General features: G+C 34.3%; 113 protein-coding genes, 1 tRNA gene, 1 pseudogene and 1 riboswitch (2 of these 116 cut by a window edge). Of the genes and pseudogenes, 100 read left to right on the top strand and 15 right to left on the bottom strand.

Features of this window, described 5'->3' with window-relative positions; translation table 11 throughout:
* From treC to F7O84_RS06600, 6 genes are all read left to right on the top strand, one after another.
* Positions 1–513: the 3' portion of an alpha,alpha-phosphotrehalase gene (treC, locus tag F7O84_RS06625; RefSeq protein WP_151143252.1), read on the top strand. The gene continues 1,131 nt to the left of window position 1, outside the view; only the last 513 of its 1,644 coding nucleotides appear in the window; the start codon falls outside the window, past its left edge; it ends in the stop codon at positions 511–513.
* Between the two features lie 216 nt (positions 514–729).
* A complete protein-coding gene (locus F7O84_RS06620; RefSeq protein ID WP_151143250.1) occupies positions 730–2,127 on the top strand; it encodes a beta/alpha barrel domain-containing protein in 1,398 nt (465 codons plus the stop codon).
* A 161-nt stretch (positions 2,128–2,288) separates the two neighbouring features.
* A complete protein-coding gene (locus F7O84_RS06615) occupies positions 2,289–2,984 on the top strand; it encodes a GntR family transcriptional regulator (RefSeq protein WP_151143247.1) in 696 nt (231 codons plus the stop codon).
* A 63-nt stretch (positions 2,985–3,047) separates the two neighbouring features.
* Complete coding sequence (locus tag F7O84_RS06610; RefSeq protein WP_151143244.1) at positions 3,048–4,256, top strand: NADP-dependent isocitrate dehydrogenase; 1,209 nt, start codon at positions 3,048–3,050, stop codon at positions 4,254–4,256.
* A 96-nt stretch (positions 4,257–4,352) separates the two neighbouring features.
* Positions 4,353–5,675, top strand: a complete 1,323-nt coding sequence (locus F7O84_RS06605; protein ID WP_151143241.1) for an MATE family efflux transporter — start codon at positions 4,353–4,355, stop codon at positions 5,673–5,675.
* Between the two features lie 130 nt (positions 5,676–5,805).
* On the top strand, positions 5,806–6,528 hold the full coding sequence (locus tag F7O84_RS06600) for a hypothetical protein (RefSeq protein ID WP_151143239.1): 723 nt from the start codon (positions 5,806–5,808) through the stop codon (positions 6,526–6,528).
* A gap of 71 nt (positions 6,529–6,599) precedes the next feature.
* On the opposite strand, the gene F7O84_RS06595 is transcribed toward F7O84_RS06600, so the two are convergent.
* Both F7O84_RS06595 and F7O84_RS06590 read right to left on the bottom strand, forming a co-directional pair.
* A complete protein-coding gene (locus F7O84_RS06595; protein ID WP_151143237.1) occupies positions 6,600–8,339 on the bottom strand; it encodes an ABC transporter ATP-binding protein in 1,740 nt (579 codons plus the stop codon).
* The gene (locus tag F7O84_RS06590; RefSeq protein WP_151143235.1) at positions 8,336–10,075 is read right to left on the bottom strand and encodes an ABC transporter ATP-binding protein; all 1,740 of its coding nucleotides are present in this window, start codon (positions 10,073–10,075) and stop codon (positions 8,336–8,338) included. Before F7O84_RS06590 ends, F7O84_RS06595 begins: the two co-directional genes overlap by 4 nt.
* A 198-nt stretch (positions 10,076–10,273) precedes the next feature.
* Between F7O84_RS06590 and ylxM the strand changes: the two genes are divergently transcribed.
* The 14 genes from ylxM to F7O84_RS06525 all read left to right on the top strand — a co-directional run bounded on the left by ylxM (position 10,274) and on the right by F7O84_RS06525 (position 20,851).
* Positions 10,274–10,639, top strand: coding sequence for a YlxM family DNA-binding protein (gene ylxM / locus F7O84_RS06585; RefSeq protein WP_151143232.1), 366 nt, complete (start codon positions 10,274–10,276; stop codon positions 10,637–10,639).
* Positions 10,640–10,642: 3 nt separating this feature from the next.
* Complete coding sequence (gene ffh / locus F7O84_RS06580) at positions 10,643–11,995, top strand: signal recognition particle protein (protein ID WP_151143230.1); 1,353 nt, start codon at positions 10,643–10,645, stop codon at positions 11,993–11,995.
* A 37-nt stretch (positions 11,996–12,032) separates the two neighbouring features.
* Positions 12,033–12,278, top strand: a complete 246-nt coding sequence (rpsP, locus tag F7O84_RS06575; protein ID WP_151143228.1) for a 30S ribosomal protein S16 — start codon at positions 12,033–12,035, stop codon at positions 12,276–12,278.
* A gap of 146 nt (positions 12,279–12,424) precedes the next feature.
* Positions 12,425–12,655, top strand: a complete 231-nt coding sequence (locus tag F7O84_RS06570) for a KH domain-containing protein (RefSeq protein WP_151143226.1) — start codon at positions 12,425–12,427, stop codon at positions 12,653–12,655.
* A 211-nt stretch (positions 12,656–12,866) separates the two neighbouring features.
* Positions 12,867–13,379 (top strand): ribosome maturation factor RimM, encoded by a 513-nt coding sequence (rimM, locus tag F7O84_RS06565; protein WP_151143224.1) that lies wholly within the window; start codon positions 12,867–12,869, stop codon positions 13,377–13,379.
* On the top strand, positions 13,376–14,098 hold the full coding sequence (gene trmD, locus F7O84_RS06560; protein ID WP_151143222.1) for a tRNA (guanosine(37)-N1)-methyltransferase TrmD: 723 nt from the start codon (positions 13,376–13,378) through the stop codon (positions 14,096–14,098). Before rimM ends, trmD begins: the two co-directional genes overlap by 4 nt.
* 15 nt (positions 14,099–14,113) lie before the next feature.
* Positions 14,114–14,695: a nitroreductase family protein gene (locus F7O84_RS06555; protein WP_151143220.1), complete on the top strand. Its 582-nt coding sequence runs from the start codon at positions 14,114–14,116 to the stop codon at positions 14,693–14,695.
* A 45-nt stretch (positions 14,696–14,740) separates the two neighbouring features.
* Positions 14,741–14,846, top strand: a riboswitch (TPP riboswitch).
* A gap of 130 nt (positions 14,847–14,976) precedes the next feature.
* Positions 14,977–15,798 (top strand): hydroxyethylthiazole kinase, encoded by an 822-nt coding sequence (gene thiM, locus F7O84_RS06550; protein ID WP_151143218.1) that lies wholly within the window; start codon positions 14,977–14,979, stop codon positions 15,796–15,798.
* The gene (gene thiE, locus F7O84_RS06545) at positions 15,785–16,426 is read left to right on the top strand and encodes a thiamine phosphate synthase (protein ID WP_151143216.1); all 642 of its coding nucleotides are present in this window, start codon (positions 15,785–15,787) and stop codon (positions 16,424–16,426) included. The genes thiM and thiE overlap by 14 nt, the downstream gene beginning before the upstream one ends.
* Positions 16,419–17,069: an HAD family hydrolase gene (locus F7O84_RS19175; RefSeq protein WP_243140823.1), complete on the top strand. Its 651-nt coding sequence runs from the start codon at positions 16,419–16,421 to the stop codon at positions 17,067–17,069. Before thiE ends, F7O84_RS19175 begins: the two co-directional genes overlap by 8 nt.
* A gap of 9 nt (positions 17,070–17,078) precedes the next feature.
* Entirely contained in the window at positions 17,079–17,858 is a 780-nt protein-coding gene (gene thiD, locus F7O84_RS19170; RefSeq protein WP_243140822.1) for a bifunctional hydroxymethylpyrimidine kinase/phosphomethylpyrimidine kinase, read from the top strand.
* Positions 17,859–18,026: 168 nt separating this feature from the next.
* Positions 18,027–18,548, top strand: coding sequence for a helix-turn-helix domain-containing protein (locus tag F7O84_RS06535; RefSeq protein WP_151143214.1), 522 nt, complete (start codon positions 18,027–18,029; stop codon positions 18,546–18,548).
* Positions 18,549–18,561: 13 nt separating this feature from the next.
* Positions 18,562–19,278: an ABC transporter ATP-binding protein gene (locus F7O84_RS06530; protein WP_151143212.1), complete on the top strand. Its 717-nt coding sequence runs from the start codon at positions 18,562–18,564 to the stop codon at positions 19,276–19,278.
* Complete coding sequence (locus tag F7O84_RS06525) at positions 19,268–20,851, top strand: ABC transporter permease (protein ID WP_151143210.1); 1,584 nt, start codon at positions 19,268–19,270, stop codon at positions 20,849–20,851. The genes F7O84_RS06530 and F7O84_RS06525 overlap by 11 nt, the downstream gene beginning before the upstream one ends.
* A gap of 6 nt (positions 20,852–20,857) precedes the next feature.
* Here the strand turns inward: F7O84_RS06525 and F7O84_RS06520 are convergent, their stop codons facing one another.
* Positions 20,858–21,670: a hypothetical protein gene (locus F7O84_RS06520; RefSeq protein WP_151143208.1), complete on the bottom strand. Its 813-nt coding sequence runs from the start codon at positions 21,668–21,670 to the stop codon at positions 20,858–20,860.
* A gap of 351 nt (positions 21,671–22,021) precedes the next feature.
* Between F7O84_RS06520 and F7O84_RS06515 the strand changes: the two genes are divergently transcribed.
* From F7O84_RS06515 to F7O84_RS06490, 6 genes are all read left to right on the top strand, one after another.
* Positions 22,022–23,704, top strand: a complete 1,683-nt coding sequence (locus tag F7O84_RS06515; RefSeq protein ID WP_151143206.1) for a M3 family oligoendopeptidase — start codon at positions 22,022–22,024, stop codon at positions 23,702–23,704.
* Positions 23,705–23,839: 135 nt separating this feature from the next.
* Positions 23,840–26,182 (top strand): ABC transporter substrate-binding protein, encoded by a 2,343-nt coding sequence (locus tag F7O84_RS06510; protein ID WP_151143204.1) that lies wholly within the window; start codon positions 23,840–23,842, stop codon positions 26,180–26,182.
* Between the two features lie 105 nt (positions 26,183–26,287).
* The gene (locus F7O84_RS06505) at positions 26,288–27,274 is read left to right on the top strand and encodes an ABC transporter permease (protein WP_151143202.1); all 987 of its coding nucleotides are present in this window, start codon (positions 26,288–26,290) and stop codon (positions 27,272–27,274) included.
* Between the two features lie 12 nt (positions 27,275–27,286).
* A complete protein-coding gene (locus tag F7O84_RS06500) occupies positions 27,287–29,026 on the top strand; it encodes an ABC transporter permease (RefSeq protein WP_151143200.1) in 1,740 nt (579 codons plus the stop codon).
* Positions 29,027–29,035: 9 nt separating this feature from the next.
* On the top strand, positions 29,036–30,205 hold the full coding sequence (locus tag F7O84_RS06495; protein WP_151143198.1) for an ABC transporter ATP-binding protein: 1,170 nt from the start codon (positions 29,036–29,038) through the stop codon (positions 30,203–30,205).
* The gene (locus F7O84_RS06490) at positions 30,205–31,176 is read left to right on the top strand and encodes an ABC transporter ATP-binding protein (RefSeq protein ID WP_151143196.1); all 972 of its coding nucleotides are present in this window, start codon (positions 30,205–30,207) and stop codon (positions 31,174–31,176) included. Before F7O84_RS06495 ends, F7O84_RS06490 begins: the two co-directional genes overlap by 1 nt.
* 52 nt (positions 31,177–31,228) lie before the next feature.
* On the opposite strand, the gene F7O84_RS06485 is transcribed toward F7O84_RS06490, so the two are convergent.
* The 3 genes from F7O84_RS06485 to F7O84_RS06475 are packed head-to-tail and all read right to left on the bottom strand — an operon-like array spanning position 31,229 to position 33,438.
* Positions 31,229–31,639, bottom strand: coding sequence for a hypothetical protein (locus F7O84_RS06485; protein ID WP_151143194.1), 411 nt, complete (start codon positions 31,637–31,639; stop codon positions 31,229–31,231).
* 40 nt (positions 31,640–31,679) lie between these two features.
* Complete coding sequence (locus F7O84_RS06480) at positions 31,680–33,065, bottom strand: M56 family metallopeptidase (RefSeq protein WP_151143192.1); 1,386 nt, start codon at positions 33,063–33,065, stop codon at positions 31,680–31,682.
* A complete protein-coding gene (locus F7O84_RS06475) occupies positions 33,052–33,438 on the bottom strand; it encodes a BlaI/MecI/CopY family transcriptional regulator (RefSeq protein WP_151143189.1) in 387 nt (128 codons plus the stop codon). The genes F7O84_RS06480 and F7O84_RS06475 overlap by 14 nt, the downstream gene beginning before the upstream one ends.
* A gap of 713 nt (positions 33,439–34,151) precedes the next feature.
* On the opposite strand from F7O84_RS06475, the gene F7O84_RS06470 reads away from it, so the two are divergent.
* The 15 genes from F7O84_RS06470 (at position 34,152) to F7O84_RS06400 (ending at position 45,215) form a co-directional block, all read left to right on the top strand.
* Positions 34,152–34,772, top strand: coding sequence for a superoxide dismutase (locus F7O84_RS06470; protein ID WP_151143187.1), 621 nt, complete (start codon positions 34,152–34,154; stop codon positions 34,770–34,772).
* A gap of 195 nt (positions 34,773–34,967) precedes the next feature.
* Positions 34,968–35,498: a cysteine hydrolase family protein gene (locus tag F7O84_RS06465; RefSeq protein ID WP_151143184.1), complete on the top strand. Its 531-nt coding sequence runs from the start codon at positions 34,968–34,970 to the stop codon at positions 35,496–35,498.
* A 41-nt stretch (positions 35,499–35,539) separates the two neighbouring features.
* Entirely contained in the window at positions 35,540–36,079 is a 540-nt protein-coding gene (locus F7O84_RS06460) for an adenylate kinase (protein WP_151143181.1), read from the top strand.
* A 131-nt stretch (positions 36,080–36,210) separates the two neighbouring features.
* Positions 36,211–36,558 carry a 50S ribosomal protein L19 gene (rplS, locus tag F7O84_RS06455; RefSeq protein ID WP_151143179.1) on the top strand — a complete coding sequence of 116 codons (348 nt, stop codon included), beginning with the start codon at positions 36,211–36,213 and terminating at the stop codon, positions 36,556–36,558.
* A 110-nt stretch (positions 36,559–36,668) separates the two neighbouring features.
* The gene (lepB, locus tag F7O84_RS06450) at positions 36,669–37,241 is read left to right on the top strand and encodes a signal peptidase I (protein ID WP_151143177.1); all 573 of its coding nucleotides are present in this window, start codon (positions 36,669–36,671) and stop codon (positions 37,239–37,241) included.
* A 50-nt stretch (positions 37,242–37,291) separates the two neighbouring features.
* Positions 37,292–38,140: a ribosome biogenesis GTPase YlqF gene (ylqF, locus tag F7O84_RS06445; RefSeq protein WP_151143175.1), complete on the top strand. Its 849-nt coding sequence runs from the start codon at positions 37,292–37,294 to the stop codon at positions 38,138–38,140.
* 49 nt (positions 38,141–38,189) lie between these two features.
* Entirely contained in the window at positions 38,190–38,762 is a 573-nt protein-coding gene (lepB, locus tag F7O84_RS06440) for a signal peptidase I (protein WP_151143173.1), read from the top strand.
* A gap of 8 nt (positions 38,763–38,770) precedes the next feature.
* The gene (locus F7O84_RS06435; protein WP_151143171.1) at positions 38,771–39,529 is read left to right on the top strand and encodes a ribonuclease HII; all 759 of its coding nucleotides are present in this window, start codon (positions 38,771–38,773) and stop codon (positions 39,527–39,529) included.
* Positions 39,530–39,541: 12 nt separating this feature from the next.
* Positions 39,542–41,368, top strand: a complete 1,827-nt coding sequence (locus F7O84_RS06430) for a flagellar hook-length control protein FliK (RefSeq protein WP_151143169.1) — start codon at positions 39,542–39,544, stop codon at positions 41,366–41,368.
* Between the two features lie 4 nt (positions 41,369–41,372).
* Positions 41,373–41,678: an EscU/YscU/HrcU family type III secretion system export apparatus switch protein gene (locus tag F7O84_RS06425; protein WP_151143167.1), complete on the top strand. Its 306-nt coding sequence runs from the start codon at positions 41,373–41,375 to the stop codon at positions 41,676–41,678.
* Between the two features lie 16 nt (positions 41,679–41,694).
* Complete coding sequence (locus F7O84_RS06420) at positions 41,695–42,048, top strand: YraN family protein (RefSeq protein ID WP_243140821.1); 354 nt, start codon at positions 41,695–41,697, stop codon at positions 42,046–42,048.
* 14 nt (positions 42,049–42,062) lie between these two features.
* A complete protein-coding gene (pgeF, locus tag F7O84_RS06415) occupies positions 42,063–42,917 on the top strand; it encodes a peptidoglycan editing factor PgeF (RefSeq protein ID WP_151143165.1) in 855 nt (284 codons plus the stop codon).
* 109 nt (positions 42,918–43,026) lie between these two features.
* Positions 43,027–43,182, top strand: a complete 156-nt coding sequence (rd, locus tag F7O84_RS06410) for a rubredoxin (protein WP_151143163.1) — start codon at positions 43,027–43,029, stop codon at positions 43,180–43,182.
* A gap of 116 nt (positions 43,183–43,298) precedes the next feature.
* On the top strand, positions 43,299–43,682 hold the full coding sequence (locus F7O84_RS06405; protein ID WP_151143161.1) for a desulfoferrodoxin family protein: 384 nt from the start codon (positions 43,299–43,301) through the stop codon (positions 43,680–43,682).
* A gap of 273 nt (positions 43,683–43,955) precedes the next feature.
* Positions 43,956–45,215 carry an HD domain-containing phosphohydrolase gene (locus F7O84_RS06400; RefSeq protein WP_192451676.1) on the top strand — a complete coding sequence of 420 codons (1,260 nt, stop codon included), beginning with the start codon at positions 43,956–43,958 and terminating at the stop codon, positions 45,213–45,215.
* Between the two features lie 91 nt (positions 45,216–45,306).
* On the opposite strand, the gene F7O84_RS06395 is transcribed toward F7O84_RS06400, so the two are convergent.
* A complete protein-coding gene (locus F7O84_RS06395; protein ID WP_151143157.1) occupies positions 45,307–46,485 on the bottom strand; it encodes a ribose-phosphate pyrophosphokinase in 1,179 nt (392 codons plus the stop codon).
* 535 nt (positions 46,486–47,020) lie between these two features.
* Between F7O84_RS06395 and F7O84_RS06390 the strand changes: the two genes are divergently transcribed.
* The 16 genes from F7O84_RS06390 to F7O84_RS06315 all read left to right on the top strand — a co-directional run bounded on the left by F7O84_RS06390 (position 47,021) and on the right by F7O84_RS06315 (position 67,404).
* A complete protein-coding gene (locus F7O84_RS06390) occupies positions 47,021–48,334 on the top strand; it encodes a DUF512 domain-containing protein (RefSeq protein ID WP_192451675.1) in 1,314 nt (437 codons plus the stop codon).
* Between the two features lie 80 nt (positions 48,335–48,414).
* Positions 48,415–49,740 carry a ribosome biogenesis GTPase Der gene (gene der / locus F7O84_RS06385; protein ID WP_151143155.1) on the top strand — a complete coding sequence of 442 codons (1,326 nt, stop codon included), beginning with the start codon at positions 48,415–48,417 and terminating at the stop codon, positions 49,738–49,740.
* A 1-nt stretch (position 49,741) separates the two neighbouring features.
* On the top strand, positions 49,742–50,374 hold the full coding sequence (gene plsY / locus F7O84_RS06380; RefSeq protein ID WP_151143153.1) for a glycerol-3-phosphate 1-O-acyltransferase PlsY: 633 nt from the start codon (positions 49,742–49,744) through the stop codon (positions 50,372–50,374).
* Between the two features lie 16 nt (positions 50,375–50,390).
* Positions 50,391–51,401 (top strand): NAD(P)H-dependent glycerol-3-phosphate dehydrogenase, encoded by a 1,011-nt coding sequence (locus F7O84_RS06375; protein ID WP_151143151.1) that lies wholly within the window; start codon positions 50,391–50,393, stop codon positions 51,399–51,401.
* Between the two features lie 30 nt (positions 51,402–51,431).
* Positions 51,432–54,164 carry an ATP-binding protein gene (locus tag F7O84_RS06370; RefSeq protein WP_192451674.1) on the top strand — a complete coding sequence of 911 codons (2,733 nt, stop codon included), beginning with the start codon at positions 51,432–51,434 and terminating at the stop codon, positions 54,162–54,164.
* 2 nt (positions 54,165–54,166) lie between these two features.
* Complete coding sequence (gene tgt, locus F7O84_RS06365) at positions 54,167–55,303, top strand: tRNA guanosine(34) transglycosylase Tgt (protein ID WP_151143146.1); 1,137 nt, start codon at positions 54,167–54,169, stop codon at positions 55,301–55,303.
* Positions 55,304–55,429: 126 nt separating this feature from the next.
* Positions 55,430–55,744: a preprotein translocase subunit YajC gene (gene yajC, locus F7O84_RS06360; RefSeq protein ID WP_151143144.1), complete on the top strand. Its 315-nt coding sequence runs from the start codon at positions 55,430–55,432 to the stop codon at positions 55,742–55,744.
* Positions 55,745–56,002: 258 nt separating this feature from the next.
* On the top strand, positions 56,003–57,085 hold the full coding sequence (gene leuB / locus F7O84_RS06355; RefSeq protein ID WP_151143141.1) for a 3-isopropylmalate dehydrogenase: 1,083 nt from the start codon (positions 56,003–56,005) through the stop codon (positions 57,083–57,085).
* A 63-nt stretch (positions 57,086–57,148) separates the two neighbouring features.
* Positions 57,149–58,819, top strand: a complete 1,671-nt coding sequence (ilvD, locus tag F7O84_RS06350) for a dihydroxy-acid dehydratase (RefSeq protein ID WP_151143139.1) — start codon at positions 57,149–57,151, stop codon at positions 58,817–58,819.
* A gap of 13 nt (positions 58,820–58,832) precedes the next feature.
* Positions 58,833–60,515, top strand: a complete 1,683-nt coding sequence (ilvB, locus tag F7O84_RS06345; protein ID WP_151143136.1) for a biosynthetic-type acetolactate synthase large subunit — start codon at positions 58,833–58,835, stop codon at positions 60,513–60,515.
* A gap of 63 nt (positions 60,516–60,578) precedes the next feature.
* Positions 60,579–61,958: a L,D-transpeptidase family protein gene (locus F7O84_RS06340; protein ID WP_151143134.1), complete on the top strand. Its 1,380-nt coding sequence runs from the start codon at positions 60,579–60,581 to the stop codon at positions 61,956–61,958.
* Between the two features lie 191 nt (positions 61,959–62,149).
* Positions 62,150–63,232, top strand: coding sequence for a 3-phosphoserine/phosphohydroxythreonine transaminase (gene serC, locus F7O84_RS06335; RefSeq protein WP_151143131.1), 1,083 nt, complete (start codon positions 62,150–62,152; stop codon positions 63,230–63,232).
* A 24-nt stretch (positions 63,233–63,256) separates the two neighbouring features.
* On the top strand, positions 63,257–64,420 hold the full coding sequence (locus F7O84_RS06330; protein ID WP_151143129.1) for a phosphoglycerate dehydrogenase: 1,164 nt from the start codon (positions 63,257–63,259) through the stop codon (positions 64,418–64,420).
* A 135-nt stretch (positions 64,421–64,555) separates the two neighbouring features.
* Positions 64,556–64,774, top strand: coding sequence for a hypothetical protein (locus tag F7O84_RS06325; RefSeq protein ID WP_151143126.1), 219 nt, complete (start codon positions 64,556–64,558; stop codon positions 64,772–64,774).
* A complete protein-coding gene (locus F7O84_RS06320; protein WP_151143124.1) occupies positions 64,771–66,150 on the top strand; it encodes an aminopeptidase in 1,380 nt (459 codons plus the stop codon). The genes F7O84_RS06325 and F7O84_RS06320 overlap by 4 nt, the downstream gene beginning before the upstream one ends.
* 15 nt (positions 66,151–66,165) lie before the next feature.
* Complete coding sequence (locus F7O84_RS06315) at positions 66,166–67,404, top strand: DUF1015 domain-containing protein (RefSeq protein WP_151143122.1); 1,239 nt, start codon at positions 66,166–66,168, stop codon at positions 67,402–67,404.
* A 43-nt stretch (positions 67,405–67,447) separates the two neighbouring features.
* Here the strand turns inward: F7O84_RS06315 and F7O84_RS06310 are convergent, their stop codons facing one another.
* Positions 67,448–67,693 (bottom strand): hypothetical protein, encoded by a 246-nt coding sequence (locus F7O84_RS06310; RefSeq protein ID WP_151143119.1) that lies wholly within the window; start codon positions 67,691–67,693, stop codon positions 67,448–67,450.
* Between the two features lie 218 nt (positions 67,694–67,911).
* Here F7O84_RS06310 and F7O84_RS06305 point away from each other — a divergent pair, with 218 nt between their 5' ends.
* The 4 genes from F7O84_RS06305 (at position 67,912) to F7O84_RS06290 (ending at position 71,430) form a co-directional block, all read left to right on the top strand.
* The gene (locus tag F7O84_RS06305; protein ID WP_151143117.1) at positions 67,912–68,832 is read left to right on the top strand and encodes a mechanosensitive ion channel family protein; all 921 of its coding nucleotides are present in this window, start codon (positions 67,912–67,914) and stop codon (positions 68,830–68,832) included.
* A 116-nt stretch (positions 68,833–68,948) separates the two neighbouring features.
* Positions 68,949–69,623, top strand: coding sequence for a response regulator transcription factor (locus F7O84_RS06300; protein ID WP_151143115.1), 675 nt, complete (start codon positions 68,949–68,951; stop codon positions 69,621–69,623).
* Positions 69,623–70,870 carry a sensor histidine kinase gene (locus tag F7O84_RS06295; RefSeq protein ID WP_151143113.1) on the top strand — a complete coding sequence of 416 codons (1,248 nt, stop codon included), beginning with the start codon at positions 69,623–69,625 and terminating at the stop codon, positions 70,868–70,870. The genes F7O84_RS06300 and F7O84_RS06295 overlap by 1 nt, the downstream gene beginning before the upstream one ends.
* Positions 70,871–70,998: 128 nt before the next feature.
* Complete coding sequence (locus tag F7O84_RS06290) at positions 70,999–71,430, top strand: RrF2 family transcriptional regulator (protein WP_151143111.1); 432 nt, start codon at positions 70,999–71,001, stop codon at positions 71,428–71,430.
* Between the two features lie 449 nt (positions 71,431–71,879).
* Here F7O84_RS06290 and F7O84_RS06285 read toward each other — a convergent pair whose 3' ends face one another.
* Both F7O84_RS06285 and F7O84_RS06280 read right to left on the bottom strand, forming a co-directional pair.
* Positions 71,880–72,521: a hypothetical protein gene (locus F7O84_RS06285; RefSeq protein ID WP_151143108.1), complete on the bottom strand. Its 642-nt coding sequence runs from the start codon at positions 72,519–72,521 to the stop codon at positions 71,880–71,882.
* Positions 72,522–72,856: 335 nt separating this feature from the next.
* Positions 72,857–73,051: pseudogene (locus tag F7O84_RS06280) on the bottom strand (IS30 family transposase); the annotation flags it as partial.
* A 414-nt stretch (positions 73,052–73,465) separates the two neighbouring features.
* Here F7O84_RS06280 and cysK point away from each other — a divergent pair.
* The 24 genes from cysK to F7O84_RS06160 all read left to right on the top strand — a co-directional run bounded on the left by cysK (position 73,466) and on the right by F7O84_RS06160 (position 93,379).
* Positions 73,466–74,398, top strand: a complete 933-nt coding sequence (gene cysK, locus F7O84_RS06275; RefSeq protein ID WP_151143106.1) for a cysteine synthase A — start codon at positions 73,466–73,468, stop codon at positions 74,396–74,398.
* A 72-nt stretch (positions 74,399–74,470) separates the two neighbouring features.
* A complete protein-coding gene (locus tag F7O84_RS06270) occupies positions 74,471–75,703 on the top strand; it encodes an O-acetylhomoserine aminocarboxypropyltransferase/cysteine synthase family protein (protein ID WP_151143742.1) in 1,233 nt (410 codons plus the stop codon).
* A gap of 1 nt (position 75,704) precedes the next feature.
* A complete protein-coding gene (locus F7O84_RS06265; protein ID WP_151143104.1) occupies positions 75,705–76,568 on the top strand; it encodes a 4Fe-4S binding protein in 864 nt (287 codons plus the stop codon).
* Positions 76,561–76,806 (top strand): sulfurtransferase TusA family protein, encoded by a 246-nt coding sequence (locus F7O84_RS06260; protein ID WP_151143101.1) that lies wholly within the window; start codon positions 76,561–76,563, stop codon positions 76,804–76,806. The genes F7O84_RS06265 and F7O84_RS06260 overlap by 8 nt, the downstream gene beginning before the upstream one ends.
* A 25-nt stretch (positions 76,807–76,831) precedes the next feature.
* A complete protein-coding gene (locus tag F7O84_RS06255; protein WP_151143099.1) occupies positions 76,832–77,152 on the top strand; it encodes a thioredoxin family protein in 321 nt (106 codons plus the stop codon).
* A 17-nt stretch (positions 77,153–77,169) separates the two neighbouring features.
* Positions 77,170–77,379: a sulfur carrier protein ThiS gene (gene thiS, locus F7O84_RS06250; protein WP_151143096.1), complete on the top strand. Its 210-nt coding sequence runs from the start codon at positions 77,170–77,172 to the stop codon at positions 77,377–77,379.
* Positions 77,379–78,182, top strand: a complete 804-nt coding sequence (locus F7O84_RS06245; RefSeq protein ID WP_151143094.1) for a HesA/MoeB/ThiF family protein — start codon at positions 77,379–77,381, stop codon at positions 78,180–78,182. The genes thiS and F7O84_RS06245 overlap by 1 nt, the downstream gene beginning before the upstream one ends.
* 19 nt (positions 78,183–78,201) lie before the next feature.
* Complete coding sequence (locus F7O84_RS06240; protein WP_151143092.1) at positions 78,202–78,615, top strand: M67 family metallopeptidase; 414 nt, start codon at positions 78,202–78,204, stop codon at positions 78,613–78,615.
* 129 nt (positions 78,616–78,744) lie between these two features.
* Positions 78,745–79,770, top strand: coding sequence for a sulfate ABC transporter substrate-binding protein (locus tag F7O84_RS06235; RefSeq protein WP_151143089.1), 1,026 nt, complete (start codon positions 78,745–78,747; stop codon positions 79,768–79,770).
* A 31-nt stretch (positions 79,771–79,801) separates the two neighbouring features.
* On the top strand, positions 79,802–80,656 hold the full coding sequence (cysT, locus tag F7O84_RS06230) for a sulfate ABC transporter permease subunit CysT (protein ID WP_151143086.1): 855 nt from the start codon (positions 79,802–79,804) through the stop codon (positions 80,654–80,656).
* Between the two features lie 9 nt (positions 80,657–80,665).
* Positions 80,666–81,520 (top strand): sulfate ABC transporter permease, encoded by an 855-nt coding sequence (locus F7O84_RS06225; RefSeq protein WP_151143084.1) that lies wholly within the window; start codon positions 80,666–80,668, stop codon positions 81,518–81,520.
* Between the two features lie 29 nt (positions 81,521–81,549).
* Positions 81,550–82,614: an ABC transporter ATP-binding protein gene (locus F7O84_RS06220; RefSeq protein WP_151143082.1), complete on the top strand. Its 1,065-nt coding sequence runs from the start codon at positions 81,550–81,552 to the stop codon at positions 82,612–82,614.
* Between the two features lie 26 nt (positions 82,615–82,640).
* Positions 82,641–84,326 (top strand): adenylyl-sulfate reductase subunit alpha, encoded by a 1,686-nt coding sequence (locus F7O84_RS06215; RefSeq protein ID WP_151143079.1) that lies wholly within the window; start codon positions 82,641–82,643, stop codon positions 84,324–84,326.
* Positions 84,310–84,621 carry an indolepyruvate ferredoxin oxidoreductase subunit alpha gene (locus F7O84_RS06210; RefSeq protein WP_151143076.1) on the top strand — a complete coding sequence of 104 codons (312 nt, stop codon included), beginning with the start codon at positions 84,310–84,312 and terminating at the stop codon, positions 84,619–84,621. Before F7O84_RS06215 ends, F7O84_RS06210 begins: the two co-directional genes overlap by 17 nt.
* Before the next feature lie 11 nt (positions 84,622–84,632).
* Positions 84,633–85,535: a sulfate adenylyltransferase subunit CysD gene (gene cysD / locus F7O84_RS06205; protein WP_151143074.1), complete on the top strand. Its 903-nt coding sequence runs from the start codon at positions 84,633–84,635 to the stop codon at positions 85,533–85,535.
* On the top strand, positions 85,535–87,226 hold the full coding sequence (locus tag F7O84_RS06200; protein WP_151143072.1) for a sulfate adenylyltransferase subunit 1: 1,692 nt from the start codon (positions 85,535–85,537) through the stop codon (positions 87,224–87,226). The genes cysD and F7O84_RS06200 overlap by 1 nt, the downstream gene beginning before the upstream one ends.
* 152 nt (positions 87,227–87,378) lie before the next feature.
* Entirely contained in the window at positions 87,379–87,912 is a 534-nt protein-coding gene (locus F7O84_RS06195) for a CDP-alcohol phosphatidyltransferase family protein (RefSeq protein WP_151143070.1), read from the top strand.
* A gap of 101 nt (positions 87,913–88,013) precedes the next feature.
* Positions 88,014–88,400: a MerR family transcriptional regulator gene (locus F7O84_RS06190; protein WP_151143067.1), complete on the top strand. Its 387-nt coding sequence runs from the start codon at positions 88,014–88,016 to the stop codon at positions 88,398–88,400.
* 20 nt (positions 88,401–88,420) lie between these two features.
* Positions 88,421–89,428 carry a Gfo/Idh/MocA family protein gene (locus tag F7O84_RS06185; RefSeq protein WP_151143065.1) on the top strand — a complete coding sequence of 336 codons (1,008 nt, stop codon included), beginning with the start codon at positions 88,421–88,423 and terminating at the stop codon, positions 89,426–89,428.
* Between the two features lie 97 nt (positions 89,429–89,525).
* The gene (gene mgrA, locus F7O84_RS06180) at positions 89,526–90,512 is read left to right on the top strand and encodes an L-glyceraldehyde 3-phosphate reductase (protein WP_279237985.1); all 987 of its coding nucleotides are present in this window, start codon (positions 89,526–89,528) and stop codon (positions 90,510–90,512) included.
* Positions 90,513–90,676: 164 nt separating this feature from the next.
* Positions 90,677–90,919, top strand: a complete 243-nt coding sequence (locus tag F7O84_RS06175) for a hypothetical protein (RefSeq protein ID WP_151143061.1) — start codon at positions 90,677–90,679, stop codon at positions 90,917–90,919.
* Positions 90,920–91,069: 150 nt separating this feature from the next.
* Complete coding sequence (locus F7O84_RS06170; protein WP_151143059.1) at positions 91,070–91,939, top strand: SDR family oxidoreductase; 870 nt, start codon at positions 91,070–91,072, stop codon at positions 91,937–91,939.
* A gap of 154 nt (positions 91,940–92,093) precedes the next feature.
* Positions 92,094–92,166 (top strand) — tRNA-Thr (locus F7O84_RS06165).
* Positions 92,167–92,419: 253 nt separating this feature from the next.
* Positions 92,420–93,379 carry a phosphotransferase family protein gene (locus tag F7O84_RS06160; RefSeq protein WP_151143056.1) on the top strand — a complete coding sequence of 320 codons (960 nt, stop codon included), beginning with the start codon at positions 92,420–92,422 and terminating at the stop codon, positions 93,377–93,379.
* A gap of 356 nt (positions 93,380–93,735) precedes the next feature.
* Here the strand turns inward: F7O84_RS06160 and F7O84_RS18945 are convergent, their stop codons facing one another.
* A complete protein-coding gene (locus tag F7O84_RS18945; RefSeq protein WP_192451673.1) occupies positions 93,736–93,885 on the bottom strand; it encodes a hypothetical protein in 150 nt (49 codons plus the stop codon).
* Between the two features lie 112 nt (positions 93,886–93,997).
* A complete protein-coding gene (locus F7O84_RS19335) occupies positions 93,998–94,132 on the bottom strand; it encodes a hypothetical protein (RefSeq protein WP_279237984.1) in 135 nt (44 codons plus the stop codon).
* A gap of 142 nt (positions 94,133–94,274) precedes the next feature.
* Here F7O84_RS19335 and F7O84_RS06155 point away from each other — a divergent pair, with 142 nt between their 5' ends.
* Positions 94,275–94,811: a hypothetical protein gene (locus F7O84_RS06155; RefSeq protein WP_151143053.1), complete on the top strand. Its 537-nt coding sequence runs from the start codon at positions 94,275–94,277 to the stop codon at positions 94,809–94,811.
* Positions 94,812–95,045 (top strand): hypothetical protein, encoded by a 234-nt coding sequence (locus tag F7O84_RS06150; RefSeq protein ID WP_151143051.1) that lies wholly within the window; start codon positions 94,812–94,814, stop codon positions 95,043–95,045.
* An 84-nt stretch (positions 95,046–95,129) separates the two neighbouring features.
* Here F7O84_RS06150 and F7O84_RS06145 read toward each other — a convergent pair whose 3' ends face one another.
* Together F7O84_RS06145 and F7O84_RS06140 are read right to left on the bottom strand one after the other, a co-directional pair.
* Complete coding sequence (locus tag F7O84_RS06145; protein WP_151143049.1) at positions 95,130–95,927, bottom strand: ABC transporter permease; 798 nt, start codon at positions 95,925–95,927, stop codon at positions 95,130–95,132.
* Positions 95,920–96,687, bottom strand: coding sequence for an ABC transporter ATP-binding protein (locus F7O84_RS06140; protein WP_151143047.1), 768 nt, complete (start codon positions 96,685–96,687; stop codon positions 95,920–95,922). The genes F7O84_RS06145 and F7O84_RS06140 overlap by 8 nt, the downstream gene beginning before the upstream one ends.
* A 208-nt stretch (positions 96,688–96,895) precedes the next feature.
* On the opposite strand from F7O84_RS06140, the gene F7O84_RS06135 reads away from it, so the two are divergent.
* From F7O84_RS06135 to F7O84_RS06100, 8 genes are all read left to right on the top strand, one after another.
* Positions 96,896–97,519: an epoxyqueuosine reductase QueH gene (locus F7O84_RS06135; protein ID WP_151143044.1), complete on the top strand. Its 624-nt coding sequence runs from the start codon at positions 96,896–96,898 to the stop codon at positions 97,517–97,519.
* Between the two features lie 68 nt (positions 97,520–97,587).
* Positions 97,588–98,964, top strand: a complete 1,377-nt coding sequence (argH, locus tag F7O84_RS06130) for an argininosuccinate lyase (protein WP_151143042.1) — start codon at positions 97,588–97,590, stop codon at positions 98,962–98,964.
* Positions 98,965–99,101: 137 nt separating this feature from the next.
* Positions 99,102–100,187: an aspartate-semialdehyde dehydrogenase gene (gene asd / locus F7O84_RS06125; protein WP_151143040.1), complete on the top strand. Its 1,086-nt coding sequence runs from the start codon at positions 99,102–99,104 to the stop codon at positions 100,185–100,187.
* Positions 100,188–100,473: 286 nt separating this feature from the next.
* The gene (locus F7O84_RS06120) at positions 100,474–102,225 is read left to right on the top strand and encodes a sensor domain-containing protein (protein WP_151143038.1); all 1,752 of its coding nucleotides are present in this window, start codon (positions 100,474–100,476) and stop codon (positions 102,223–102,225) included.
* 145 nt (positions 102,226–102,370) lie between these two features.
* Positions 102,371–103,255 (top strand): substrate-binding periplasmic protein, encoded by an 885-nt coding sequence (locus F7O84_RS06115; RefSeq protein ID WP_151143036.1) that lies wholly within the window; start codon positions 102,371–102,373, stop codon positions 103,253–103,255.
* A gap of 161 nt (positions 103,256–103,416) precedes the next feature.
* Entirely contained in the window at positions 103,417–104,079 is a 663-nt protein-coding gene (locus tag F7O84_RS06110) for an amino acid ABC transporter permease (RefSeq protein WP_151143034.1), read from the top strand.
* 19 nt (positions 104,080–104,098) lie between these two features.
* Positions 104,099–104,851 (top strand): amino acid ABC transporter ATP-binding protein, encoded by a 753-nt coding sequence (locus F7O84_RS06105; RefSeq protein ID WP_151143740.1) that lies wholly within the window; start codon positions 104,099–104,101, stop codon positions 104,849–104,851.
* A 58-nt stretch (positions 104,852–104,909) separates the two neighbouring features.
* Positions 104,910–106,190, top strand: a complete 1,281-nt coding sequence (locus tag F7O84_RS06100) for a bifunctional folylpolyglutamate synthase/dihydrofolate synthase (protein WP_151143032.1) — start codon at positions 104,910–104,912, stop codon at positions 106,188–106,190.
* 62 nt (positions 106,191–106,252) lie between these two features.
* Here F7O84_RS06100 and F7O84_RS06095 read toward each other — a convergent pair whose 3' ends face one another.
* On the bottom strand, positions 106,253–107,296 hold the full coding sequence (locus F7O84_RS06095; RefSeq protein WP_151143030.1) for a DUF5050 domain-containing protein: 1,044 nt from the start codon (positions 107,294–107,296) through the stop codon (positions 106,253–106,255).
* A 279-nt stretch (positions 107,297–107,575) separates the two neighbouring features.
* On the opposite strand from F7O84_RS06095, the gene pheA reads away from it, so the two are divergent.
* The 5 genes in view from pheA to F7O84_RS06070 are tightly spaced (at most 38 nt apart) and all read left to right on the top strand, a layout consistent with a single transcriptional unit that may run on beyond the window.
* Positions 107,576–108,724: a prephenate dehydratase gene (gene pheA, locus F7O84_RS06090; protein ID WP_151143028.1), complete on the top strand. Its 1,149-nt coding sequence runs from the start codon at positions 107,576–107,578 to the stop codon at positions 108,722–108,724.
* Positions 108,725–110,020: an ATP-binding protein gene (locus F7O84_RS06085; RefSeq protein WP_243140820.1), complete on the top strand. Its 1,296-nt coding sequence runs from the start codon at positions 108,725–108,727 to the stop codon at positions 110,018–110,020.
* A 31-nt stretch (positions 110,021–110,051) separates the two neighbouring features.
* Positions 110,052–111,575: a Ppx/GppA phosphatase family protein gene (locus tag F7O84_RS06080; protein ID WP_151143026.1), complete on the top strand. Its 1,524-nt coding sequence runs from the start codon at positions 110,052–110,054 to the stop codon at positions 111,573–111,575.
* 38 nt (positions 111,576–111,613) lie between these two features.
* The gene (locus tag F7O84_RS06075; protein ID WP_151143024.1) at positions 111,614–113,737 is read left to right on the top strand and encodes an RNA degradosome polyphosphate kinase; all 2,124 of its coding nucleotides are present in this window, start codon (positions 111,614–111,616) and stop codon (positions 113,735–113,737) included.
* Between the two features lie 25 nt (positions 113,738–113,762).
* Positions 113,763–115,343, top strand: partial view of a DNA topoisomerase gene (locus F7O84_RS06070; RefSeq protein WP_151143022.1) — the 5' portion only. It continues 405 nt past the right edge of the window; 1,581 of the gene's 1,986 nt are visible here — the first part of the coding sequence; it begins with the start codon at positions 113,763–113,765; its stop codon lies off the right edge, out of view.

Raw genomic sequence — 115,343 nt, 5'->3', positions numbered from 1 at the left:
GTAGAAAGTTTAAATTATTATGAAATAATGATAAAGCAAGGAAAGAGCAAGGAAGAAGCATTAGAGATTTTAGCGGCAAGGTCAAGGGATAATGCAAGAACTCCGATGCTATGGTCAAATGAAAGGTATGCAGGATTCTCTGAAAAAGAACCATGGATTTTAATTCCATCTATGGAAGGGGATAAAAATGCTCTGGCTCAAAAAGAAGATAGCAATTCCATTTTTCATTATTATAAAAAATTAATTCACTTAAGAAAAACAAAAGAAGTAATTGCAGAAGGTAGGATTGACTTTATGTATCTGTCGCAACCAGAAGTATTTGCATATCGAAGATATACGGATCAAGACCAGATTATTGTAATCAATAATTTTAGCCATGACAAGATACAATTGGATTGTGAATTTGATTGTAAGAGGTATCAATTATTACTTAGCAATTACACTCTACACCAACAAAAAGAAGGTAAAATACTGTTACAACCATACGAAACTTTGGTATATGAAAGAAGGTAAAGTTGTTTTATCAAGAGGCTTATCTGTGACATCGTACAGATAAGCCTTTTTTTAAATCTCTTGCATAATTATTTATGATTTTAGTATAAAATACGACTTGACAATTAAAGGTATTATTGTATACAATAATGCTAAAATATTTTACGTTAATACGCTAAAAAGTTATTGATTTTAGCGTAACATATATTCTTAATCTAAATAGAAAGAAGAGAAAAGATGGAAAACAGATCAGTAAAAATGAACCGTCAAACAAACTTATTACAATTAGAAGAACATATCTATAATCTGGTAGATGTACAAAAGCCTAATGTATTTCGAAATTTATTTCCATATGATGAGGTGCCTAAAATAGCATTTAACGATAGAATCGTGCCTCATAATATGCCAGAGGAGATTTGGATTACAGATACAACCTTTCGAGACGGACAGCAATCAAGAGCACCTTATTCGACGCAACAGATTGTAAGGATTTACGATGATCTACATAGACTTGGGGGACCAAAAGGAATCATCAGACAAAGTGAATTCTTTTTATATAGTAAAAAAGATCGTGATGCTGTATATAAATGCATGGAAAGAGGATATGAATTTCCAGAGATTACAAGCTGGATACGTGCCAATAAAAAAGATTTTGAGTTAGTAAAAGAAATCGGATTAAAAGAAACAGGTATCTTAGTTAGCTGTTCTGATTATCATATTTTTTACAAGATGAAGATGACAAGAAAAGAAGCTATGAATCATTATCTAAGTGTAATAAGAGAATGTCTGGAAACAGGGGTAAGCCCAAGGTGTCATCTAGAAGACATTACAAGGTCTGATATATTTGGTTTTGTGATACCTTTTTGCCTTGAACTTATGAAGTTAAAAGAAGAGTATAACATTCCAGTTAAAATTCGAGCTTGTGATACCATGGGATATGGAGTAAACTTTGCAGGATCTGTCATACCACGTTCCGTACAAGGAATTATATATGGACTGACTACGCATGCAGGTGTTCCGTCCGAATTGATTGAATGGCACGGACACAATGATTTTTATAAGGCGGTATCTAATTCTACAACGGCTTGGCTTTATGGAGCTTGTGGTATTAATTGTTCATTGTTTGGTATTGGAGAAAGAACAGGTAATACTCCAATTGAAGCGATGGTATTTGAGTATGCACAACTAAAAGGTACATTAGATGGAATGGACACAACGGTAATTACAGAGTTAGCAGAGTATTTTGAAAAGGAAATTGGTTATAAAATTCCTGAAAGAACTCCTTTTGTTGGTAAAAACTTCAATGTAACTCGTGCAGGGATACATGCGGATGGATTACTTAAAAATGAAGAGATTTATAATATCTTTGATACCGAAAAGTTTCTAAACAGACCAGTACTGGTAGCAGTTTCAAATACTTCAGGACTGGCAGGTATTGCCCATTGGATTAATACCTATTACAAACTATCAAAAGATAGTCAGGTTGATAAAAATTCAGCCTTAGTTCAAGTGATTAAAGATTGGGTAGACGAAGAATATGAAAGCGGACGCGTCACTGTCATGACAGATGATGAGTTAGTTGCAATTATTGAAGAAACTTGCAATAAATTAGGAATTGCATTGAAAAATAAGTAGAAATCTTTTATTATGATAGAGTGGCGTTAAAAACTTTGTATTTTAACGTTAGATAAAAGTGTATTCTTATGATATGCAATAGGACGATTTAATCAAAGCATAGGGTTGATAAGACTCTAAGCAAATGGTAGCCAGATTTTATTTGTTGGGAGGATTTTAACTTGGCAATTCACGAACTTCAAAATGAAGTTACAGATAAATACTCCTTACGGGGGCGCGTGTTCAATCGAATCAGAGAGGATATATTAGCAGGTAAATACAAACAAAAAGAAGAATTAAAAGAAACTGCAATTGCTCTTGACTTAGGTGTTAGCAGAACTCCAGTAAGAGAAGCATTAAGACAACTTGAATTGGAAGGATTGGTAAATATTATTCCAAATAAAGGAGCTTATGTTACAGGAATAACAGCAAAAGATATCAAAGATATTTATATCATTCGTTCTTTATTAGAGGGGTTAAGTGCTAGATGGGCAACAGAGAATATTACAACAGAACAGATTGAGGAATTAGAGGAGATTACTTATCTGTTTGAATTTCATGCTCAAAGAAAACACTATGAACAAGTATTAGAACTAGATAACAAATTTCATGAAGTTATCTATAAAGCTTCTAATAGCAAGCAATTACATCATATGCTTTCTGACTTTCATCATTATGTGCAACGTGTACGAAAAATTACACTTTCCTCGGATACAAGGGTAGTAAAAACAAATGATGAACATAAAAAAATTGTGGAAGCTTTAAGGGAAAAGAACCCAGACAAGGCGGAAGTCTTGGCAAATGAGCATATTATGAATACCATTAAAAATATTAGTGATTATGGACTAGAAAATATTTTGAAACAAGCAGAAGAGTAATATAACAATTCTTGAATCAAGAGGGAATTGTTATAGAATACGAATTATTAGGAGGACATTAGCGTGGAAAAAATTAAAATGGCAACCCCACTTGTGGAAATGGATGGAGATGAAATGACAAGGATTCTTTGGAAAATGATAAAAGATGAATTGCTTCATCCATTTATTGAACTCAATACAAAATATTATGATCTGGGACTTGAGTATAGAAACGAGACAAACGATCAGGTGACTGTGGATGCAGCGCAAGCTACCAAAGAATATGGAGTTGCTGTAAAATGTGCAACCATTACACCTAATGGCGCAAGAATGAAAGAATACACATTAAAAGAAATGTGGAAGAGTCCAAATGGAACCATTCGTGCCATATTGGATGGTACCGTATTTCGTGCACCAATTATCGTAAAAGGGATTGAGCCTTGCGTTAGAAACTGGAAAAAACCAATCACGATTGCAAGGCATGCTTATGGAGATGTGTATAAAGCATCTGAAATAAAGGTTCCTTCAAAAGGGAAGGCTGAACTTGTATTTACAGCGGAAGATGGAACACAAATAAAAGAATTGATTCATGAGTTTAGTGGTGCAGGTATTTTACAAGGAATGCATAATTTAAACGATTCAATAGAGAGCTTTGCAAGAAGCTGCTTTGCTTTTGCACTTGATACAAAGCAAGATCTGTGGTTTGCAACAAAAGATACGATTTCTAAAAAATATGATCATACATTTAAAGATATTTTTCAGGAAATCTTTGATAACGAGTATGCAAAAGCCTTTGAAGAGGCTGGTATTGAATATTTCTATACTTTAATTGATGATGCAGTAGCACGAATCATGAAGGCAGAAGGCGGCTTTATCTGGGCATGTAAAAACTATGACGGTGATGTTATGAGTGATATGGTATCTTCTGCATTTGGATCACTTGCGATGATGACTTCTGTATTAGTATCACCAGAAGGTTATTATGAATACGAAGCGGCACATGGAACGGTTCAAAGACATTATTATAAGCACTTAAAAGGCGAAGAAACATCTACCAACTCTGTTGCTACTATTTTTGCATGGACTGGTGCGCTTAGAAAACGTGGTGAGTTGGATAAGAATGATGCTTTGATACAATTTGCAGATAAGTTAGAACAAGCATGTGTTCAGACAATAGAAGATGGAAAGATGACAAAAGATTTGGCATTGATTACATCAATTAAAAATCCAACTACACTAAGTAGTGAAGGCTTTATTAAAGCAGTACGTACTACATTAGAGCAAATACTATAAACAAGTTGAAGCGAATATTTGCCGTTTCTCTTAAAAACGCTTGTGCCTTATGGTAGAAGCGTTTTTTATGGTAATAGGATATTTAGGAGGATTGTTATGCAGTCAAATATGACGGAAGGAAATATTACAAAACAAATGATTGGGTTTGCAGTTCCCATGATTTTAGGGAATATTTTTCAGTTAACTTATAATGCAGTAGACTCTATCATTGTAGGAAGATATGCGGGCGAAGAAGCATTGGCTGCAGTTGGAACATCGAATCCTATCATGAATATAGTTATCTTTTTTATCATTGGAATTTGTTTAGGTGCATCTGTACTTATGAGTGAGTTTTATGGGGCAAAGGATTTTGATAAATTAAAGAGAGAAATATCAACTACTATAATTGCTGGTAGTTTTTTTACCATTCTGATTACGATTTTAGGTTTCATTTTTGCTCCGTTTATACTACGAATCATCCATACACCAGAAGAAGTTCTAATAATGGCAACTAACTACTTAAGAATAATATTTATTGGTTTGATTTTTACGTTCTTTTATAATGTATATGCGGCAGCATTAAGAAGCATCGGAGATTCCAAAACCCCTATTTATTTTTTGATTATTTCTGCAGTCATTAATGCAGGGTTAGACATTATATTCGTTGCAGGTATGCAAATGGGAGTCGTTGGAGCGGCATTCGCTACTATCATAGCAGAATCAGTTTCATGTATTTTATGTATCGTATATATTTATAAAAAAATGCCTTTTATTCATCTAGGTTTAAAAGAAATGATATTTGACAAATCATTAATTGGGAAAACGATTCATTATAGTTGGGCTAGCGCAATGCAACAAACGGTTTTACAAATCGGAAAAGTTTTTGTACAAGGAGCGGTGAATCCATTGGGAATTGATGGTATAGCAGCTTTTAATGCAGTAAATCGTGTCGATGATTTTGCATTTATCCCACAACAAAGCATTGCACAGGCAATGACTGTATGTATTGCACAAAACAGAGGAGCAAAAAAGACGTCTCGAATAAAAGAAGCGTTTAAAAAGAGTTTGGTAATAGAACTTTTTTACTGGTTATTTTTAGTTCTTGTAGTGTTCTTTTCTGCAAAAAATGTTATGGGATTATTTGTGAGTGATCCAGCTAGTAATGTAATTGTATTAGGAAGCAGTTATCTAAGATACATGGCATTTTTTTATTTGTTTCCTGCTTTTACAAATTGGATTCAGGGTTATTTTAGAGGAATGGGTAATATGAAAGTAACTTTTTATTCAACCAGTATTCAAATGGTATTTCGAGTTGTCTTTGTTTATTTATTAATACCAGTGGCTGGCTTTAAAGGAATTGCCTATGCTTGTGCCTGTGGCTGGATTGCAATGCTATTATATGAAGTTCCTGTATATTTAAAATCTCAGAAAGTAAAATAGGTTAAAACACAAAAAGAAAAACTTACAATTTCTTTAAGTTTATAAATATCGTTAATATATTTTTGTAAATATGTCGATATCCATCTTAGAATAAATTTGGCTTATTCAATACATTACTTAGGAGGAAGTTATGAAGGTAGAAAATAATACAAATTGGTCTAAGATAATAAATGATTCTGTTAACAACAATAATACAGTACTAGGAGCTAAAAAAGAGAAGGCTTCAGTAGAACAAAGTGGTTCGATACAAGCCAGTCAATTAAATCTAGTACCCCAAAATGATTCATCCATAAAAGATTTATTAGATAAAAAGGCAGAGCTTGATAAAAAAAGCGGGCAATTAGACGTGCAAGCTAAATTAGACTTAATAAAAGAAAAGCGTGCCAAAGAAATAGAAGGTTATCAAAATGAAATTAACGCTACCTTAGAGACGAAGAACACCCTTTCAAAATATCAGGAGGATTTAAATTCGACATATCAAGTTGAACCAGGTAGTCAGGAGGCATTGGAATTAGAGCTTAGAAGAAAATTTGAGGACTTTAACCGTGGTGGACAGATGCCATCTCCTGAAGAATTTGAAGCTTATAGCAAATTGGGAGAGCCAAGTGAATACCAGCAACGTATGTTAGAATATGATAAAAAGATTGTTGCATTGGACGAAAGAATTGAAGAAACCACTTCAAAATTAAAACATGAATTGCAAGAGGAAAGAGATGCTGAACTTTCCAGAGAAGATGAGAAGATACTAGAAATGTATCAAGCCATGATTCAAGAGGAAAAGAAAAGCATTGATAAGCAGATCAATGAAAAAGTAGTAGATGCAGCAGGAAATGTTGTTGATGAAAAAAGATAATTAAACTTATACATGAAAGGCATTTAAGTCGCTATACTGTGACTTAAATGCCTTTCGTTATACATAACATATTAGGTTACTGCAAATTGACTGTTATAGAGGTTGGAGTAAAAACCTCCCTTTTCTAATAGCTCTACATGATTACCTTGCTCAATAATATGCCCTTTATCCATAACAATAATGACGTCGGACTCTTTGATTGTTGAGAGTCTATGAGCAACGATAAAGCTGGTACGTCCTCTCATTAATTCTAAGAACGCTTTTTGTATCTTTACTTCTGTTCGCGTATCTATGTTACTAGTGGCTTCATCTAGTATAAGGATTGGAGGTTTGGTAAGCATAATGCGAGCAATACAAAGCAATTGCTTTTGACCTTGTGATATATTTCCGTCTTCTGTGATAATTGTATCATACCCATTTGGTAAACGTTTAATAAAGCTATGAGCATGTGCAGATTTTGCAGCTTCAACTACTTCTTCAAGGGTAGCATCTTGTTTCCCATACGCAATGTTTTCAAAAATACTTCCCTGAAAAAGCCAACTTTCTTGTAGTACCATACCAAACTGTTCCCGCAGTGTCTTTCGTTTCATGTCACGAATGTCAATACCGTCAATTTTTATTTGCCCCGAGGTAATGTCATAAAAACGCATCAAAAGATTGATAAAGGTTGTTTTACCACATCCAGTAGGCCCAACAATGGCAACACGTTGCCCAGTTGCTACATGAAGATTAAAATCTTCAATCAATGGAACTTCTGGGACATAAGAAAAGCTAATGTGATTGATATCTATTTCGCCTTCACAATTTACCTCAGTTAATAGGTTCTCATCAGAAATTTCATTTTCTGATTCAATTATACTAAAAATTCGGCTGGCTGAAGCAAGAGCCGATTGAAATTCCGTAAATACACCAGATATTTCATTAAAAGGCTTGGTATATTGATTTGCATAAGACAAAAAGGAAGATAATTGTCCTACGCTTAATGTACCGTTTACTGCGCTAATTGCGCCATATATACCTACGGCTGCATAGACCACTCCATTTACAAAGCGTGTCCCTGGATTGGTTAAAGAGGAGTAAAATTGAGCTCTCCAACCACAATCATAAAGACGTTGATTAATGGTTGAGAATGTGTTGATTGCTCTTTTTTCATACCCAAACGCCTTTATGGTCTTTTCGTTTCCAATTATTTCTTCAATGTAGCCACTTAATTCCCCTCTGATTTCTGCTTGTTCTTTCATTTGATGATACGTATGCTTTGATATAAAGGAAGCAACAAAAAATGAAAGCGGGGTCAAAAGAACGACAACGAATGCAATTTTATATTGAATGAACAGCATAAAAAGTAACGTTCCAATAATTGTAATAACACCACTAAATAATTGAGAGAATCCTTGTAATAGCCCGTCTGATATTTGATCGATGTCATTTACAATACTATTGATAAGATTTCCGTGAGAATTTGTATCAATGAATTTTAATGGAACTTGATTAAATTTACCAAAAGCACTTGAGCGTAAATCACTCACAGTTAAAGAAGTTAGCTTAGAGGATTCGTAACTCATAAACCATTGAAATATTGCACTAATTGCAATAGAAGCGGCTAAATAAGTTAATATTTTAAAAATATTAGGAAAATCAACATTTCCTGGTCCTATCACGTAATCAATTGCATTTCCAATTAAAATTGGTGTAAGCAAAGTGAAGACCACACTTAACAAAGCACTAATAGAGATAAATATTAAGTGAATTTTATATGGTTTGATATATTGAAGAAGTTTTTTTAATACAATTATTTGCTTTTGATTCATTTTCGATTAACCTCCTCACTACTTTGCTGGGATAAACAAATTTCTTTGTAGGTTTCGCAAGTTTCAAGTAAATCGTCATGCGTGCCAATTCCCACCATTTGTCCATCGTCTAACACAATAATTTTATCCGCATATTTGATTGAATTTGCTCTTTGAGAAACAATAAATACCGTAGTATCTTTAATCTGTTCTTTGATTGCTTTTCGAAGCGCTGCATCGGTAGCATAATCAAGAGCGCTGGAACTATCATCTAGTATTAGTATTTCAGGATTACCCACCAATGCTCTTGCTATTGCGATACGTTGCTTTTGTCCTCCAGACAAATTCTTTCCACCTTGCTCGATGATACTGTCAAATTGATCTGGTTTGTTACGAATGATTTCCAAAGCCTGTGCAATTTCAACTGCTTTTTCTAATTCGGTATCCGTTGCATTTTCTTTTCGAAAGCGTAGATTTTCTGCAATTGTACCTTTAAATAATACCGATTTTTGCGGAACAATTCCAAATTTACCACGAAGTTGTTCAAACGTATATTCTTTGATAGATACGCCATCGATTTGTATATCACCTTTTGTTGTATCGTAAAATCTTGCTATCAGATTAACAAGTGTAGACTTGCCTGAGCCAGTTCCACCAATTATTCCAATTGTTTGTCCTGTATAAACATCAAACGTTATATTGTTTAAAGAGTATACATCCGAACCAGTATACGAAAAGCATACATCATGAAACGATACTTTTGGAGTAGTACTGTCAAAGGAATGGATAATTTCTGATTTTCCTTCCTCAAAAGAAGGGAGCGTATCAAATATTTCATTAATTCTGGCAGCAGAAGCGCTTGCTTTTGTAAAGATAACAACTAAATTTGCAACAACAACGAGTGCAAGTGAAATCTGTGTCATATAATTAACAAATGCAATGATTTGTCCTTGTGCCAAAAACCCCAAATCAACCTGTTTTCCGCCAAACCAAATAATTGCAATAATGGCACCATTTAAAACAGTGAAAGTAGCTGGATTTAAGATTGCGGATAGTTTTCCAACTCGAATTACAATATCAGTAACGTCTTGATTTGCCTCTTCGAATCGTTTCATTTCTTGTTCTTGCTTAGAGAAAGCACGTATGACTCTTGCACCTTCTAGATTTTCTCTCGTAATCAGAGAAATCTTGTCAACTTTTGCTTGTCTTACTTTATAATAGGGAATGGAACGACTCATGACACAATATAAAATAACCGAGACAAGTGGAGCAACAATAATAAAGATAAGTGATAATTTCAAATCAAGCATCATTGCCATAATAATTGAACCAATAACCAAAAAAGGAGCGCGAATAACAAGGCGTATTAGCATTGCAACAGCAAGTTGAAGCTGATTGACATCGTTTGTAATTCTTGTGATAAGAGAATTGGTTCCAAACTTGTCTAGTTCCTTATATGTGAAAGCGTTAATATGTTCAAACAAATCTGCTCGAAGCATAGTACCTACACCCTGAGAGGCAATTGATGCATTGTATTGGCAGATGAGAGCAAAGATTAGTCCCATAAAACCAAGAAGAATCATGATGCCACCCATTCTAATAATATAAGGAACATCACTGTTCTTGATTCCTATATCAATGATACTTGCCATAACAAGTGGTACAATCAATTCAAAAATAGCTTCCAGCAATTTAAAGAATGGACCAATGATAACTTGCTTTTTGTAATGTTTTAAGTAATGTGCTAGTTTTATCATAACGATATCCTTTCTGTATAACTGTAACCAATTAATCTATACAAAGCTTAGTATACCACTTTCTGGAAATAGATTCTAGGCAAAGTTAACAATTTTATGTAACCTAAAGCTCTAATGGCCGACTGTTACATTCATAAACTAGGATAAGTATATCCTGTTGTAAAGAAAAAATACTTGACACCACATTTATTTTGGTATATGATACCTAAGGTGATTGAAATGGAAAAAATAGTGGAACAGGCATTATTATATGATTTTTATGGTGAATTATTAAATGACCATCAAAAACATATTTACGAAGAATTTGTTTTAAATGATTTATCTTTAAGTGAAATTGCAGAACAAGAAGGAATTAGCAGGCAAGGTGTGCATGACTTAATTAAACGATGTAACAATATCTTGGCAGGCTATGAAGAAAAGCTTCATTTAGTTGACAAATTCATATCGACAAAGGAAAAAATCAATCGCATTAACCAATTAGCGAATCAATTAGATAAAACAAAACAGACAAAGAAGATAGAAGAAATTCAAAAACTATCCAATCAGATTTTAGAGGAGTTTTAGTATATGGCTTTTGAAAGCTTAACAGATAAATTACAAAATGTATTTAAAAATTTAAGAAGCAAAGGTCGATTAACCGAGGAAGATGTAAAGGCTGCTTTAAAAGAAGTAAAGATGGCTTTACTAGAAGCTGATGTTAGCTTTAAAGTGGTGAAGCAATTTATCAGAACCGTTCAGGAAAGAGCAGTTGGTCAGGATGTTTTGCAAAGTCTTACACCAGGACAGATGGTTATTAAGATTGTAAATGAAGAAATGATTCATTTAATGGGGTCTGAAACTACCGAGATTTCCTTAAAGCCAGGAAGTGAGATTACAGTTATATTGATGGCTGGACTTCAAGGTGCAGGTAAGACCACCACAACCGCTAAGATTGCAGGTAAATTAAAAAGCAAAGGAAAAAAACCATTGCTGGTAGCCTGTGATATTTATAGACCAGCCGCTATTAAGCAATTACAGATTAATGGTGAAAAGCAAGAAGTCGAAGTATTTTCCATGGGAGATGGGCATAAGCCTGTTAACATTGCTAAGGCAGCTATCGAGCATGCTTCAAAGAATGGACATAATGTTGTTATATTAGATACAGCTGGTCGTCTTCATGTAGATGAAGATATGATGAATGAGCTGGTAGAGATAAAAGAAAATGTTGAAGTACATCAGACCATTTTAGTCGTTGATGCTATGACGGGACAGGATGCAGTGAATGTTGCAGGTATGTTCCAAGAAAAAATTGGAATTGATGGTGTTATTTTAACAAAACTAGATGGTGATACCAGAGGTGGTGCAGCACTTTCCATTCGTGCAGTGACTGGACGCCCGATTCTGTATGTTGGTATGGGAGAAAAGTTATCTGATTTGGAACAGTTTTATCCAGACAGAATGGCATCACGAATACTTGGTATGGGCGATATCTTAACATTGATAGAGAAGGCACAGTCTGATATTGATGAAGATAAAGCCAAAGAAATGGAAAAGAAATTCAAAAAGGCTCAATTTGGTTTTGATGATTATCTAGAAAGCATGAACCAGATGAAAAAAATGGGCGGATTTGGAGAAATACTTAAGATGCTTCCAGGTATGGGTGGACAGGTCAATCTTGATATGATAGATGAAAAAGCTTTAAGTAAAACAGAAGCCATTATTTTATCAATGACACCGTCTGAAAGAACCAATCCAGATATCTTAAATCCTTCCAGAAAAAGAAGAATTGCAAATGGAGCTGGAGTTGATATCAGCGAAGTAAATAAGCTTGTAAAACAATTTGAACAAGCGAAAAAAATGATGAAGCAAATGCCTGGACTCATGGGAGGCGGCATGGGTGGTTTAATGGGTAAAAAAGGTAAGTTTAAACTTCCTTTTTAACATATATTTTAGAAAATATTTAGGAGGTGAAATACAAATGGCAGTTAAAATCAGATTAAGAAGAATGGGACAAAAGAAAGCTCCTTTCTATAGAATAATTGTAGCTGATTCAAGATCTCCAAGAGATGGAAGATTTGTTGAAGAAATCGGTACTTATGATGCAACTAAGAATCCTAGCGAATTCCATATTAACGAAGAACTAGCTAAGAAATGGTTATCAAACGGTGCACAGCCTACAGAAGTTGTAGGAAAGTTATTCAAATTAGCAGGAATTACAAAATAATTGTAGTTTAATTTCATACAGTTGAAAGTTGTAAGTTTTATTTTAGTAAAGCGTGTAACTGGGAAGGAAACGGAACAGTTACCCTTTCAACTAGTGTAAACAGGTGAGACCATTAATGTTTCACTGTTTGATAAGGAGGTTTCATAATGAAGGAATTGGTAGAAGTCATTGCAAAGTCACTTGTTGATTGTCCAGAAGATGTTGTTGTAACGGAAACAGAAAAAGACAATTCTATAGTTGTTGAGTTACGTGTAGCGCAAGAAGATATGGGAAAAGTAATTGGAAAGCAAGGTCGTATCGCAAAAGCAATCCGTTCTGTTGTGAAAGCAGCAGCCTCCAAAGATGATAAAAAAGTTATAGTGGATATAGTGCAATAGAATGGAAGGGCGACGATGGTCGCCTTTTTGAATATAGTTTAGCCATGCACAAAAATGGAAGAAGGCTGTGCAAGCTTGCTTGCAAAGGGCTACTTATGTTTTTGTATATGGCGTTCTGCCACAGCGAGAAGTAGCGAAGTGTATTCGAGCTGGCATGACTAAATATAAGCGCTATTATTTATATATAGCATATAGATGAAAGGTATAAAGGATGGAGAACTTATTACAAGTTGGGGTGATTACTCAGACGCATGGTATTAAAGGGGAAGTAAAGGTATTTCCTACAACAGACGATGTAAAACGTTTTAAAAAGTTAAAACATGTCTTATTAGACACTGGAAATGAAAATATAGAACTTGAAATAGAGGGCGTAAAGTTCTTTAAACAATACGTTATTTTAAAATTCAAGGGAATTGACAATATAAACGATGTTGAAAAATACAAAGGAAAGAGTCTTCTTGTTACAAGAGAAAATGCAGTAAAATTAAAAAAGAATGAATATTTTATAGCCGATATGATAGGTATGAAGGTTGTTACGGACGAAGAGAAAGACTTTGGAATCTTAAAAGAAGTAATGCAAACGGGTGCCAATGATGTTTACGTAGTTGAAACCATAGACGGAAAAGAAGTGCTGTTACCAGCAATCAAACAATGCATATTAGAGGTTGATATTGAAAATCACCTTATGAAGGTGCACATCATGAAGGGATTAATAGACGAATGAATTATCATGTTTTAACGTTATTTCCACAGATGATTATAGATGGTCTAAGTACAAGCATCATAGGAAGAGCAATTGAAAACAAACTAATTTCACTTGAAGCAATTGATATCAGAGCGTTTTCGACAAACAAACATAAAAAAGTAGACGATTATCCTTATGGCGGTGGAGCAGGTATGGTGATGCAGGCAGAACCTGTATACCTTGCCTATCAGCATGTCACAGATAAGATAGGAAAAAAGCCAAGGGTTGTATTTTTAACACCTCAAGGAAAGGTATTCAATCAAGAAATTGCACAGGACTTAGCAAGGGAAGAAGATCTTGTATTTTTATGTGGTCATTATGAGGGTATTGATGAACGTGTACTAGAGGAAATTGTGACCGATCATATATCAATTGGTGATTATGTATTGACTGGTGGAGAATTGCCAGCCATGGTCATGATTGATGCCATAGCAAGACTGGTACCTGGAGTTCTAAACAACGAGGTATCGGCAGAATTTGAGTCGTTTCAAGATAATCTCCTTGAATATCCTCAATATAGTAGACCAGTTGAATGGAGAGGGAAGAAGGTTCCAGATGTTTTGCTTTCTGGACACCATGGAAATGTAGATAAATGGAGAAGGGAACAATCCATTCTAAGAACGAAACAAAGACGACCAGATTTACTTGAAAAGGCCAAGTTATCAAAAAAAGAGATAGATTATTTAAAGGATTTATAAAGGAGGGGGTATCGGATGTTTCAGGATTTGGTTAAAAAAAGCCGTTCTTATCGAAGATTTTATGAAGAAAAAGAAATTACGATGGAACAATTAAAGCAATTGGTAGAATTGGCTAGACTATCACCAAGTGGAGCAAACAGACAGCCACTTAAGTATGTGCTGAGTGCATCGAGAGAAAAAAATAAAGAAATCTTTGATACATTAGCTTGGGCAGGATATTTAAAGGACTGGGATGGTCCAATTGAAGGAGAAAGACCAAGCGCTTACATTATCATGCTCCGTGATAAAAGTATCTCTAAGGCAATGTCTATAGATGAAGGTATATGTGCACAAAGTATGTTTCTGGGAGCATCTGATCTGGGTTTTGGAGGATGTTTTATTGGTGCGATTAATAAACCAAAGCTTATGAAAGTCCTTGATCTAGGCGAAGAGTATGAGATTGCATTAGTAATTGCATTGGGTTATCCAAAGGAAGAGGTAGTACTAGAAACATTAAATACGAATGAAGATATTAAGTATTATCGTGATGAAGAAGGGGTTCATCATGTACCTAAGAGAAGTTTAAAGGATTTGATTGTACAATATCTAGACAATTAAATGATTTTGATACAATGGTTGACCAGATTTCATAACAATGATACAATGAATAAAAAAGGGAGCTTGTAAACAGGCTGAGAGGAAGTTGTGAACTTCGACCTAGAACCTGATTTGGATAATGCCAACGTAGGGAAAGATAACGTGATATACGCAAGTCATCTTTTCAAAGTGACTTGCCTTTTTTTATAATAGGAACTTCCCCTATTATAAAACCCTCGAAAGGATTGTAAAAGCACAGGTAAGGTTCGTACTCATAAAAATTACAACGCGGAGGATGAAGGATGAAACAAATAATTACAAATGTGAGAAATAAAACACCACTGATTCATTGTATTACCAATTATGTCACAGTAAATGATGTGGCTAATCTGTTATTAGCAAGTGGAGGCTCTCCGATTATGGCAGATGATTCGTTAGAAGTAGAGGAGATTACATCTATATGTAACGGACTAACAATTAATATAGGAACGCTTAATACCAGAACAATTGAATCTATGTTACTAGCAGGAAAGAAAGCAAATAAACTCGGCAAAATAACCGTTCTTGATCCAGTTGGTGCAGGAGCTTCAAAGCTTAGAACAAAGACGGCCTTTCAACTTTTAGATGAGATAGATTTTTCTGTCATACGAGGTAATATTTCAGAGATAAAGACATTGTACCAAGGCAGCGCAAGTACAAAAGGCGTTGATGCAAATATAAGTGATATGGTTACAGAAGAAAACGTATCAAAGGCCATTGAACTTGCAAAGCAACTTAGTAAACAAACGAAGGCAATAATTGCAATTACTGGTGCTATCGATATTGTTGCAAATGAAAATCAGGTATATTTGATCAGAAACGGCCATCCAATGATGTCAAAGATAACAGGAACTGGATGTATGTTATCAGCTCTTATTGCAGCATATGGCGCAGCAAACGAGACGAATCTTTTAGAAGCCGTGGTAAGTGCCACCGCATGTGTTGGATATGCTGGAGAATTGGCATATAAAAAGATGTTAGAGTTAAAGGCAGGGACATCAACCCTTCGCATGTGCTTGATTGATGAGGTGAGTCTTATGACAGATGAAAGTCTTAAGGAGGGAATGAAAGTTGAAATTCGATAGAAAACAATTATTATTATATGCGGTAACCGATCAAAGCTTTGGAAAATCCCAACCTTTAGAAGAACAAGTAAAGGAAGCTCTAGAGGCTGGTGTTACATTCTTACAATTACGAGAAAAGGAATTAGACGAGGAGAGTTTTCTAAACGAAGCAATTAAAATCAAAGCATTGACCGATTATTATCATGTACCTTTTGTAATTAATGATGATGTAGATATTGCAAAAAAATGTGATGCAGATGGTGTTCATGTAGGACAAAGTGATATGGAAATAGTCAAAGCAAGAGAAGTTCTTGGAAGTGATAAAATAATAGGTGTATCTGTTCAAACAGTAGAACAAGCAAAACTGGCTCAAAGCCAAGGAGCTGATTACCTAGGAGTAGGAGCTGTTTTTGCTACTTCAACCAAGCAGGATGCAAAGTCAGTGTCATATGCTACGTTAAAGCAGATATGCGAATCCGTTTCGATTCCAGTTGTTGCAATTGGAGGCATTTTTAATGATAATGTAGAGAAACTAGAAGGTACAAAAATCAGTGGAATTGCAGTTGTTTCAGCGATTTTTGGAAGTGATGATATAAGACAAGCAACTAAGAATTTACTAAAAAAGGCAAAGGATATAATAGATGTATAAATTGAATCATGTAGAGGGTGTTATATTTGACATGGACGGAACATTGATTGATTCCATGTCAATGTGGGAAAATATAGCATCAGACTATCTAAAGAAAAATGGTTATCAGCCAGAAGCAAATTTAGGCTCTTTATTAAAGACTATGAGCCTTTTACAGGGTACGGAATATGTAATTAAAACCTACAGCATGAAAGAAACTGTAAAAGAGATTTTGGATGGAATCAATGAACTTGCAATAGAAAAATATGAAAAAGAATTAAAACCCAAAGAGGGAGCAATAGAATTGGTGCAAGAACTAGCAAAAAGAGGGATTATCATGTGCGTTGCAACGGCGTCTGATAGTAGACTTGCGAAGCTTTGCTTAGAAAGAATCGGTATTCTAAAGCTTTTAAAAGGCGTTTATACTTGTGGCGAAATCGGTGTAGGAAAGGATAGCACTATAATATTTGAATATGCGTTACAACAGCTTGGTACGACAAAGGAGGCTACTTATGTATTCGAAGATTCCCTCTATGCAGTAGAAACAGCTAAAAAAGCAGGGTTTCCAGTGATAGCCATCTATGATGAAGCATCAAAGGAAGATGAGATTACATTAAGAGAAAAGGCCGATGTCTATGTTAATAGTATGAAAGAGTTGCTATAAGGAGGACAAATGGAGAAAGTATTAACAATTGCAGGATCAGATTGTAGTGGAGGAGCAGGCATTCAGGCAGATTTAAAAACGATGACAGCAAGAAAGGTATATGGCATGAGTGTCATTGCTGCTTTGACTGCACAAAACACAACAGGAGTTTATGGCATTATGGAGGTTTCGCCTGAATTTGTTGCCAAGCAACTGGATTGTATTTTTACTGACATCATTCCAGATGCTGTTAAAATAGGGATGGTATCAAATGATGCTATCATAGAGGTGATTGCGGATAAATTAATCCAATATGAAGCAAAAAATATTGTATTAGACCCTGTTATGGTATCAACAAGTGGGAGCAGACTGTTAAATGAAGATGCAACAGCCAAACTAATCAAACGCTTGATTCCAGTGTCTCATTTGATTACACCAAACATTCCTGAGGCAGAGGTATTAAGTGGTCAAAAGATAGAGACAGAAAAGGATATGATTCGTGCGGCAGAAATGATAGCAGAAAATTACAAGGGAGCCATTTTAATAAAAGGTGGTCATAAACAAGAAAATGCCAATGACCTCCTCTATAAAAGCGGCGAATACCAATGGTTTTATGAAGAAAAAGTTGAAAATCCAAACACACATGGAACAGGATGTACCCTATCATCCGCGATTGCCTGTGGTTTGGCAAAAGGATTAAGTGTAGAGCAAAGTATAAAAGAAGCTAAGCACTATATCACGAATGCATTAAAGGCAGGTCTTGATCTAGGAAAGGGAAGAGGGCCTTTGAATCATTGTTTTATGATGTAGGATAAAAGCTAGCATTTAGCAAAGAAACAATTGTTGCTAAATGCTAGCTTTTTATATGATAGGAAATTACAAGTATTTAGTACGAGTAGCCTCCTTGACAAAAAGGGTTATTAATGATATCATATTTGATAATAATATCAAAAGTGATAATATAGTAGAGGTATTCCAATGAAAAAACAAGATATCATAAAAACAATGATGAACCCTGTAAGACTACGAATTATTCAATATCTAATTCTTCATGGGACGGGTACGACAGCACAAATTAAGGAGGAATTAACCGATATTCCACCTGCAAGCCTTTATCGACATATCAAGGCCTTGGAAGAGGCAAAGGTAATAATGATTGTGAAAGAGAATAAAATACGAGGAGTGATTGAAAGAGTTTATCAAATGAATATGGAAAGTCCCATTGGGGATAATCCAACAAATGCGAGTATCAATCAGGTAATCCAAGCAGGTCTTATTAGCTTGATGAGCGAGTTTTCTAGATATTTGGAACATGAAGAAAATGATCCGCAAAAAGATATGCTTTTTTTGACTACGTCCACTTTATTGTTATCAGATGAAGAATTTACAGCGTTTACAAAAGAAATTGGAGAAGCCTTTAATAAAGTAATCCATAACAAGAAAAATGAAGCAAGAAAAGTAAGAAGAATCACATGGATATCTTCACCTTGTGAAGAGTAGGAGGAATAATAAAATGCTGGAAATAAAGAATTTAACAAAAGTATATAAAGGAAATAAAAAGGCTGTGGATTCTCTAAGCCTTACAGTAGAGGCAGGAGATGTATTTGGATTTATTGGACACAATGGTGCTGGAAAAAGTACGACCATTAAATCCTTGGTGGGAATTCTCGACTTTGAAGAAGGTGAGATTATAGTAGATGGTAAGTCCATAAAGAAGCATCCATTAGAATGTAAACGACAACTTGCCTATATACCAGATAATCCAGACCTTTATGAACATTTGACTGGCATACAGTATTTAAACTTTATATGTGATGTTTTTCAAGTTTCTTTGAGAGAAAGAACACAAAGAATTGAAAAGTATGCGAATGACTTTGAAATTACTGGTGCCTTGGGAGACTTGATTTCATCATATTCTCATGGAATGAAGCAAAAACTTGCAATTATATCAGCAATGGTACATAAGCCAAAGCTGTTGGTTCTTGATGAGCCTTTTGTCGGACTCGATCCCAAAGCCTCCTTACAACTTAAAAATATGATGAGAGAGGTTTGTGAACAAGGGAGTGCTGTGTTTTTTTCGACACATGTATTAGAGGTTGCTGAAAAGTTATGTAATAAAATCGCAATCATCAATCACGGTAAATTGGTTGTAAGTGGAGATACAAAACAGCTAGTAAAAGAGCAAACGCTGGAAGAGCTTTTTATGGAGGTATCTGGTGATGAAGAATAATACGATTCTTTTATTAAAGCTTTTACTCATGAATCAATTTAAGATAAACCAGTTAAAAGATAGAAGTAAAAAAAGGGTTAGAATCGTTTTAATGGGAGTTGTAATACTTCTATTAAGTACCATGCTAATCATCTATAGTTATGGAATTGGTTATAGTTTAGGAATGATTGGGATTGCCAAGGTTATTCCAAGCTACGCTTTAACGACAGTAGGTATTATTACACTATTTTTTACTGTATTTAAAAGCAATGGTATATTATTTGGAACAACCGATTATGAAAGCCTAATGTCTTTACCCATCAAAACAAGTGAGATTATTGCAAGTAGGTTCTTACATATGTATTTGATGAATACTTACTTTGCATTTCTGGTTATGGCGCCGCTCGGGTTTGTGTATGTTATATTTGAAAAACCAGCAACCTCTTTTGCATTTATTTGGATTGTTGGAATGTTTTTTTCAACTCTTTTTCCAACGACTTTAGCAACCATAATTGGTGGAATCATTGCGTTTATTTCTTCACATTTTAAATATACAAACGCCTTATCCATTCTACTTTCCTTTATTCTTGTAGTAGGAATTCTACTTTCTTCGATTGGATTGGGAGGAATGGATGAAAGCGTAATGCAAACAACGCAATTAAGTAAGCTTTTTGAAATGCTTTCCAAAGAACTTCATACGATTTACCCATTAAGTCGCTTATTTGAGAAAGCGGTAGTAAATAAAAGCTGGTTTTCATTTGTAGGATTCCTTGCTTTTTCCATAGCAATCTATTTGCTTTTTATTAAAATACTATCCTTACAATATAAAAAGATTAATACTGCTATCTTATCTTTTCAGGCCAAATCCAATTATAAAATAAAAAAAATGAAAATATCAGGAATACGAATGGCTTTGTATAAAAAAGAGTTGAAACGATTTTTTTCATCTTATGCATACGTTCTTAATATTGGAATTGGAGCGGTTATGGCGTTAATAATGGCGATATCAGTATTTGTTTTACAACCTGCCACTTTAGAAAAGGCATTGGAAATGACGAATTTAGAACCGCTTTTAAGTAAAGTTATAGCATTTGCTTTTTCTATGGTACTTTGTATGAGTTGTACAACAAGTGTAGCCTTATCGCTTGAAGGAAAGAATTTATGGATTTTAAAATCACTTCCAATTTCAACTAAGACAATACTAGATAGTAAGATGTTAGTTAATTTAACCATAACCTTGCCTGTTTCAATTATATTTGGAACATTGATGAATGTTAAGTTTGAAACAGACATTATCACAAGAACATTTTTTTATGTAATACCTATCACCTATTCTTTTTTTATAGCTGTTTGGGGAATGTTTATCAATATAAAACTGCCTAATTATGAGTGGACATCAGAAACCGCAGTGATTAAACAAGGAATTGCATCTATGCTTGGGATGCTTTTAGGACCTATTTTTGCATTGATTCCACTTGGAGCAGTATTACTCTTACCAAGTATTTCCTATCAATTGATTCAAATTGCTACCGTAATACTCATTCTTATACTTATTATGTCTTTGTATCGGTATATTGCAAGCAGCAAAATATAACGAATGCTATTGAAAAATCCGATAGATTAAATAACTGACGAGATAGACAATACCAAACATAAGGAAAGCGATAAATAACACACTAAAAAGAATGGAAGAAATTTGTTCCACATAATGAAAAATTGGTAAGCTATTTGATTCCCATATACTTCCTATTAAAGAAAAAGCAAATATAATGATTTCTAAAAGAGCAAAGCCGCTTAATGCATTATCGAAGTCGGCTTTGCTTATTGTCATATGAAGCGCAATAGAAATGATAACATAAATTGCAATCCAATAAGAAAGATTCGAAAAATTCTCAGAAGAAAACATGATGGAAAAAATTAAACTAGCATTATGAAAAAAGGCAGTGCTCAACGTGCTGATTCGTAAGGAATCAATCCCAATAAATGAATCCAAATTGGCTAAAAGAGGAGGAAATAAAAAATTGATAATCCATACAATAATACTTGACCCTACTATCATCGGTGCAATTCCAATAAAAAAACAACCAGTAGTTTGATAGAGACTATTGGCATTATATTTATGCTTCACAAATCCTAAAATATTATCATAACGACCTTTGACGGGGCGAAAGAGACTGACTTGTGTTACCTTATGTCTAAAGATTAGACACATAATAAGATGGCTTATTTCATGTATTGGAACGCCGACGATACCAAATATCACCGTTCCAATATACCCTATACTTTTTCGAAGATTACGATTACAACCCTTTTTCATAACAAAAAAGAGAAGCCCAAATACAATAAGTGGCATAAGTAGCAGTATATTAATAAGGAAAAATTCCTTAATGGATCTGGTTAGATAAGTTTGCATAATAACCTCCAAATCATTGTTGATTGTAAATAGTATACCCCAAATATAGGTTCGTTTTGTGAAAAATGTAAAAATAATTCAATTAGTTAAATTTATAATTTATTTTTGTACAAATTAGTGCATAATTGAAACGTTGCAAAAATAAAATAAAAAAAGTTTAAAAACTAATAATTATAAAAAATGAATGTTTGGTTTGAGTATGAAAAGTAATAAAATCTGATAATTGGACATACAAATGTATGTGTATAGAAGACATTATAAAATTACAAAAACAAAGAATAGATTTGAGCAATAAAAACATCTTTATAAAGTAATAATAATACTTATAACATACTGGAGGTTAGAAAAGAAATGAAATTTAGTGAAATGCCATATCAAAGAATAGACTTTGACAAAGTAAAAGTTAGGTTTGAAGAAATAAAGAAAAGTTTTGTAAATGCGAAAAGCGGCGAAGAGCAATTTGAGATTCACAAACAATATTATGATCTGATAAATGAGATTGAAACAATGATGACAATTGCTCAAATCAGACATGATATTGATACAAAAGATGAATTTTATGATAAAGAGCAAGCATATTATGATGAAATATCGCCTCTCATTCACAATATGCAAGTAAGTTACGTGAAACAATTATATGAATCTTCGTACAAAGAATATCTAGAAGAAAAGATAGGTAAGGTCGCATTTAAGAATATTGAAATCAGCCTAAAAGCATTTGATGAAAAAATCATACAGCTAATGCAAGAAGAAAATACGTTAACAACAGCTTACGATAAATTAATTGCAAGTGCAGCAATAGATTGGGAGGGAGAGACTCTTAATCTATCCTTACTTCGAAAATATTTAACGGCTAAAGATAGATTGGTAAGAAAAAAAGCATATGATAAATATTGCGATTTCTTTGAATCGAATGCGAAAGAACTAGATGATATCTATGATAAATTAGTTCAAAATCGTACCAAACAAGCAAGAGAGTTGGGGTATGATAACTATCTGCAACTAGGCTATTATCGTATGAATCGTAATTGTTATGACAAAGAGATGGTAGAATACTTTAGAAATCAGATTAAAGAATATTTTGTACCTTTTGTGCAAAGATTGCATGAAAGAAGAAGAGAGCGTTTAGGCCTTGATAAATTATCCTATATTGATGAAGCTGTATTTTTCTTAAATGGTAATCCGGAGCCAGTTGGGACTCCAGATGAAATTATGCAAAATGGTCAGACAATGTATCGTGAACTATCAGCCGAGACCAAAGAATTCTTTGATTTCATGACAGAAAATCAATTATTTGATGTACTAGGGAGAAAAACAAAAAAAGCAGGAGGATATATGACTTATCTTCCATTATATAAAGCACCTTTTATTTTTGCTAATTTTAATGGAACAAGCGGTGATATTGATGTTATTACACATGAATGCGGTCATGCATTTCAAGGATATCTTTCTGGTAAAGATCCAATCAAAGAGCATGCGGACATTACAATGGAAACAGCAGAGATACATTCTATGTCGATGGAATTTTTTACAGAACCTTGGATGGAGAAATTCTTTGGAGAAAGAACAAACGATTATTTATCAATGCATTTAGAAGAAGCGGCCGCTTTTATCCCTTATGGTTGTATGGTGGATGAATTTCAGCATATTGTATATGAAAATCCAGAAATGACATGTGCCAAGCGGCATCAAGTCTGGATTGATTTAGAAAAAATATATCGACCACATATAGATTATACTGGTAGTCCATATTTTGAAAAGGGAGGATTTTGGCAAAAGCAATTACACATCTATGATTATCCGCTCTATTATATTGACTATTGTATTGCTCAAACTTGTGCGTTCCAATACAAAGTTTGGATGGATGAAAACTTTGAAGAAGCTTGGTCTAGCTATTTAAAACTATGCAAACTTTCTGCAAGTGACTTCTTTACCAATATGATAAAAGAAGTAGGCTTAAAAAGCCCTTTTGAGGATGGAGGCGTAGAAGATATTGTTATGAAACTTTCTACAAAGCTTTTTAAAGAGAATTAAGTAAAAATTAAAGAGGTGATGATTAATACAAATCACCTCTTTTTAAAAAATATATGTTGTACTTACTGTATAGTATGCGAAGGGTTAGTTCTTAACGCAATTTACTATAAACAAAAATAAAGGAGGGTATTATTTATGAAGAAATTTTTCTCGCTTTTTCTTGCCACTGCGATGACGATAACGTTATTAACGGCGTGTGGTTCCAAAGATGCGACAAAAGAAGTAACGCAAAGTGAAGATGCGAACAATACACAAGAACCAACATCCACTTCGGATGAAACACCGTTAGTGGTTGGATATAGTCCATTTAGTGAAAAATTCAGTCCTTTTTTTGCAAGTACAGTATTTGACCAACATGCACAAACCATAACGCAGACTAGGATTGGCACATTTGACCGAGCAGGTGCGATAGTAGAAAAAGCAAAAGATGGGGAAACCAAAAACTTTAATGGTACAGATTATACATATAATGGTCTATCAAATATCACAACATCCTATGATGAGGCATCTAACATCACTACTTATGACATTCAAATTCGTGATGATGTGACCTTTAGTGATGGAGAAAAACTAACAGCGGATGATATTATTTTTACCCTCTACGTTATCTCGGATCCATCTTACGACGGCCCTTTAACCTTTAATTCAAAGCCAGTTATTGGTATGAAAAATTATCGTGCAAACAGTACTGTAGCAGACTCAATTACAACAGATGAGATTCAAGCAACCATAAAAGTAATGCCAGAAGCTTTAGCAACACAAATCAAAGAAACCATTATTGTGCCAACGCTTACAAGTGAATTAGAATGGGCAGCTTCCCTCTATGGAGATGAGTCTTATAAGACTTATACACAGCAGTATCCAGAAACAAAAGATTTGTTTGCCTTTTTCTATTCAAAAGACGAATCATATGATTCAACGAAAGCAGCCGATGAACAGCAGGTACTAAAAGATTTAATTGAAATGTATGGTGCAGATTATAAAGCATTAGGAAAAGCATATGCAAGTGATGAGTCCAACTACGATGCAGACGTAAATAAGTTAGCAGAAAGTTACATAGTAGAACAAAAAAAGGCCGCAGGTGAAGGCGAAGAAGTTCCAAATATTGAAGGTATTAAAAAAATAAGTGATTATGAAGTACAGATTCAAACAAATGGATTTGACGCAACCGTTATCTATGCTTTTGACTTAGAGTGTGCGCCAATGCATTATTATGGAGATGAATCCCTTTATAATTACAATGAAAATCAATTTGGTTTTACTAGAGGAGATATTTCAAGTGTTAAGGAAAAAACAACAACTCCGCTTGGAGCAGGTCCATATAAATTTATAAAATACGAAAATAAAGTAATTTATTATGAAGCAAATGAAAATTATTTCTTAGGTGCACCAAAGATTAAATATCTTCAGTTTAAAGAATCAACGGATGCAGATAAGATTGCAGGCTTAGTGCAAGGAACAGTTGATATTACAGATCCAAACGGAAGTAAGACTAATTTTGACCAAATTAAAAGTGAAAATAGCAATGGCGAAACACAAGGGGATAAGATTTATTTAAGTACAGTGGATAATCGTGGATATGGCTATATCGGTATCAATGCAAACACGGTAAATGTAGGTGGAGATCCTGCATCTGATGCTTCAAAAAACTTAAGAAAAGCACTTTCCACTATCTTTGCAGTGTATCGTGAAGTTTCTGTTGATTCCTATTATGGAGATGCAGCAAGTGTAATTCAGTATCCGATTTCGAATACATCATGGGCAGCACCACAAAAATCTGACTCTGATTACCAGATAGCATTTGCAAAAGATGTAGAAGGGAATACCATTTATACCGACTCCATGTCAGCAGAAGATAAGTACATTGCCGCAAAAACAGCAGCACTATCCTTCTTACAAGTAGCAGGCTATACCGTTGACAACAATAAAGTAACTGCGGCCCCAGATGGTGCTAAATTGGAATATGAAGTATTAATTGGAGCCGATGGAACAGGAGATCACCCATCTTTTGGTGTATTAACAGATACAAAAGCAGCTTTAGAAGAAATAGGTATCACTCTAACAATTAATGATTTTTCTGATTCCAGCCAGCTATGGACCACTTTGGATAGTGGAACACAGGAAATCTGGTGTGCGGCTTGGCAAGCGGATAATGATCCTGATATGTATCAGATCTATCATAGCGATAATATTCCAGGAAACGGATTTGGAATTGATAATCGTTATTCCATTGATGATGAAGAGTTAGATCAATTGATTATGACGGCAAGAACAAGTGATGATCAGACTTATCGTAAAGCCATTTACAAACAATGCCTTGATATTATCTTAGATTGGGCAGTAGAAATCCCAATATACCAAAGACAAAATTGCGTAATTTTTAGTGCAGAAAGGGTAAATCTTGATAGTATTACACAAGACATATCTACTTACTATGAATGGTATCGAGATATTCAGAACTTTGAAATGAAAAAGTAATTTAACGGTGCAGTTAACTGTCGTGTTAACTGCACCAATTTGTATATGAACGCATGTCCAAATTGGTGTTGTTAACCAATGAATAAAAATCAGGAGAGGATATAGATGAAGAAATTTGTTATAAGAAGACTTTTGCAAAGCATCGTAATCTTATTTTTTGTTTCTTTTATAATCTATGGCATTATGAGATGTATGCCTTCAAGTTATGTAGAGACACAAGCAAGAATCTTGTCAACAAAGCCAGGTGCTAAGACGTATCAAGAGTGGATTGACCAGTTAAATAAAGCTTATGGTCTTGACGTAGGAGTATTGCAAGGATACATCAAATGGGCTAGTAAGGCAATTGTTGGTGATTTTGGTGATTCGTGGTATTGGAATCTTCCAGTAACAGTTAAATTTAGTAAAGTTATTTGGCATTCCTTTGCACTTGGATTCGCATCTTTTATTTTAGAAATTATCATTGCCATTCCGCTTGGTATTTTATCCGCAAAAAAGCAATATAGTAAGACAGACTATGCGGTTACAGTACTTGCACTGATAGGTATTTCTATTCCAAGCTTTTTTTTAGCAACTCTTTTAAAGTATGTATTTTCAATTAAATTAGGTTGGTTTGATTTGTTTGGAGTCGTGGGAAGAATGCATGAGCAGTTGAGTGCTATTGGACAATTTTTAGATATAGCAAAGCATTATGTATTACCAGTTATCACACTAACAATAATCAGTATGGGAAGTTTAATGAGATATACAAGAACAAATATGTTAGAAGTCTTGAATGCGGATTATATAAGAACTGCTAGAGCAAAAGGACTGGCGGAAAAAAAGGTTATTAATTATCATGCATTTCGTAATACTTTAATTCCAATTATAACCTTACTTGGAAGTTCGATCCCCAATTTGTTTGCGGGAGCTATGGTTACAGAAACGATATTTCAGATTCCAGGGATTGGATATACTTCTTATCAGTCAATGATTCAAGGAGATATACCATTTACTATGTTTTATATTGTGTTTTTAGCATTCTTGACGCTACTTGGAACAATTATCGCAGACATTTTGTATGCAGTTGTCGACCCACGTGTAAGAATAAACTAAGAGGGGGAAGCTATGGCAAATATAGAGAATAAAAAAAACAACAATCAAGATAGTAACAAAGCCAATGCTTTGGATGATGAGCAAAGAGTTTTGGTGTTATCTCCTGGAATGCTTGTTACCAAGAGATTCTTAAGAAACCACTTGGCATTAGTTGGACTCATCATAATTGTATTCATGTTTTCTTTTTCTTTCATTGGTGGAGTCTTGTCTCCATATGGAGAAAGAGAAGTATTTCGTACTTATGAAACGGCATTAAAAGATTATGCAGGAGCCAGTATAAATAAAGAATATCAGTTTACGGATGCCAAGGAAAAAGAATTTCCTGCACTCGCCAAGGCCGATATGATATTAGCAATTAATAAAGACAGTGACTCATTTACTTCTGGTGACGTTGTCTATACATTAATAAAAGAAACGGAAAGGATGTATCGGATTGTACAATTAAAAGAAGTGGGAAGTGTAATGACGGTAAAAGGTATCACCTCCTTTAACCAAACAGGTGATGTTTTGTTTACGGATTCTATGAAAGAAGCCTATGCAAACGCAGTTGCAGCAGATGGGCAGTCATTTGAAGTAGAGAATGTTACATATGTCATTACAAAAAGCGGAAAGATGGATATAATTTCTTTGGCAGAAGAAGTATCGATTGCAACAACAATGATATTTCATACTTATACAAAAGATACAAGTCTTACTTCGGAATTTAAAGTAGAAGCACAAAAAGCAATCGCCAAAAACCAAACATCTTTTGAAGCGGATGGACTTACTTATACACTGGAAATTCGAGATCAATCGGCATTGTTTTACTTAGAAGGAAAAGAGTATGCAAGCGCATCCGAATATAGTATTAAGGCAATTGCTTCGGATGTATTCTTAAGCATCGATTTTAAATTAGCATTGGAACAAGCAATTAGAAGTAATAAAACAAAGCTTGCATTCACAAATGAGTTAGGAGAGATTGAACAGTACGTTATCGAACGCAATCATACACAATATACGGTAAAAAGAGAAGTGAGTACACAGGTAAATAATACTTATGAATCACCGTCTTTAAAGCATTGGCTTGGAACAGATGGAAATGGAATGGATGTCATGACAAGATTAATGTATGGTGGACGTATCTCTTTGTTAATTGGTTTTGTGGTAGTAATATTAGAAATCGTTCTTGGAATTCTCATTGGTGGAGTGTCTGGATATTTTGGTGGTTGGATGGATACGTTTTGTATGAGAATGGTAGATGTTTTCAACTGTATACCGTCCATGCCTTTGTATATTATTTTAGGTGCTATTATGGATTTTATGAAAATTAATCCGAGTATTCGAATCTATTTCTTGTGCGTTGTACTAGGAATTTTAACCTGGCCTAAAGTAGCTAGAATGGTGCGTGGGCAGATATTATCATTAAGAGAACAAGAATTTATGATTGCCACGGAAGCTACAGGAATTCGTACTTCAAAACGAATATTTAAGCATTTAATTCCAAATGTAATTCCACAGATTGTTGTAATGGCAACTATGGGACTTGGTGATGTAATCTTACTGGAAGCAACTCTTAGTTTCTTTGGTCTAGGTGTAAAATACCCGTATGCATCTTGGGGGAATATCGTAAATGCAGTAAATGATGTTTATGTAATGACGAACTTCTGGTTCATATGGATACCAGCTGGTCTTTTAATTCTTATTACGGTGTTAGGGTTTAACTTTATTGGTGATGGTCTTCGTGATGCATTTGATCCTAAGATGAAACGGTAGGAGGTAAGTATGGCTATATTTATAAAAAATGGGGCAAAAGATGCCAATTATATATCAGCAAAAGAATCGAGAAGAATTTCAAAAGAAAACCGAAAGATTACCAACGGGTACGAGAAGAAGAGAAATCGAAAAGTGATTCCCAAAGCGGAATATGTGACAAAAATGAAGAATCCAAACAATGTTGTTGAATTTGACAATCTCCATACATATTTCTTCTCTGATGTTGGTGTTGTAAAATCAGTCAATGGCGTATCCTTTGATATACCAAAAGGAAAAACAGTTGGTGTAGTTGGTGAGTCAGGATGTGGAAAATCAGTAACTAGTTTATCCTTAATGCAGCTTGTACAAAGACCGCAAGGGCAAGTTGTGGAAGGTGCAATCCGTTTTAATACAGGTAATGAAGTAGTTGATGTGACCAAAATGCCAACGGCAAAGATGCAAAAGCTTCGTGGAAATAAGCTGTCAATGATATTCCAAGAGCCAATGACTAGTTTAAATCCCGTATTTCGAATTGGTCTTCAAGTGGATGAGGTAATTGCTTTGCACTACCCGCAAATGAACAAAGAGGATATTAAAAAACGTACCATAGAAATGCTTGAACTAGTTGGCATTGCAAATAGTGAAGGGGTCTACAAAATGTATCCGCATGAATTATCAGGTGGAATGCGTCAGCGTGTCATGATAGCCATGGGCCTTGCTTGTGATCCAGAACTTATCATTGCAGACGAGCCAACTACCGCACTTGATGTAACGATTCAGGCGCAGATATTAGATCTTTTAAGAGATTTAAAGGTTCGTATCAACAGTAGCATCATGCTAATTACGCACGATCTTGGAGTCATAGCAGAAATGGCTGATTATGTAGTAGTCATGTATGCGGGACGTATTGTAGAAAAAGGAACAGTGGCAGAAATATTTTCCAATCCATGTCATCCGTATACAATAGGCCTAATGAATAGTAAGCCAGCAGTAGGTAAGAAAGTGGGTCGATTATACAGCATACCAGGTAAAGTTCCCAATCCAATTAATATGCCAGATTATTGTTATTTCAAAGATAGATGTGAAATGTGTTTAGAGGTCTGTGCGGGAATATACCCTGAATTAGTGCAATTATCGCCAACTCATTTTGTAAGTTGCTATCGCCACTATGACATATTTCGAGAGGAGGATAAGGGCTAATGGCTGACAATATAATAGAAGTGAAACATTTAAAGAAGTATTTTCCAATTAAAAGCGGTCCCTTAGGAAAACGAAAGGGTACAGTAAAAGCCGTAGATGATGTCAGCTTTACAATTAAGAAAGGGACTACCATGGGATTGGTGGGGGAATCAGGTTGCGGAAAATCAACAACTGGAAGAACGATTCTTCGTTTGTTAGATAAGACTGAAGGAGAAGTTTTATTTTATGAAAAAGAGGTACATAGTTTGCATAAAAAAGAATTAAGAGAGCTTCGTACCAAAATGCAGATTATTTTTCAGGATCCTTATTCTAGCCTATCACCTAGATTGCCAGTTGGTGAAATTATTGGTGAAGCAGTAAAAGAGCATAATCTAGTTCCAAAGGATAAATATGAAGAACATTTGAATCGGATAATGCTTTCTTGCGGACTACAAGTTTATCATAAGGATCGATATCCGCATGAATTTTCGGGCGGACAGCGCCAAAGAATATGCATTGCAAGAGCACTTGCATTGAATCCAGAATTTATCGTTTGCGATGAACCTGTATCAGCACTTGACGTATCGATACAGGCGCAGATTATCAACTTGTTAGAAGATTTACAAGCAGAATACGGCCTTACTTACTTATTTATATCACATGATCTTTCGGTCGTAGAACATATTTGTGATACAGTTGGAGTTATGTATCTTGGAGGTTTGGTTGAGATGGGAAGTACAGAGGATATTTTTTCGAATCCGCTACATCCCTATACCAAAGCACTTTTTAGTGCGATACCAGTTCCAGACCCTTTGGCAAAACTTAATCGAATCGTATTAAAAGGAAACATTCCTTCTCCTGCAAACCCACCTAAAGGATGTAAATTTCATACAAGATGCAGAGAGTGTATGGAGATATGTAAGACAAAGGCTCCAAATGAAAAGAATATGGGCAACGGTCATATGGTATCATGTCATTTGTATGATAAATAATTCTTTTCTCATATAAAAAAGCCAATACACAAAATGTATTGGCTTGTATCATTTATTCTATCGCATAATTAACTACTGCGGTTAGAGAGATACTACTTGTATTCTTTACATATATTTTGTATGTTCCTGAACTTGGAGCTGTAAAGGAACAATAGCCGCCTCCACGGATACTTTTTACATGATAGGTATCTTCTAAGTCAATAATACCGATGCGTGACATAGCAGTACTAGAGGTAACTGTGCAACTAACGGTTATAGTTTGATCTTTGCTTAAGTAGATTTTTCTCGTTTTCGAGTCATTTGATGCAAGTTTCCAAACGATAGAAGTATCAGCACTTTGCACAGATATAATGTCATCATTGCTTTTGGCACGCATATTAGTTGTAGTAGCAAGCGCTTGGATTGGTGTAAAGAAAATTACAAAAGTCATGATAAAAGTGTAAAATAGTGTTTTTTTATTCATAGTTATATCCCCCTTATTAATTACTATTTTAGTTTATTGGTTATTCAAAATAATAAAAACCATTGATGTTAACATCTTCATTCGATGGGTTTTGACAAAATATCGTATAAGTTCCATCTTCTGTTATTTCATAGCGAAATAATACATAAGAGGAGCCATCCACGTAGTGTATATTTCCCTCTAAATCAATGATGCCATGATGTAAAGAAACCCCTTGCTTCATCATAGCATGTGCGATGAAAAGAACATCTCCTTTTTTAACTTTGATTTTCATACTATTAATGCCGTTATTTTTTTTGATTTTCCAAAAATAAGTCGTAACATTGGTATCTTCAGTTGGTGCGTCTTCAGTACGAACACCAGTTTCTACATATTCTTCACCAGGAATCACATGAGCAGGTGAAACTAAAAAATGTACAGGTTCTTCCTTTATATAGTTTGATGTATCGTAATACCAATCATAATAATAACTAAGAAATTCATTGCTTGCTGCATTCACTGATAATGTACCAAAACCAAAGAAGAATATTCCTGTTGCGAATGCGAGAACAGAAGCATGTTGAAACGATTTCTTTTCCGTAACGATTCGCTTGATACGAGATTCCAAATGTCCTGTCTTTTCAGAAAAGGCAGAGTAATTAAGATGAAAACTCATACTAGGAAGAGTTGCTAGTTTGAGCAATGTGGAAGCATATTCTTTTGGTGAAAACAAATCATGATTCTTACAACAGAGATTGTCGCAATTATATTCACACCATTCATTGATTAATTTCGTTAGTTTATGAACGAATGGATTAAACCAATGTAAACAAAGAATAAGATTTCCTAATTGCTTAAAAAGAAGATCATGTTGCTTGTAGTGAATATTTTCATGATATAGCATAACCATTAAATCTTCGCTGGGAAAACCACTTGGAAGTAGTATTTTAGGAACCAAAATTCCTGCTAACATAGGTGAAGATATTGTATCATTGTAATAGAGCGGCAATGATTTCTTTAACTTTAGTTTTTGGCTAATATGCTTTTCCATATCGATGATAGTAGGGTCAGTAATACGAGCATTGTATTTCAAAACATGAAAATAAAAATAAATATAAGTATATAGAGTATAAAGAAATACAATAATGGCCCCAATAAACCAGACGATAAATGGTAAAAATAATATTCTGCTCATATGTGGATTGATTAATCCAATGATAGGTACCGAACTTAATAATTCTTCGTCTGAAATTATATCATACAATCTTTCCCAATATACGATGGGAGTGATATAAAACAAGATAATTGCTTTAAAAATACGGTAATTACCACTGGTTGATATAAATTGATTTATCAATTTGTTAAAGATACACCACAAACATACTAAAAGAGTTCCCCCAAAAGATGTACTGATAATGAAAAATTCTAAAAAACTAATCCATGTCATCAATCATCTTCTTGATATTGTTTAGTTCATCCTTTGTTAAGAATTCTTGTTTGTAAAGTGATGCCACAAGGTTAGAAGCAGAACCATCATACCAAAAATTAATCATGTTGCCCGTTTCAAGCTTCTTGTACTCATCCTCACTAATAGTAGGTTTGTAATAGAAATACCTACCTTTACGATAAGAGGTTGCAACACCCTTTTCGATTATGTGAGCTAAGAAAGTAGCAACGGTAGTACGCTTCCAGATTTTTTGATACTTCACTGCACAAAGGGATAATACTTCTTGCAATGTAATATCATGATCGCTTTCCCAAACGATTTTCATTACCTCATATTCACTGTTTGTTAATGGGATTAATTTAGATTGTGCCATAAAGAGCCTCCTTGTTTTTTAAATTCTCCCTTATTAATATATATTATTTATCTCATAATCGAGTGGAATAGTCAACTACTAAATTAGATTTAATTTTAAAGAATATTAAATATAATCAAAGATATAGTTGATTGTATAAATAGACATTGACAATAATAGACAAAAATTATAAAATACCTCATGTAAGAATCGAATTTATTTACATAGATTGAAGGGTGATACTGTGGAGCTAATAATAATTGTACTATCACTATTATTTTTTTGTATTTTAATTTTGGGGTTATTAAATCGTTCAAGAGATAGCTTTTTTATTAAATATTATGGACTGGAAAATTATAAGCATAAATATTTAATACAAAATATCATTAATTATCTGTTTTGTTTTACAATTCTTATCATCACTTGTTTTCTTTACTTTTATCATATAAGTGAAATTATTGTTATTCTCATTCCTCTTATTGTAAAAGGAATAACGGTAATATTAAAAAAAATAATTCATTAAGTAAGGAAATACCTAAAAATGAATCATTCAACGGACGAGAAATCGTCCAAAATTTACATAAAAAAGGAAGTGTAAAATTTAATTGTAAAATATTAAATTGAGGGGGTTGACATATTGGTTTAGTATGTTATAATTTAACTACAAAACGAAGTTAGAAAAGACTAACATAAGATAGAAAGATAAAACTTAAATAGAAGAGAGGAGAATTATTATGTTTGAACAAATTAAATTACCATACTCATTTGACGCTTTGGAGCCACATATTGATACTCTTACAATGGAAACTCATTATTCCAAACATCATGCAACTTATACAAAGAATCTTAATGATTTTGCCCAAAAGGCTGGAATAGAAGGAAAGTCAATTGAAGATGTTTTAGCAGGATGGAAAAAAGATGTGCCTGACGACGTAAAAGCGGCAATACGTAATAACGGCGGTGGATTTTATAACCATAACCTATATTTTGGACACTTATCACCAAATGGTGGTGGAGAACCAAGTGCAGAGTTAGGTAATAAAATAAAAGATACATTTTCCAGTTTCGCTGAATTTAAGGATCAAATTAGTAAAGCAGCAGTTGGACAATTTGGATCAGGATGGGCATGGCTAGCAACCAATGCAGCAGGAGATCTTAGAGTAATGGCAAGTCCAAATCAGGATAATCCTTTATTAGAAACAGAAGGAGAATGGCAACCAATCCTAGGAATCGATGTGTGGGAGCATGCATATTACCTGAAATATAAGAATCTTCGTGTCGATTACGTGAAGGAATTTTTCGAAGTAGTTGATTGGAAGAAAGTAGAAGAAAATTATAAAAACCGTAGAAAATAATTAGATAGAATTTAATAAAAGAAAAAACCGTTGATTCCTAAATAGCAAGCAGGTATCAATGGTTTTTTTAATGTAATATTGAATAAAAACGAAATAGTAATTATAATAGAAATGAAATATATTATGAAATAGAAGATTCTATTTCCTTTTTACGCTAAGTAACGATGCAATGTCGTTACCACAGGAGGATACAAAATGTATGATGCTTTGCTAGTAATTGATGTCCAAACTGCATTGATGGAAGAACATCCATGCAATGAAGCCAATTTTATTCAAAATATAAAAGAGTTAATTGAAAGCTTTAGAACCAATAACAAGCCAGTTCTTTATGTTCAACATAACGGAGGAATTGGAGATGACCTGGAGCATGGTAGTAAAGGGTGGAGCATTTATCAAGAGATTGAACCTGTTCTAAGTGATATTATGATAGAAAAGAAATTCAACAGTGCATTTCGCCAAACGGCTTTAAAGGAAGAACTAGATAAAATAAATGCTAAAAATATTATAATTTGTGGTATGCAAACGGAGTATTGTATAGATGTATCAGTCAAAGTAGCCTTTGAATATGGTTATAACATAACAATTGTAAAAAATTCAACTACCACTTTTGATAATGATTTTAGTCAGGGAGAAAAACTAACCAAGTATTATGAATATAAAATCTGGAACAATAGATATGCAACTGTGATATCACAAAAAGAATTCAAAGATAATATGAATAAGTAGTACTTGAGGAATGGGGAAGAGGGAGAATATAGGAGAAAATTATGATTATACTTATTACAGGAAGCTCACATACAGGCAAAACACTATTATCACAGAAATTAATTGAGAAGTATCATTATCCTAGTATGTCGCTTGACCATCTAAAAATGGGACTGATCCGTAGCGGTCTAACCAATCTTACGCCTAATGATGATAGTAAAATGACAGATTTGCTTTGGCCGATTGTAAAGGAAATGATAAAAACTGCAATTGAAAATGACCAGAATATGATAATTGAAGGTTGCTATATTCCATATGATTGGAAGACATATTTTACGCCAGAGTATCTAGAGCATATTAAATTTATATGCTTAGTAATGTCATCAAACTATATTGAAGAGCATTTTAGTGATATAAAAAAATATGCCAGTGTGATTGAGAACCGTGTAACAGATGATTACTGTAAAAAAGAGATATTGCTAAGGGACAACCGTATTTGTTTAGAAATGTGTAAAAAATATGGTTGTGATTACATATTGATAGACGGTAAATATAAGATTGATATAAATTTGAATATAAATGAAAAAGTAAGGAATTTGTAAAACGAAGTATTATTTTTTATGCTTGCCAAAAAACATGAGCTATGTTAAAATAAATCATTGTGAGAACAAATAGATGGTCCTCTGTTACGAGAACGTATTAAGAACATCCAAATATTAAGGAGGTCACACAAGTGAACGAAATTATTAAGAATATCGAAGCAGAACAGTTAAAAAAAGAAGTACCTCAGTTTAATGTTGGCGATACTGTTAGAGTACACGCTAAAATTAAAGAAGGAACTCGTGAAAGAATTCAGGTTTTTGAAGGTACTGTATTGAAAAAACAAGGCGGAAGTTCAAGAGCTACATTTACAGTAAGAAAGAATTCCAATGGAATCGGAGTAGAAAAAACTTGGCCTTTACATTCTCCTTTCGTAGAGAAAGTAGAAGTAGTAAGATTAGGTAAAGTAAGAAGAGCAAAACTTTACTACTTAAGAGATCGTGTTGGTAAGAAAGCTAAAGTAAAAGAATTAGTGAAATAACTGAAATGAGACCTTACAGGGACAAGTACTTAACGTATATTGTCCCTTTTTTCAAAGTAAATGATGAATAACGGGATAGTAATGTATAATGAACTAAGGATGATGTGAAAATGGGTGAACTTAACTTTTATAGAAAAAAAAAGAAAATAAGTGCTTCGCTTTTGAGGGAAATATTTGTTTGGATATTCGATATTGCAGTTGTGTTAATTATTGCATTTGCACTCGTGCATTTTATAGGGGAAAAAACAAGTATTATAGGTGAATCAATGGCACCTACACTTGAGAATGACGATATTGTTATCATTAATAAATTTATTTATGAAGTGAGCTCTCCTAAACGTAATGATATTGTAGTGTTTAAACCATATGGGAATGAGAAACTACACTACTATATTAAGAGAGTAGTTGGATTACCAGGAGAGACGATACAGATTGTAGAAGGAAAAATATATATCAATGGCGAAATATTAGAAGAAAAGATTGAGGTTGTTGCTATCGAAAACCCAGGACTTGCAAGTAAGCCAATTAAGCTTGGAGTAGATGAATATTTTGTGCTTGGAGATAACCGTAATAACAGCGAAGATAGTAGATTTGCCGAAATAGGTAATGTTAATATAGATGATATTGAAGGAAAAGCGTGGTTTCGTATATCACCCAAAAATAAAATTGGTTTTGTAGAATAGATGGACATGTGTTAAAGCTTGACTATGAGACATATAACGGAGGACATAAAATGCATTTTCAATGGTACCCAGGACATATGACAAAAGCAAAGAGGATGATGCAGGAAAATATTAAGCTGATTGACTTAGTAATTGAGCTTGTAGATGCAAGAATACCTTTAAGCAGTCGTAATCCTGATATAGATGATTTGAGTCAAAATAAAGCCAGGATTGTTTTGCTAAATAAATCAGATTTAGCGAATGAGAAAGTAAATGATGAATGGAAAAAATACTTTGAAGACAAAGGATTTTTTGTAGTAAAGGTGAATTCAAAAAATGGGCTTGGAATAAAGAATGTAAATGGAATAATCCAAGATGCGTGTAAGGAAAAGATTGAAAGAGACCGAAAAAGAGGTATTTTAAACAGACCTGTAAGAGCTATGGTAGTTGGAATCCCAAATGTTGGTAAGTCGACATTTATTAATACGTTTGCGGGAAAAGCAGCAACGAAAACAGGTAATAAACCAGGCGTAACAAAAGGAAAACAATGGATTAAGTTAAATAAGAATGTAGAATTGTTAGATACCCCTGGTATATTATGGCCAAAATTCGAAGATCAAATCGTTGGATTAAGACTTGCTTTGATAGGCTCTATCAAAGATGAGATATTAAATGTGGAAGAACTAGCCATTGAATTAATTAAGTTTTTAAGTAGCAATTATAAGGGATTACTGGAAGAGAGATATAAAATAGAGGATGTAGAAGATCCTGTGGTAGCACTTCATAACATTGCCCAAATCAGACAATGTAAATTAAGAGGAAATGAATTAGACCTAATGAAAGCATCGAATTTATTGATTGAGGATTTTAGAAGTGGAAAGTTAGGCAGAATTACTCTTGAACTTCCAGGCGAATCGTAATAAGATAAGTGGGGGGAACATAGACAGATAGAAAGGTGCAGGTAGCGACATGAAGGAAGAGCATAATAAGGGCGAGGAAGAAAAGAAAAGTGTGATAAGAGAATTATTGGAATTAGTGGCTTATATGGCAGTTGTACTGGTTATGGCAGGCTTGATTGTAACTTTTGTAGGTCAACGAACTATGGTGAGTGGATCATCTATGGAAAGCACGTTAAGTGATAAGGATAATTTAATTGTTGATAAAATTACTTATCGATTTTCAGACCCACAAAGATATGATATTATTGTTTTTCCATACCAATATGAGGAAGATACTTATTACATTAAAAGAATAATTGGCTTACCAGGAGAAACCGTGCAAATAACAGACAATGGAGATATTCTAATTAATGGAGAAATTCTTTCAGAAACGTATGGTAGAGAAAGAATCGAATCACCAGGAAGAGCAAGTGAATTAATTACATTGGGAGATGACGAATATTTTGTAATGGGAGATAATCGAAATGCCAGCGCAGATAGTAGAGAACCTGATGTTGGTAATATTAATAGATCAGATATCATTGGAAGAGCCTGGGTAAGAATTTGGCCACTTAATAAATTTGGCGTATTAAAACATCAATAGGTGATAAAATGGAAATGAAGATAAATCAAATAAAAGAAGAATTGCAGGCAGCAGATATGAATATGCTGCCTGTAATAATAAGAAAATACGAAAGCGATACCAGAAATGGTGTTGTAACATTAATAAAAAAGTATCAAGGAAGAATTCAAAAGCTTGAAGCGGAAAAATTAAGAATAGAATTAATGAAACAGTATGAGAAAAAATACGAAGATTATTCCCATATTTGTGGAATTGATGAAGTAGGAAGAGGACCACTTGCTGGACCAGTGGTAGCCAGTGCTGTTATTTTACCAAAGGAATGTGATATCTTATATATCAATGATTCAAAGAAGTTAAGTGAAAAGAAACGCGAAGAATTATATGATGAGATAATGGAGAAAGCAGTAGCAGTAGGAATCGGCATTGTAGGACCACAGGTAATCGATGAGATTAATATCTTACAGGCGACATATGAAGCCATGAGAATTGCTATAAAGAAACTTAGTGTTTCACCCGATATATTACTAAATGATGCAGTTACAATTCCAGATATTACGATACCGCAAGTGCCAATCATCAAAGGCGATGCAAAGAGTATATCGATTGCTGCGGCAAGTATTGTAGCCAAGGTGACTAGAGATCGCTTGATGATAGAATATGATAAATTGATACCAGAGTATTCGTTTGCTGAAAACAAAGGATATGGTACATCGGTACATATAGGGGCTTTGAAAAAATACGGTGCATCACCGATACATAGACAATCATTTATTAAGAATCTTATATAGGGAGTAAAGCTTATGGAAATTAGTTATTCTAATATATCTTCAAATAACCAGACTGTTAATGCAAGCGAAGTCCAAGGTCAGGTGGTGGCACAAGGAAAAGAACATTTGCAAGCACCAGATACAGACATGTTTCGTGCAGGTACGCAATTTAAAGGAGAGATTTTAGATATAAAAGGATTACAAGTTTCCATTGGATTAGAAAACGGGCAGGTGTTAAATGCAAGACTAGAGGCAAGCTCTAACTTGACAATCGGTCAACAAGTTGCTTTTGAAGTCGAGTCAAATACTGGTACGAAAATTACCATCAAGCCTGCTGATCTTGACTATAAGATTAATCCTGTTTTACAAAAGGCATTACAGGAGGCAAGTCTTCCTATTACACAAAAGAATCTACTGCTTGTCAATGCTATGCTAAAAGAAGGATTATCAATCAATAAACAATCCCTAACCAATATGTTAAGACAGCTTAATATGAATCAAGGGGTGGATATTGATACCCTTGTTAAGATGGATAAGCTTGGAATTGAAGTGACAAAAGAAAATATAACTCAATTTGAAAATTATAAAAATTACGAGCATAGAATTGTAAAAGAGGTTGGTAATGTATTAAATCACTTATCAGAATTAATCAATGAAGTTTCCAATGAAAATACACATACTTCGTATCAATTGCAGCTTGGACTTATTAAACTGTTACAAAATGAACCCAAAAGTCTAATCAATGAGCCACGCCTAAATCAAGCCATAGACCAAAACAAAACGATACCAAACATTCAAATTGATGATGGTAAATCACCTGTAATGATAAATGAGCCAAGAGAATTGAAAAGTGATTCCTTTGATATCCCATTAAAAACAGAACTTATAAAGGTAGAAGATACTGCAAATTCTCTAAAGGAAACAGGGCATTTGTCTTTGGATGAAAACTTGCAAGGCACAGATGTAAAAAATGTTTCAACGATAAAGGAAACAGTATTAAAAGAGAATGTGCAAGAAGCTCAAAAAACAAACGTTGAATCTTCGAAAAGCAAAATGCTTTCTTTTGTTTTAAATGAAGAAGAAAGGTATTCATTGTCCGATACTTTGAAAAGGCTAGGAGTAGATGAAGTCACACAGAATCAGGTAAGAGAAGGAAAAATAAATAACAATGAGCTAATGAATCAACTAAAAAGCTTAGTAATGGAGTCTGATTTGGGTGACAACGAATTATTATTTCATAGTAAGGAGTATGTGAAAGTATTAAAACAAGCCTTAAAAGAACAGTGGCTCGTGACTCCGCAAGATTTGAAAGAGCCAGATAAAATGACTCGATATTATAAGCAGTTGGAGGAACAAACCAAACAGCTTTCCTCGTTTTTGGAGAAGATTGGAAAAGAAGCTTCCCCACTCATGAAGGATATTACGAACATAAGAAGTAATTTGAATTTTATGGAACAAATCAATCAAAATGTTACTTATCTGCAAATACCGATTCAATTTTCCAATCAGGAAGCGCATAGTGATTTGTATGTATATACCAATAAAAAAAGTCTAAGAGAAAATAATGGAAATTTAAGCGTATTACTTCATTTGGATATGGAGGTACTAGGAATGACAGATATCTATATCAACATGAAGGGTAACCAAGTAAGTGCAAAGTTCAACCTACAAGATAACAAAGCAATGGAGTTAGTTGCAAATAATTTAGCGCAATTAGTTGACCAGTTAAAAGAAAAAGGTTATCAAATGTCTGCCTCCGTTGGAAAAATAGAAAAGGAGCCAGATTTTGTAGAAGATTTTTTGGAAAAAGATAAGGTTTCTACTTCTTTGAAGCGATATGCATTTGATGTAAGGACGTGATACAATGAAAAAGAGCGCGAATGAGACTCAATCAAATCAAAACAAAACAGCAGTAGCACTTGCGTATAATCCAGAAGATAATGCACCAAAAGTAATTGCTTCTGGTAAAGGTTACCTTGCTGATAAGATTCTTGAGGTGGCTTCAAAAGAAAATGTGCCAATCCATAAAGATGAAAAATTATCAGCTTCGCTTTCTAGCCTCTCAGTAGGAGATATGATTCCACCTGAACTTTACGAAGTGGTAGCGGATGTATTGGTGTTTATTGATGAGATGGATCAATTAAAGCGAAAACTAGATTTAAAAGAATAGTTAGGTGGAGAATGATTTGAATAAGAGATATATTGGAGATGATTATGAGAATATTGCTGCGATTTATTTACGTGCCGAAGGATATGAAGTGATACAACATAATTTTCAATGTAGACTGGGAGAGATAGATATCATTGCTAAAAAAGATGGTTATCTTCGATTTATAGAAGTGAAATATCGAAGCAATGCAGTGGCAGGTTTACCACAGGAAGCCGTTACCTTTCAAAAGCAAAGAAAGATTTGCAAAACAGCCACTTACTATATGATGAAACAGAAATACTCTATGGATACACCCTGCTGTTTTGATGTTGTAGCAATTTTAGGCAATGAAATAAAGCTTTATGAAAATGCATTTGAATATTGTGATTAAAGAGAGGCTTTTAAATGGAACTAAATTTTGTAAGGAAAACAAATCAAAGTGATATAAACGTAAGAATAAATAATGGAGTACCATATTTATTCTTTCAAAATATAGAAAAGACGAATAAGGTAATACATGGCTTTTCCACAAGGCTAGGAGGAGTAAGTAAGGAACACTTAAAAACTATGAATCTAAGCTTTACCAGAGGAGATGAAGAAGAGTCTGTAATAGAAAATTACAAAAGAATAACGAATGCTTTAGGGGTTGAATATGAAAGTCTAGTTCTATCCTATCAAACACATACAACCAATATACGAGTTGTAACAAAGAATGACCGCGGAAAAGGGATTATAAAAGAAAGGGATTATACAGATATAGATGGATTTATTACAAATGATCCTAGCGTAACCCTCGTAACATTTTATGCCGATTGTGTTCCGTTGTATTTTGTAGATCCAATTCATAATGCAATTGGCCTTAGTCATTCAGGATGGCGAGGAACCGTGAATCAAATTGGAAAAAAGACTCTTGAAAAGATGCATGAACAATATGGTACGATGCCAGAGGATGTTGTAGCTGCAATTGGTCCCTCTATTTGCCTTGATTGTTATGAAGTAAGTGAGGATGTAGCCGAAGAATTTAAAAAAAATTTCGAACAAAAGAAATTTATGGATATTTGTTATAAAAAAGATAATAATAAGTATCAGCTTGATTTATGGAAAGCAAATGAATATGTATTAAGGGATGCAGGTATAAAAAAGGAAAATATTTCGATTTCAAATATTTGTACGTGTTGTAACCCTGAGTTGTTGTTTTCCCATAGAGCCTCTAAAGGTCTAAGAGGAAACTTAGCTGCCTTTTTAAGCTTAAAAAAATGAAAGCGAAATATTTGGCAAATATATACCATTTTTTTCGTTTTTATGGTATAATGAGACTTGCTAAATTGAAAATGCTAGCATAGCAATTAATAAAATGGAGGTGTTTGGAATGAGTAAATATGAATGTCCTTGTAGTTATGTATATGACCCAGAAGTGGGTGATCCAGACGGAGGAATTGCTCCAGGAACCGCATGGGAAGATGTCCCAGAAGATTGGGTTTGCCCAGTTTGTGGATTAGGTAAAGACGCATTTACTGAAATTTAATCGTAACATTGAGACAGATGAAGCGGCTTGCTGCTTCATCTGTCATGAACTAGAACAAGTGAAGTGGATAACCACTTCGCTTGTTTAAAATGTGGAATGTCAAGGAGGAAATGTGAATGAAGAAAGAGCCTAAGTTTTATGTTTGTAAGCATTGTGGTAATTTAATTACATTTATTAATGAGTCAGGTGCTCCTTTGGTCTGTTGTGGAGATAAAATGACTCAGGTTGTTCCGAATACAGTGGATGCAGCAACAGAGAAGCATGTTCCTGTAGTAACCATTGAAAAGGATGTCGTTACGGTAGAGATAGGTAGTGTAGAACATCCAATGACACCAGAACACTATATTCAATGGATTTATTTGGAGACTGATAAGGGATTCCAAATGAAATATTTAACTCCTGATGACAAGCCAAAAGCAAAGTTTACACTTCATGATGAGAAAGCAATAGCCGCATACGAGTATTGTAATCTCCATGGTTTGTGGAAAAAAGAAGTATAAAAAATTTACGTAGGATTTTTATTATAAAATAATAGATATTTTAGATAGGTGCGAGTAAAATCGCACCTATTTTCGTTGTGTCAAGTAAAATGATTTACCACTTTACCTGTTGATTGAACATCTATTTGGGATGACCGCTAAACATGAGAAAATCGACAAAAATCTTCCTTTTTTGTATTTACTCAAAGACAATTTTAGGTTATGATAGAAAAATGCAGTAAATGTTAACTGCACTACAGTTTGATAAATGTTTGAGGTACCGGGGTGGTTCAATTGGATGAAATAAGAATTAATTTATTCGCACTATTAAAAAGCATTTCAAATGCACAAGATTTAGTTTCGCCGCTGCTTTCCAATCATCATCAGCAAGTAGCGTACCTTTCCTTTCGATTAGCAAAGAAATTAGGCTTGCCATTGGAAGAACAAAGAGATATTTTTTTAGCTGGCTTAGTACATGATATTGGTGCTTTGTCAAGTGATAAACGTCTGGAATTTATTGAGAAAGAGCCAATGAATATTGATAATCATGCCTTTATTGGAGCAAAATTAATGCAAGAATGTAGACCAATACAAGACTTAGCATTGATTATCAAATATCATCACTTACCGTGGAATCATGGAAAAGGAACAAGTCACCAGGGAGAGAGAGTATCGTTTGGAAGTCATATCATACATCTAGCAGATCGTGTATGTACTATGATAAAAAAAGATAAAAATATTTTAACGCAGCTGCCTCATATCCTTGCTACAATAAAAGCGAACAAAGATAGTGTATTTGTCGCAGGAGTTATTGAGGCACTAGAGGAATTAAGTGTTGAAGAATATACATGGCTTGACTTGATGTCAAGTTATCCAGTTAATAGAATAGATATTGAGCAATTTCATATGGATTTACTGGATATAGATGATGTCATTGAAATAACACTTTTGTTTTCTCGTATCATTGACTTTCGAAGTAGGTTTACCGCAAAGCATTCAGCAGGAGTGGCGAACATTGCTTATCAACTAGCAAAGTTAAAAGGTTTTACAAGTATTCAATGTAAAATGATGTTGGTAGCTGGGTATTTACATGATTTAGGAAAGCTTGTAATCAGTAATGATATTTTAGAAAAGCCAGGAAGCCTTACTATGGATGAGTTTAATGAAATGAGATCTCATACATATTATACCTATCAGTTACTTGATTCCATACCAGGTTTTGAAGAGATTAAAGAATGGGCCGCATACCACCATGAAAGATTAGATGGAAGTGGTTATCCATTTCATATAAAAGGAGATGGATTATCAACAGGAGCCCGTATTATGGCAGTAGCGGATGTTTTTACAGCGATAACGGAAGATAGGCCTTATCGCTTAGGAATGGATGACGAACAATCGATTAAAGTATTAAATAATATGGTGCAGAATAATGCACTGGATAAAGAGATAGTCGATATTTTGATTCATAACTTACAAATGATAAAAGAGCTTCGTGAGAAATCCCAAAGGATGGCAAATGAAAAATACGAAGCATTTTTTCGATTTAAAGGATAAAGAAATATGAAATAAGTAAGAGTTGTAAAGTAAAGCGACCAAATTCATTCAATAAGGAATAGAAATTGGCCGCTTTGTTGTCTTAAATTTATTAGAATGTTATGTTTCTTCTGTATTTATCTATAACATTATGAAGCTTCTCAGTAGGGCTTAACACATGACCGATTGGAATGTCATGATTTAAACTATCTATAATGGTAGCCAAGAACTTACTCATTTTTGCTTCTAGATAATATTCCTTTGATAAAATATCTGGTGTACGATAAATTAAATCAGTGGTTACTACTCGATTGATGTAGCCTTTTTCATAATATTCATCAAACTTAGATAAGCCATCTGTAAATAAACCAAAGGTAGAAAAGATAAAAATACGGTTCGCTTTACGTTCCTTTAATTGTTTTGCTACATCAAGCATACTTTCACCGGAAGATATCATGTCATCAATGATAATAACATCTTTTCCTTCAACACTATCACCTAAGAATTCATGTGCTACAATAGGATTTTTCCCATTTACAATCGTAGAATAATCACGACGCTTATAAAACATTCCCATGTCAACGCCTAACACATTAGATAGATAAACCGCTCTATGCATCGCTCCTTCATCAGGACTAATTATCATTAAATGTTCATTATCAATTTTCAAGTCCTTTTCAGCGCGAAGCAAAGCCTTTACAAACTGATAATATGCTGTAAAATTATCAAAACCATTTAAAGGAATGGAATTTTGTACACGTGGGTCATGTGCATCAAACGTAATAATGTTAGTTACACCCATTTCAATCAATTCTTCTAATGCAATTGCGCAGTCCAAGGATTCACGCTTCGTACGTTTGTGCTGTCTTCCTTCATATAAGAATGGCATAATAACGTTAATGCGATGAGCCTTACCTGTTGCAGCAGAAATGATTCTCTTTAAATCTTGATAATGGTCATCTGGTGACATATGGTTGGTATGTCCACACACCGTATAGGTTAAACTATAATTACATACATCGACCATGATAAAAAGATCAGCTCCACGAATTGATTCATAGAAAGCACCTTTTGCCTCACCAGTACCAAAACGAGGGCAGGCACATTTTGCTAAATATGTTGGCTCTTTGTAACCTTTTATTAAATGACTTGTTAAGTCCGATTTCATGTTATTTCTAAATTCTATCATATAGTTGTTAACATTAGATGCCAACTCCATGCAACCTTCTAAAGATGCGATCTTTAACGGTGCAACGGGAATTGAACTTTCAAATAAAGCAAGATTAGGCATAGTTTTCCTCCGAAATGAAATATATAAGGTAAATATATAAATTAATTACCTTTCATTTATAACATCCAAAGGAAAGAACGTCAAGATTTATTGCTTTTTATTCTTAATTTGTGTATGATATAACTTATCAAAAGAAAATCAAGCGGATGCGAAGCAGCCATTTGATTTTCTTGATAAGTTAACGAGAGAACGAAGTTCTGGAGTGGTATAAAAAGCGTTCTATGCTTTTTATAGCGTACTTATCAAAAGAAAATCAAGCGGATGCGAAGCAGCCATTTGATTTTCTTGATAAGTTAACGAGAGAACGAAGTTCTGGAGTGGTATAAAAAGCGTTCTATGCTTTTTATAGCGTACTTATCAAAAGAAAATCAAGCGGATGCGAAGCAGCCATTTGATTTTCTTGATAAGTTAACGAGAGAACGAAGTTCTAGAGTGGTATAAAAAGCGTTCTATGCTTTTTATAGCGTACTTATCAAAAGAAAATTGAGTACGTTCGTACTAAGTGCTCGCAGCAGAAAAATCAAGGAGTAATATTATGAATAAAAAAGGGCATGTTATCAGTCGTATTGTACCAGGAAGTATAGCACAAGAGCTAGAACTTGAAGTGGGTGACCGTCTGATTGCCATCAATGATAAAGAAATAGAGGATGTGTTTGATTATCAGTATCTAATTGAAGATGAATACATTCTCATGTTAGTAGGGAAAGTAAACGGTGAGGAATGGGAATTAGAAATTGAAAAGGATTTTGGTGAAGACATCGGAATTGAATTTGAAAATGGTTTGATGGATGATTATAAATCGTGCCATAACAAATGTGTTTTTTGCTTTATAGACCAGATGCCAAAGGGAATGAGAGATACCTTATACTTTAAGGATGATGATTCTAGGCTATCTTTCTTACAAGGAAACTATGTTACCTTAACAAATATGAGTGAAAAAGATATCAATCGAATCATTGAATATAAGCTTTCACCAATTAACGTATCCTTTCATACCACGAATCCAGAGTTAAGATGTAAGATGCTTCATAATCGCTTTGCAGGAGATGCGCTAAAGAAGGTAGACAAGCTTTTTGAAGCCGAAGTAGAAATGAATGGACAAATTGTATTGTGTAAAGGAATGAATGATGGTAAAGAGCTAGACCGAAGTATAGCTGACTTAACAAAATACATTCCGCATTTAAAAAGTGTTTCTGTTGTTCCAGTTGGCTTGACGAAATTTAGAAATCAACTAGAGCCTCTTGAAGCTTTTTCAAAAGAAGATAGTGCATTAGTTCTTAAGCAAATTCATGGATGGCAGGAAAAAATATACAAAGAGTACGGCACTCATTTTGTACATGCAGGAGATGAGTGGTATATTATGGCTGAGGAAGAATTTCCCGATTCTTCGGTATATGATGGCTATGTTCAACTAGAAAATGGGGTTGGTATGGTCAAACTTTTGTTAGAAGAATTTGAAGCGGAATACAAAGGTTTAGTAGGGGATGATAAGAAACGTTTTGTTAGTATTGCAACAGGTGTCTCGGCATATCCTTATATTAAGAAAATGACAGAGCAACTAAAAGTAAAGTTTCCGAATCTTACCATACAAGTGTACCGCATTATCAATCATTTTTTTGGACCCAAAATCACAGTATCTGGTCTTTTGACGGGGCAAGATTTAATTAGCCAGTTAAAGGGAAAGGATTTAGGAGATAAGCTTTTGCTTCCTTGTAATGTATTAAGAAGTGGAGAAGATGTATTTTTAGATGATATCACATTATCAGAGTTTGAAAATACTTTACAAGTGAAAACAGATATTGTAAAATCAAGCGGACGCGATTTTATAGAAGCGGTAATTTTGAATTGAGACGTGTGAGCGTTAAGGTTATAAAACAATACGACAAACAGTGGAATCGTACGTTTATAGAAAAGGAGAAATAAATTTATATGAGTAAACCAATTGTAGCAATCGTTGGAAGACCAAATGTTGGGAAATCAACGTTGTTTAATGTATTAGCAGGTGATACCATTTCAATTGTTCAAGATACACCAGGAGTAACCAGAGATAGAATTTACGCGGATGTGACTTGGCTTGATATGTCATTTACTTTAATTGATACGGGAGGAATTGAGCCTGATAGCAGTGATATAATTTTATCACAGATGCGTGAACAAGCAGAGATTGCAATCGAAACAGCGGATGTTATTATGTTCATCACAGATGTAAGACAAGGCTTGGTCGATTCTGATGCAAAGGTGGCAGATATTTTAAGACGTTCGAAAAAGCCAGTTGTCTTAGTGGTCAATAAGGTTGATAGTTTTGAAAAATTTATGCCAGATGTATATGAGTTTTATAATCTGGGAATTGGAGATCCAGTTCCTGTATCTGCCGCATCCAGATTAGGTCTTGGTGATATGCTTGATATTGTAACTTCTCACTTTAATAAAGATGAGCTTATGGAGGAGGAAGATGAAAGACCACGTATTGCCATTGTTGGAAAGCCGAATGTTGGAAAATCTTCTCTTATTAACAAATTATTAGGAGAGAATAGACTTATTGTTTCAAATATAGCTGGTACAACCAGAGATGCAGTCGATACCGAAGTCATCTATCAAGATAAAGAATACGTATTTATCGATACAGCTGGACTTAGACGTAAAAATAAAATAAAAGAAGAGATTGAACGCTATAGTATCATTCGTACGGTAACAGCTGTCGATCGATCGGATGTAGTTGTAGTTATGATTGATGCAACAGAAGGAATTACCGAACAAGATGCAAAGATTGCAGGAATCGCACATGAAAGAGGAAAAGGTGTGATTATTGCAGTCAACAAATGGGATGCAATTGTTAAAAATGATAAGACTATCTATGAATTTACCAATCGAATCAGAGACGTTCTTGCTTATATGCCTTATGCAGAGATTATCTTTATTTCAGCAGAAACAGGTCAAAGACTGCCAAAATTATTTGATCAAATTGATGTTGTGATTCAAAATCAGACACTACGTGTAGCGACTGGTGTTTTAAATGAAATCGTTGCAGAAGCAGTTGCATTACAGCAACCACCTTCTGATAAAGGAAAACGTTTGAAAATATACTATATTACTCAGGTAGCTGTTAAGCCGCCTACTTTTGTGGTGTTTGTAAACGACAAAGAGTTGATGCATTTTTCTTATACGAGATATTTGGAAAATAAAATACGTGAAGCATTTGGATTTAAGGGGACTTCATTAAAATTTATAACCAGGGAGCGAAAGGAAAATCAGTAGTATGGAACGTTTGGTGTGTGTGATAATAGGTTATGTGTGTGGTTTGTTTCAGACCAGTTACATATACGGAAAAGTAAATCATGTTGATATTAGAGAGCATGGAAGTGGAAATGCAGGTACAACGAATGCTCTTAGAACATTAGGATTTAAAGCTGGCCTAATCACTTTTTTAGGAGATTGCTTAAAAGCAGTATTTGCGGCTTTTATCGTTAGAAAACTTTTTCAAGGATCTCATTTGGATATAATGCCTTTATTGGTACTATATGCAGGTTTTGGTACTGTTTTAGGACATAACTTTCCTTTTTATTTGGGCTTTAAGGGAGGAAAGGGGATTGCTGCAACAGCAGGTATGATTTTAGCGTTTAATGGAACTATGGCTATGATTGGATTTTTTACTTTTGTTATTGTTGTTGCAATCACAAGATATGTATCGCTTGGCTCCTTATTATTAATGACGGGATTTTTAATCGAAATTGTGATTCTAGGCAGCAAGGGTGTTTTTCATCTAGCTACACCGTATTTGTATGAATTATATGCAGTAAGTTTTCTTTTGACTGCTTTGGCTTTTTATAAGCATAGACAAAACATTGTAAGACTAATAAACAAAACTGAGAATAAGCTCGGGAAAAAATAAAAATCGAGGTGCAAATATGATTGATGTTAGCATTATTGGAGCTGGAAGCTGGGGTATTGCTTTAGCAGTTTTATTACACAAAAATGGACATAAGGTAACAATCTGGTCAATTATTGAAGATGAAGTATCTATGTTAAATGAAACAAGAGAACATAAAGATAAGTTACCTGGTGTAAAGATACCAGAGGATATCATTATTACAAGTAGTTTAAAGGAAGCTGCTACAAATAAAGATATGCTTGTGATGGCAGTGCCTTCTCCTTTTGTACGTAGTACAAGTAAATTATTAAAAGAGTATGTAAAAGAAAACCAGTTAATCGTAAACGTAGCAAAAGGAATTGAAGAGAGCACACTATTTACCTTAACCGAAATCATAGAGGAAGAAATAAAAGGGGTAAATGCGGCCGTTTTATCTGGACCTAGCCATGCAGAAGAGGTAGGAAGAGGAATCCCTACGACTTGTGTAGCTGGAGCAAAAACGAAAGAGAGTGCCGAATTTATACAAAATGCCTTTATGAATGAAGTATTTCGCGTATATACCAGCCCAGATATTTTAGGAATTGAACTAGGTGGAGCTCTTAAGAATGTAATTGCGTTAGCGGCAGGAATCGCAGATGGACTTGGATATGGTGATAATACAAAGGCGGCTTTGATTACACGAGGAATTACAGAGATTAGTAGACTTGGTATTGTCATGGGAGGAAAGAAAGAAACGTTTTCTGGACTTACTGGAATAGGTGATTTGATTGTAACTTGTGCAAGTATGCATAGTAGAAATAGAAGGGCAGGTATCTTAATTGGGCAAGGACATAGCATGGAAGAAGCTATGGATGAGGTAAAGATGGTCGTTGAAGGTGTATATTCTACAAAGGCGGCTGTAAAACTTGCTAAGAAATATTCTGTACCGTTACCAATTATTGAACAGGTAAATGAAGTATTATTTCACAATAAACCAGCTTCAGAGGCAGTAAAGGAATTAATGATTCGAGATAAAAAAATTGAACATTCCGATTTACCATGGGAGTAAAAAACGCATATTTGGCGAAGGATGAGATGTATGTGGAAGAAATTTTTGAATGAATTTCTCGGAAAAGAATTGGCATTGGATAAAAGAGTATTCCATGTTACTGTGATTGCAGGAGTACTTACTTGTGTTGCTGGTGCCATTTCCTCATACTTAAGAAAAGCTCCAATGCCACTTGTACTAGCGATTGTTGGAATGCTATTCTTTTTACTGACCCTTTGTTTTTTTATATACAAAAGCGGTCAGTTTCGTATGGGTTGTAATATTATTGTGATAGCAATATCAATTATTGTGTATCCGATTTTATATATTACATGTGGTGGAATTCACAGTGGAATGCCAGCATGTTGGGTATTGCTTATGGTTATGACTTACTTTGTAAGTTATGATAGAATTAAATTGTTTGGCATCAGTTTTTTGCAGTTTTTTTTACTAGTATTAATGGTAATGGCAGAACATTCGAATCCAGGTTTAATTATTCAAATTCAAAGTGAGGTACGTTATTTCGTTGATGTTGTAATCTGTGTCACGGTGTCAGCTGTTGTAATTGGTATAGTAGTTAAGTTTCAAGATGGGATATATTTACAAGAGAGAAAAAAAGCCGAGGAAGCGGTATTATTGACTAAAGAAGCGAATAGGGCTAAAAGTTTGTTTCTTGCAAATATGTCTCATGAGATTCGTACACCCTTGAATGCGATTCTAGGAATGATAGAATTAATTCTTCGTGCAGATACAAGTGATGAAGTGAGAGAGAAGGCAAACAATATTCAAAATGCAAGTGTTTCCTTGCTTTCAATTGTTAATGATGTATTGGATTTTTCAAAAATCGAGTCGGGTAAAATGGTGATAACGCTCGAGAGATATTATATTTCTTCTGTCTTAAACGATATCATTCATATGATTTGTGTTCGGTTGTTAGAAAAAGATGTTGAACTGTTTGTTCATATTGATCCTAAAATGCCGAGTGAATTAATGGGCGATCAGGTTAGGGTTAGACAAATCTTAATCAACCTATTAAATAATGCAGTGAAATTTACAAATGCTGGCTCTATTACCTTAACAATCGGTTGTAGATTCCGACAGGATAATGTGTATTTGTTTATTAATGTAGTTGATACGGGAATTGGAATTAAAGAAGAAAACTTAGATAGGCTCTTTTTAAGTTTTGAAAGAGTAGGAGAATTTGAACATCGTAATATCGAGGGAAGTGGACTTGGGCTTGCGATTTGCAAGCAACTGTTGGAGCTTATGGATGGAAGTATTTCCGTACAAAGTGAGTATGGAAAAGGAAGCACTTTTTCCGTTTTATTACCTCAAAAAATTGTTAATAAAGAACCAGTGATTCAATTAAAGGATACAAAAAAACGAAAAATATTGGTGTTTGAAAAGACTAGACAGCATGCGGATGTTTTAAATCGTCTTTTTTTACTTTTAGGGATAGAAACTTTGGTTGCAAAAAACATAGAAGAGTTAAAGAGTGCTCTTAAAAGTGAAGTGTATTCCGATATTTTCATATCAAAAGGTATGTATCTAAGAGAAGAAACCTATATAAGAAATCATAGGAAGGGCTCTAATTTATTTATCTTAATAGATTATAATGAGCCTCTTCAAAATTATGGCAATGCATTTGTATTAAGACGTCCACTTTGCTGTATGACAATTGCAGCAGCTTTAAATGGAGAAACAAATTTATTACACGATAACAGAATGAGGCAATATAAGCGATTTACAGCAATTGGGGCTGAAGTTATGGTAATTGATGATAATTTAATCAATCTAGAAGTGATTAAAGGCTTACTACATTACTATAAAATAAATGTTACTGCAGTAAGTAATGGTAAAGAAGCACTTCAATTATTACAACATCCAAAGTATGATTTAATCTTTCTTGATTACATGATGCCAGAGTTAGATGGAATAGAAACATTAAAGTTAATACGAAGTAAAAATCAAGACTATTATAAAAAAGTTCCAGTTGTTGCATTAACTGCAAATGTAGTAAGCGGAGCGAAAGAAATGTTTTTAAATGCTGGGTTTCAAGGCTATATCACAAAACCTATTGAAGTATCGAAACTAGAATTTGTATTACTTAACTACCTACCACCAAATGTCTTACAAATATCAAGTGAACATCGAAACGAAGCGGAAGATAACAAGATAAAAATTGTAGATATTGTAGGGATTGATACCGAAATAGGGATTAAAAATTGCAATGGAAATGTTGAAAATTATATCAATATCTTAAAGGTTGTAGCAAGAGAAGGGAAAGAAAAATGTGCCCTCTTAAAGCGTTGTCTAAAAGAAGAAGACTATGAACGTTATATTGTTGAAGTTCATGGGATAAAAGGAGCGATGCTAGCAATCGGAGCAATAGATTTGAGCACAATCGCTAAAAATCATGAGTTTGCAGGAAAAGAAGAAAATTATAAATACATACATAATAATGTAGAAATACTGTTACATACCTATGAAGAAATAATAATAGCAATTGAACAATATATGGTACAAGCATTGAAAGAATCCAGTGTTGAAGTGAAAAATACGATAATTTTAGAAAGTGATATCATACGAGAGTTAAAAAAAATTGAAGCAATGTTGCTCGATTTTGAAAGTTCATTGGCAGTTGAAAAAGTAGATTATTTATTATCCTATAGATTAAATGAAGAAGTAAATAAATTTTTAAATAACTTAAAGATGCAAATGGAAGAACTAAATTATGATGAAGCAATAGAAATGATAAAAGCATATTTGCAAGAAAGCAGGTAATTATGTATCAATTATTAAAACAAGAGGGTAGGGCAAAAAGAGGAGAGCTTAAAACAGTTCATGGTGTCATCCAAACTCCAGTCTTCATGAATGTTGGTACTGTGGCAGCCATAAAAGGTGCAGTAGCAACCACAGATTTACATGAAATAAAAACGCAAGTACAGTTGTCAAACACTTATCATCTACATGTGAGAACAGGAGATAAGTTAATCAAAGAATTTGGGGGACTTCACAAATTTATGGTATGGGACAAGCCAATTCTTACGGATTCTGGTGGATTCCAGGTATTTTCTCTTTCAGGACTTCGAAAAATCAAAGAGGAGGGAGTCTACTTTAATTCTCACATAGATGGAAGGAAAATATTTATGGGGCCAGAAGAAAGCATGCAAATTCAATCGAATCTTGCCTCTACTATAGCCATGGCCTTTGATGAATGTCCTTCAAGTGTTGCTGAGAAAAAATACATTATGGATTCCGTTGAAAGAACCACAAGATGGTTACATCGATGTAAAAAAGAAATGAATCGACTAAATAGTTTAGATGATACCATAAATAAAAACCAAATGTTATTTGGAATTAATCAAGGTGGAACGTTTGAGGATATTCGAATCGAGCATGCTAAGACGATAACAGAATTGGATTTAGATGGTTATGCCGTAGGAGGTTTGGCTGTTGGAGAATCTCATGAGGAAATGTATCGCATACTTGAAGAGACAGTTCCGTATTTACCAGTTGATAAGCCAACCTATCTTATGGGAGTGGGGACACCAGCTAATATTTTAGAAGGTGTGGAGCGAGGCATTGACTTCTTTGATTGTGTATATCCGAGTCGAAATGGACGACACGGACACTTATATACTGGAAAAGGAAAGCTTAATTTATTTAATTCAAAATATGAACTTGACCACAGACCGATAGAAGAAGGCTGTCAATGCCCAGCTTGTAAGACCTATAGCCGAGCGTACATCAGACACTTATTAAAGGCAAAAGAAATGCTTGGAATGAGGCTGTGTGTACTTCATAACTTATATTTTTATAATAATATGATGGAAGAAATAAGAAATGCACTTGATGAAGGCAGGTTTGCGGCTTATAAAAAAGCCAAATTAGAGGGATTTTTAGAAAATGACAAGAAATAATGTTTTATTATAATATATTTCTAAAAAAATCCAGACAAAGTACTTGATGAAACGATATTATTTGTGTAAAATGGTAACAGGCCAAAAAAATATAGTTTAATTTTTTGACAATTAGGAGGAAAAATGATGAATCTGTTAGCAATGGGACCAACGGCATCAACAGCAGGCGGTTTAGGTATTATGATATTATATATCGCTGTATTTGGTGGTTTTATGTATTTTATAGCAGTTAGACCACAGAAAAAGGAACAAAGAAGATTAGCAACTATGCTTTCCAATCTTGAAAATGGAGATAGTGTTTTAACTTCAAGCGGTTTTTATGGTGTTGTAATTGATATTTCAGATGACACTGTAATCGTTGAATTTGGTAACAATAAGAACTGTAGAATACCAATGCAAAAATCAGCAATTACTCAGGTTGAAAAACCAGATGCAGAATAACATATAGATCATTTGTTACAGTTTCGATATATTTGTAACAGTCAGTCTGACTTTAAAGTGCCTCTTTCAAAAAAGAGGTACTTTTTTACATAATTGGGAGGTTTTATGAATTAATACATTATTCAAAGTTATGCTTACTATTCCTCTTGGTTATATTAAACAAAAAAATAATAAAAATATGTTATAATAGTTGAAAAATAAATAGAAATAGGCTATGATTACAACAATAGAATTTTGATTTGGAAAGGACAGATTACCATGGATAAAAAGATTGCAGTGATAGCCGGTGATGGAATAGGACCAGAAATCGTTACAGAAGCAAAAAAAATATTAAGTGTGATTGAGGATAAATTTAATCACAGGTTTGAATATAAAGAAGTCCTTATGGGAGGGATATCCATTGATGTCCATGGGGTTCCTTTGACGGATGAGGCGCTTGAAGAAGCAAAGAAAAGTGACTCTGTTTTACTTGGTGCTGTTGGTGGAGACGTTGGGAATTCAAAATGGTATGGTGTAGAACCAAGTTTAAGACCAGAGGCTGGACTTCTTGCACTTCGAAAAGGTTTGGAATTATTTGCAAATATCAGACCTGCCTATCTTTATGATGAGTTAAAGTCAGCGTGTCCTTTAAGAGATGATATAATCGGTGATGGTTTTGATATGGTAATCATGCGTGAGCTTACAGGAGGCATTTACTTTGGAGAAAGAAACACGCAGGAAGTAAATGGTATATTAAAGGCTACGGATATCTTAACCTATGACGAAGAGGAAATCAGAAGAATAGCTATTCGCGGCTTTGACATAGCTATGAAGAGAAAAAAGAAAGTAACCAGTGTAGACAAAGCCAATGTGCTAGATTCTTCCAGACTTTGGAGAAAAGTAGTAAATGAAGTTGCAAAGGATTATCCAAACGTAGAGCTTGAACATATGTTAGTCGATAACTGTGCGATGCAGCTAGTGAAACATCCAAGACAATTTGACGTCATACTAACAGAGAACATGTTCGGTGATATCTTATCAGACGAGGCAAGTATGATAACAGGTTCCATAGGTATGTTATCGTCTGCAAGTCTAGGTAAAACCAAGCTTGGCTTATACGAACCAAGTCATGGCTCAGCACCTGATATTGCAGGGCAAAATGTTGCGAATCCAATTGCTACTATTTTATCCGCAGCAATGATGTTACGATATTCTTTTGACTTAGATCAAGAAGCAGATGCTATTGAAAGCGCAGTAAAGCAGGTGTTAAAAGAAGGATATCGAACGATTGATATCATGTCACAAGGATGCAATCAAGTTGGAACAAAAGAAATGGGTGACTTGATTGCCAAACGAATTTGAAACTAATTAGTTTGAAGATACAGTTAACGAAGATTTAAGAAAAAACGTACTGGAGGTATAAAGATGAGAAGTGATTCAGTAACCAAAGGAGTAGAGCATGCTCCACATAGATCGTTGTTTAATGCTTTAGGACTTACCAAAGAAGAAATGGAAAGACCATTGGTTGGGATTGTAAGTTCATATAATGAAATTGTGCCAGGTCATATGAATCTGGATAAAATTGTAGATGCTGTTAAAATGGGAGTTGCAATGGCTGGTGGTACACCAATTGTTTTCCCAGCAATAGCAGTATGCGATGGTATTGCGATGGGGCATGTAGGAATGAAATATTCTTTGGTAACAAGGGATTTGATTGCCGATTCTACAGAAAGTATGGCAATGGCACATGCATTTGATGCACTCGTTATGGTACCAAACTGTGATAAAAATGTACCTGGACTATTAATGGCGGCAGCAAGAATAAATATACCTACCGTATTTGTAAGTGGTGGACCAATGCTTGCAGGACGTGTAAAAGGAGAAAAGAAAAGTCTATCCAGTATGTTTGAAGCAGTGGGAGCTTATACTGCGGGAAACCTGTCGTTAGAAGATGTGGAGGAATATGAAAATAAAGTGTGTCCAACATGTGGTTCCTGTTCTGGAATGTATACTGCCAACAGTATGAATTGCTTAACTGAAGTACTTGGATTGGGATTAAAAGGAAATGGAACCATTCCAGCTGTTTATTCCGAGCGTATTAAACTTGCAAAGCATGCAGGAATGAAAGTAATGGAATTACTGGAAAGAAATATTAGACCAAGAGATATTCTAACAAAAGAAGCATTTTTAAATGCATTAACAGTAGATATGGCTCTGGGTTGCAGTACCAATAGTATGCTTCATTTACCTGCGATTGCACATGAAGCAGGTGTGGATTTGAATGTTGACATTGCAAATGAAATCAGTGCAAAGACTCCAAATCTATGTCACTTGGCTCCAGCAGGACCAACTTATATGGAGGACTTAAACGAAGCGGGCGGTGTTTACGCAGTTATGAATGAGCTAAATAAAAAAGGCTTAATCATTACGGATTTAATAACTGCAACAGGCCAGACAGTAGGTGAAAATATAAAGGGCTGTATCAATAATAACCCAGAGGTAATTAGGCCAATTGAGAATCCATTTAGCGAGACTGGTGGAATTGCCGTATTAAAAGGTAATCTGGCACCAGATTCAGGCGTTGTAAAACGTTCTGCGGTTGCCCCTGAGATGATGGTTCACGAAGGACCAGCACGTGTATTTGATTGTGAAGAAGATGCAATCAAAGCAATCAATGCAGGTAAAATCGTAGCAGGTGATGTTGTAGTAATTCGTTACGAGGGACCAAAGGGAGGTCCTGGAATGAGAGAAATGTTAAGCCCTACCTCTGCAATTTGTGGAATGGGACTTGGATCATCAGTTGCACTTATTACGGATGGTAGATTTAGTGGAGCATCAAGAGGTGCAGTAATTGGGCACGTTTCGCCTGAGGCAGCAGTAGGCGGTAATATTGCCTTAGTGGAAGAAGGAGATATAATCAAAATCAATATTCCACAAAATACATTAGATTTCGTTATTTCGGATGAAGAACTAGAAGAAAGAAGAAAGAAATGGCAGCCAAGAGAACCAAAGATTACAACAGGATATCTGGCACGTTATGCCGCTATGGTTACATCAGGTAATCGAGGTGCAGTATTAGAGATTCCAAAAAAATAGAGAGGTAATTTGTATGCAATTAAAAGGAGCAGAAATCGTAATTGAATGTTTAAAGGAACAGAATGTTGATACCGTTTTTGGTTATCCAGGGGGAGCCATTTTAAATGTATATGATGAACTGTACAAACATCAAGATGAAATTACACATATTTTAACATCGCATGAGCAAGGTGCATCTCATGCGGCAGATGGATATGCAAGAGCAACTGGAAAAGTAGGTGTATGTTTTGCAACTTCAGGACCAGGAGCTACGAATCTAGTAACTGGCATTGCAACTGCTTATATGGATTCAATTCCTATTGTTGCGATTACTTGTAATGTAGGTCTTTCTTTGCTAGGAAGAGATTCCTTTCAAGAAATTGATATTGCTGGAGTTGTTATGCCGATTACAAAATATAGTTTTATTGTAAAGGATGTAACAGAACTTGCAGACACACTTAGAAGAGCATTTCAGATTGCAATGAGCGGACGTCCAGGTCCTGTTTTAGTAGATATTACAAAAGACGTAACCGCAAACGTGACCGAATTTGAAAAAGTAGAACCAAAGAAGATTGAAAGAGTTACAAAAACAATTAAAGAAAAAGACATCGAAAGTGCAATTGAACTCATAAATAATTCCAAAAAACCATATATTTTTGTGGGTGGAGGAGTAATTTTATCAGAAGCTTCAAAAGAGCTTGCAGAATTTGTTCGTAAGGTACATGCGCCAGTAACCGATACCTTAATGGGAAAAGGTGCATTTGATGGAGAAAACGAGTTATATACTGGAATGTTAGGTATGCATGGCGCCAAGTATGCTAATTTAGGTGTAACGCAATGTGATTTATTAATTACCATTGGTGCACGCTTTAGCGATCGTGTTACAGGAAATACAAAATCCTTTGCTAGAAATGCAAAAATTCTACAAATAGATGTTGACCCAGCAGAGATTAATAAAAATGTCATGACACATACCAGTATCGTTGGTGATATCAAAGAAGTATTAATTAGATTAAATGAGAAAATTGATAATCTAAATCATGAGGAATGGGTGTCACATATTATGGAACTAAAAACCAAACATCCATTAAAATACAATGATACAGGCTTAACAGGACCTTATATTATTGAACAACTTTATAAACTCACAAATGGTGATGCGATTATATCGACTGAGGTTGGACAGCACCAGATGTGGGCAGCACAGTTTTATAAATACAAACATCCTAGAACATTTTTAACCTCAGGAGGTCTTGGTACGATGGGATATGGACTCGGTGCGTCCATCGGTGCAAAAGTAGCATGTCCTGAAAAAACCGTAATTAATGTAGCAGGTGATGGTTGTTTTCGAATGAATATGAACGAGATAGCAACCGCAACCAGATATAATATACCGATTATTCAAGTTATTGTGAATAATCATGTTTTAGGAATGGTAAGACAGTGGCAGACATTATTTTATGAAAAACGTTATTCCCATACCATATTAAATGATGCAGTAGATTTTGTAAAATTAGCAGAGGCAATGGGAGCAGAAGGCATTCGTGTAACGAAGAAAGAAGAGTTTGCGAAAGCGTTTGAAAGGGCGTTAACTTTAAATAAACCCGTTGTAATTGATTGCCAGATAGATGCGGATGAAAAGGTATGGCCAATGGTAGCTCCAAACGGTGCAATTGAAGAGGCTTTTTCAGAAGAAGATTTAAAAAGTAAAAATTAATGTATATAAGCAAGAAAAAAGTGTGAGCAAAGCTCACACTCTTGCTATATAGGGGAAGGGTTCATGAAATATAAGAAGATAAAGTATCTATGGCTGTTTATGGGGATGCCGCTTGTATTTATTTTATTGATTTATATTGGAATATCTCTGAGATTCTTAAACAGTTTTTGCTATGGTACCGTAATCAATGGGGTAGATTGTACGGGGAAAAAGGAATCTGATATTAGAAATGAATTAATAAAAGGGTTAGAGAAGTATGAGTTAGTAATAAAGGATAGAGAAGGGAATAAATTTAGAATGGCTGGGCGTGATATTCGATTGAATTGGGATGTCGGTGATCAGCTTAAAAAGATAAAAGAGAATCAAAACTGTTTTTTTTGGATTTTAAACGCGTCGAGTAATAAAGTTAGATATCAAGTGAAAATAAATGTTACATATGATGAGAAACTATTGCAAGAAAAAATCAAGGAATATGGGCTACTAAATCAAACAGACCCAATTGAACCTTTGAATGCTTATATAAGTTTAGAAGATAGCGGATATCTCATTATTCCAGAAGTTCCAGGTAACGCTATCGATAAAAATAAGTTAGAAGAAGGAATTGTAAATGCGCTCAAACTAAGAGAGAGAAACATAGATCTTGTAAAATATGGCTGTTATGATATGCCAGAAATAACAAGTGAATCTCCAATTTTGCTAGATACCATGCAAGCAATAAGATTCTTTGAAACGGCAAATATTACATATGACTTTGAGATTGAAAAAGTAGAATTAACGAAAGGCCAGATTGATTCCTTCATTGAAATCAAAGACAATATAGCACAAATCTCTGAGGATAAGGTAAGAAACTACATTGTTGAGTTAAAAGATAAATACGATACAGTAGGTATTCCAAGAGATTTTGTTACGTCAGATGGTAGGAAAATTGAGGTTTCAAAGGGAAACTATGGTTTTGATATTGCAAGAGAGGTAGAAACCAAATGGCTGACACAGGCGATTACCAATGGGATGTGGGCAGTCAGAGAGCCAGAGTATGTGACAAGAGCCTTTCAAAGAGGCATATCAGATATTGGAAATACATATATTGAAATAGATTTGAGCAGACAACATATGTGGTACTTTGAAAAGGGTAGCTTAATCGTGGATACTGATGTTGTAACTGGTAATATGAGCAAAGGTTATGGAACACCTGCAATGGTAGCTTGTATTCAGTATAAGCAAAGAGATGCAACCTTAAAAGGAGAAAACTACAGTGCAGCAGTAGATTATTGGATGCCTATTTATAATAATATTGGAATTCACGATGCTTCATGGAGAAGTTCGTTTGGTGGACAGATTTATAAAAGAAACGGATCTCATGGATGTATCAATACCCCTCATAATAAAATGAAAATCTTTTATGAAAAGGTAGAGGTTGGTACTCCTGTGGTACTTTATTATTGAAATGTTCGCCGTAGAAGGACAAATGTAAGTTTTTCGCGAATTTCTATTGACTAAAAAATAACAAGGTTGTAAAATGGTTTAAGTGACGAACAACACATAAGACATCCCGCCTATTGTGACGGGATGATTTGCTAGTGTGACACGTCATTTCAATAAAGTAAAATGCAATTAAAATTTAGGAGGAAACAAAAGTGAGTAGAGTGTACAATTTTTCAGCAGGACCAGCAGTGCTACCTGAAGAAGTATTAAAAGAAGCAGCAGCAGAAATGTTAGACTATGAAGGTACCGGAATGTCGGTAATGGAAATGAGTCATCGATCGAAAGCTTTTGAAAAAATCATTAACGACGCAGAACAAGATTTGCGCGATTTAATGAATATACCAGATAACTATAAAGTATTGTTCTTACAGGGAGGCGCCTCCCAACAGTTTGCAATGATTCCTATGAATCTTATGAAAAATAAAGTTGCAGACTACATTGTAACTGGACAATGGGCAAAAAAAGCATATCAAGAAGCTCAGATTTACGGAAAAGCAAACAAAATAGCTTCTTCAGAGGATAAAACATTTTCTTACATACCTGATTGTTCAGATTTGCCAATCAGCGAGGATGCAGATTATGTTTATATTTGCGAAAACAATACAATTTATGGTACGAAATTTAAGACATTACCAAATACAAAGGGTAAACCATTGGTTTCAGATGTATCTTCTTGCTTTTTGTCTGAACCAGTTGATGTAACCAAATATGGACTTATTTATGGTGGAGTTCAAAAGAACGTAGGACCAGCAGGCGTAGTAATTGCAATTATTCGTGAGGATTTAATTACGGAGGATACACTACCTGGTACTCCAACTATGTTAAAATATAAGATTCATGTAGACAATCAGTCTTTATACAATACGCCTCCTGCATATGGTATTTATATCTGTGGGAAAGTGTTCAAATGGATAAAGAGAATGGGCGGCTTAGAGGAGATGAAAAAGCTCAATGAAAAGAAAGCGGGCATCCTTTATGACTTCCTTGACCAAAGTGAAATGTTTAAGGGAACTGTAGCAAAAGAAGATCGCTCCCTTATGAATGTTCCATTTGTAACAGGCAACGATGAGTTGGATGCTAAATTTGTAAAAGAAGCAAAAGCTGCAGGTTTTGAGAACTTAAAAGGTCATAGATCAGTAGGTGGAATGAGAGCAAGTATCTATAATGCAATGCCAATGGAAGGTGTTGAAAAGCTTGTAGAGTTTATGAAGAAGTTTGAAGCAGACAATAAATAGTGTATAGTTAGATGGAGGAATTACATGTTTAAATATAATTGTTTAAATCCAATTGCTAATATTGGTTTGGATTTATTTTCAGAAGAATATAATAAAGTTGATAATGTGGCAGAAGCAGAGGCAATTTTAGTAAGAAGTGCTGCAATGCATGATATGGAATTACCACAGGACTTACTTGCAATTGCAAGAGCTGGTGCTGGAGTAAATAATATACCACTTGAAAAATGTGCTGAAAAAGGTATTGTTGTGTTTAATACACCAGGAGCAAATGCAAACGGAGTAAAAGAGCTTGTAATTGCTGGAATGCTTTTGGCATCAAGAGATATCATTGGCGGTATCAATTGGGCGAAGGACGAAAAAGATAACCCAGACATTGCTAAAGTAGCTGAAAAAGTAAAGAGTAATTTTGCTGGTACAGAAATTCAGGGAAAGAAGCTAGGAGTAATTGGACTAGGAGCAATAGGTGTATTGGTTGCCAATGCAGCAACTCATCTTGGAATGGAAGTATACGGCTATGACCCTTATGTCTCAGTTGATGCTGCTTGGAATCTTTCAAGAGGAATTAAACATAGTAAGACAGTAGAAGAAATTTATCGAGAATGTGATTTCATTACCATACATGTGCCACTGTTAGATGGAACAAAGAAAATGATTAATGAAGATGCCATTGCCTTAATGAAGGACAATGTTGTAATTCTTAATTTTGCAAGAGATTTGCTTGTTGATGAAGAGGCTGTTATCAAAGCAATTGAGCAAAATAAAATAAAAAAATACGTAGTTGATTTCCCAAATCCAACAACGGCTGGAAAAGAAGGGGTTATCGTAATCCCTCATCTTGGAGCTTCTACAGAAGAATCTGAAGATAACTGTGCAGTTATGGCTGTTAGACAGATTAGAGATTTCCTTGAAAATGGAAATATCAAGAATTCTGTTAATTATCCAGCATGTGATATGGGTGTTTGTGAGAATGCAGGACGTGTTTGCATCAATCATAAAAATATTCCAAATATGATTGGACAATACACGAGTAAGTTAGCACAATTTAATATCAACATTTCAGATATGATTAATAAGAGCAAAGGTGATTATGCTTATACCATTATTGATACAGAATCACCAATTACACAAGAAGTAGTAAAGGAATTGGCTTCTATTAGTGGAGTGTTGAAAGTAAGAGTAGTTAAATAAATAGTTTAGAAAAAGCGAAATAGATGCAAGAAATCTATTTCGCTTTTTAAGTAAGTTTGTAAACAAGTATAGTTAAAATTAGGAAAACTTGATATAATAATCATAATCATTCTACAAAGATGTAAGGAGATATGCATGGATAAAAAATTTAAAGAGTTATACCTTTTAGGAGAGATAGAGTTTGAAGAAATTGATCGCTATGTAAGCAGATGGAACCATAGTGATGAAACTTGTACCTTAAGAGAGTATCTAGGATTAAATGAAGAAGAGGAAGATGTCTGGATCGAAGAAAGTGATGAAGCGCTACAGGCATTACTTGACCAACAAAAAGAAAGAGAGGAAAATATAAAATGAAGCGAAAAACAACGTGGGAAAGCTATGATGAAGCTACTTTAAAAGAAGTGTTTGAATTTAGTGAAGGATACAAAGAATTTATTTCCGATTGCAAGACGGAAAGAGAATGTGTTAAAAAAATTATAAAGGAAGCCAAAAAAGCAGGATATCGAGACTTAAATGAGGTAATCTTAAATGAGGGAGTCTTAGAAGCAGGAGATAAGGTATATGTAAACAATATGGATAAGGCAGTTGCTTTGATTTTGATAGGTAAGGAACCAATTCAAAATGGAATGAACATTTTAGGCGCTCATATTGACTCTCCAAGACTTGATTTGAAACAAAATCCACTCTATGAAGATACAGAACTGGCTATGTTTGATACACATTATTATGGAGGAATTAAAAAATACCAATGGGTTACACTTCCGCTTTCTCTTCATGGAGTTGTGGTGAAAAAAGATGGAACAAAGGTAGAGATCGTCATTGGTGAGGCGGAAACTGACCCAGTAGTTGGTGTATCTGATTTACTCATTCATTTGGCAGCGGAACAAATGGATAAAAAGGCAAGTAAAGTAATTGAAGGTGAGAATCTAAATATCTTAGTAGGAAGTATTCCACTTCAAGGGGAAGAAAAGAATGCAGTAAAGGCGAATATTCTTAAGCTTTTAAAAGATAAGTATGATATTGAGGAAGATGACTTTATATCAGCAGAAATAGAGGCAGTCCCAGCTGGTAGAGCCAGAGATTATGGATTGGATAGAAGTATGATAATGGGATATGGACATGATGATAGAATATGTGCTTACCCTTCTTATAAAGCGTTGTTAGAACTCGAAGAAAGCGATAAAACCTGCGTGTGCTTACTGGTTGATAAAGAAGAAATCGGAAGTGTTGGAGCAACTGGAATGCATTCTAAGTTTTTCGAAAATGCAGTTGCAGAAATTATTAATTGCACGGGAGATTATTCTGAAATTATACTTCGAAGAGCATTTCAAAATTCGATGATGTTATCTTCTGATGTAAGTGCTGCTTTTGATCCAAATTTCCCGTCTACAATGGAAAAAAATAATTCTGCCTATTTTGGTAAGGGGCTTGTTATTAATAAATATACAGGTTCTAGAGGTAAATACAATTCAAACGATGCAAATGCAGAGTATGTAGCAAAATTAAGAGATATTTTTGAAAGAAATCAAGTAACCTATCAAACGGCTGAGCTTGGAAAAGTAGATCAAGGTGGTGGCGGAACCATTGCCTACATCTTAGCAAATTATAATATGAACGTAATTGATAGTGGTGTTGCCTTGCATAATATGCATGCCCCATGGGAAATCGGGAGTAAGGCAGATTTATATGAAGCCTTAAAAGGATATCGAGCATTTTTAAGAGAAGCATAAAGTTAGGAGGAAACGATGGCTATCATAAAACCATTTGAATGCGTAAGACCTAAAAAAGAATATGTAAGCAAAATTGCTGCATTACCATATGACGTATATAATAGGGCGGAAGCATTAAGAGAAGTACAAAAAGAACCGATGTCTTTTTTAAGAATCGACAGAGCGGAGACTCAATTTGACGAAAGTGTAGATGCCTATGATGAGAGGGTATACAAAAAAGCACATGATATTTTATGGGATATGATCAAACAAGGTTCATTTGAAAAAGATACGAAAAAATGTTACTATGTTTATCAATTAGTTATGAATGGACGCTCCCAGACAGGATTAGTAGCTTGTGCTTCCATTGATGATTATGAGAATAATATCATTAAAAAACATGAGAAGACGAGAGAAGATAAAGAGATTGATCGAATTAAGCATGTTGATACTTGTAATGCCCAAACGGGGCCTATCTTTTTAGCGTATCGCTCCAATGATATTATTAATGAGTTAGTAAAGAATAAAATGAAAGAAGAAGCCATGTATCATTTTGTCGCAGAGGATCATGTTACTCATACCGTTTGGAAGATTGAGGAAAGTAAACAGGTATCAGTAATTGAGCAGGCTTTTCAAACGATTGATCAAATTTATATAGCGGATGGACATCACAGAGCAGCTTCGGCCGTTAAAGTTGGCTTAAAAAGAAGAGCATTAAATCAAAATCATACAGGAAAAGAAGAATATAATTTCTTTTTATCCGTTTTATTTCCAGATGACCAGTTAATGATTTTACCTTATAATCGTGTGGTAAAAGATTTAAATGGATATAGTGAAACAGAGTTTTTAGACAAAGTAAAAGAAAACTTTGAGGTTCAAGAAATGGGAAAAGAACCATATGAGCCAAATAAAAAAGCAACGTTTGGAATGTATTTGAATCATACATGGTATGAATTAACTGCGAAACATCATTTGATTTCAAAGGATGCGGTGGAAGGATTGGATGTGTCTATTTTACAAAATTATTTGTTAGATCCGATCTTAAATATAAAAGACCCAAGAACCGATAAAAGAATTGATTTTATTGGAGGGATCAGAGGGGTAAAGGAATTGGAGCGAAGAGTTTGTGAAGACATGAAAGTGGCTTTTTCCATGTATCCTACCAAAATAAGTGAGTTGTTTGAAGTTGCAGATGCCAATCAGCTTATGCCTCCTAAATCGACTTGGTTTGAACCAAAGCTTCGAAGTGGACTATTTATTCATACATTAGAATAAAAGGCTTTAAAGAATAGGATAGAAAAAGAGAAACAAGAGACAATTATATGTCTCCTAGTTTCTCTTTTAACTTCTTTTCTTGCTCTAGTTGAGCTTTTAAGTTTAAATCCATATACAAAATAAAGACTTCTTCCAAAGAAAGATTTTTTTCTCTTGCAATTTGTTCCATAGCAGGCTTTAGCTTGTCTAATTGCACAGAAATAGGAGTCTTTTCTAAATCCATTCCTTTTAATACCTGGTCGGCATATTCATTGATTTGGTTTAAAACTTTTAATTCATCTTCATTCATTGTTACTACTACCTCTTTCTATCTCAACTCATTTAAATTTGTATTCATGGGTTATAGTATACCATTATTTTTATGGGATGTACAGTATTCAACGCCTGACTCGTAGTGATTGTTTTTCGCATTTTATGATGATAAGATAGTAACATAATAGAAGGTAAGTACCATACATAGAATGAATCGATAAAAGAAATATTTAGTAAAAGTAAGGAGAAAAATATATGTTATTAGCAACTGTAGCAAATACGCAGGATACAATTGGTGAGATTAAAGAATTTCAAGAACAAATTGCGAAAGAGCCAAATGTGATTTTAGAATATTTTAAAGGTTGGATTCCCAACATTACTAATTTTGCAGTGAATATCTTGTTATCTATTCTTATCTATTTTATTGGTAAGAAGATAATTAAAATAATATTAAAAATAGTGGAGAAATCCTGTGTTCGAACAGGAGTAGATGAGGGTGCTATTCGTTTTATTATTTCTGTAATAAGAATTTTACTTTATATTGTATTAGCTTTGATAATAGGAGATATTTTTGGGATTCAAAGTACTTCTGTAGTTGCCATACTGGGTTCTGCTGGTATTGCAATTGGCCTTGCTTTGCAGGGAAGTCTTTCGAACTTTGCGGGCGGTATCTTACTATTAATATTAAAGCCGTTTAAAATTGGTGATTATATCATTGAACATAGCAATGGGAATGAAGGAACCGTAACGAATATTGACATATTCTATACTAAATTGTTAACCGCTGATAATAAGATGATTGCCATGCCAAATGGTAACCTTATCAACAGTTCCCTTACAAATGTAACCAATGAAGCCATAAGAAGATTAGATATAACGGTTGATATCAGCTATGATAGTGATTTAAAAAAAGCAAAACAATTAATGGAAGAAATTTTAATAAAAGATGAAGCTAGATTGGAGTATAGAGATTTAAATGTATTTGTATCAGAATTAACCAATAGTTCGGTCTTAATTGGTGGACGTATGTGGGTTAAAACAGAGAACTATTGGCCTGCCAAGTGGAGGATTATAGAGTTAGTTAAGGTTACTTTTGATGAAAATAATATTCAGATCCCATATCAGCAGCTTGATGTTACAATCAAAAATGATTTGAAGCAGAATAAAGAAAGCTAAAATCATATGTATTTCAGCTGATTTTCAGACTATTTTAAGTTTGATAAATTATAATTATGTTTGAAGAAGGAAAGTATTATATGGCATAATTAAATGTTTGGGAGGAGAAAGAAAAGTTGAAGGTACTAATCGTAGAGGACGAAATAAGATTAGCGGATACATTAAGTCAGATTATGAGTCAGAATAAATATCTAGTTGATACCGTGCATGATGGCGCAGATGGTCTAGATTATGCTATGAGCAATCGGTATGATATTATCGTATTAGATGTTATGTTACCCAAACGAAACGGTTTTGAAGTTGTAAAAGCGCTGAGAAAGGCTAAGATATCGACGCCTGTGATTTTACTAACTGCCAAGGATGAAGTAAGTGATAAAATAACAGGTTTGGATTCAGGGGCAGATGATTATTTGACAAAGCCGTTTGCTCCAGATGAATTATTGGCTAGAATTCGAGCTTTAACAAGAAGGCAAGGCGAGGTCGTAATGAATGAACTAAGCTTTTTTGACATAACTTTGAACTTATCCATGTATATGCTTCAAAAAGATACGAAGTCAATCCGCTTAGGACATAAGGAATTTGAAGTAATGCGGCTTTTAATTACCAATCCATGTGTGGTTGTATCAAAGGATGAAATGATAAGTAAAATATGGGGGGAAGAGTCAGACGCAGAAGATAATAATGTGGAAGTCTATATCTCTTTTCTAAGAAAAAAATTACAATATCTAGGGTCAAAAGTAAATATTGCAACGCAAAGAAAAATAGGATATTTCTTAGAGGGAGAAAAGTAATGATATCAAAACTGAAAAAAAAGTTTATTTTTATTAATATGATATGTGTTACAATTATTCTAATATTAGCCTTTGGAGCAGTATTAATCTCATCCTATGCACGAATGGAAAGGGATAGTCGTCTTGCGCTTAAAACTTTTGCTGATAGAAGTAATCGAATGGACGACAAAAATAAGCCGATTCTTGAAATTGGTGAACCAAAAGGTTTTGAAAAGCAACCGAAAAATTTTACGATATTTACTGTAAAATTGAATGAGTTTAATCAGATTGATGTGCTTTTGGGGGATGACGTAGAAGTATCAGATGAAGTGCTTAAAGAAATCGTAACAAAAAGTCTTGAAAGTAATAAATCAACAGGAATTCTATGGGATTATTCACTTCGATACATGCAAAATCATAATCAAGAGGGAAATGAGATTATTTTCTTTGATTTAAGCAATGATATTTCTAGCATGTTTCATTTGATTAAGAATTGTCTATTTATTGGAGTGGCAAGTTTCTTAGCGTTTCTTCTTATCAGTGTGTATTTGGCAATCTGGGCACTACGTCCAGTTGAAGCGTCATGGGAAAGCCAAAGGCAATTTATAGCAGACGCATCTCATGAATTGAAAACTCCACTTACCGTTATCTTAGCCAATGCAGATATCTTAAGTGCCCATAAAAAGGATACCATTGAACACCAATATAAGTGGATTGAATATATAAAAGCAGAGGCCTCTCATATGAGTGGGTTGGTGAATGATTTACTTTTCTTAGCAAAATCAGATGCAGCACGAGATAATAATGTTTTTACAGAAGTTAATTTAAGTGATATTATGTGGAATTGCTATCTTCCATTTGAATCCTTGGCTTTTGAACAAGAAAAGCATTTGGAAGCTGATATATCTTCTGATATCATGATGCAAGGTGATGCAAGTAAGCTAAAGCAACTGATTATGATTTTACTAGATAATGCATGCAAATATACCGAGAAAAAAGGGAGCATAAAAGTGAGTCTGTATCAGAAAGTGGAAAAAAACAAGATATATTTAACCGTTAATAATACAGGCAAGCCAATTGCCAAAGAGCATTTAAATTATCTGTTTGAACGCTTTTATCGGGTGGAAGAATCTCGGGCGAGAGAAAAAGGCGGTTATGGACTTGGTCTTTCCATAGCAAAAACCATAACGCAAATGCACAAGGGAAAGATATCTGTTACAAGTAATGATGAGGAAGGGACAACCTTTCGTGTTACGTTCCATAACTAAGAAGAGTTCAAAGCATATAACTTTATCAAAACGATAGCTTTATGATATAATTATTATAGAAAAATAAATTAAATCTTGAAAAACATACAAACCTTGTTATAATATATGTTATAACGGAGGTTGTTAAAATGAAGATTTCAACAAAAGGGCGATATGCGATCAGAGTTATGATTGATCTTGCAGAACATAATAATGGAGAATTTATAACTTTAATGGATATTGCTCAAAGACAGGAAATATCAGAGAAATATCTTGAGGCCATTGTATCCATCCTAAGTAAAAACGATCTGTTAATATCGTTACGTGGAAAAGGTGGCGGGTATAAATTAGCAAAAGCCCCAGATAAATATACAGTAGGCAGTATATTAAAACTAACAGAAGGGTCGCTTGCGCCAGTTGCCTGTCTGGAGAAGAAACCCAACAATTGCTCAAGGGCATTGTCATGTAAGACAGTAGAGATGTGGGAAGGCCTTAATAAGTTAATTGATGACTATTTAGAAAATATTACAATTGCAGACTTGTTAGATGATCATAATTTTTCAGATCATTATGTGATATAAAAAGTATCGTTACCAGAGTTTGATGTGACCCCAATAAGTTAGACTTTATTGCGTAGTAGTTTTAACTGCTACGCAATAATTTTATGCAGCTAAGAGGCTGAGCCTGTATTCTACAGGACTCATCCATCCTAGTTTCTCTTTAATTTGTCTATTGTATCTTTCAGCTTATAACTATAAGCCTTCATTTTGCCATAAAAAACTGACCTCATTATTTTACTATATGTTTTATTAATTTAATTACCCTGTTCGTTGTTTGATTTTTTATTAGACAAATCTTTATTTTTTTTCTTATAATAATAATAAGTCGCAAAAGAATTTAATGGTACTATCGCAGCTGCAACTAATAGAAGAACATTCCCCTTAGTAAAATAAGAGACTATGAAAACTACAAACCATATAAACTGTAATAAGAAAGTAAAATACATCATTTGACATTTCCTCCAATCTAACTAATTAAATAGTTTATGTGTTTCAGTATATGATCCTAGATACCCTGTATAATCAGAATATTTATACATATAAACTACATTTTTAATATAATGAGTATTTTCATTATAGTATTGTTTAACCTTCATATATACATTATCAGTAACCATTGCTTTATATCCTGCTAGGACACTAATAAGTGCAGCAGGAATTGCCATTCCTGGTACTAATCCAATCAAAGCCAAACCAATTGCTCCTGCCCCTGCTTGTACATCAGTAGAAGTATAATAAGTGGTAACGTATTCGTATCCATCACTAGCTTGTAAGAAAATTTTAGTTTTCGAATTTTCAGCACTAGTATCTTTCAATTTTTCTATAACTATTTTTCCATCTAAACATATATTACCATTATAATCAGTATATGCATAATGTCTGCTTCCATCAAAGTCCGTTATTATAGCAGAACTATGGTTATTAGTATATATTATTAATGCTGTTTCCCCTGTAGTTTCATTTTTTATTATAAGTGTATCATTAGAAGTTGTTACAATTAAACTAGGTTCTAAAACAGTTTCCGCCCTTACCATTAGCGAAGAATTGAATAAGCTTAAACACATAACAAAGCACAATAATAAGCTTATAGTAGTTTTTTTTATTTCTCTCATTGTTTATTCTCCCTTCAATTTGATTTCAATGTCAAACGATATACAACATTAAGTTTTTGCGTTATAGTTTTCTCTAATTCATAATATATTATAATTGATGTTAAAACAATTAAAACTACACAAATAGACGTTTAAATGACTCGAATAGTAATTTTGCAAACACTTGTTCTTGTTTGAGGTGAAATGTAAAACGAGATTCCCGTTTTGTAAACGAGTTTCACATTTTGTAATCAACCTTCAAAATTTGTAATCGAAATTCCACAATTGTTATGACTTTCCCGTTTTTCTATTGCTTTTCATGGTATAATCTCTGGTAACAGGATAATTTGGGCGCACATACTCTTGGGATTAGAAAATTCACTTCCGTTGTCTGTCAAAATAATTGGAAACAACTTTTGAAAATCTTGTTCTTCAAGCCGGTTATATAGTTCATCATAAATATCAATTAATGACTTAGAGGTATTGGAATCTTTTAGGAATGCAAGCATCAAGGACGTTTCTCCAAAGAATACCGTAAGCAGTACCTTTGCGACAGCGAGTGCAAGCATAATATCTTGTCCACAAATGGATTGGATATTATAGAGTATACTAAATATATGGTACAGATTAGTAACATACCAATTGCAATACCATGTAAAACTTTCCTGTTATTTAACATTTAAATATCCTCCTAATAACCTATGGAATAGATTATATAAATAATCTATTTTCTATTTTTTACTCTTCATTATTATATAATAAAAATAGTGAGAAATTTGGTAGCGATACTTTTTATAGAATAAGAATGGCGCAGGAAGTGTCTGCAAGCAGATATTTTATGTTACGCTTATATTTTTTTAAATTAATCCATACTAACCTATTGACAAAGTATGTTAATAGGTTTAATATTAAATAAATTTTAATATGTAAAATACTGGATTTCACAGATGAAAGGAAAAATTCTTATGGCAAAGATATATACCTCGGCAGATCAACTCATCGGTAAAACACCCCTTCTTGAACTAGTAAATATAGAAAAGCAATACAATATAAAGGCAAAGCTAATAGCAAAACTGGAATATTTTAATCCTGCAGGATCAGTAAAAGATCGAATTGCCAAATCAATGATAGAAGAAGCAGAGAAAGCAGGAATTATAAATAAAGATACGGTAATTATAGAACCTACGTCTGGTAATACAGGGATAGGTTTGGCATCGGTAGCGGCAGCAAGAGGCTACAGAATAATTATTGTAATGCCAGAGACTATGACTCTAGAAAGAAGAACGTTAATGAGGGCATATGGAGCCGAACTGGTATTAACGGATGGCACCAAAGGAATGAATGGAGCCATTGCTAAAGCAAAAGAACTGGCAAAAGAGATTCCTAATAGCTTTACACCGAGTCAATTTGATAACTTTGCAAACCCAAAGATTCATTTAGAAACGACTGGACCTGAAATATATGAGGATACAGATGGACAAATCGATTATTTTGTTGCAGGGGTTGGAACAGGTGGAACCATAACGGGTGTAGGTGAATATTTAAAGTCAAAGAATCCCAATATCAAAATTATCGCAGTAGAGCCTGAAATGTCTCCTGTCTTGTCAAAAGGAATTGCAGGCCCGCATAAGATACAAGGTATTGGTGCAGGGTTCGTACCAAAGGTATTAAATACAGGTATCTATGATGAAATTATACGTGTAGCAGATGCAGATGCATTTGAAATCGGAAAGAATATTGGAAAGCTGGAAGGAATCTTGGTAGGAATATCTTCTGGAGCAGCTACATGGGCTGCCATGCAATTGGCAAAAAGACCAGAGAATGTAGGAAAGACAATTGTCATTTTGCATGCAGATATGGGAGACAGATATCTTTCTACCAGCCTTTATACAGGTTGATTTGTTTTATATTTCAAGGGGAGTTTTACATGATAGAGAGAATGAAAAAGAATGGAGACATATATGGAAACGATAGGTTTTAATACTGCGATTTTGCATAACGCACCAAATGGCGAGCCAAATACTGGCGCTACGCTACCACCAATCTATCAATCAAGTGCTTTTCAACACGAAAGCGCCGAGATTTTGGAAAGATTATTCGAAAATAAAGCAGCAGGATTTTCTTATACCAGAATCAACAATCCAACCATTGAAGCCTTTGAAAAAAAGATTACAATGCTTGAAGGTGGTATTAGTAGTGTTGCTTGTGCTTCAGGTATGGCGGCGTTAACCAATGCCTTTCTAAATATTTTACAAGCAGGGGATGAGATTGTTGCTGCACCTGGATTATATGGAGGGACGATTGATTTATTTCGTGATTTTGAAGCCTTTGGAATTAAAACTTTTTATGCAAAAGAAAATACACCAAAGGCTTTTGAGAATCAAATCACAAAAAGAACCAAACTTATTTTTGCAGAGACAATTGGCAATCCAAAACTAGATGTCACAGATATAAAAGGTTTGGCTGACATTGCACATCAATATGATGTCCCATTGATTATAGACAATACAACGGCTACTCCTTATCTAGTAAAGCCACTTTTATTAGGGGCAGATATCGTAGTAAATTCTTCTTCTAAATATATAAATGGCAACAGTGATGCCATTAGTGGAATTCTTACAGATGCAGGAACCTATCGCTGGTCAAAAGAAAAATATCCTGGGCTTTCGGACTATATTAAATTTGGGAAGATGGCATACATAGCAAAACTTAGAAAAGGGCTATTTCGAAATACAGGAGCTTGTTTGTCTCCACAAAATGCCTTTTTAAACTGTATCGGACTAGAGACACTCGGACTTAGAATGCAACGACATTGCACGAATGCTTTGGCATTAGCAACATTTTTAGAACAGCTTGATGCCGATATCACTGTAAACTATCCAGGATTAGCAAGTAGTCCCTATCATGAACTAGCAAAGAGTCAACTTCACAATGGATATGGTGGTATTGTAACGTTTCGTACAGGTAGTAAAGAGAGAGCGTTTCAAATCATTAATTCATTAAAATTACCCCTTATTATTTCAAATGTAGGGGATACAAAGACATTGGTGATTCATCCTGCCTCTACCATTAGCCTTTATTGCACGGAGCAAGAAAAAGAAGCTTCTGGTGTATATGATGATTTAATTCGTATTAGTGTTGGGATAGAAGACATAGAAGATTTAAAAGCAGATTTTGAAAATGCATTAAAGGGAGGAAACTAAAATGGCGAAAGTAGATTACGCTACATTAAAAAAGGGTGGCTTCATGCGTCAGAAGCAAAAGAATAATTTCTCCTTAAGACTACAAGTCGTAGGTGGGTATCTTACAGCCGAGAATTTAAAAAAGGTTGCAGAAGTAGCAGAAAAATATGGAGATGGGCATGTACATTTAACGTCTAGGCAAAGTGTTGAAATTCCCTTTATTAAACTAGAGGATGTAGAAATAGTAAAAGATGAACTTGCAAAAGGTGGTTGTAAGCCAGGTGTGTGCGGTCCAAGAGTAAGAACTGTTACTGCCTGTCAGGGAAGTGAGGTTTGTCCAAGTGGGAATATTGATACCTATGATATAGCGAAAAAATTAAACGAACGATATTTTGGAAAAGAGCTTCCTCATAAATTCAAATTTGGTGTTACTGGCTGTCAGAATAATTGTCTGAAAGCAGAAGAAAATGATGTGGGCATCAAAGGTGGAGTAGAGATAGCATGGATACAAGATAAATGTATCAATTGTGGCGTTTGTGCGAAAGTATGTAGAGAAGACGCTATTACAATAGAAGAAGGAATGATTACTGTCGATTATAATAAATGTAACAATTGTGGAAGATGTGTCAAATCATGTCCTACCGATGCATGGGACGCAGTGCCTGCATATATCGTCTCTTTTGGAGGCTTGTTTGGAAATAATATCGCAAAGGGTGAAACACCACTGCCACTTATCACAAAGGAAGAGCAGCTTTATCGTGTGACCGATGCAGCAATCGAATTTTTTGCTGAGAATGGGAATCCAAGTGAAAGATTTAGATTCACAATTGATCGAGTTGGTAAAGAGAAATTTATTAAGAAAATGGAGGAAGCTTATCATGGCTGATTTTCAAATTGATGATACGGTAGATATTACAGATGTTGTTTGCCCAGTTACCTTTGTAAAAGCAAAAGTTGCATTAGAGGAATTGGAGGAGGGACAAATTTTAGCAATCAAGCTAAATGATGGAGAACCAGTACAAAATGTACCAAGAAGTATCAAAGAAGAAGGGCATCAGATATTAAAGTTAAATGAAAACGAAGATGGAACATATACATTAATCGTTCGAAAAGTTGAAGATTAAAACGGATTGAGTTAGGAGGAGTTAAATGGCATTAAGAATAACGCAAGCTAACTTTGAAGCTAACGTTTTAAAGGAAACAAAGCCAGTCATAGTTGAATTTTACTCAGATTCTTGTATTCCTTGTAAGCAGATGGCTTCTATATTAGGAGACTTGGAAGAGGATTATGAAGACAAAATAGCGGTTTGTAAGGTTAATGTGACTTATGACGAAATGTTAGTAAATGAATATCAGGTGATGTCTTCACCAACAACTTTACTATTTTATGATGGACTTGAAAAAGCAAGAGTAACAGGGATTGTAAAAAAAGATCAACTAATTGAATTAGTTACGGCATATTTCAAATAAGAAAAGGGGATAAGAGAATGAATATAACAGTTGCAGGGAACAAAAAAATTTATGAGGAAGGAATCACAATAACTAAGCTAATACAAGTAGAAGATGTGGAAAATGCAGAATATGTAACCGTTACGTTAAATGATGAATTTATAGAAAGAGCCAATTTTGACCAAACCAAGTTAACAGAAGGTGATGTTGTTGAGTTCTTGTACTTCATGGGAGGAGGAGCATATTAATGGCATTTACGAATGAACAATTAGAGCGCTACTCCAGACACATCATTTTAAAGGAAGTAGGAGTAAAAGGACAGAAAAAACTATTAAATGCGAAGGTTCTTATTATTGGAGCAGGAGGACTTGGAGCACCCGCTGCTATGTATCTAGCGGCAGCAGGGGTAGGTACAATCGGGATTGCTGATGCAGATGAAGTCGATTTATCCAATCTTCAAAGACAGGTGATTCATACCACCAGTGATTTAGGAAAAGCAAAAGTAAAATCAGCAAAAGAAACAATGAAAGCGATTAATCCTGATATCATTGTTAATACATACCGAACGTTTGTGACCTCTGAAAATATTATGGAATTAATTGCAGATTATGATTTTATCATTGATGGAACGGATAACTTTCCTGCAAAATTTCTAATCAACGATGCTTGTGTTATGGCAAAGAAACCATTTTCTCACGCTGGTATCATTCGTTTTCAAGGGCAGTTAATGACGTATGTTCCGGGTGAAGGACCTTGTTATCGCTGTGTATTCAAGAATCCACCACCAAAGGATGCAGTTCCAACCTGTAAGCAAGCAGGAGTGATTGGGGCAATGGGTGGAGTAATTGGGAGTCTTCAAGCAATGGAAGCCATTAAGTACATTGTTGGTCAGGGTGAATTGTTAACGGGTCGCTTACTAACCTATGATGCGCTAAAGATGCAATTTAGAACGGTAAAATTACCAAAAGACAATCACTGTGCAATATGTGGAGAGTATCCTGAAATAACAAAATTAATTGACTATGAACAGGCAGAGTGTGATTTAAAGTAAAGATAGGAATGAGGTTATTATGCTTTTATTAAAACAAGATGATTATAATGTAATGTTGAAGCATTGTATAGAAGAACTTCCAAATGAGGCTTGCGGATTAATTGCTGGTACGATACAAGGTGATACAAAAACAGTAAAAAAGGTTTATCTTTTAACTAATTTGGATGCGAGTAAAGAACATTTTTCTATGGACCCGAAAGAACAATTAGCAGCCATGAAGGATGCAAGAGCCAATGACCTTGTACTTTTAGGTAATTTTCACTCGCATCCAGAGTCGCCATCTAGACCTTCTGAGGAAGATAAAAGACTTGCTTATGATTCTAGTAGTGAATATTTAATTCTATCACTTATGGATAGAGCAAATCCAGTATTAAAGGCATTTCATATTGATAAAGATAAAGCTGTAAGTATAAACGAAATAAAAGTTATATAATAAATGAAATTCAGAGAAATAAATATTTTTTAACTTATAAACATATATATATGATATGTATATAGGATAAGTAGTGAATAAGGGTAAGTTTTATAGGGATGCGTTAAGAAAGCGCAAGAGGAGGATATTATGAAAAAATTTCAAAAAATGATTTCAATTTTTTTGGCAGTAAGTATGGTGTTTTCCTTAACAGCTTGCCAAAAAGCAACACAGGCAAGTACAACTGGAAAGATTACGATAACAAATGTTTCTTACGATCCTACCAGAGAATTTTATGTAGCTTATAATGCTTTATTTGAAAAATACTATTTGGAAAAAACTGGGAAAGAGGTGTTAGTGGTTCAGTCGCATGGAGGATCTGGTGGTCAGGCAAGATCTGTAATAGAAGGAGCCAAAGCTGATGTTGTGACACTCGCGTTGGCGCATGATATTACCCTAATAGAAGAGGCAGGTTTAATTGAGTCAGATTGGATTAGTGAATTTGAAGGAAATTCTTCTCCTTACACATCAAGTATCGTTTTTCTTGTACGAAAAGGAAATGAAAAACAGATTAAAGACTGGGATGATTTGATTAAAGAGGGAGTCGCAGTCATTACCCCTGATCCTAAAAGTAGTGGCGGTGCTTGCTGGAATTTTCTTGCTGCATGGTATTATGCTAGTCAACAATTTCAGGATAATGAAGCACAAATGAAAGAATTTATGTCAAAATTATATGCCAATGTTACTGTTATGGATTCAGGTGCAAGAGGAGCGACTACTACTTTTGTGGAAAATGGGCAAGGAGATGTCCTAATTGCTTGGGAAAATGAAGCCATTATGACAGTAGAGGAGTACCCAGAGGATTATGAAATTGTATCTCCAAGTATTAGTATTTTGGCAGAGCCAAGTGTTGCTATCGTAGATGAAAATGCAGATAAAAATAATACACAAGAAGTTGCAAAGCAATATCTGGAATATTTATATACAGACGAGGCACAAAGAATGATTGGTGAGTATGGGTACAGACCAACCAATCAGACAATATTACAAGAGTTCTCCGATAAATTTGATTTAAATATTAAGCTATGTAACATCAATGATTTTGGTGGCTGGAATGCGGTATACGATAAGTTTTTTGTGGATGGTGGAGTATTTGATGAAATCTATGGAAATTAAAAAAGAAAACCAAGTTTAGAGGGAGGATAATATGATAAAGCAAATCGTAAAAAAGTATATACGAAAAGACAAAGTAATTCCAGGGTTTGGGTTGACTATGGGGATTTCTTTGCTCATGCTTTCGCTGATTATATTACTTCCTTTGTTATCAGTGTTAGTATTTTCTTTTCAGCTTTCGCCAGCTGAATTTCTTGATTTAATTACGAAGGATAACGTGGTGAATGCATTTCAAACCAGCATCATTAGTTCCTTCCTTGCAGCAATTATTAATTGTTTGTTTGGAACGATTCTTGCGTGGGTTTTGATAAAATATGAATTTCCAGGAAAAAGAGTTTTAGATGGTTTGATTGAATTACCCTTTGCACTTCCAACTGCAGTTGCAGGTATTACCTTATCAAAGCTATATTCTGATACAGGATTAATTGGAAAACCATTGGCACAGCTAGGGCTTAAGGTATCCTATACAAAAATTGGTCTTACGATAGCATTAATCTTTGTAGGAATACCATTTGTGGTTCGTGCGATTCAGCCAGTACTTGAAAAGCTTGATTCCCAATACGAAGAGGCAGCGTATATATTAGGGGCTAGTAAAACAAGAACCTTTTTTAAAGTCATATTACCAGAGCTTAGACCTGCGTTATTAACTGGATTTGGATTGGCTTTTGCAAGGGGAATCGGAGAGTATGGAAGTGTCATTTATATTGCAGGAAATAGTGCAAAGGAAAAGACGCAGGTCATCTCCTATGTCATTATGCAGAAATTAAATTATGTAGATTACGCCAGTGCAACTGCAATTGCCTTGGTAATGCTTATTCTATCATTTTTGATTTTACTTTTTATCAATATGGTTCAAATCCATCAGTCAAGACGTACGAATCATATATAGGAGGTTACGATGCAAGAGAATAAAAAAGATAAGAAAGCAGTTCAAATGATTCTGATTGCAATTAGTGTGTTATTTATTACATTTATGTTAGTAATTCCATTAATTTCAGTGATTATAAACTCCTTAAGTGAGGGCTTTGTTTATTACCTTAAATCCTTACAGTCAGAATACACCTTGTCAGCTCTTAAGGTTACACTATTTGCAACTGTAATAGCAGTGATTGTGAATTCTTTTTTTGGAATTATGGCTGCCTGGCTCATTACCAAGTTTTCCTTTAAAGGAAAACACATTCTTTCAACGTTAATAGACATTCCTTTTTCAATTTCTCCTGTCATAGCAGGTCTTGCCTTTATTATGACATTTGGAAGACTTGGGTGGGCAGGTTCTTATATTACAAAGATAAATGATTTATTAGGAACGAATATTCAGATTGTGTTTGCCATACCTGGTGTTGTTCTTGCAACCATTTTTGTTACTTTTCCTTTTATTTCAAGAGAAATTATTCCTGTACTAAACGCACAAGGAAAGGATGAAGAGGAAGCAGCGGCTTTGATGGGAGCAAGTGGTTTTACAATATTTCGTAAAATTACTCTTCCACATATTAAATGGGCTTTGCTTTATGGAATTATTTTATGTACGGCAAGAGCACTTGGAGAATTTGGAGCGGTAAATGCCTTGTCAAAAACAAGAGGAGAAACATTTACATTACCTCTAGAGATAGATGCCTTATATTTGGCAGGATCGAGTGATTCAATTACAGCAGCCTTTGCAGTATCCTCCATCCTTGTTATCATAGCGATTGTCGTAATCGTAGCCAGAAATATAGTGGAATATAAAGCAAAAAGAAAGATGGAAGATAGATAGATATCAGATTCTAGAATCAGGAGGTAAACATGTACGTAGAGTTAAAGAATATAGATAAGAACTATGGTAGTTATAAGGCGTCTGATAATATTAATATAGGAATTGAAAAAGGAAAGCTGGTTGCATTGCTTGGCCCTAGTGGTAGCGGAAAGACAACAATACTTCGTATGATTGCTGGATTAGAGACACCAAATGCAGGGGACATTATTATTGATGGTAACAGAGTAAATGATATCGCTCCTTCTGAAAGAGGCATCGGATTTGTATTCCAAAATTATGCCTTGTTTCGATACATGACGGTATATGAAAACTTAGCGTTTGGTCTTGAGATTAAGAAAGTACCGAAAAAACAGATAAAGGAACGAGTATCTGAATTGATTGAATTAACTGGTTTAAAAGGACTTGAAAAAAGATATCCGAATCAATTATCAGGTGGTCAAAGACAGCGTGTAGCCTTTGCAAGAGCATTGGCACCCAATCCAAGTTTACTTTTACTAGATGAGCCTTTTGCCGCAATTGATGCAAAGGTAAGAGCTGAACTTAGAAGCTGGTTACGTGAAATGATACATAAAGTAGGCATCACAAGTATATTTGTTACCCACGACCAAGATGAAGCCGTTGAAGTAGCAGATGAAATCATCATTACCAATAAAGGGCGTATTGAGCAAATAGCAACACCTATTGAAATATACAAGAATCCACAGACACCGTTTGTGGCTGAATTTATCGGTCAATCATCAAAAGTAGAAGGCTACTACAACTTAAGAGGCTTTGAAAAAGGAAGCTATAAAGGAGCTATCATTCGTCCTGAATTTGTAGAAAGCTTTAAAAGTGACAATATGAAATTTAAAGATGTCATTGCATATTCAGAGGATGGCATTATCGAAGACATATCGTTTCGAGGCAATTGTTTAGAAGTGAAACTACGAGTTGGAGATATTTTATTGACGACGAAACGTTCACTAGAGAGAAGACCGATACAAATTGGTGAGAAAATGCATGTCATTGTTTATCGGCTTTATGCATATGATGATGAACGAGCGTATCTATTAGAGAATAAAGAACTAATTGGCAAAGAAATCGTAACCTTTTAGTAAATGGATGGTGGAAGGTGAAACTTATGAGTAAAAAATTAGAACATATTGTCATTACAACCGATGTGCTTATCATCGGTGGAGGAACGGCTGGATGTTTTGCCGCTTTGACCTTAAGTAAAAATTCTAACTTAAATGTAGTGGTTGCTGAAAAGGCAAATGTAAAAAGAAGTGGATGCCTTGCGGCAGGTGTAAATGCGATAAATGCATATATTATTGAAGGTAGAAAACCAGAAGATTATGTGGATTATGCAACCAAGGATGCAGCGGGAATTGTTCGTCATGACCTGCTATTAACCGCAGCAAGGAAATTTAACGCTACAACAAAGGTAATGGAACAACTTGGTCTAGTAATCTTAAAGGATGAAAATGGAAAATACGTAGCAAGAGGTAATCGAAATATTAAGATTAATGGTGAAAATTTTAAGCCTATTTTGACAAAGGCAGTGGAAGAAGCAAAGCGTGTTACAATCTTAAACAATCTAAATATTACAGATTTATTAGTGGAAAATAATGAAGCAATGGGCGCAATCGGTTTTCATATATCACACGAAAAAGTGTATGAAATCAGAGCGCAAAAAGTATTGGTGGCAACGGGAGGAGCGGCAGGTCTTTATAAGCCAAATAATCCAGGATTTTCTCGTCATAAGATGTGGTATCCACCTTTTAACACAGGTGCTGGTTATGCAATGGGAATCTTAGCAGGTGCGGAAATGACCTCTTTTGAAATGCGTTTTATTGCACTTCGCTGTAAGGATACGATTGCGCCAACGGGTACGATTGCACAAGGGGTTGGTGCAAAGCAGGTGAATTCAAGAGGTGATGTATATGAAGAAAAATATGGCATTACCACGAGTGAACGTGTATATGGCACCGTAAAAGAGAATCAATTAGGAAATGGCCCATGTTATTTACAAACCAGTAAGATCGAAAAAGAAAAGGATGAGGAGTTATTAAAGGCATATCTAAATATGGCACCAAGCCAGACATTAAAGTGGATTGAAAGCGGAAAGAATCCAAGTGAGCAAGATGTAGAAATCGCTGGAACAGAACCCTATATTGTAGGTGGTCACACTGCAAGCGGGTATTGGGTGAACACAAAAAGAGAGACAACCATTAAGGGACTTTATGCGGCAGGAGATGTAGCAGGAGGATGTCCTCAAAAATATGTAACGGGAGCCTTAGCGGAAGGAGAAATTGCTGCACTTGATATCATAGATAAGTTTGATGCAACGAAGAGTATTCAAACAAATTCCTCATTTGTAAGCAAAAAAATGAAGGAGTATGAGGATATTCTCTATAACCAAAGCGATTTTTTTACAGTAGAAGAACTAGAAGAAGCGATGCAAAAGGTAATGGATGAATACGCAGGAGGAATTTCTACTCATTATCAATTTAATGAAAAACAATTAAAGTTGGCGGATGAAAAAATTGATCAGATTAGGCAAATGACGAAGCATGTAAGAGCAAATGATATGCACGAGCTGATGTTTGTTTATGAATTAAAGGAACGATTAACGGTTTGCAAATCTGTCATAGCTCATTTATTGCATCGAAAAGAAACCAGATGGCATTCCTTTAATGAAAATCTTGATTACCCAAATACAGATGAAGGGTACTTTAAATATATTAATTCGATTCTTGTAAATGATGAGTTAAAGATAATAGTAAGAGACATCATTAAGGAGGCAGATTATGAGCATACGAATTAATCAAGAAGCTTGTGTAGGCTGTCTAAAATGTATTAAGGTCTGTCCGGGAAGTTTAATTAAAGAGAAGGACAAAAAGGCATACATTAAGTATCCAAAAGACTGTTGGGGCTGTGTTTCCTGTGTGAAAGAATGTAAGTTTGATGCGATTGATTTTTATCTAGGAGCAGACATTGGAGGAAATGCTAGTACCATGAATGTCACTTATGAAGGAGATATACTTCATTGGAAGATTAAGAAAAGTGATGGAACTGTTAAGACAATCGATGTATTTAGCAAAGATTCAAACAAATATTAGGAGAGATGATTATGAGTGGATTATCACATCTAGATGAGTTAGAAGCAGAAGCAATCTATATTATAAGGGAAGTAGCAGCACAATGTGAAAAACCAGTTATGCTATATTCCATTGGGAAGGATAGTTCGGTCATGCTTCATTTGGCAATGAAAGCATTTTATCCAGAGAAACCGCCTTTTCCATTTATGCATGTAAATACAACCTGGAAATTCAAAGAGATGATAGAGTTTCGCGACAAAACTGCAAAGGAACTTGGCATTGAAATGATTGAATATATCAATCAAGAAGGAGTAGAGCGAGGAATCAATCCGTTTGACCATGGCTCTGCCTATACCGACATTATGAAAACGCAAGCCTTAAAGCAGGCACTTGATCAGTATGGTTTTACAGCCGCATTTGGTGGTGGTAGAAGAGATGAAGAAAAAAGTCGTGCAAAGGAGAGAATTTTTTCTTTTCGAAATGCATCTCATGCGTGGGATCCAAAAAATCAAAGACCAGAGATGTGGAAGCTTTACAATACGGAAATTAATAAAGGAGAAAGTATTCGTGTATTTCCAATCTCAAACTGGACAGAGAAAGATATCTGGCAGTACATACAAAGAGAAAATATACCTATTGTTCCACTTTATTTTGCGGCAGAAAGACCAGTTGTATTTCGCGATGGAAATATCATTATGGTAGATGATGATCGTATGAAATTAGATCAAGGAGAAGTTCCACAGATGAAAAAAGTGCGTTTTCGTACACTGGGATGTTACCCACTTTCAGGAGGGGTATTATCGGAGGCGGATACACTGGATCAAATCATAGAAGAAACATTAAGTTCCGTTGAGTCAGAACGAACCAGTCGTGTGATTGACAAAGACGGTGGTGCAGCTAGTATGGAAAAGAGAAAGAGGGAAGGGTATTTCTAATGAATGGATTGCTAAAATTTATAACATGTGGAAGCGTAGATGACGGTAAATCAACACTGATTGGGCATATTCTGTACGACTCAAAGCTTTTGTATACCGATCAAGAAAAAGCGTTGCTCCTTGATAGTAAAGTTGGTTCAAGAGGTGGAGCCATAGATTATTCTTTACTTTTAGATGGTTTAATGGCAGAAAGAGAACAAGGAATTACCATTGATGTTGCCTATCGTTATTTTACAACCGAACAGAGAAGTTTTATTGTAGCAGATACACCTGGACATGAGGAATATACTAGAAACATGGCTGTTGGTGCATCTTTTGCACAGCTTGCCATTATCCTAGTTGATGCAAAACAAGGAGTACTTATACAGACAAAACGCCATGCAAGAATTTGTTCACTTATGGGAATCAATCATTTTGTATTTGCAGTGAATAAAATGGATTTAGTAAACTACAGTCAACAAAGATTTCTTGAAATAAAAGAAGACATTGATATGCTTGTAAAAGAATTATCTTTAAAAAATAGTAAGATTATTCCAGTTAGTGCGACAGAAGGAGATAACGTAACTAAACCGTCAGAAAACATGAGCTGGTATCAAGATGAGATTTTAATGACACATTTGGAACGTGTCAATGTATCAGAAAGCGTAGAGAGCACTGATTTTTATATGCCAGTTCAAAGAGTTTGCCGTCCGAATCATAATTTTAGAGGATTTCAAGGGCAGATTGAGGCAGGGAAAGTGGTGGTAGGTCAAAAGTTGTTTTCTCTTCCTAGCAACGAAAGTGCACTAGTAGAAAGTATCTTAGTCGGTGATAAAGATGCAAAAGAAGCCGTTGCTGGTCAGGCAGTTACCATACAGCTAGATCGAGAAGTCGATGTAAGCCGAGGATGCGTTTTATCTGATTGTGAGAATCTTCCGGTTGCAAAGAATATAGTAACAACAATTTTGTGGATGGATGATGAGCCGCTTCATGTTGGAAAAGATTATCTGGTTAAAGTAGGAACTAAGATGATACCTGCCATAGTAAAAGACATTGAGTATAAGATTGACGTAAATACTGGAGAACACCTATCCATTGCTCAGGTTACAAAGAATGAAATCATCCGATGTGAAATAGAATTTACTGAAAAAATCGTAGTAGATGAGTTTCATAAAAATAAGACGCTTGGCGAGCTAATCATGATAGATCGTATCAGTCACATGACCTCTGCTTGCGGTGTTGTTGAGCATATTGAGACACATGGCGAAAAGCCATACTTTGAGAAAGAGTCTTTGAAGGCAAAAGGATATATTTTTGAAGAATTTTATTTTAACTTAGAAAATGCGTTTCTTTCTAGAACCAAGACGAAAGATAAGACCTATCATGTAGGAGATAGCATACCAACCGAAGGTGACAGTTTTAAATATCCTGATTTCTTCGATATTCTTTCGGTTGAAGATTCGGTAGCTGTGTTAATTCGAAACGCAAAAATTGCAGATATAATCTCTATTGATGTCTATGAGTATGGTGGTTTGCCGGTATTAGACGAGAGAGGTTTTGCACTACATATCAAATCACAGGCTGATGTCGATAACTATCTATATGAGTATAAACAATTATCCTCAGATAAAAAAATGACCTTCGTAAATAAGTGGTCAAGGTTTGAAGGATACCGAAGAATTGTATGCAACGATAATTTCTGGATGATTTAACTTATCAAAGAAATAATGATATTTCATTTAAATCATACTTCCTAAATCAATGATTCAATTGTATAATTGATTTAGGAAGTATTTTTATTATGTAAATAAGAACTGCGTCCTATTATATAAAGTTCTATGAACGAGATCTAAAAGAGGTGTATATGGTAAAAAAAGTTCCCAATCTTGTATCAATTATCAGAATCATTTTATCCATTATCTTACTATTTACAAAACCATTTTCAAACCAATTTTTTTTCCTTTATCTTGGGGGTGGGATAAGTGATATACTAGATGGATATATAGCAAGAAAGTACAAACTAACAAGTGAGTTTGGAGCATTACTTGATAGTATAGGGGATTTTATTTTTATTTTCGTTTTATTATATCTGCTATATCCTTATATAAGGTTGAATCAGCTACTAACAATATGGATTGCAGTGATTTGCGTCATACGTTTTAGTTCTATAATTGTGGCTTTGTTCCGATTTCATACGGTTGCCTTTTTACATACGTATTTAAATAAAGCAACGGGTCTTCTGCTTTTTTGTTTTCCAATCTTTTTTGTTTGGATTGGAATGGAGGTAACGGGTATCTTGCTTTGTTGTTTAGCGACGATTTCTGGGGTAGAAGAATTAATCATTCATATAAATGCAAAAGAACTCAATCGTAATATCATTTCGATATTTCATTTATAGACAGCGAATTGGCTAAAAATTGCTTATAAGAAAAGTTAAAGTAATAGATAATATTTAATAATTAATTTATGAAAGAACAAATAGGAGAGAGGAAAAAATGTATGGAATATACAATTAAACAAGTGTCCGAAAAAACGAATCTTTCTATTTATACACTAAGATACTATGATAAAGAAGGTCTTTTACCTTTAATAAAAAGAAGTGAATCGGGAATACGAAAATTTACAGATAATGATATTGAATGGATTAACCTGATTTGCTGCTTAAAAAACAGTGGGATGTCAATTGAACATATAAAGGAATTTATGTACTGCTGTTTAAAAGGTCAATCAGGTGTAGAAGAGAGAAAGATTATGCTACAAGCGCATAAGAAAAACATTGAAGAACAAATCAAACAACTTAATAAAAGTATGGAAATTGTTAATTATAAATTAGAACATTACAAAGAAATTGGTATTTTTCATATTGACGAATCACTCAATGGATGAAATGAGTTGGAGGTACTTGCATGAAATTAGGGATTTTAGGAACTGGTAAGATAGTACAGGAATTTTTATCTATTTCTTCAAAGCTTAATAAAATTGAGATAACAGCGGTTTGTAATGTTAGAGCCAGCAAGGATACAATTGTACAATTTGCAAAAGAGAACGATATAAAAGAAGGTTATCATAATTTTGAAGAATTGTTAGCAAGTGATGTGGATACGATATATATTGCTCTACCTAATCATTTGCACTTTAGCTTTGCAAAAAAAGCATTAGAAGCTAGAAAACATGTGATTGTTGAGAAACCATTTACAACAAACTATAAAGAAGCTATTATTTTAAGTGACTTGGCGCGTAGCAAGCAATTGTTTTTATTTGAGGCAATTACGAATCAGTATCTTCCAAATTATAAAAAAATCAAAGAATGGATACCAAGCCTTGGAAATGTAAAAATTATACAATGTAATTACTCACAGTATTCTTCCAGATACGACAGCTTTAAGGAAGGAAATGTATTGCCAGCCTTTGACCCTAAGTTTTCAGGGGGAGCGCTTATGGATTTGAATATTTATAATATTCATTACGTAGTTGGTTTATTTGGAAAACCAAATCAAGTTGAGTATTATCCGAATATCGTAAATGGGATTGACACATCGGGAATATTGATAATGAGTTATGATGGGTTTCAATGTGTTTGCATTGGTGCAAAAGACTGCAAAGCTCCCATTGCCATCAACATTCAAGGTGACAAAGGATGCATTCATCAAAATACACCTGCAAATACTTGCAAAAGCTTTGAAGTTCTTATGAATGATGGAACCGTATTTACGGTAAATGAAAACAGGAATGATCATAGAATGATAAGTGAATTTATTGCTTTTGAAGAAATGATAACAAATAACGATTTTACATCCTGCTATCAAATGCTTGATCATAGTTTACTAGTTTGCGAGATACAAACAAAGGCGAGAGAAAAGAGTAACATTATTTTTCCGGCAGATTTACAAATGATTGATGAAAAATTTGTATAAAAGGGATTGAAGTACAATAAAAAGCTTGACATAGAGCTAGCTCTAGGGAATAGAATAAGATTATGTATATAAAAATCAACCAACAGGAGGAATGATGATGTATCAACCAAGCGAAGAAAGATACGACAAAATGCAGTATAAAAGATGTGGTAAAAGTGGGCTTAAGCTTCCAAGAGTAGCACTTGGGTTATGGCACAATTTTGGTTCGATTGATTCTTATGAGAATCAAAAGGCATTAATTTTTAAAGCGTTTGATCTTGGCATCACACATTTTGATATCGCTAATAACTATGGACCGATTCCAGGATCCGCCGAAGAAAATTTTGGAAAAATGCTAAAAAATGAATTATCTGGTTATCGAGATGAATTAGTTATTTCTACAAAAGCAGGATATACCATGTGGCCAGGCCCATACGGAGATTGGGGTTCAAAAAAATATTTAGTTTCAAGCTTAGATCAAAGTTTAAAAAGATTAGGACTTGATTATGTTGATATATTTTATCATCACAGACCAGACCCAGAGACTCCACTTGAAGAGACAATGGATGCTTTAACCCAGATTGTTCGAAGTGGAAAAGCTTTGTATGTTGGTTTATCGAATTATCCGGCAGAGGAAACCAAAAAAGCATCAGAAATATTGAAGGCAAATCGTACACCTTGCCTTATTCATCAACCAAAGTATAATATGTTTAATCGTTGGGTGGAAGACGGTCTATTAGATGTACTAGAAGAAGAAGGGATTGGATCTATTGCGTTTTGTCCATTGGCGCAAGGATTGTTAACCGATAAGTATATAAATGGTATTCCAAAGGATTCTAGAGCAGCAAACCAAAGTGTTTTCCTACAAAGCAAAGATGTAACGCAAGATGTCATTAACAAAGTAGTTAAGCTAAATGAAATAGCTTCAAATAGAGGTCAAACCTTGGCGCAGATGGCTTTGGCATGGGTACTGCGAAACGATCGTGTAACAACAGTATTAATAGGTGCAAGTAAAGTAAAACAAATAGAAGATAATGTTGAAATTGTTAAGAAACTTGAATTTACAAAAGAAGAACTTGATGCAATCGATGAAATCTTGAAATAAAAAGAGGAGGGCCCGGATTGGGGGAATCCGGGCTTTTTGAAAAAAGTGTTTATGTAATCAAAGTATTGAATCACTTTGTATGAATCTAATATACCTCTAATTTGTGTAGGGGATTTGAAAAATTATTGAAATAATTGTGAAGTAATAAAAAGGTAGTGATAAAAGTGAAACAAATTGAATTTCGAATGGAACGACCTAACTTAGTAAAAGTTGGAGATCAAGTTGAGGTAAGTGCAAGAGAACTTCAGACCTTGCAAGGATTAATGTATTGCTATACGATAGAGCCGGCAGTGGCAATGAGCGGAAATATTCCGTTTAGCGATAAGGTGTACGAATCGACAGGCATGGTAAGTAAGGTTGAAGAAGGTCCAAGTTATTGGACAGTTACAGTTGATTTTGAAAATTAAAGATATACATAGGGTATAACGCAAAGAACTATGTTTTAAATCTATAAATGATATATAAAAATCTATTATGTTAAAAGTTTGATTCATATAAATAAATATCTCCATATTGAAACACAATATAGTTATAAAACAATAAGGAGATAATGCTTCATGAAAGAGAATGAAATGTATACCACAGAGGAAATTCAAGGTCAGACACAACCAATTCCAGGGAAGGAAAGTCAGATGGATCCTGAGCCAATCTATGATAATCCAGATTATAAAGGTGCAGGAAGACTAAAAGGAAAGACAGCTATCATAACAGGTGGTGATAGTGGAATTGGCAGAGCAATCTCGGTCGCGTTTGCAAAAGAAGGCTGCAATGTCGTCATAGTCTATAATGCAGCAGATAATGATGCAAATACTACGAAGCAAGTAGTTGAAGAATATCAAAGTAAAGCGCTATTGATAAAGGGTGATGTTGGGGATAGTAATTTTTGTAATCAAATAGTAGATAAAACATTACAAGAATTTCATACCTTGGATATTATCGTAAATAATGCGGCAGAACAACATCTACAAAAGAAGTTGGAAGATATCACGGATGAGCAGATACAAAGGACATTTCAGACGAATATTTTTGCTATGTTTTATTTAACCAGAGCGGCACTTCCTCATCTGAAAGAAAATAGTGCAATCATTAATACTGGTTCTATTACCGCTTTTAAGGGAAATGCAGATTTATTGGATTATTCCTCAACAAAAGGTGCAATATCCGCCTTTACAAGATCGTTGTCTACGAATCTGGCAGACCGAAAGATAAGAGTAAACCAAGTGGCACCAGGGCCTATTTGGACTCCGTTAATTGTGTCTACATTAGATAAGAATACGGTAGGAACATTTGGTAAGGACACACCTTTAAAACGACCTGGTCAACCCGTTGAGGTAGCGGAAGCATATGTGTTCTTGGCTTCAGATGCATCCACTTATATCACGGGTCAGACCATTCATATCAATGGCGGTACCATTGTGAATGGATAATAGAAAGAACTTAAGAAAACTACAAATTACAAACAAATTTAAACCAAAGTCTAAAAATTTCCTTGGCTTTGGTTTTTTACATAATAAATAGCAAAAAACTCTTGCAAATTTATAAAAAAGAATATATAATCACATATGGTTGATTTTTCAACAGGCTTCCGTGGCTCAGTTGGTAGAGCGATTGATTCGTAATCAATAGACCGTGGGTTCGAGTCCCATCGGAAGCTTTTAAAGTTATAAGCTGTATTTTCTTGGTAATAAACCAATGGGAATGCAGCTTTTTTAGTACTAAGAAAACTCGCAGAACTTAACCTATGGCTGTTTTTAAAATATTTGACATATAATCGTTAAATTGCTATACTGAACATGTTCAAACAAAGTTCAGTATAACCATGCTTTGCATGAACTTGCAGGAATAAGTGTTGTAAGATTCTTAAAACCAAAAAGCACTTATTTTTAGAAAAGGAGGCGTTCATAGAGATGGCACACTTAACAAAGAATATTCAAAGTGAATCTACACTTATGAAGTTAATTTGTCATGCATTTCCTGAAAGAAAGCTGGAACGATTGCATGAGTTGACAGAAGGATATTTCAATATCGCTTATGAAGTATCTTTTGAGGATGGAACAAAAAGTATTCTAAAGATAGCACCTGATCCGAAAGTAACGGTTATGACCTATGAAAAAAATATTATGGAAGTGGAAGTACGTTCCATGCAATTAGTAGCACAAAAAACTAAGGTTTTGTTGCCGGAAGTGGAGTTTTATGATTCATCCTGTACACTATGTGGTGCCTCTTATTTTTTTATGAAAAAGATACCTGGTAAAAGCCTATCTTCTCAAAAATCTGTGCTTTCGAAGGAGCAAGTGAGTCATATTAACTTTCGAGTGGGTTCTCTTAACAAAGAAATTAATCAAATAACAAATGATTACTTTGGATATCCTGGTCAAAGTTTATTGCAAGGTAAAAAGTGGTTTGATGTTTTTTGTGCAATGATAAAGGCTGTTATACTGGATGCAGAGAAAGAAAACATTGATCTTACAATATCTTCGAGTGAACTTTTAAAATTACTTGAAAAAGATAAGGAGTGTTTCCAAAGTATTACAGTCCCTCGTTTGGTTCATTGGGACCTATGGGACGGGAATGTCTTTGTAAAAGATGGGAATATTACAGGTTTAATCGATTGGGAACGTTGTTTGTGGGGTGATCCTCTTTTAGAAGTTGGTTTCAGATCCTACTCCCAATCAACAGACTTTTTAAGGGGATACCAAATTGAGGAATTTACAGAAGAACAAAAACGAAGAATTCTTTGGTACGATCTTTATTTACTCATGATTGTTGCACAGGAACCTGTCTATCGAGGATATGAAACGACAAATTCCTATCAATGGGCAACAAAATTATTACGTGAAATATATACGAAGTTACATAATGCATAACTCAATGGTATAGAGTAGTGAAAAGGTTCCTCCCAAGTACGGGAAGAACCTTTTAGAATTTATTTACAATATTTAGCGATCAAATTTAATAGGTCGTTTAAGTTACATGAGCTAAAGTTAAAACACATATCCCAGAACCTCCTTTAAGTTTTGTTTTCTTAAGAACAAATTCATTGTAACATTATTGTAACAAATATGTAATAGATAATGAATGGTAAACAAGAAAGTAATTGGATAATTTGGAAATATACATGTTAAGGGGAACCTTGCTAAGAGGTTAATTTATACCAGTAGATTTACAAAGGTACAAGGATAAAAGTTGGTACCTTTGTAAAATCTAATAGATTTTCTTAAAGTTATTCAGCGATATCATCGTCTGGGGTAGTATCTGGTACAAGGGGAATCGGCATAGGCATTGGATCTAGCGGATTCACAGGCGGAATTGGAATAAAAGGTACATCATCACCTGATTTGTTTTGAACAGATTCATTCTCATCTTTCAACATATATACACCACCTTTCATCAGATAATATGGAAAGAGGAATTTTCTAGTGGAGTAGGTCATATACGAAAAGAAGTATATGACCTATTTGTGTCTATAGTATCATTATGAAACATTAGTTTCCACCTGGACCGTCTTGTCTTGGTCTAGTTGATTCAGGGAGAGGTTCAATTGAAGTTTTTGGCAACTGTGTTTTTTCTTTGTTCGTATATTTATCTACGGTTATTTCTTTATTACTTTTTTTATTCATGAATACACCACCTTTCAAACATAGTATTTACAAGTTATAAAAAAATATTTGTTCCGAAAGAAAGTGTCTTGAATGTTTTCAAGTTTGTTCGCATACATTTATAAAAATTATGGAAGAAAAAGAAATTAAGGCATGATTATGGATGGGATATTATAAAATGGCACTAGAACAAGAACCGCAAATATCCGCACTCGTAAGAGAAATAGCAGATAAATCTGGAATGGAAACTCGAAGTTTTGATTCTAGATTAAAAACAAAGATAGCTTATTTAAAAAAACTAAAAAAAAACCATTTGCTTCATAAAACGAATTGTGAAATATCTGATATCTTACGTTATACGTATATTACCACTGCAGACACTCTAGCACAAAAGACACTAGAAGTCATTGAGATGTATAAGAGTTTGGGCTATGAGACAGTTGAAATAAAAAATTATTGGCTTATGAACTTTTACCCTTATAACGGCATCAATACAGTCATTGTTTCTCCAAATGGATTAAAATTTGAATTACAATATCATACAATGGAAAGCTACGAAATAAGAGAAAAAATACACGATTTATATGAAGAGTGGAGAAATCTGCCAGAAACTTCGATGAAAGCGAAGGAACTAAACCGTAAAATGTTTGAGGGCTATAAAGGAGCCGTAGTCCCTAAGGATATTAAGAAGGTGAAATAAATGGATGAGCTAGTGTATTATTTTATTATGCATGATTTGAATCAAATTGGAAAAATGGAGGATTTTGTATATTATATTTATGAAAAAGATAGAGGATGGATACCAGATATCAATCATCTTCTTTCAGACCGTCTAATGGGATATGATGGATTATTTGTAGGTTGTATTAGTATGTTATCTAAAGTAGATGAAATTACAAAGGAAAAGGCATATCAGATGATTCAAACCATGTAAGATAAGGAAAACAAAAAAATAATTTGACATTTTCATATAAAAAGGCTTATAAGAATTCGCGATTTTCTTATAAGCCTTTTATCATTAAATATGCTTGAGATACATTTTTTCTAATAGATTGATTGCTTTGTAAAGTAACATGGCAATAATACAAAGGATAACAATACTCATAATAACCCAATCAAGCTTGAAGACTTGACTACCGTAGATAATTAGATAACCAAGTCCTTTCCTTGCGGCTAGAAATTCTCCAATTACAACACCAACCAAAGATAAGCCAATATTTACTTTCATCGTGCTAATAATAATTGGGATAGAGCTAGGTAGAACAACCTTTAATAAAACGTTAGTCTTATTCCCACCTAAAGTATAAATTAATTTGATTTTATCTAGGTTAACCTCCTTAAAACCTGTATATAAATTAATAATTGTACCAAAGATTGCAACTGAAATACCTGCGACAATAATCGTTCTCATATTTGCACCTAGCCATACAATCAATAAAGGAGCCAATGCTGATTTGGGAAGGCTGTTTAAGACAACCAGATAAGGCTCCAGGATTTTTGATAACTTTTCATTCGACCACAAAATGACTGAAATAAGAATTCCAATTACAATGACCAAAAAGAAACTTAAAAATGTCTCAGTTAGTGTAATAAAAATATGGTGGAGAATGGTTCCATCTTTTAACATGGAATAAAAGCAGGCAAAGATTTTAATAGGACTGCTAAAAATAAACGAATCAATGATTCCAAAACTTGCAGTTAATTGCCAAATTATAATAAACGCAAAAAAGATAGCAATGCGATACCTTGTAACGCTACGTCTGTATTTTGTCTTTTGTTTGATAAATTCAAGTTGACGAATGGATATGTCATTCATAATCGTTTAGCTCCTTCCAAATTGCATTAAAATAATCTTTAAACTCAGGTGCATTACGACAAGCGAGCGGGGTTTTGTTTTCTAATGCAAATTCTATAGGGAAAATAGATTTAATTGTAGCTGGGCGCTTAGACAAAACAATTACTTTATCGCCAAGACTTATGGCTTCTGATAAATCATGTGTTACTAAAATAGCGGTCTTTTTCTCTTTTTTTATAATGCAACCGATATCATCACTTACGGTTAGGCGTGTCTGATAATCAAGAGCCGAGAATGGCTCGTCAAGTAATAATATGGAAGGTTTTAGGGCGAGGGTGCGAATCAAAGCAGCACGTTGTCTCATCCCCCCAGAAAGCTCAGAAGGCCTTTTATCTTTAAAAGCTTCAAGTCCGTAATTAATAAGCATTTCATTTACACTATCCAAATATTCTTGTGTTAGCTTTTTTTGAATTTCTAGTCCCAAAATCACATTTTTGTAGATGCTTCGCCATTCAAAAAGATGATCTCTTTGAAGCATATAACCAATACTGGCGCGAGCATTTGATACATTGGTTCCATTTATTTTAATGTCTCCTAGTTCAGGAGAGATGAGTCCGGCAATTAAAGATAAAAGAGTTGACTTTCCGCATCCGCTGGGCCCCACAATTGCGATAAATTCTCCTTCTTTTACGTCAAATGATATATTATTTAAAGCTGGTGTTTCACCAGACAAACTGTGATAAGCATAGCTTACAGATTCAAGTTCAAGTAAAGGTTTCATATAAGTCCTCCATTATATTTATACATTATTGTATGAAAAGAGGGCTAGAATGTGCAAAGTTGAACATATCTAAGAAAAGTAAATCAATCCCTATCATATTGGATATAGAACACATATTGAATAAATAAGCAAGCTATACTATAATTGACTAAGCAAAATATGTGTTATTAAGAGTGTTTCACATAGATGCAAATGATGGAGGTTGTCTATGAATGTTTTAAATTATCAAAAAGAATTGGATCGTGTGATTCAACAATTACAAACAGAAGAAAAAACACCAAGTTTACTTTTACATAGTTGCTGTGCACCTTGTAGTAGTTATGTTTTGGAATATTTGTCACAATATTTTAAAATTACAATATTTTATTATAACCCTAATATTTATCCTGCAAGTGAATATGAAAGACGTGTCATTGAACAAAAGGAACTTATAAAAGCAATTCCAGCCAAACATGAAATTCAATTTATGACAGGAGAATATGATACAAAAGCCTTTTATGAGATAGCAAAAGGATTAGAGAATGAGAAAGAAGGTGGGCAACGTTGTTTTTCTTGTTATGAATTAAGACTAAGAAATACTGCAAAGCTCGCAAAAGAAAAAAACTTTGATTATTTTACAACGACTTTATCTATCAGTCCTATGAAAAATGCTGGCAAATTAAATGAAATTGGAAGTATATTGGAAAAAGAGTTGAAAGTAAATTATTTATACTCTGACTTTAAGAAAAAGAATGGTTATAAAAGGTCTATTGAATTATCAAAGGAATTTGATTTATACCGACAAGATTATTGTGGATGTATTTTTTCAATAAGAAATAAGGAAGAAAAATAGATTGTTAAATATGAATAATTATGCTATTATAATGAAATAATATACAAACAAGAAAAGAGGAATACGATATGGCACAATTGTGGGGCGGGCGCTTTACAAAAGAAACAGATCAATTAGTTTATAATTTCAATGCATCAATTTCATTTGATCAAAAATTTTACAAGCAAGATATTGCTGGAAGCATAGCACACGTTACAATGCTAGCAAAACAAAATATTTTATCAGAGGCTGAAAAAGAAGATATTATAAAAGGTTTAAATGAAATATTAGAAGAGGTAGAAAATGGAGCATTAGAAATTACGCAGGAATATGAAGATATTCATAGCTTTGTAGAAGCAAATCTAATCAAAAAAATTGGTGAAACAGGGAAAAAGCTTCATACTGGAAGAAGTAGAAACGATCAAGTTGCTTTGGATATGAAATTATATGTTCGAGATGAAATTCAAGAACTAGATCAGCTTTTAAAAGAGCTATTACAGGCACTTCTAACAATTATGAAAGAGCATATACAAACATTCATGCCTGGCTTTACACATCTACAAAAAGCACAACCTACGACTCTTTCACATCATGTTGGTGCTTATTTTGAAATGTTTAAAAGGGATCGATTGCGTCTGAGTGATATATACAAAAGAATGAATCTTTGCCCTCTTGGTTCAGGAGCTTTGGCAGGGACGACGTATCCACTTGACAGGGAATATACGGCTTCGTTACTTGAATTTGATGGTGCAACAAGAAATAGCATGGACTCTGTTTCTGATCGAGACTATTTGATAGAATTACTGTCAGCATTGTCTACTATTATGATGCATTTGAGTCGCTTTTCGGAAGAGATTATTATATGGAATACCAACGAATATCGCTTTGTAGAATTAGATGATGCATATAGCACTGGAAGCAGCATTATGCCTCAGAAAAAGAATCCAGATATTGCAGAATTAGTTCGTGGTAAAACTGGAAGAGTATATGGAGCACTAATGTCAATGCTTACAACAATGAAGGGGATTCCACTGGCGTACAACAAAGATATGCAAGAGGATAAAGAATTAACCTTTGATGCAATTGATACAGTAAAAGGGTGTCTTGCTTTATTTACGGGTATGATAAAGACAACAACTTTTCGTAAAGAAATAATGGAAGAAAGTGCAAAAGGTGGATTTACGAATGCAACAGATGTTGCAGATTATTTAGTAAATAAGGGGGTTGCTTTCCGCGATGCGCATAGCATATCGGGAAGACTAGTGCTACTTTGTATTGAAAAAAATTGTGCGCTAGATGATTTACAACTAGAAGACTTTAAAAACGAACATGAATTGTTTGAAAAAGACATTTATGATGCTATTAGTTTGACCACTTGTGTAAATAAAAGAGAGACAATAGGAGCACCTGGTAAGAGTGTTATGGAACAGGTAATTAGTGAATATAAAAAATATTTAGAGGAATAAATCATAAAAAAGTGTTGCATTATTGCGAATAATAGTATAATATATTTATTACAAAGACAAATGTGCGCGGTAGGAGAACAAAGGGCTTGAATCTCACTTTCTGCGTACTTCGAAATAATGCAAAGAGGAGATTTGTTATGAGTCAGAAATTGAAAGTGGGTATCCTTGGCGGTACAGGTATGGTAGGACAGCGTTTTATATCATTATTAGAAAACCATCCGTGGTTTGAAGTGGTTGTAGTAGCAGCAAGTCCACGTTCGGCAGGGAAGACCTATGAAGAAGCTGTTGGTGACAGATGGAAAATGAAAACTCCTATGCCAGAAGCAGTTAAGAAACTAGTGGTAATGAATGTAAATGAAGTTGAGACAGTTGCAGCAAAGGTAGATTTTGTTTTTAGTGCAGTTGATATGTCCAAAGAAGAAATTAAGGCAATTGAAGAGGCATATGCAAAAACGGAAACTCCTGTTGTATCAAATAATAGTGCTCATCGTTGGACACCAGATGTACCGATGGTGATACCAGAAATTAATCCAGAACATTTTGATGTGATAAAATTTCAAAAAGAACGTTTGGGAACAAAGAAAGGCTTTGTAGCGGTAAAACCAAACTGTTCGATTCAAAGTTATGCTCCTTGCTTAGCAGCATGGAAAGAGTTTGAACCAGCAACTGTAGTTGTTAGCACGTATCAAGCAATATCAGGGGCAGGAAAAACCTTTTTAGAGTGGCCAGAAATGGTAGAAAATGTAATACCATTTATTGGGGGAGAAGAAGAAAAGAGTGAAGAAGAGCCTTTAAGAGTATTTGGTAAAATAGAAGATGGTGTAATTGTAAAAGCCAATGAACCAGCAATTACGGCTCAATGCATTCGCATCCCAGTATTAGATGGACACACAGCTTCTGTGTATATTTCATTTAAGAAAAAACCAACAAAAGAACAATTAATTCAAAAATTAGTAGAGTACAAAGGACTTCCACAAGAATATCAACTTCCAAGCGCACCAAAGCAATTTATTCAATATATGGAAGAAGAGAATCGTCCACAGGTAAAAGCAGATATCAATTATGAAGATGGAATGGGTATCTCAATTGGAAGAATAAGAGAAGACAATGTATTTGATTATAAATTTGTTGGATTATCCCATAATACGGTAAGAGGAGCAGCAGGTGGGGCAGTATTATGCGCTGAGCTACTAAAAGCCGAAGGATATATTCAAGCTAAATAAATGCAATAAAGAAACAATAGATTAGTATAAAATGTTAATCTATTGTTTTTTTATGCACAAATTGGTAAGATTTATTTGTAAAATATTGTTGCATTTATAAGCGAAATCAATTATTATATGTTAGGTAATTTGTAAAATTAGTGTTAATTTAAAGCCAAATACTTTAAATTAATAAATAAAGCAGGTTTATAAATTAAATTAATAAATATGTATTTATATTTATGCTATAATAGTAAAAGATATAAATTTAAAATACATTACGCTAAAGTAATTGAGGTGATTGATTGTGGATTTGGATGATAAGGATATGGAATGTTCAAATGAGTCATTAAAATTTAAGATTGACTTAATGAGAGCAGAAACGGAAAAACTTATGTATCATGAACATATTTATAAAGCCGCATTAAATATGTCAGAAGATGCTTTTATATATGAGGACATCAAGAATGGAGTCGTTGTTGTTTCAGAAAGATTCAACAGTATGTTTGGTTTGCAGGAAGAAAAAAGTTTTAATCAAAATATCCTAATTCAATCAATCAGTGAAGATGATAAAACCATTATAAGCAGATTATTGTCCACCAAATCAGATGAATTTTCCAATCGTATCATTGAATTTAGATTATCGGATAATAAAACCTGGATTATGGCGAACGTTAAAATAACAAACGATGAAGAGAATAAACCTACTGAGAAGATTATATTTTTTAGAAATATCACTTCGGTAAAAAAGAAAAATGAAGAATTAAAATATATGGCTTATTTTGATTTGCTTACGGGTTTATTCAATCGGAATTATTTTGTAAAACGATTAAATGATTCTTTATTGATAGCGGATAAGGAAAGAGTAAGCGTAGCTGTATTATACATTGATATTGATGATTTTAAAGTAATCAATGACAGCATGGGGATTGTAGCTGGAGATGAAGTCATTCAAATGTTTGCAAAGGATATTGAGGGCTTATTAGATGAAAATATGTTTGCGGCAAGGATGACCAACGATGAATTTTGCATAGCAGTGATTAATCCAGTCGGGAATCGTACGATTGATAAAATATATACTCAAATCTGTGAACTTACCAAAAAAACATATAAGCTCATTAATGGTAGAGAAACGCACTTTACCGTAAGTATTGGAGTTGCAGAATATCCAGAGTGTGGAGACAATGCACTAAGCATCATAAAAAATGCAGAGATTGCTTTATTTGATGTAAAAAAGAATGGTAAAAATCATATTTGTTATTTTGATCAGCAAATGTACAGTAGTTTTTTAGAGGCACTTCGATTAGAGCGACAATTGAGTATGGCAATTGATAAGGAAGATTTTGTACTTTATTATCAACCACAATTTGATACAATGTCTGGAAAATTAAGAGGTGTGGAAGCCTTGGTTCGATGGAAAAGTGATGGAAAAATAATTTCTCCAGATGTATTTATACCAGTATCTGAACGGAATGGTTCTATTATATCAATCGGCGATTGGGTAATCAATAAGGCGATTGCAACGTTATCAAAATGGAAGAATGAGCTTTGCTACGATGGAATTATGTCCATTAATATTTCGACTTTACAAATTCGAAAAGAAGATTTTGTACGGAAATTAAAGGCAACCATTGATAAGTATTATGTAAATCCAGAAGATGTTGAGATTGAAATTACGGAAAGTGTTTTGATTGAAGACTTAGAAGGCGTTATTTCAAAAATAAATACAATGCGAGCATATGGTATTAAGGTTTCCCTAGATGATTTTGGGACAGGCTTTTCCTCGTTAGCGTATTTAAAGGATTTGCCAATTGATACCTTAAAGATAGATAAATCATTTATAGATGGAATTGCTACCGATTCCTCTACCGCAATCATAACTTCTTCGGTTATTAACATGGTGAAACAGTTAGGTGTTGAGACCGTTGCAGAAGGAGTAGAAAACAAAGAACAGTTTGAATATCTTAAGAAAATGAACTGCGATAATATTCAGGGTTATTTACTAGGACGTCCTATGAGTGAAGAAGATGTGGAAGAGCTGATTTTAAGAAATTCTTGACACATGCAATTCATAGAGATAGTACTACTCATTGGTCAATGGAATTGACGAAGGACCAGAGTAGTGGTAAATTAATTAGTAAAGACAACTGGGTCAAAATCTGGTTGTCTTTTGCTATATAAAAATATATCGAGGAGGAAATTTTATGAAATTAAGAAAATTAACAGCAGTTACCATAATGACTGCTATGGTATTTACCTTAGCGGCATGCCAAAGTAACACACAACCAAAAGAATCAGAGAGTACAACAACACAAGGGACAGAAGGTACAGCTTCAGAAGACACAACTTCAGAAGAGAAAGCAGCATCTAACTCCCTTACCATTGAAGATGGAGTATTACAAGTTGGTATGGAAATGGGATACCCTCCAATGGAATATCTAGATGAAGACGGAACAACACCAATTGGTTTTGATGTGGATGTTGCAAAAGCGATTGGAGCAGAACTTGGACTTGAAGTTAAATTCTTAAATACCGCATGGGATGGAATCTTTGCATCTCTTGACAGTGATCGATTTGATTGCATTATTTCAGGTGTAAGTATAAAGCCAGATCGTGAGGCTAATTATAATCTATCAAAACCTTATATTGCGAACCGAGTGGTTATGGTGACTGCAAAGGATTCAGCGTTAACTACACCACAAGACTTGAGTGGCAAAAGTGTTGCAGTACAAACAGAAACGACTGCGGATGACTATATGAAAGAATTACAGGCAAATGGACTTGATGTAGAAATTTTACCATATGACAGAGTCATTCAATGCTTTGATGATTTAAAGGTTGGAAGAATCGAAGCAGTTGTAACAGACAGCGTTGTTGCGGCTTACTACATGGGAACCGATGCAGATAAATATGTAACTGCTTGGGAAAGTGAGGAAGCAGAACCAATGGCCATCTGCTTGAAAAAAGGAAATGATACCTTATTAGCAGAAATTGAAAAAGCAGTAGATACACTTTATGAGAATGGAACAATGGCAGAGTTATCGACTAAATACTTTGGTAAAGATGTAACCAATGGTGTTAGAGAGTAATAGATAAGCCACTTAGTTAGCACTACTTTGTCTAAGGACATGAAACTATCATGTCCTTGGCATTTTCTATTGTCATATACAATGGAGTGTATCATCTATTTTATATGACAATAGAAAATGAATGAAAGTTAACATATGAAAGCGAAGGGAAGAATTTAAGTATGGCAGGTACATTAGAAAAAATGATTGGCTGGTTACCAGCATTATTAGAAGGTTTAAAAATTACATTATCCTTATCCGTCATTTCTGTATTGGTAGGGTTAATACTCAGTTTGTTTTTAGCATTAGGAAAGATGTCAAAAAATAAGATTATACAAAGATTAAGTGGAGCGTATATTTTCTTCTTTCGAGGAACTCCTCTATTAATGCAATTGTATTTTGTTTATTATGCGCTTCCTCAAATTAATCCAGCTTTTACAATTAAAAGTAGATTTATAGCTGCCTTTATTGCTTTTGCATTAAACTCTGCAGCTTATCAGGCTGAAATTATAAGAGCAGCAATCCAATCCATAGATAAAGGACAATTTGAAGCAGCAAGAGCTCTTGGAATGAGCCATGCACAAACCATGCGACTTATTATTATACCACAGTCGTATCGAAGACTTATTCCGCCAGTAGGAAATGAATTTATTATGGTTATTAAAGATACCTCCTTGGTATCTACGATTGCCTTGGTTGACTTGATGAAGCGTACCTCACAGATACAGTCATCTGCATCAACCGCATTGGTATATATACCCGCAATGATTATGTATTTGCTTGTAACAGCGGTATTTACATATGTATTTAATTATTTAGAGAAGAAATTCTCCGTATACGAATAGGAGGTAAGACAATATGGCAATGATAAAGACGGAAAACGTATGTAAAGATTTTGGGGACTTGAAGGTTTTAAAAAATATTAGTCTTACAGTGGAACAAGGAGAAGTACTATGTATTATCGGACCTTCCGGGGCAGGTAAATCCACGTATTTACGTTCCTTGAATCGATTGGAGAAAATTACAGAAGGTTCTATTTATATAGAGGATAAATTATTAGAACAAAGAGAAAAGGGTGTTCGTATCAATAAAGTTACATCAAAGGAAAGAGCGGATATCTTATTAGAAGTGGGAATGGTATTTCAAAGATTTAATTTGTTCCCGCATAAGACAGTTCTTGAAAATGTAATGATAGCACCAATGAATGTAAAAAAAGTAAGTAAAGCAGAAGCCGAAGAGACAGCAAAAGATTTGCTAAAAAAAGTTGGGTTGGAAGATAAAATGGATGCCTATCCATCCAAACTCTCAGGTGGTCAGCAACAAAGAGTTGCGATTGCCAGAGCATTAGCAATGAAGCCAAAGATTATGTTGTTTGATGAACCCACCTCTGCTCTTGACCCAGAACTAGTAGGTGAAGTTTTAAACGTAATGAAAAAACTTGCAGAAGATGGTATGACGATGCTAGTTGTAACTCATGAGATGGGATTTGCCAAAGAAGTTGCAGATAGAGTCGTATTTATGTATCAGGGTGAGATTGAAGAAATTGGAACACCAGAACAGATTTTTACAAATCCAAAAAGTGAGAGAACAAAACAGTTTTTGAATAAGGTATTATAATGGTGGTTATTTATTAACCCAGTCATGATGTTTTGGATAAACGTAGGTGAGTGAAAAAATGACATATCAAGAGGCAAAAGAATATTTAGAAGAAATTACGAAATATGGAAGTGTTTTGGGACTCGATAGCATAAGAGAGCTTTTAAAAAGGCTGAATAATCCACAAAATAACTTAAAATTTGTTCATGTTGCAGGAACGAATGGAAAAGGATCTACAGTTGCTTTTATCACATCCATTCTTAGGGCGGCAGGCTACAAAACTGGAAGATATACCTCTCCGAGTGTCTTTTCTTATCGAGAAAAAATACAAGTAAATGGCTCTGATATTTCAAAAGATACGTTTGCAGAAATTACATTAAAAATGAAAGATGTGATTGATGAGATGTGTCTTGATGGTTTATCTCACCCAACTATATTTGAGGTGGAGACTGCAATTGCCTTTTTGTATTTTGAACAAGTATCCTGCGACGTTGTAGTACTAGAGACAGGATTAGGTGGGCTATTAGACGCTACCAATATTGTAGAGAATACTTTGGTAGCTGTATTAACTTCGATTAGCATGGATCATGTAGAATTTTTAGGAAATACATTAGAAGAGATTGCTTTTCATAAGGCAGGTATCATTAAGAAGGATGCAATCGTAGTAAGTATGGAACAAAGTTTCAATGCAATGGCTGTTATAGAACGTAAATGTAGTGAGGGAAATAATACACTATTAATCGCAAGAAAGAGCAATGTAAAGCAAATTTGTAATGTAGACTTAAGCGTTTGTTTTCAATATAAAGATTATAAAAAGATAGAGATTGGCTTACTTGGTAATTTTCAGATGGACAATGCAATTTTATCCATTGAAGCGGCACATGCATTAATTGAAAAGGGTTTTAATATCAATAGCGAAGCAATTCGATTGGGATTAAAGCAAGCGGTTTGGCCTGGACGATTCACTGTAATACGAAAAGAACCGTTGGTTTTAATTGACGGTGCGCATAATGAGGCAGCAGCTATTTGCCTGAAAGAAACCATTTTAACACATTTCAAACATAAAAGGCTAATGTTTGTAATTGGCGTATTTGCTGATAAAGATTATGAAAAGATATTAAAGATTACAGCACCTTTGGCTTGTTCGATTCTTACTGTTACCATACCAGATAATAAAAGAGCATTGAATGGCAAGATTCTTGCGAAAACGGCAGAGAAATATCATAATAATGTGCGGTATATGACAAGCATAGAAGAAGCTGCTTGCGTATGTTTAGAACAAAAAGATGTGGATGTGATTCTAGCCTTTGGTTCCTTGTCTTATTTAGCACATTTTACAGATTGTATAAAATCAATGTGATAAGAAAAAAGTAGCTTGTGTAAATGACTCACTAGATTCATCTTACACAAGCTACTTTTTCTTTAGTTTGTTTTAATGGCATCTGCGGCTTCATCAAACCTTGATACTTCAATTTCACCAGAGGTTTTCATACGAAAGATTGGTGTATCATAACCAAATCGGTTGAAATAAACATATTCTGAAGTTACATTAATGTTACAAAAATTACCGTTTAATATTATTTCTGTCTCAGTACCATCTTTTTTCATTCGGCATAAACTAGGATCAGTTGCATCATTTATCTGATAGTAAATATATTCTCCATACAAATTGTAGGTATCAATTCTTTCAGAAGTAAGGTTTTGCTTTTCGAGGGTGGTAAGATTGATTCGTGAGAGTGTATAATTATTTTCTATATCCATAAAATATATGTAATTATCATCATAAATTGGATTCCAGCATGTTCCTTCGTAGACAAGTGAGGTACTTCCTGTTTCAATATCCATTGCCATAAGGTTATAGTTATCAACCACATTATTATAATACATAGTTCCGTTAACAATGCAGGAAGGATTGATAGCGGAATTTTCCAAATCTTTTTTCGTGACACCATCTATGGAAATGCTTTTTAAGGTCAATGCAGTTTCTGTATCATATTTTTGGTAAAATACTTGATTGTTTCCAAGACTTACGACTCCACAAGTTTCTTTGCTTAAGTTAAATAAATTCTTTCCAGTTTGGTCGATTCGATACACACCAAATAGATTACCTCTAAAAATTTCTCCGATATTATCTTCATTTAGATTGTTTCTAGAGTAGTAAATATATTTACCAGCAGCATTGATGTAAGAAACAGTATCATCAAAAAGTTTTAAAATATGAGTCCCATCTGGATTCATGACATAAAGATCACCTTGATCATAAGAATTACTGAAGAATACTTTGTTATCAAATTCACAAAATATACCTTTGTTATATAAATTTCCAGCCGTATTACCTGAAATATTACCTATATTTAAAAAAGTTCTTTTGCTTAAGCGATATGAAACTGAAAGTGAAACTATTATGATTAAAATAGCCATAACAACTAGAAGTGGAATAAATTTTGTCTTTGACTTCTGTTTCATACTCAATCCCCCCTGATATTTAATTTATATAAATACTGCACTTTGTGCACAATATTGAATATTTTGTTGAAATCTTAAAGATATCTTACTATTTATTTAAGTTTATTATATAATTTTCGACATAATTTTGCAACAATTATTCTTTATAAAAAATGTGTTAAGAAAATATATAAACTGGTGAAAACCTAAATATTATGTTATAATTAACCTCAAAAATAGTTACATTCAAGCATTCTGATTGAATTGTAGCCAAAATACTTAATGTAAGAGGAAGATGAAATGATGGATTTACAAGAGCTAAGGAAAGAAATTGATTTAATTGATTCAAAAATGGTAGAGCTGTATGAAAAACGAATGAAAATCAGTGAAGAAGTCGCAAATTATAAAATTAGCACTGGTAAACCTGTTTTTGACAAAGAAAGAGAATGTGCAAAGATAGAGCAAGTCAAGTCTCTTGCTAAGACTGAATTTACGAAGCATGGGGTTGAGGAGTTGTTTACTCAGATTATGGCCATGAGTAGGAAGCTTCAGTATCAGTTATTAAATCAAAATGGAGTACAAGATAAAAATTCATTTCACTTAGTCCATTCAATTAAGGAAAAAGAGAAAGCTAAGGTTATTTTTCAAGGAGTTCCAGGAGCCCATAGTCAAAGAGCAATGACAGAGTTTTTTGGAGAGGACATAGACAATTCTTATGTAGATACGTTTAAGGATGCAATGGAGGCAATTAAGAATAAGAAAGCAGATTATGCGGTATTACCGATTGAAAATTCATCAGCTGGAATTGTGAATACAAGCTACGATTTGCTAGTAGAGTATGACAATTATATTGTTGGCGAACATATATTAAAAATAGAGCAGGCTTTACTTGGAACGATGGATGCTACGATTTCAGACATAAAGACAGTTTTTTCACACCCTCAAGGATTGATGCAAAGCGCCAAATTTCTTGAATCCTTTCGAGAGTGGAAGCAGATTAGTATGCAAAATACGGCAACCAGTGCTAAAAAAGTGAAAGATGACATGGATAAGACACAAGCAGCGATTGCTAGTGTGGAGGCCGCTAAGATATATGGACTAAAAGTATTGCAAGAAGCAATTAATTTTAGTGAATCCAATTCAACTCGGTTTATTATTGTCTCACATGAGGCATTATTTACAGAGGACTCGAACAAGATTAGTATTTATTTTGAAGTGCCTCATGAAAGTGGTTCTCTTTACAACGCATTGTCGCACTTTATTTATAACGGAATTAACATGACTAAAATTGAATCAAGGCCTTTAGAGGCAAGACCATGGGAATCAAGATTCTTTGTTGATTTTGAAGGAAATCTTTTGGATAGTGCAGTTAAAAATGCACTCATGGGCCTTAGGGCTGAAACAATAGATTTAAAGATTATAGGAAATTACAAAAAATACGAGGACTAAATGATGGAAATGATAAGTGAATTGATCATATATAAGAATTTTGAACATGGTGAAATACTAAATGACGTGACATGGATAATGGAAAATTATGAGAATGAATACTATAATCTTACCGATATCAAGGCCTTATTATACGAACAAGTAAATAGATTGGTAGAGTTCACAGAAAAGTATGGTTTTGAAGGAAATGTATGGCACAATTATCTTGGCTTTTTATTAGCAAATAATGAAAATGCATATAGTACTTCATGCGAAATAATAGGTCATGTGGATGGTAGTATCAATGAATTAGTAAAGAACGATTTTAAGATTTTTATGAAATTATTTCATTTTGATTTCGAAATAATAGAAAAAGTTCTTGATGTATCATGCCTATCATATTTGAAAAATTATAAGACAAGTCATTCTTTAGGTAAAGTCTACAATCGAAGAATTAAAGAGCGTATCTGTGAGCTTAGCAAAGGATTAGCAGCAAGCTTAAATGAAGAAGAATTTAAAGAAGTCATCACAAGCTTTTATAAGGATTTTGGAGTGGGTAAACTTGGCCTTAACAAAGCATTTCGAATCGAACATATAGATAGCGAGACAAGGCTTGTTCCCATTACGAATATATGCCATGTTCACCTAGATGATTTAGTGGGATATGAACTACAAAAGAAAAAACTTATTGCCAATACAGAGGCATTTGTAAAAGGGAAAAAGGCAAATAACTGCTTGTTATTTGGAGATGCGGGTACAGGTAAATCAACTAGTGTTAAGGCTATTTTAAATGAGTATTATGAGCAAGGACTTAGGATGATTGAAATCTATAAGCATCAGTTTCAAGATTTGACTTCCATCATTGCACAGATAAAGAATCGAAATTATAAGTTTATAATATTTATGGATGATTTATCTTTTGAGGAATTTGAAGTAGAATACAAATATTTAAAAGCAGTGATAGAGGGCGGATTAGAAAAGAGACCTGATAATGTGCTTATCTATGCGACTTCTAACAGAAGGCATCTGGTAAGGGAAAAATTCAGTGATAAAGAAGAGCGTAGGGATGACTTACATTCCTCTGATACCGTACAAGAAAAATTATCCTTGGCATATCGATTTGGTGTTTCCATATTTTTTGTTGCACCAGATAAGAAGGAATATATGAACATTGTGGATGTTTTAGCAAAAAAATATAGCCTTGAAATTCCAAAAGAAGAACTTTTTTTAGAAGCAAACAAATGGGAGTTGAGTCATGGAGGCTTGTCAGGGAGAACGGCTCAACAATTCATAGATTATTTATTAGGTAAGTACTAATGAGATAGAGTTTCGAAAAAGGAGGAAGCCTATGAATATCACTACGTTTGCGGCAATCGATATAGGCTCATATGAAGTCGGAATGAAGATATTTGAATTATCTTCTAAATCTGGCATGAAGCAAATTGATTTTATCAGACATCGTATTGAACTTGGGAAAGATACCTATGTTTTAGGTAAGATTGGTTGTGACTTAACCGATCGACTGTGTGAAGTACTATGTGATTTTACCAAAATAATGAAAAGCTATCAGGTAGATGCTTATCGAGCATGTGCAACAAGTGCTGTTAGAGAAGCAAAGAATACCATTATGCTTTTGGATCAGATTAGGCTAAGAACGGGAATTGTAGTAGAAGTATTGAGTAATTCAGAGCAAAGATTTCTTAGATACAAATCGATTGCGTATCAAGTCGACCATTTTGAGAGAATTATTCAGACTGGAACAGCCATTCTTGATGTAGGGGGAGGGAGCAGTCAATTCTCTCTTTATGATAAGGACAAATTAATAGCGACGCAAAATATTAGGCTGGGTTCACTTAGAATTCGAGAAAAGCTTGCTGGACTTAGAAAATATACAACGAATATACCAGCATTAGTGGAAGAGTTAATTGATAGTGACATATCAAACCTCTACTTACAATACATTAAGAACTATACAATAAAGAATATTATAGTGGTTGGAGATTATATTAACTACTTTCAATCCGATAAAAGTGGGTTTCTAACGCGCGAGAAGTTTATTAATTCCTGCGAAAAGCTATTTTTACTGTCTACGGATGAAATTGCTGTAAAACTAGGAATACCTGCCGAAGATGCAACCTTATTAATTCCTTCTTTAATGATATACAAACGAGTGATAGAAAAGACAGGGGCTGAAAATATCTGGACGCCTGGTGTTAAGTTATCCGATGGAATTGCATATGATTATGCCGAGAATAATAAAATAATAAAAGTGAAGCATGACTTTGAGCATGATATCATTGCAGCAGCTCGAAATATTGGAAAGCGTTATATTAATAACAAAGAGCATATACAGATGTTAGAGGAACTGGCTCTTAAAATATTTGATCGCACAGTCAAGATACATGGAATGAGTAAGCGAGAAAGACTTCTTTTACAAATTGCAGTAATCTTGCATGATTGTGGGAAATACATTAGTTTGTCTTCCTTTGCGGAATGTTCGTATAATATAATAATGGCTACAGAAATCATAGGACTTTCGCATCTGGAGCGTGAAATTATTGCAAATGTAGTAAAGTTTAATACAACGGAATTTGTGTATTATGATGAACTTGCTGGAAAATTCGATAGACAAAGTTATATTTTATTGGAAAAGATTACGGCTATACTTAGAGTTGCCAATGCACTTGACAGAAGCCATAGGCAAAAATTTAAAAATGTAAAAATTACATTAAATGAAAAAGAACTTGTTTTAACCCTTGATACCATGAGTAATGTTTTATTGGAGAAGGGGTTATTTAAAGAAAAAGCCGAATTTTTTGAAGAGGTTTTTAGTATAAAACCTGTAATTCAGCAAAAAAAGAAATTTGAATAACGACTTTAGGAAGATTACAAGTGATTGGAGGGAAATAAATGGAAGAGCTAGAATACAATAATCCACTTTTTTATCAGAACAGAGAACTAAGTTGGATTAGCTTTAATAAAAGAGTTTTAAGTGAAGCAAGAGACAAAAGTAATCCATTATTTGAAAGACTTAAGTTCTTAAGTATCACAGCTTCCAACTTAGATGAGTTCGTTATGATTCGTGTAGCTTCCTTAAAAGACATGGTTCATGCAGGATATAAAAAAACAGATATTGCTGGGATGACACCTTTGGAACAATTAAAACAAATCAATGAAGCGATGCATGAATTAGTGAATTTACAATATTCCACTTATAATCGTTCTTTACTTCCAATGTTGAAGAAGAATGGAATTAAGGTGATAAAGGCACACGAAGAGCTTTCGAAACAACAAGGAGAATTTGTGGATGAATACTTTAAAGAAAATGTCTATCCCGTTTTGACACCTATGGCGGTCGATTCCTCCAGACCGTTTCCGTTAATTCGAAACAAAACATTAAACATTGCAGCACTTCTTAAGAAGAAAAAAGAAAAAGAAGAGTTAGAATTTGCCACTGTTCAGGTTCCGTCAGTTTTACCTAGAGTAGTTAAATTACCAACGGGTAAGAAAGGGGAACAAGTGGTCATTACATTAGAAGAAATCATTGAAAGAAATATGGATAAACTATTTCTTAATTATGATGTAATCTGCGCACATCCTTATCGTATTATGCGTAACGCTGATTTAACGATTGATGAAGATGAAGCCTCTGATTTGCTAAAAGAAATTCAGAAACAACTTAAAAAAAGGCAATGGGGAGAGGCGATTCGTCTTGAGGTGGAGGATGAAATTGATAAGAGATTACTTTTGGTTTTGCAAGAGGAACTAGAAATTAGTGAAGATGATATTTATATGATTAATGGTCCCCTAGATTTGACTTTTTTAATGAAGATGTATAGCTTTGAAGGCTATGAAAATCTCAAGACACCGAAGTATCAACCGCAACCAGTAAAAGGAATGACACTGGAGGAGGATATCTTTACACAAATAAGACGAGGAGATATTTTACTTCACCATCCATATCAGACCTTTGACCCTGTGGTAGATTTTATAAAATCAGCTGCAAAAGATCCAAAGGTTTTGGCAATCAAACAAACTCTTTACCGTGTAAGTGGGAATTCTCCAATCATTGAAGCGCTAGCGCAAGCAGCGGAAAATGGAAAACAAGTATCGGTTTTGGTTGAATTAAAGGCACGCTTTGATGAAGAAAATAATATTGTTTGGGCAAAAATGCTTGAAAAAGCTGGATGTCATGTTATATATGGTCTAGTTGGTTTAAAGACACATAGTAAAATTACGTTAATTGTTCGTAAGGAAGAAGATGGAATCCGAAGATATGTTCATCTTGGAACAGGAAATTACAACGATTCTACAGCAAGAATTTATACCGATCTAGGATTATTTACATGTGCTGAGGCGTTTGGCGAAGATGCTACGGCTGTCTTTAACATGCTTTCTGGTTATTCTGAACCATTATCATGGAATAAGTTGTCTTTGGCGCCTATTTGGCTTAGAAATAAGTTTATTTATCTAATTAGACGAGAGACAGAAAATGCTAAATTAGGAAAAAAAGCACACATCATTGCTAAAATGAATTCTTTATGTGACAAAGAAATCATTCTTGAACTTTATAAAGCGTCTGCAGCAGGTGTAAAAATTGAATTGATTGTAAGGGGAATTTGTTGTCTGAAAGTTGGAATTGAAGGTGTGAGTGAGAATATCACGGTACGTTCGATTGTAGGAAATTTCTTAGAGCATAGCCGTATCTTTTATTTTTACCATAATGGTATGGAAGAAGTATATATGGGAAGTGCAGATTGGATGCCAAGAAATTTAGATCGACGTGTTGAAATCTTATTTCCAGTAGATGATGAAAAACTAAAAAAGGAAGTGATTAAGATTTTACAATTTCAACTAGAAGACAATGTAAAAGCCCATCTTCTTAATGTTGATGGAACGTATGAAAAAGTTGATCGTAGGGGGAAGCAAAAATTTAATTCTCAAGATTATTTTTGTCAGGAAGCAGTTAAGGCAGGAAAAGCAAAAGAGGATAATCGTGTCAATAGAGTTTTCATACCTAAAGAAGGGATATAAGTAAAAAAAGGAAAGTTGGATACAAATGGCGAAAGCTTTATATATATCAGAAAAACCAAGTGTTGCACAAGAATTTGCAAAAGCACTTAAATTAAAAACAAGAAAACAAGATGGCTATTTAGAGGCGGAAGAAGCTGTGATTACATGGTGTGTAGGGCATTTAGTAACGATGAGCTATCCAGAAGAATACGATGAGAAACTAAAAAAGTGGAGTCTAGAGACTTTACCTTTTATTCCAAAAGAATTTAAGTATGAAGTGATTGAAAATGTAAAGAAACAGTTTCATACCGTGCAAAACTTATTGCACCGAGAAGATATTGATACCATCTATGTTTGTACGGACTCTGGACGAGAAGGAGAATACATTTACCGTCTTGTAGAGCAAAAAGCACAGGTACAGGGTAAGGTTCGTAAGCGAGTATGGATAGATTCCCAGACAGAAGAAGAAATTCTAAAAGGAATTCATACAGCGAAAGATTTATCGGAATATGATAATTTAGCGAATGCTGCTTACCTTAGGGCAAAAGAAGATTACTTGATGGGAATCAATTTTTCAAGGCTATTGTCTTTAAAGTATGGAAATGCCATTGCCAATTATTTGAATGAACGTTACTGTGTTATATCCGTTGGACGAGTTATGACCTGTGTACTTGGAATGATTGTGCGTAGAGAAAGGGAAATACGAGAATTTGTAAAAACTCCTTTTTTTAGAGTTCTTGGTACCTTTGATTGCAGTGGAAAAGATTTGGAGGCAGAGTGGAAAGCAGTTGCGGGTTCAAAATATTTTGAAAGTCCAAAGCTTTACAAAGAAAATGGATTCAAGTCAATAGAAGATGCAAAGGAACTAATCTCGCATTTAAACAGTGAACCTCCAGTAATTGGAGAAATTGCAAATATAGAAAAAAAGAAAGAAAATAAAAATCCCCCTTTGTTGTATAATCTTGCAGAACTTCAAAATGACTGTTCTAAAATGTTTAAGATTAGTCCAGATGAGACTCTTCGTATTGTGCAAGAACTCTATGAAAAGAAGCTAGTGACCTATCCAAGAACGGATGCAAGAGTTTTATCAAGTGCCGTTGCAAAAGAAATATATAAAAATATTAGTGGACTAAAAGCGTATGAGCATGCGAGTGTATTTGCAGAAGAAATTCTTTCGAGTGGTTCTTATAAAAAAATTGGTAACAGTCGTTATGTAAATGATAAGCAAATTACAGACCATTATGCGATTGTGCCAACGGGGCAGGGATTAAGTGCCCTTCGTGCGATTCCACCAACTGCTTTAAAGGTATACGAAACCATTGTTAGAAGATTTCTTAGTATCTTTTATCCACCAGCCGTTTATCAAAAGATTTCAATCACTACAAAAGTAAAGGAAGAAAGCTTATTTGCTAACTTTAAGATTATGTTGGAGGAAGGTTATTTAAAGGTTGTCCCAAATTCTTTTGATAAAAAACGAGAAGATACTGGAGAGGACTCAAAATACGATGCAGAAATGATTGAAGTGGTTAAGACGCTTAAAAAAGGTGGTAAGATGCCTATAAAAGAATTTAATATAAAAGAGGGAGAAACGTCACCTCCTAAAAGATATAATTCTGGTTCTATTATT

This window comes from Candidatus Galacturonatibacter soehngenii, from assembly GCF_008830185.1.
Lineage (GTDB): Bacteria > Bacillota > Clostridia > Lachnospirales > Lachnospiraceae > Lachnotalea > Lachnotalea soehngenii.
The sequence above is the reverse complement of the archived record's forward strand: the minus strand, read 5'-3'. Positions and strand labels throughout refer to the sequence as shown.

Bases quoted from the DNA above. Each gene is read 5' to 3' on its own strand.
- F7O84_RS06620 (WP_151143250.1), top strand. From the start codon at position 730: ATGGAAAACAGATCAGTAAAAATGAACCGTCAAACAAACTTATTACAA.
- F7O84_RS06605 (WP_151143241.1), top strand. From the start codon at position 4,353: ATGCAGTCAAATATGACGGAAGGAAATATTACAAAACAAATGATTGGG.
- F7O84_RS06600 (WP_151143239.1), top strand. From the start codon at position 5,806: ATGAAGGTAGAAAATAATACAAATTGGTCTAAGATAATAAATGATTCT.
- F7O84_RS06595 (WP_151143237.1), bottom strand. From the start codon at position 8,339: ATGAATCAAAAGCAAATAATTGTATTAAAAAAACTTCTTCAATATATC.
- F7O84_RS06590 (WP_151143235.1), bottom strand. From the start codon at position 10,075: ATGATAAAACTAGCACATTACTTAAAACATTACAAAAAGCAAGTTATC.
- ylxM (WP_151143232.1), top strand. From the start codon at position 10,274: ATGATACCTAAGGTGATTGAAATGGAAAAAATAGTGGAACAGGCATTA.
- ffh (WP_151143230.1), top strand. From the start codon at position 10,643: ATGGCTTTTGAAAGCTTAACAGATAAATTACAAAATGTATTTAAAAAT.
- rpsP (WP_151143228.1), top strand. From the start codon at position 12,033: ATGGCAGTTAAAATCAGATTAAGAAGAATGGGACAAAAGAAAGCTCCT.
- F7O84_RS06570 (WP_151143226.1), top strand. From the start codon at position 12,425: ATGAAGGAATTGGTAGAAGTCATTGCAAAGTCACTTGTTGATTGTCCA.
- rimM (WP_151143224.1), top strand. From the start codon at position 12,867: ATGGAGAACTTATTACAAGTTGGGGTGATTACTCAGACGCATGGTATT.
- trmD (WP_151143222.1), top strand. From the start codon at position 13,376: ATGAATTATCATGTTTTAACGTTATTTCCACAGATGATTATAGATGGT.
- F7O84_RS06555 (WP_151143220.1), top strand. From the start codon at position 14,114: ATGTTTCAGGATTTGGTTAAAAAAAGCCGTTCTTATCGAAGATTTTAT.
- thiM (WP_151143218.1), top strand. From the start codon at position 14,977: ATGAAACAAATAATTACAAATGTGAGAAATAAAACACCACTGATTCAT.
- F7O84_RS19175 (WP_243140823.1), top strand. From the start codon at position 16,419: ATGTATAAATTGAATCATGTAGAGGGTGTTATATTTGACATGGACGGA.
- thiD (WP_243140822.1), top strand. From the start codon at position 17,079: ATGGAGAAAGTATTAACAATTGCAGGATCAGATTGTAGTGGAGGAGCA.
- F7O84_RS06535 (WP_151143214.1), top strand. From the start codon at position 18,027: ATGAAAAAACAAGATATCATAAAAACAATGATGAACCCTGTAAGACTA.
- F7O84_RS06530 (WP_151143212.1), top strand. From the start codon at position 18,562: ATGCTGGAAATAAAGAATTTAACAAAAGTATATAAAGGAAATAAAAAG.
- F7O84_RS06525 (WP_151143210.1), top strand. From the start codon at position 19,268: ATGAAGAATAATACGATTCTTTTATTAAAGCTTTTACTCATGAATCAA.
- F7O84_RS06520 (WP_151143208.1), bottom strand. From the start codon at position 21,670: ATGCAAACTTATCTAACCAGATCCATTAAGGAATTTTTCCTTATTAAT.
- F7O84_RS06515 (WP_151143206.1), top strand. From the start codon at position 22,022: ATGAAATTTAGTGAAATGCCATATCAAAGAATAGACTTTGACAAAGTA.
- F7O84_RS06510 (WP_151143204.1), top strand. From the start codon at position 23,840: ATGAAGAAATTTTTCTCGCTTTTTCTTGCCACTGCGATGACGATAACG.
- F7O84_RS06505 (WP_151143202.1), top strand. From the start codon at position 26,288: ATGAAGAAATTTGTTATAAGAAGACTTTTGCAAAGCATCGTAATCTTA.
- F7O84_RS06500 (WP_151143200.1), top strand. From the start codon at position 27,287: ATGGCAAATATAGAGAATAAAAAAAACAACAATCAAGATAGTAACAAA.
- F7O84_RS06495 (WP_151143198.1), top strand. From the start codon at position 29,036: ATGGCTATATTTATAAAAAATGGGGCAAAAGATGCCAATTATATATCA.
- F7O84_RS06490 (WP_151143196.1), top strand. From the start codon at position 30,205: ATGGCTGACAATATAATAGAAGTGAAACATTTAAAGAAGTATTTTCCA.
- F7O84_RS06485 (WP_151143194.1), bottom strand. From the start codon at position 31,639: ATGAATAAAAAAACACTATTTTACACTTTTATCATGACTTTTGTAATT.
- F7O84_RS06480 (WP_151143192.1), bottom strand. From the start codon at position 33,065: ATGACATGGATTAGTTTTTTAGAATTTTTCATTATCAGTACATCTTTT.
- F7O84_RS06475 (WP_151143189.1), bottom strand. From the start codon at position 33,438: ATGGCACAATCTAAATTAATCCCATTAACAAACAGTGAATATGAGGTA.
- F7O84_RS06470 (WP_151143187.1), top strand. From the start codon at position 34,152: ATGTTTGAACAAATTAAATTACCATACTCATTTGACGCTTTGGAGCCA.
- F7O84_RS06465 (WP_151143184.1), top strand. From the start codon at position 34,968: ATGTATGATGCTTTGCTAGTAATTGATGTCCAAACTGCATTGATGGAA.
- F7O84_RS06460 (WP_151143181.1), top strand. From the start codon at position 35,540: ATGATTATACTTATTACAGGAAGCTCACATACAGGCAAAACACTATTA.
- lepB (WP_151143177.1), top strand. From the start codon at position 36,669: ATGGGTGAACTTAACTTTTATAGAAAAAAAAAGAAAATAAGTGCTTCG.
- ylqF (WP_151143175.1), top strand. From the start codon at position 37,292: ATGCATTTTCAATGGTACCCAGGACATATGACAAAAGCAAAGAGGATG.
- lepB (WP_151143173.1), top strand. From the start codon at position 38,190: ATGAAGGAAGAGCATAATAAGGGCGAGGAAGAAAAGAAAAGTGTGATA.
- F7O84_RS06435 (WP_151143171.1), top strand. From the start codon at position 38,771: ATGGAAATGAAGATAAATCAAATAAAAGAAGAATTGCAGGCAGCAGAT.
- F7O84_RS06430 (WP_151143169.1), top strand. From the start codon at position 39,542: ATGGAAATTAGTTATTCTAATATATCTTCAAATAACCAGACTGTTAAT.
- F7O84_RS06425 (WP_151143167.1), top strand. From the start codon at position 41,373: ATGAAAAAGAGCGCGAATGAGACTCAATCAAATCAAAACAAAACAGCA.
- pgeF (WP_151143165.1), top strand. From the start codon at position 42,063: ATGGAACTAAATTTTGTAAGGAAAACAAATCAAAGTGATATAAACGTA.
- rd (WP_151143163.1), top strand. From the start codon at position 43,027: ATGAGTAAATATGAATGTCCTTGTAGTTATGTATATGACCCAGAAGTG.
- F7O84_RS06405 (WP_151143161.1), top strand. From the start codon at position 43,299: ATGAAGAAAGAGCCTAAGTTTTATGTTTGTAAGCATTGTGGTAATTTA.
- F7O84_RS06395 (WP_151143157.1), bottom strand. From the start codon at position 46,485: ATGCCTAATCTTGCTTTATTTGAAAGTTCAATTCCCGTTGCACCGTTA.
- F7O84_RS06390 (WP_192451675.1), top strand. From the start codon at position 47,021: ATGAATAAAAAAGGGCATGTTATCAGTCGTATTGTACCAGGAAGTATA.
- der (WP_151143155.1), top strand. From the start codon at position 48,415: ATGAGTAAACCAATTGTAGCAATCGTTGGAAGACCAAATGTTGGGAAA.
- plsY (WP_151143153.1), top strand. From the start codon at position 49,742: ATGGAACGTTTGGTGTGTGTGATAATAGGTTATGTGTGTGGTTTGTTT.
- F7O84_RS06375 (WP_151143151.1), top strand. From the start codon at position 50,391: ATGATTGATGTTAGCATTATTGGAGCTGGAAGCTGGGGTATTGCTTTA.
- F7O84_RS06370 (WP_192451674.1), top strand. From the start codon at position 51,432: ATGTGGAAGAAATTTTTGAATGAATTTCTCGGAAAAGAATTGGCATTG.
- tgt (WP_151143146.1), top strand. From the start codon at position 54,167: ATGTATCAATTATTAAAACAAGAGGGTAGGGCAAAAAGAGGAGAGCTT.
- yajC (WP_151143144.1), top strand. From the start codon at position 55,430: ATGAATCTGTTAGCAATGGGACCAACGGCATCAACAGCAGGCGGTTTA.
- leuB (WP_151143141.1), top strand. From the start codon at position 56,003: ATGGATAAAAAGATTGCAGTGATAGCCGGTGATGGAATAGGACCAGAA.
- ilvD (WP_151143139.1), top strand. From the start codon at position 57,149: ATGAGAAGTGATTCAGTAACCAAAGGAGTAGAGCATGCTCCACATAGA.
- ilvB (WP_151143136.1), top strand. From the start codon at position 58,833: ATGCAATTAAAAGGAGCAGAAATCGTAATTGAATGTTTAAAGGAACAG.
- F7O84_RS06340 (WP_151143134.1), top strand. From the start codon at position 60,579: ATGAAATATAAGAAGATAAAGTATCTATGGCTGTTTATGGGGATGCCG.
- F7O84_RS06330 (WP_151143129.1), top strand. From the start codon at position 63,257: ATGTTTAAATATAATTGTTTAAATCCAATTGCTAATATTGGTTTGGAT.
- F7O84_RS06325 (WP_151143126.1), top strand. From the start codon at position 64,556: ATGGATAAAAAATTTAAAGAGTTATACCTTTTAGGAGAGATAGAGTTT.
- F7O84_RS06320 (WP_151143124.1), top strand. From the start codon at position 64,771: ATGAAGCGAAAAACAACGTGGGAAAGCTATGATGAAGCTACTTTAAAA.
- F7O84_RS06315 (WP_151143122.1), top strand. From the start codon at position 66,166: ATGGCTATCATAAAACCATTTGAATGCGTAAGACCTAAAAAAGAATAT.
- F7O84_RS06310 (WP_151143119.1), bottom strand. From the start codon at position 67,693: ATGAATGAAGATGAATTAAAAGTTTTAAACCAAATCAATGAATATGCC.
- F7O84_RS06305 (WP_151143117.1), top strand. From the start codon at position 67,912: ATGTTATTAGCAACTGTAGCAAATACGCAGGATACAATTGGTGAGATT.
- F7O84_RS06295 (WP_151143113.1), top strand. From the start codon at position 69,623: ATGATATCAAAACTGAAAAAAAAGTTTATTTTTATTAATATGATATGT.
- F7O84_RS06290 (WP_151143111.1), top strand. From the start codon at position 70,999: ATGAAGATTTCAACAAAAGGGCGATATGCGATCAGAGTTATGATTGAT.
- F7O84_RS06285 (WP_151143108.1), bottom strand. From the start codon at position 72,521: ATGAGAGAAATAAAAAAAACTACTATAAGCTTATTATTGTGCTTTGTT.
- cysK (WP_151143106.1), top strand. From the start codon at position 73,466: ATGGCAAAGATATATACCTCGGCAGATCAACTCATCGGTAAAACACCC.
- F7O84_RS06265 (WP_151143104.1), top strand. From the start codon at position 75,705: ATGGCGAAAGTAGATTACGCTACATTAAAAAAGGGTGGCTTCATGCGT.
- F7O84_RS06260 (WP_151143101.1), top strand. From the start codon at position 76,561: ATGGCTGATTTTCAAATTGATGATACGGTAGATATTACAGATGTTGTT.
- F7O84_RS06255 (WP_151143099.1), top strand. From the start codon at position 76,832: ATGGCATTAAGAATAACGCAAGCTAACTTTGAAGCTAACGTTTTAAAG.
- thiS (WP_151143096.1), top strand. From the start codon at position 77,170: ATGAATATAACAGTTGCAGGGAACAAAAAAATTTATGAGGAAGGAATC.
- F7O84_RS06245 (WP_151143094.1), top strand. From the start codon at position 77,379: ATGGCATTTACGAATGAACAATTAGAGCGCTACTCCAGACACATCATT.
- F7O84_RS06240 (WP_151143092.1), top strand. From the start codon at position 78,202: ATGCTTTTATTAAAACAAGATGATTATAATGTAATGTTGAAGCATTGT.
- F7O84_RS06235 (WP_151143089.1), top strand. From the start codon at position 78,745: ATGAAAAAATTTCAAAAAATGATTTCAATTTTTTTGGCAGTAAGTATG.
- cysT (WP_151143086.1), top strand. From the start codon at position 79,802: ATGATAAAGCAAATCGTAAAAAAGTATATACGAAAAGACAAAGTAATT.
- F7O84_RS06225 (WP_151143084.1), top strand. From the start codon at position 80,666: ATGCAAGAGAATAAAAAAGATAAGAAAGCAGTTCAAATGATTCTGATT.
- F7O84_RS06220 (WP_151143082.1), top strand. From the start codon at position 81,550: ATGTACGTAGAGTTAAAGAATATAGATAAGAACTATGGTAGTTATAAG.
- F7O84_RS06215 (WP_151143079.1), top strand. From the start codon at position 82,641: ATGAGTAAAAAATTAGAACATATTGTCATTACAACCGATGTGCTTATC.
- F7O84_RS06210 (WP_151143076.1), top strand. From the start codon at position 84,310: ATGAGCATACGAATTAATCAAGAAGCTTGTGTAGGCTGTCTAAAATGT.
- cysD (WP_151143074.1), top strand. From the start codon at position 84,633: ATGAGTGGATTATCACATCTAGATGAGTTAGAAGCAGAAGCAATCTAT.
- F7O84_RS06200 (WP_151143072.1), top strand. From the start codon at position 85,535: ATGAATGGATTGCTAAAATTTATAACATGTGGAAGCGTAGATGACGGT.
- F7O84_RS06195 (WP_151143070.1), top strand. From the start codon at position 87,379: ATGGTAAAAAAAGTTCCCAATCTTGTATCAATTATCAGAATCATTTTA.
- F7O84_RS06190 (WP_151143067.1), top strand. From the start codon at position 88,014: ATGGAATATACAATTAAACAAGTGTCCGAAAAAACGAATCTTTCTATT.
- F7O84_RS06185 (WP_151143065.1), top strand. From the start codon at position 88,421: ATGAAATTAGGGATTTTAGGAACTGGTAAGATAGTACAGGAATTTTTA.
- mgrA (WP_279237985.1), top strand. From the start codon at position 89,526: ATGTATCAACCAAGCGAAGAAAGATACGACAAAATGCAGTATAAAAGA.
- F7O84_RS06170 (WP_151143059.1), top strand. From the start codon at position 91,070: ATGAAAGAGAATGAAATGTATACCACAGAGGAAATTCAAGGTCAGACA.
- F7O84_RS06160 (WP_151143056.1), top strand. From the start codon at position 92,420: ATGGCACACTTAACAAAGAATATTCAAAGTGAATCTACACTTATGAAG.
- F7O84_RS18945 (WP_192451673.1), bottom strand. From the start codon at position 93,885: ATGTTGAAAGATGAGAATGAATCTGTTCAAAACAAATCAGGTGATGAT.
- F7O84_RS19335 (WP_279237984.1), bottom strand. From the start codon at position 94,132: ATGAATAAAAAAAGTAATAAAGAAATAACCGTAGATAAATATACGAAC.
- F7O84_RS06155 (WP_151143053.1), top strand. From the start codon at position 94,275: ATGGGATATTATAAAATGGCACTAGAACAAGAACCGCAAATATCCGCA.
- F7O84_RS06150 (WP_151143051.1), top strand. From the start codon at position 94,812: ATGGATGAGCTAGTGTATTATTTTATTATGCATGATTTGAATCAAATT.
- F7O84_RS06145 (WP_151143049.1), bottom strand. From the start codon at position 95,927: ATGAATGACATATCCATTCGTCAACTTGAATTTATCAAACAAAAGACA.
- F7O84_RS06140 (WP_151143047.1), bottom strand. From the start codon at position 96,687: ATGAAACCTTTACTTGAACTTGAATCTGTAAGCTATGCTTATCACAGT.
- F7O84_RS06135 (WP_151143044.1), top strand. From the start codon at position 96,896: ATGAATGTTTTAAATTATCAAAAAGAATTGGATCGTGTGATTCAACAA.
- argH (WP_151143042.1), top strand. From the start codon at position 97,588: ATGGCACAATTGTGGGGCGGGCGCTTTACAAAAGAAACAGATCAATTA.
- asd (WP_151143040.1), top strand. From the start codon at position 99,102: ATGAGTCAGAAATTGAAAGTGGGTATCCTTGGCGGTACAGGTATGGTA.
- F7O84_RS06115 (WP_151143036.1), top strand. From the start codon at position 102,371: ATGAAATTAAGAAAATTAACAGCAGTTACCATAATGACTGCTATGGTA.
- F7O84_RS06110 (WP_151143034.1), top strand. From the start codon at position 103,417: ATGGCAGGTACATTAGAAAAAATGATTGGCTGGTTACCAGCATTATTA.
- F7O84_RS06105 (WP_151143740.1), top strand. From the start codon at position 104,099: ATGATAAAGACGGAAAACGTATGTAAAGATTTTGGGGACTTGAAGGTT.
- F7O84_RS06100 (WP_151143032.1), top strand. From the start codon at position 104,910: ATGACATATCAAGAGGCAAAAGAATATTTAGAAGAAATTACGAAATAT.
- F7O84_RS06095 (WP_151143030.1), bottom strand. From the start codon at position 107,296: ATGAAACAGAAGTCAAAGACAAAATTTATTCCACTTCTAGTTGTTATG.
- pheA (WP_151143028.1), top strand. From the start codon at position 107,576: ATGATGGATTTACAAGAGCTAAGGAAAGAAATTGATTTAATTGATTCA.
- F7O84_RS06085 (WP_243140820.1), top strand. From the start codon at position 108,725: ATGATGGAAATGATAAGTGAATTGATCATATATAAGAATTTTGAACAT.
- F7O84_RS06080 (WP_151143026.1), top strand. From the start codon at position 110,052: ATGAATATCACTACGTTTGCGGCAATCGATATAGGCTCATATGAAGTC.
- F7O84_RS06075 (WP_151143024.1), top strand. From the start codon at position 111,614: ATGGAAGAGCTAGAATACAATAATCCACTTTTTTATCAGAACAGAGAA.